Raw genomic sequence first — 99452 nt, forward strand, 5'->3', positions numbered from 1 at the left:
GGATCATTTCTTAACGGTCGGTCCTCCTACGGGCTACTAAACCAGGCTTGAGCAACTTGCTCGGGTCTTTTTTATTTTCTACTGTCTGAAGCAACTGAAAGGTGGGGGAATCGAACGCCACCGCTCCCAGGACTCACCATGCAGGTTGGCCCCTCCCTAAAATGATCCACCGGATCATTTCTTAACGGTCGGTCCTCCTACGGGCTACTAAACCAGGCTTGAGCAACTTGCTCGGGCCTTTTTTATTTTCTACTGTCTGAAGCAACTGAAAGGTGGGGGAATCGAACGCCACCGCTCCCAGGACTCACCATGCAGGTTGGCCCCTCCCTTAAAATGATCCACCGGATCATTTCTTAACGGTTGGTCTTCCTACGGGCTACTAAAAAAGGTCAGAGCAGTTCGCTCAGGTCTTTTGTGCTTTTATCTCTATATGAAGCAATAAGACTGAAGGGAGGAGAGGGCGATTCGGCTGTTTCCGCCTGCTATAGGTGAGGTGTAAAGCAGGCCAAAAGTTTGACAAGCAGGTCCCCAGTTTTTCCGTCTGATCCACCATAACTCACACCGCTGTCGGGCCCTTCCCTAAACCGAAACGAACAATTTTTGACCTACCATGTTATTTGATTATGAAAGCTGTTTCCCTGCTTTTTTTTATGACATTTTCATTTGTGGCATATGCTTGTCCTTTTTGTGATTCTGCAACTGCAGAAGAAATAAGAGCTTCACTTTTCGGTGCAGACCTGACATTTAATTTGTTTGTTACCATTTTACCTTTTATTATTTTTTCGTTGATAGTATATCTTATTTATCACGGAGGAATTCCTGCTAAAAAGGACAAGGCGAACCCATCTTTAAAGCAAACCAAATCCATATGAACAAAAAGCCTTTAATAGCAGCAGGGACATTACTCGGGATTGGGTTAGGTGGATTTTTTGATGGGATTTTTTTTCATCAGATTTTACAGGTTCATAGTATGCTTTCCGCTAAACTTCCTCAAGACCAACTCATTAATGTGAAGATAAGCATGGTTTGGGATGGTTTGTTTCATGCACTGACATGGTTAACTACAGCGGTCGGTATTAGGCTGCTCTGGCAAGCTGGAAAAATGAAAGATTGTCCTTGGTCAGGTCGAACCTTATGGGGAGGCCTATTTTTAGGATGGGGTATTTTTAACGCAGTTGAGGGAATAATTGACCATCACATTTTAAGCATTCACCATGTAGTAGAACGCCTGGGGGTTTCAGTTTACGATTATCTGTTTCTTACATCAGGTGTTGTGTTTGTCCTTATTGGTTTATTCCTGATCAAGTCTGGTAAAAAGGACACACCTCATACTAACCCTGCACCGGCATCAATATAATACTGACCATTTTCGCAGCAATACTGCAGCCAATACCTACATATTCGCAAGGGCTATAAGACAGAACATGGTGGGGTAGGGGAAGTCAGAACCGGTGGCCGGTTTTATACACGCGAACGTTTCTCATACGGGTAGTAGATTGGTGGACATTGTTTGGGCCATATGCCTTTGAATAACTACCAGTGACTCTAAAGAGCGCTTCAAAAAACTAAATGGAAAAGATTACATTAAATGGAAAAATTTAACGAAATTATTCCAAAGTAGTAACTCTGCTTAACTGAAAAGCAAGGCATTGATGGAAAGTCCGATGAGACCATTGGAAATAAACTTGTGGGCATGAAACTGTACGAAAATATACATACCGAAACCATTGATGCGGTAATTGAAAAATTCAAAACATCGATAAAAACAGGGTTATCTTCCAAGGAATCAGAATCCAGAGCCAATGAATATGGTTTAAATGAATTGGAAGAAGGGAAGAGAAAAAACCCGTGGAAAATGTTGTTTGAGCAATTTACTGAAACCATGGTGGTGATATTGATCATTGCCGCCATAATTTCAGCGTTTTTAGGCAAGGAGATAGAAACAATTTCCATTTTATTGATAGTGATCTTATTTGCTGTACTGGGGTTTGTCCAGGAGTACAGGGCTGAAAAAGCAATGGCTGCCTTAAGAAAGCTAGCTGTACCTTTTGTGCGCGTTATACGGGATGGCACTGTTAAGGAAATAGCCGCTAAATACTTGGTGCCTGGTGATATCATTGTTATGGAGACAGGAAACATCGTGCCGGCCGATGTGAGAATAATTGAGACGGCAAATCTTAAAATACAGGAAGCTGCCCTTACAGGAGAGGCCGACCCTATAGATAAAAGGGCACAGGCGGTCATTAAGCCTGACGCTCCGTTGGGAGACAGGGTCAATATGGCCTACATGGGAACGGTCATTACATTGGGGCGTTGTAAAGCCGTTGTGGTGCGCACCGGTATGAATACCGAGCTAGGTAAAATTGCCAATATGATCCAGGAAGTGCAGAAGGTAAGAACTCCGCTTCAGAATCGTCTCGATCAATTAGGCAAATGGCTGGCTATTGCAGGTGGTCTTGCAGCATTGCTGGTGCTCTTGATCGGGGTGGTGATGGGTGAATCATTTGTTGACATGTTCCTTGTTGGTATTAGTGTGGCGGTAGCAGTGATACCGGAAGGACTACCTGCCGTACTTACCATTACCCTGGCACTCGGCTCACAGCGGATGCTAAAGCGAAACGCACTTATTCGGAAACTTCCAGCCGTTGAAACATTAGGGTCAGTTACAGTGATCTGTTCCGACAAAACAGGTACTCTGACGGAAAACAGAATGACGGTCATCTCAATTGAATCAGCCGGAATAGAAATACATGACTTTCCATCAAAAAGCCAAAGCTACCCGCATAGTATTCAGCTTAATTTAATGATAGGGACGTTGTGCAACGATGCAGAGCTCAAAATTTGTGAGCAGGATGGGGTCACAGTGATTGGAGAACCAACGGAAGCAGCGCTGGTGGACGCTGCAGTCAAGGCAGGTCTGGTGAAGCACGACCTCGAACTGCAACTGCCGCGTATTGGGGAGATTCCTATTGACTCTTCACGCAGGCGAATGAGCACCATTCATCAATTGAAAGAAAGCATACCCCTTTGCTCTGCCTATAACCTGAAGAGTGAATATATTATGTTTATGAAAGGAGCAGTGGACAGCTTGATAGGGCTTTCCTCACACATAAGAACGGAAAATGGAGTAGAGCAGATCACTCACGAATGGGTTGGCCGTATAAGGAGCGCCCATGATAAGATGGCGGAAAAAGGAATCAGGGTATTGGGTTTTGCTTATCGCGAAATTGATATTCTTGATCAAGTGCAAAGTATGCACCATTTAGAGGAGCAGGTAGTTTTTGTAGGTATGGCAGGTTTGATGGATCCTCCAAGAGAAGCTGTTAAATCGGCTGTAAGCAAGTGTACTGCCGCAGGGATACGACCCGTAATGATCACAGGTGATTATCCGCTAACAGCTATGGCTATTGCTAAAAAACTGGGGATTACCGATAGTGCGGAATTTTTAACAGGTGAGCACCTAACTAAAATGTCTGAAGATGAGCTACTTGAAAAAGTAAGAGGAGTAAATGTATTTGCCAGGGTCGCTCCACAAGATAAATTACGTATTGTCAATTCATTGCAAAGCCAGGGTGAGATTGTAGCCATGACCGGGGATGGGGTCAATGATTCGCCCGCACTAAAAAAAGCTAACATTGGTGTGGCTATGGGCATCACCGGGACCGATGTATCCAAAGAAGCTTCGGATATGGTATTATTAGATGATAACTTTGCTACCATAGTTACAGCAGTTGAAGAAGGAAGGGGCATTTTTGATAACCTGATCAGGTTCATTAAATTTTCATTAGGGGGTAACCTCGGCAAAGTGCTGGTGATGCTTTTGGCGCCTATCTTGGGGGTAACGATCGCTCTGAACCCTATGCAGCTTTTATGGCTTAATTTACTAACTGATGGCTTGATGGGGTTAGGCCTTGGCGTTGAACCGTCAGAAGAAGATAATATGAACAGACCACCCCGGTCAACCAAAGACCCCATACTAAACAGACCTGCAATAATTCATGTAGCATGGACTGGCACTTTAATAGGAGTTATTGCATTGGGGGTTATCTACTTTTATTTTGATCCGACTCAGGCTGAAGATACTTATTGGCAAACCATGCTCTTTGCTACCATAGGCTTTACGCAGATAGGGCATGCGTTTGGACTAAGGTCATCAAGCTATTTTCTGTTTTCTCCGGTTTCGAATAAATTATTTACCGTGGTAACGGTGCTTACGCTAATCCTTCAGCTATCGGTTATTTACGTACCTTTTTTAGACGATTTCTTTTCGCTTGTACCACTTAAGACAGGAGACATGCTAATTTCAATTTTATTAGGGATTGTGATGTTGATTGCCGTACGAATTGAGAAAATACTCAACCTGCATAAGTTTAAGGTGAGGTTGCTACACAGCAAGTTATCTGAAATGTAACTGGTAATAAGATACAGGCTGTCTGTAATAATAATAATAATAATAATGTAACGTGGATGATCAGGCAGGCTCCGAACCGATGCCGGAAATGAAATACTGATAGAAGAAATGATCACGAATGCCCTGTGATGCTGAGCATCACAAGGCGATATGTTGTTATGTTTTGTTATTATTTAGATTCAACGATTCGTGAACAAGGTCTATACCCTCTTCATTTTCCGATAAAACAATCAAGGTATCAAGGGGCTCGAGCACGGTTGCACCTTTTGGAGTAAGAAAATTCCCATTTCTTTTGATCATCGCTATTATCGCTGTTTTAGGAAAGTCCAGTTCAACAATTCTCTTGCCAATGGAGGAATTATCTGTTGGGAGGGTTATTTCCGTAAGTGAAGACTTTACACCATCTGATAGAAATAAATCAGTGGGGTTTTAGGCTTAACTTTTTCTGGAAGCGGAGGAGAAATTGTATAAGAGCGTTGCTGGCAGAAGAGGAGTTCATAATTGTAATGGCAATCTGCTCGTTCGCATGAAGGCAAACCATTATATTTATGCATTGTTGAATAAGTATTAATAATAGCAGCATGAGAAGAAAATTAATTGTCCTTATCGACTTTTCATCATATTCTGAGCCGTTGGTCAAATTTGCGCTAAACTGGGCCAATGAGCTTGACCTTGATCTGGTATTTGTACATCAGATAACGGCTATAGTGCCTGCTATGACAGATAATGAAAGCAGGCTGCAGATCGTGGCCAGTGAAAAAAATGATGCACTGACCCGATTAAGGCTATTGGTACAGAAGTACAATTCGGGGAAGCTAATGCCTCAATATCAGGTTACAGACAAACCTTTAAGGTTTTATCTCCCGCATCTGTTGGCAGATAGAGCGGATGACCTGATTATGGCCGGATTAAAGGGTACCGGTATTTTGAAACGGGTCTTTCTGGGCAGTACAGTAGCAAAGATCATTGAGGAGTTAGATTACATCACAGTTGCCATGCCCGGTAAAATTAGCGGCTTGATTCCTCGCCATATGACCATAGCGGTTAACTATAGGTACCCGGCTAATGAAAACGCCTTGACCAGCCTTATTGGGCTTATGCTTCCTTCCCTCGTGAAAATTGAACTGATATCAATTGTTACTTCAGCCGATGACGAAGCGGAAGTAGAGGCATACCTGAAAAAGCTACAGCAGCGTCTGCCTGAGAATATAACATCCGCATATCACCTGTACAATGGAAAGGATGCATTCTCCATGGTGAAATCACACTGCGTTACACAGGTCGATACCGTGCTAGTTGTTCAGAAAGGGTCACGCACTCTTAAGGATCATTTGTTCAGACGGTTCTTTGTTAATGAACTCGTATACGATGGTTCGATACCACTAATAGTTTTGCCGCTATGAAAGAGTGGATCACGCTTCTTCAGAACCCATTTTACGAATTCGCTGCTATATTAATGCTGGCTGCTTTACTGGGTATTGTAGGGAAAATATTACGTCAGCCATTAATAGTGATGTTTATTTTTTTGGGCATTTTAGTGGGCCCATCACTGCTGGACCTCGTATCATCTACAGAAAATATAGAGCTTCTTGCCGATATTGGTATTGCTATACTGCTTTTTATCGTAGGGCTGAAACTGGATCTTCAGATTATCCGGTCCATCGGAACAGTGGCCTTGATCACCGGTCTGGGTCAAGTGATCTTCACATCAGTCATTGGATATTTCATTGGTATTGGACTTGGATTCTCCTCCTTACACAGTTTTTATATTGCTATTGCGCTCACCTTCTCAAGCACCATCATAATCGTAAAGTTGCTTTCCGATAAAAAGGAAATAGATTCTCTTCATGGTCAAATTGCCATAGGTTTCCTAATAGTTCAGGATTTGGTGGTAATTCTGCTGATGATAGTCCTTACGGGAATGGAGCAACAGGAGGAACAAACACTGGTTCAAAGTACAGTAAAAACACTTATTTCAGGGGTATTGCTGGTGGGGTTCATTTATATGGCCATGAGATGGATTATCCCGGGGTTGACTTTTTATCTGGCAAAACTACCGGAACTGCTTATATTATTTGCTATTGCGTGGGCCGTGAGTCTCGATGCATTAAGCGAAGCTCTGGGTTTTAGTGGAGAAGTTGGAGCATTCCTGGCAGGTGTGAGCCTTACATCATCAGAATTCAGAGATGTGGTGAGCAGTCGCCTGGTCAGTATCAGAGACTTTTTGTTGCTGTTCTTTTTTGTTAATCTCGGGGTAAATATTAATCTTGGCATTATTGGAAGCCAGATTCCTGCGGCTGTGGTATTTTCAGGATTTGTTTTAGTGGGAAACCCGCTCATTGTACTGATAATAATGGGTGTCATGGGCTATCGCAAACGCACCTCGTTCCTGGCTGGCCTTACTGTTGCCCAAATTAGTGAGTTTTCACTGATTTTTGCCGGGCTGGGACTTCAGATGGGGCATATTAGTCAGGAGGTGCTCGGCCTGATTACCCTGGTAGGTTTGATCACTATAGGACTATCCACATATCTCATCCTGTATTCTCACCAGTTATTTGAATTCCTGTCTCCTGTTTTAGGCATCTTTCAAAGAAAAAGAACGTACCGGGAGTTAGATTCCAAGTCGGTGCCCGTGAAGAAGCCGGATGTGATCATAGTAGGTTACGGACGTTATGGAAGTGCATTGTCAGAGCTGCTTGAGCGGCATCCTGAGATTGATTATGTGGCGGTTGATTTTGATCCTCAGGTGGTAAAAGCAGGAAGAACGGCAGGAAGAAATATTATGTATGGCGATCTGGAAGACCCTGAAGTTCTGGACCGAATACCTTTGAAGCATGCCAAATATGTGATCGTTACAATTCCTGATATGGACATTTCCAATCATTTAGTTAAGGAATTGGAAAGACGCGGCTATTCAGGTAAAATATATATCATGGCCAGACATGACGCTGACAGGAAAGTATTGATCGAAAGTGAGTTAGCAGAGATACTTCTGCCTCATCAACTAATAGCCGATAGTTTGTATAATTTTTATCTAAAGGATATAATCCCAAAAGAAAATTAGTATGGGACAACTATTATTCGGCCAATTACTTCTTCGCCTGGTTGTACATAACCATGTTGTAAACTAATTAGTGTCTCTAAGAAAACGCCAATGTCTGCGTTATGCTCGTCCCAAAAATGCTCACGTACCCCAGTACGCTCCGCTTTTTGGTACTTCATCCCGCCCTTTGGCGGGAACGTTTTCTTAAAGCCACTTAGAGTTTTCTTACAAACACTAATTAACCTTTAGCCGTATAAAGTTTTTGCATTACAAGCCGAAACACAAAACCAAATGCTAACAAAGATAAACCGGCAAAAATGGTTCTGGCTTCAATAAAAGCCGCCATGGAAAGGCACATCAATAAACCTGCTACTGGAATCCAGTTAGGGTAAAGCTTATTTTCTTTGCGCATTTTTATGGCTGCAATATTGGTAATGCTATAATATAACAGGATAGTAAAAGATGCGGCAGATACAATGACCTGTAAAGTTCCGAAGATACTGAGCAGGATAATAATGCCGCCACTTAAAAATATTCCAATATGAGGTACTTTATGTTTAGGATGCACCTTTTCGAGGAAAGCGGGTAAATCCCTCTTCCTGGCCATAGCGAACATCATCCGGCTGATGCCAAACAATTGGCTCAATAATACCCCCAGCATAGCCGTAACCGCTCCAATACCAATTACTTGCAGGACTCCTCGAACCTCAAATGTAGCCGCTGCCTCTCCTAATGGTGAACTTGTACCATGCAGCACATCTGTTCCAACACCTCCTGCGGCTATTAAAGCTACCCCGGCATATAAAATAATAGAGGAGACAAGGGTAATAATAACGGCTTTGGGAATGGTTTTTTTAGGGTTATGTACTTCTTCTCCTAATGTGGCAATTCGGGCATAACCTGTAAACGCAAAGAATAAAAGCGCAGAAGATTGTGCTATGCCGGTCCAGCCTTCCGGTGCAAAAGGCTTTAGATTAGCGGTATCGAAAGAAGGAACTCCTGAAATAATGAAGTAAAGTAACGATAATAAGGTAATGCTTACGATGATCAGGTTTAATTTCCCAGCTTTCTTGATACCATAGTAGTTGGCAATGATAAGAAATACAGCGGCACAAACAGCCGCTATTTTAGGGTGTACACCCGGGATTAATTCCGCAAGATAGCTTCCAAAGCCAATAGCCACTACTCCACCTGCCGATAATTTACTGGCGAGAAACATCCATCCGGCACTAAACCCGAGCCAGGGATTTAATACCTGGTAACCGTACTCATAAGTTCCACCAGACTGCGGATAGATAGCGGCTAATTGCGCTGAACTTAACCCATTGAAAGTAGCGGCAAATCCAGCAATGACCAGTCCTACCAGGAAGGCAGGACCAGCAACACCGGCAGCTACTCCTGTTACCACAAAAATACCAGCCCCGATAACCGCTCCCAGCCCGACTCCTACAGCATCGAGTAAGCGTAAATCTCGTTTCAGATGATCTTTTGCAACGTTTTCTTCTTTCACTATAACCTGTTTTTAATTTGAATTGCCCTATCTACTGACCAATCACCGCCTCCTTTGATGAAGAGAAAAAGACTGCCCAGCCACATGGAAAAGTCCGTGCGCATCTCATGGGCCATACTCCAGAAACCATACGTTTTAAGGTCACGAAGCACAAACGGACCAAAACTTTCTCCAAAAGCGATCGGTATTTTCGTGACAACTATGGCCACAGTCATATTGATGAGCATGGCTATGGCAGCGCCACGCGTAATAAAACCGATAAGGATCAGCAGTCCTGACAGGATCTCAAAAGAACCCACAAACGCAGCAAAGAAATCAGCAGACGGAAAGCCCATCTTTTCAAAGCGACCTGCCCCGAGCATTGCCGGGTATAGAAACTTCTGAAGGCCTTCAGATAAGAATACTGCACCTACCATCAGGCGGATGAGTATGGTGGTTTGCGAGGAATCCGTATATAAAAACTTCTTCATCATATTACTTTCTAATGGGCGATTGCCTGTAAAGTGGTTCTTTTACTATAAAGTGCGGTGCCTTTTCCATGGCATGGCAACTATTACAGTTGATCGTGAGCATGTTAAAACTCTTATTGAAAACGGCAGTGTCCCGTTTCTGAATAGCCTGCTTCATTTCAGGTAAAGCGATATTTAGAAAATGTTCAGCCGACCCGGCTCGTTTGGGCCTTCTTTCCAGGCCATTTTCTATGGTCTTTCGCAGCTTATCCACCTGGTAATCAGCATACTTCCAGTTCTCGTCTTTGCCGGCCCAATATAGTTCCTGGTAGCGGTAGCCCGTTTCAACCATGGCCACATCAAACCCTCTGAACTGCCTTTCGACAGCTTCTATTTGTTCACCTTTGCTCCCCTTTATCCAGCTCCCCTGAGCCTGTTCACCGCCATTAGCACACGATGTTAGAAGAAAGATGAATATAACCGGTAGTAATTTGTTCATTTTTTAAGCGTTGATGGAATAGCTTCCATTGCAAAAATGGTACAATGAACATGAGATTGAATGGTATATTTGAAAAATTTATGGTACGAGACGCTCTTTTTCACGATAAGATTTTGGCGTTTGGCCGCTTAGCCGCTTAAAGTACTTCACAAAATGTGACGGGTCTTTGAAATTAAGCTCAAAGGCAACTTCCCCGATCGTTTTGTCTGTGTAGATTAGCAGTCGTTTTGCCTCATTAACAATCAGATCTGCAATAATATCAGACGCTGAATGGTTGACAGCTTTCCTGCAAATGCTGTTCAGGTTTTGTGGTGTAACGTGCAGAAGTCTGGCATAGTGCGCAACACTGTTCATCAAGTTCCTTTCCTGCAATAGTAGCTCAAGGAATGCGTTGAAAGCTGGTGAGGTTCCTTTCACATGCTGCAAATGCGGGCGAGTTACCATTAAGATCTTTGCCAGAAGCGCCTTCAGCAACCCCTCTACCACCCGAATGTTTTCTTCTAAGCTGATCTTCATCTCTTCTGTAAGCAGTTTAAATAAAGAATCAATACATGCAGGACTGGTGACCTTTAGAGCCGATTGTGTGCTCAGCCTCGCTATTAACGCCCCCAGTTCCTTATCGAGGCTATTTCGGACAAAGCTGTTTTTGATGATCAAAACATACCCCTCCGGTTCCGATTGCAACGCCCAATGATGTACCTGCTCCTTTCTGACAAAGAACAATACCGGAGGGTCAATGCGAAACTGAACACCATCTATGGAATGATGACCGCTACCTTTAGAAATGTAAATAATCTCAAAATAGCTGTTGTGCTTATGGGGTGTGGTCGTTCGGATATTCTTTCGAAAGGTAGCTACCTTAATGCCATTTTCATCTTCGATCTTATTCTTGGTTTGGATTTCCGGCTTCATTTTGCAATAAAGTAGAGGGTAAATGATGAATTTACACGTTTTTGTGAATTGTTTCATATGATTCAGTTTTATTCACAGACAGCTATATGGTTGTGAAGTCGATATCCCCTCAGGTGCGATACATCATTCCAACTCTAAGACCAAAAAACGCAAAGCATGGTCTGAACTTTTCGGATCTCATTCCGGGGGAAGAGTATTTTTGGGACAAGCCTAACGCAAACATTGACGTTTCTTAGAGACACGAATTAAATTGCCCTATTATTCGTGTTTATCTTCATTTGATTCCTGTTTGTTCCTGTTTGTTCGTGTTTGTAATTTTTTGAATTTTTTACTGCAACTATGTGTTGAAACACGTATGTTATAACATCATGTAATATTTTTCTGAAATTATCTGAAGATGTATAAATAAGTTTTGAATTCCTTGAAATGGGTACAGCATTATTTTCTGCCATTAAAGCAGAGAGACCCACTCTATGGTCAGAAAATCGTAAGTTCAATTATCCTTTTTCAATGAATTCCAGAATGTTGTAATATTGATAAGGCCATGATGCCACCAAATTTGTCTGATAACTTCATCTAAACCTCTACGTTTGTATCCTACAAATGAAAATAAAAGATAAAATACAGGGATAATGTTTTTCTATTGGTAACGTTTGCATAAATCTCAACAATTCAGCCTTACATAGCATGCCTATCGAGAGATTTGATGGCTGAATTGAAAAAGTGGGAGAGTCATAAGTTCCTGCTAAAAACAATTAGTAGTTTTTTTATCGCACCCATGTAAGTTTTAGGTGTAAAACAATGAGACTCAGGTTAATAATATTTTCATTTTTGTTGAAGTTATTTTGTTTAAACCAACTTTAGAGTATTGAATGTTGACCTTGAAACCTGCTGTAGTGTTACTCTTTCTGTTTTTAACACATACTTCCTACACAAATTCCGAGACTGCAAAGCCTCTAGCGTAGTACGTTAAGGGCAATTGCAGAGAATTTCTAAGGAATTTATAAAGTTTTGGATCAAGCCAAATACCGGCTTAGGTTATGTCTCTTCTAAAGATTTGGGAAAACAAATTTTGATGTAGAATTTGAAATTACTTAACAGTAAAGTTACAAACAGGGTGTATTATCATCCTGTAAAATTCTCTTTCTGAATTAAATATTTTTTAGTCAAATGCAGGTTTGCTAATTGACCAGGCGAAGCTGTATCGAATATTCAACCTAATAACTAAAACTATGCCTAAGCCAGCCAACCAGATTCTCAAACAGATATGTATTTGTCAGAAGCCCGACCCGAAACCCAAAGAGTAAGGTGGTGCTTTTAATTTCTATTTACCTATAGAAATGATGCATTTATTATCAATTTATTAATCATATATTATGTATTATACTTAATTGATAATATTTCAATAGGGGTTTGGAAAAGTATGAAATAACCCTAATATTGAAGCGCAAATTACTTATTAGTAATACTATAGCAGATGTAACCTCATCTGTTTAATTCTGCTTCCTTGGTTTCAGATCTTTAGTCAAATGCGAGCATGCTAATTGACCAGGCGAAGCTGTATCAATTATTCAACCCCTAAAACCAACAGACATGCCTAATACTAAAAGAACCACATCCCAACCGGATGTTGGCAATGATTTATCAGAGCCTGACCCAAAAACCAACTGGTATATCTTTTACACTGCACCAAGAGCTGAAAAGGTTGTTCAGAAGGACCTGTTAATGCAGGGTTATGATGTCTTTTTACCTATAACAAAAACACTAAGGGTCTGGAACAACCGTCAGAGAAAGGTGATAGATCAGGTACTCTTTCCGAGCTACATCTTTGTCAATACCGAAGAAAGTCAATTGCATAAAATATGTCAGACACGCAAAGTGGCAACGTTTATACACTGTGGAGGTAAGCCCTCAAAGGTTAATCGAAAGTGTATTGAGGGTATTAAAAGGATGCTGGATCTAAATCAAGAAGTATCAGTGGAGCCCAATTTTAGTAAAGGAGAAAAGGTGCAGATCATAAGCGGACCGCTGGCAGGTTATGAAGGCGTACTTTTGGAACAACAATCTAAAACTAAATTTGGTATCCGCCTCAAGGAAATTAATCAGACGGTCTTCATTGATATTTGTAAGAACCAGATCAGGAAGAAGCACAAATTTGGACATGCGGCATAATGCCCCGCAAATAAGCGACCGCAAAGGCTTGCCTGCAGTTGTCTATGCCCAATAGACAGCCTCCATCGCATGGAGGATAGCTCCTCTGCATATTGGCAAAATCAGCCTTACCATTCTGAGCAGGACGAAATCGCTCTATTGAAGTAGCGACCCACAGAAGTAGAGACAAAACGTGATATTATTGGCAATGAAGTATGTAGTACTGGTAAGAAAACTCTAAGTGGTGTTTTCTTATACCCACTTATGTAGCTCATCAGGTATGGAAATCTTTTATTTCATAGCGTCTGACAAGCTGCCATTGCAAACTATTGACCTGATAAAGGTCTCTGCATCAAAAAAATGATATAGTCACAATTTATGATCATCGAGTCAAACGAGGAACATGACGGATAAAGAAGTATTACTAGAATCAACAGATTGTTATCTAAAATCCCTTATAGCTGAGGTTGCAGAAATATCAATTACAGATAATGATATATCAACTCCATTTCAGGAACTGGGCATTGACTCGTTTCGGGTCCTGCAAATCATCAGGAAACTGGAAGAAGAATTTGGCACTTTGCCAAAGACCCTGCTTTTTGAAAACTTCAATATCGGAGACTTAAGCCATTATTTTGTTGATAAACATCAGCAAGCTCTGGCTAAGAAATTTGCCACAGGAAAGCTATCCGAAGGGACGGTAGTTGAAGCTTCCCGAAAACCTGAAAAACAGCATGATGCGGCACAGGAAACTGTTGTGAAGAAGCCCCAAAATACCCTTCTGAATATGCCTATTCGGATTTTGGAAAAAGAAGCCGATAAGCACCCTGAATTGCAGAAACTGGTGAAAAGGCTTTTCGATCAACATAAAAATGAGGGTTCTTCGTCACGAGGAACAAGAAATATTGCTCCCAATCTTTTTATCGGTAGCGAAAGACGCGGTTATTTTAATTATAGCCGCTGTAAAAACATTATATTGGTTTATACCTATACTGGCCCTAAAGATTACCTTCCTGTCCTCTCTGAGGAGATATACCAATATTGTAAAGCCAATAATTTCGAATTGAACCTCTTCTCTTCCGAAGAGATAGGATCAATAGGGAGCGCTCCTTTTTCGGCTACTCCGTTTGGTGTATTATCAAGGGTAGCTATTAGTGATTTCACCCTGCAGGGTAGTAAGATGCGCAGGTTGCGCTACCAAGTATCGAAGTTTGAAGGGGCTGGTAAATGCCGGACCGAAGAATATCAAGCCGGGTCGGATAAAAAAACCGACAAGGAGATTGCTGATATCATAGACCAGTGGTGTGCACCGAGGACGATGGTAAACCCTCTTATCTATATTGTAAAAGATGAGATACTGACAGGTACTTTAAGCGCAGAACACCGACTCTTCCTGACCTACATGGACGATGTTCTCCAAAATGTCATTCTTATTTCAAAACTATCATCAGAAGAGAATGGCTATTTAATGGACCTGGAGTTTTACCCTCAGGATATGCCATTGGGTGGCCTGGAGTTTGCAATTGTGAAAATAATCGAAGTTTTGGCAGCGGAAGGGTGTACCATGCTCAGTTTGGGGGGTACTTATGGTTGCAAGCTGGCTCCTTCATCTAATGCAGATCCCGAATTAGACAAAACATTAGACTACTTGCGGGAGCAAAACATCTTCAATGACGAAGGAAATCTGCAGTTCAAAAATAAATTCAGACCGGAACATAATACTGTTTTTCTATGCAGACCTGTTGGAAGCAGCCCCGACAATGTAACCGATATTATCATGATGATCGCTGACCCTGCTAAAATGCAGACGTCTGACGAAGAAAATCATACCTCTTTCATGTCACTGTCAGATCAACCGGAGATTGAGAGACAAAGCCTGTCGGATGCGGCTGGAGAGATAAACTTGGATGATCAATTGGCGCAAGAGGAAAAACAACAGGTCGTGATCGAAGGGAATGAACGATCCGTTATGCTGTCGGACTTCGGCTACAACCCCCTGAATATTCCAAATAGCAACATTGAATTCGATTTAAAAACCGATTCATGGGCTCAATTGGAATTACCAGCCATTCAAAGTCAGTTAAGCTATCTTTACACCCAACTTCAACAACCGGTAAACTTAGAAGAGAGTCTGAAAAGCGTTTTTCCCTTTTCATATTTTGCGCTGACCACCGCAGGCCGTACCGCGGAACACGCATTCTGTAAGTCGTGGTCCAATAAAGGCATTGTACTTCAGAACCTGCTTTTCCCAACCACCATTTTTCATCAGATCGAAAATGATTTTACACCCAGGGAACTGCCCCATCCTGAAGTGTTTAAACTGGACTCAGAGGAATTATACAAAGGAAATTTGAATTGGGAGGCGCTCAGGAAACAGGTAGAGAGCGATCCTAAATCAATTGCTTTTGTTTTGATAGAGGTAGATGACAATGCGGCCGGTGGAGCTCCGGTATCTATGCAGCATCTCAGGCAAGTAAAAGCATTGCTCTCCCAACATGCTATACCGCTCGTTTTTGACGCAACCAGAATAGTTGAAAATGCACAGTTCATTATTGAGCATGAAAAGGAATTTGACGGGAAAAATATATGGGAAGTAGTAAGAGAAATAAGCACTCATGCAGATGCAGTCATTGCAAGTCTGGCCAAAGATTTTTGTGTAAACAAAGGTGGGCTGATAGCTACCAATGATGAAGAACTCTTTAATAAGATCCAGAACCTCATTCAGGAGGAGGGAATAGGACTCGATGTAATCGATAAAAAGGTTATTGCTTTATCGCTCCAGGACCTTAATAAGATCGAGAGCCGGGTACTGCGCAGGATGGAGTCTGTGCGTATGATATCGAGTACTTTAAAGAACAGCAACATTCCGGTAGTGCAGCCTGCCCGGGGGCACTGCATACTAATAGACGTTAAACAAATACCTGAATTTCACCAGTTTGGGTACCCTGTAGCTTCTTTTCTGGCATGGATGTATCAAAGCACTGGTATCCGTGCAGGAGCACACAATGCCGGAATGCAGAAAGATACTTCTATCAATAACCTGGTGCGCCTGGCCATTCCTGTTGGTTTAAAGCATAACGAGGCAGAAGAAATAGCGAAAAGGTTGGTAAATGCCTTTGCGAAGAAGCATAATATTCCCGAACTCATACCGGAGAGTCATCCATCGGGATCATTAGGAGATATTCATGCTAAATTCACATTAAAAAAATATCATCATGTTACCGGAAAGGTTGTTACGAAACCCTCCAGCGCCACAGATAGCACCGGTACGGAAAATCCTTCAGTTTCTAATTCAGACATTTCGAAGCAAGCAGGGCAGCAGGAGAGTGTAACAGGTAGCAACAGTCCCCGCCAATCCGGTGACATCGCCATTGTTGGAATGGCAGGCCGTTATCCCAAGGCAAAAAACATGAATGAGTTCTGGGATAACCTTGTCCAGGGAAAAGATTGCATTGAAACCATACCGGAGGTCCGTTTTAAGCAGCGGCTCCACAACAAATTTTCTGAAAGGTACCGGGGAGGCTTCATTGATGACATTGACAAATTCGATTCACTTTTTTTTAATATCTCACCCAGAGAAGCTGAATATCTTGATCCTCAGGAAAGGCTTTTTCTTGAAGTAGCCTGGGAAGCCATTGAGGATGCAGGCTACTACCCTGAAACACTGGCGGAAGAAAATACACCACGCGATATCGGTGTTTTTGTAGGAGCTGTATGGACATTGTACCAGATGCTTGGGGTAGAGGAAAAATTTAAAGGAAATAATCTGAACCCCAGTTCTCACTTATGGGGTATTGCCAACCGGGTGTCCTATGCGTTTAACCTGTCCGGACCAAGCTTGTCGGTAGACACCGCCTGCTCTTCAAGCCTGACTGCATTATACTTGGCTTGCGAAGCCATTTATAAAGGAGAATGCTCCGGTGCCATTGTAGGAGGGGTGAACCTCGATATTCACCAAAGTAAAATCGACATTAATACTGGCGGGGGGGCACTTTCCGAAGATGGCGTGTGCCGTACTTTTGGAAAAGGCGCCAATGGATATGTGGCCGGTGAGGGCGTAGGTGCGCTGTTTCTCAAACCTCTAGATAAAGCAGTAGAAGACGGTGACAACATCTATGGTGTAATCAAAGGTATCGCCATTAACCATGGTGGAAAAACCAGTGGCTTCATGGTGCCCAGCCCGAAAGCACAGGCAAAGGTGGTAACCACTGCTCTTGAAAATGCGAAGGTGGATGCCCGGAGTATTGGTTATGTCGAGGCGCACGGAACAGGTACCGAGCTGGGCGACCCGATTGAGATTTCCGGCCTTACTACTGCCTTTGAGAAGTATGAAGTTGACAAACAGGGTTGTTCTATTGGCTCTGTAAAAACGAACATTGGGCATCTTGAGGCTGCAGCAGGAATTGTGGGTATCCACAAAGTGCTTCTACAGATGAAATACAGAAAGCTGGTTCCTTCACTGCATTCTTCCGAATTAAATCCTTTCATCGACTTTAAAAACTCTCCTTTCTATGTGGAACAGGTCACAGAAGAATGGAAACCAAAGGTCATAGATGGGGTTCAGCTTCCGCTTCGCGCTGGTGTTAGCTCTTTTGGAGCGGGTGGGGCCAATGCACATGTAATTATTGAGGCGTACAACTCTCCGGCCTTACAGCGAAAAAGTTCGCCCACTGAGCCTAAGAATCAGATCTATCCTCTTTCCGCCCGAAATGACGATCAGCTCAGAGAAACTGCGGTTCGCTTGCGTGACTTCCTGCTAAAAGACCTGGCCGCTGATGCGCCACTCCATACCGGCGATGTAGCACATACCCTCCGGGTTGGAAGAAAATCCTTTGAGCACCGCCTCGTAATTATTGCCAAAACAAAAGAAGAACTGATTGAAAAACTTACCCGGTTTATTGACGGTAAAAAAGACGATACGGTTCTTACTGGCCAGGTAAAAAATAGCGAAGGTATTACCCGGTTGCTCAATCGCAAAGAGAAAGAAGAATTTATAAAACTGCTCTCTCAGAGCGGTGACCTTCGTAAGCTGGCTACACTTTGGACCGATGGTATTCTGCCCGACTGGCAAGGTATTGAGGCATTGGAAACAGGAATGAAGGTTCACTTACCAACCTATCCATTTGCAGATAAACGTCACTGGATTGCCGATACATCGAAAACGCCAAACCTTACGATGCACTCCAATACAGGGATACATCCATTGATAGATTCCAATGAATCTACCTTCGAGCGCCAGATCTTTAAGAAAATTTTTCATGACAAGGATTTTGTCATTTATGATCACCTGGTATCGGAAATACCTACTTTACCGGGGGTTGCCTATCTGGATTTTGCCCGGAAAGCCGGTGAAATTGCTGCTGGCAGGAAAGTACAGAGAATAAAGAACATCCTTTGGCTAAGCCCGCTCACAGTTAATGATTCCAAACCAACTGAGGCTTTTATCGAACTTAAGCCAAATGGTAGTCTGGTGCAGTTTGAGATATTCAGTGAAAACGAAAACGGACAGAAACAGCTCCATTCTCAGGGCAAGCTCTCTTACGCCACCGCTCAGGAACTGGATGCCGAGCCTGAATTCATTGAACTGGAGAGCATCCGGGGCAGGTGTGAGAAGGCCATGGATGGAAAAGATGCATACCCTCACTTTAAAGCTTTGGGGCTGGATTTAGGCCCCAGCTTCCAGGTACTTCAGGAGGTATTTCAAAACGAGCAGGAAATTCTGGGAATACTCCAGATACCTGAAGTTCGTCAGGGTGATTTTAGTGATTTTGTGCTTCACCCTTCGTTGATCGATGGCACTGGTCAAACGGGCATGGCAGCGCAACTTTCGGAAAATGATAAAGGGGGCACAGGAGAAATGTATGTCCCTTATTCATTCGGGGAAGTAGAGATCCTTCATCCATTGCAGGAGAAATGCTACGCCTACGTGAAAAAAGCGAATGACCCGAATGCCAAAGTAACAAAAACAAATATTCTGGTTGTTGATGAAAATGGGAAGGTCCTTGTAAAGATCAAAGATTCCGTAGGAGTACCCCTTGTCAGTGTTCATGAGAAACCCGCTCAAGACGTACACTCAGATGAGTTTTCCAAGCTATACTATGCCCCCGTATGGGAAAAATCACCGTTGCAGGTCGAAGGCGATCAGAATTATGATCCTGTTGTGATTTTTGATACCAATGACAAGTTTTTCAAGCTGTATCAAACCGGTATCAAGGCAGCGGGAGAGGATGTAAATCGCGTTAAATTAGTAAAGCCGGGAGATAAATTCGAGGATCTGGGACAGCAAACATATACTGTTAATCCCCAAGAGCCGGGAGATTTTACAAGACTGTTCGAATCGCTGAATAAATCGGATTTTGCGGTAGAAAAGATCTGTTTTGCGTGGCCATTTGATCAGCGTATACAGGAATACAAGGAAGACACCCTTAAAGCGTCACTGGAAAAAGGTGTTTATGCTTTCTTATATCTGTGCCAGGCGCTTGTCGGACAAAAATATAAAAACGCTGTTGAGCTTCTTTATCTCTATTCCTCAGACATTGAAGGACAGCCCCATCACGCTGCCATTAATGGCTTTGCCAAAACCCTCCATATTGAGCATTCGAAGCTCTCTTGCAAGCTCCTGGAGATCGTGCAGAAAAAGCCTGCTTCGGATAAGGCTCTGGACTACATAATAGCAGAATTTACGCAAAGTGGTCAGCAGGAGATGACCGTTCGCTACCAGGAAAATGAGCGGCATATAAGAAAACTGAAGCAATACCAGTTTGAACAAACGGAAGATCCTGCCTCCGTTCAAAGTTTGGGACTGAAAGAAAAAGGTGTTTATATCATTGCCGGCGGAGCCGGAGGACTGGGACTCATATTTGCTCAGTACCTGGCAAAGGAATATCAGGCAAGACTTGTGCTTACAGGAAGGTCAGCCCTTTCCGATGAACGAAATGCTGAGCTCGAAAAACTCCGAGAAGCAGGAGCCGAAGTACTTTATTTACAGGCTGATATCTCTAGGTTCGATGAGGCTGAACGTTTGGTAAACGAGACCAAATCTGCTTTTGGCCCTGTCAATGGTATCATCCACAGCGCAGGCGTCTTGAGAGATTCCTACATACGCAATAAAACACGGGAAGAAATGGAAGCCGTGTTTGCTCCGAAGCTGTTGGGAACCGTCAACCTTGATACGGCCACCCAAAAAGAAGAACTGGATTTCTTCGTCCTGTTTTCCTCAATGGCAGCCGTTGGTGGAAACATGGGCCAAAGCGACTACTCGTTTGCCAACTCATTTATGGATGCTTTTGCTGCCCGCCGCGAACACTTTAAAACAAAGGGAAAAAGATCGGGTAAAACGCTGAGCATCAACTGGTCAATATGGGCTGACGGGGGCATGAAGCTCGATGAGCAAACAGAGATCTTCTTTAAAAAGAACCTGGGCATCATCCCTTTGCAGGTAGATACAGGGCTGGAAGCCTTTACAAAAGGGCTCGGCATTACAGAACCTCAACTGGCAGTAGTAGAAGGCGATCAGGAAAAAATAGAGCTGGCCTGGGGCTTGAGAGAAGAAGAACCGAAAGTAGCAGCACAACCAGAAGACTCCGGGCAAAGTTCTCCCTCAGAGTCGGTGGCACCAGCGGCAGACAAAGAGCTGGCCGAGATGGTTCAAGGTGAATTATCCCGGATCGTCATGGACTTTTTGAAGCTCGATGCCGAGGATGTTGCTGTGGATAAGATATTGATGGACCTGGGATTTGATTCCATAGGCCTGGCCACATTTGCTAATTCGGTAAATGACACATATGGGCTTGATGATGTTACCCCGGTGCTGTTTTTCGAATATCCGAGCATTGAGGAAGTGACGAAGTTTTTATGTGCTGAGCATAAAAATGAAGTACTTCGCTATCATCAGGGTAGTCAGGCTGCAGCATCTGATAATAGTGCTTCGGGGCAACAACACAAAACAGAGGATGCCCAGGAAGTTTCCTTTGCATTGAAGAAAGGGTGGGACCCGGTTGCATTGGACAACAGTCATCACCAGCCTGTCAATGGAAGCTTTTCAGCAGAAAGCCGTTTCAGAGACATGCCCATTGCCATTGTGGGTATGAGTGGCGTTATGCCACAGTCAGATGATCTGGATGAATTCTGGGAAAAGCTGAGGGATGCGGAAAACAATATGGTCACCCTTATTCCGAAGGATCGCTGGAGTTGGGAAGAGTACTATGGTGATCCGCTGGATGGCGGAAACAAGACCAGAGCCAAGTGGGGTGGTTTTATGAGAGAGGTGGATAAGTTCGATCCGCTGTTCTGGGGTATCTCTCCTGTGGAAGCTGCAGCTATGGATCCGCAGCAAAGGATCTTTTTGGAAACAGTCTGGCATGCCATTGAGGATTCAGGCCACAAGGTTTCCGAACTGTCAGGTACAAGAACAGGAGTCTTTGTTGGGGCTGCCACCAGAGATTATATAGATATTATGAGCCAAACGGATGCTGAGCTTTCAGGGTATTCAGGATCGGGCACATCGCATGCTGTTTTGGCCAACAGGGTTTCCTACCTGCTCAATTTACACGGGCCTAGCGCACCGCTTGATACGGCATGCTCCAGTTCCCTGGTAGCATTGCATCGGGCCATTGAATCTATTCATACCGGAAGCTGCGAAATGGCTATTGTTGGTGGCGTCCAGGTGATGTTGACACCGGCAGCATTCATTTCGTTTGGCGCGGCAGGCATGCTGGCTGATGATGGTAAGTGCAAAACTTTTGACGACAGGGCAGATGGCTATGTGAGAGGAGAAGGATCAGGTGCAATTGTCATTAAACCTTTGGCTAAAGCCGAAGCGGATGGCGACCATATTTACGCGGTCATCAAAGCTACTGCTGAGAATCACGGTGGTAAGGTTACTGTGCTAACGGCACCTAACCCCAACGCGCAGGCTGATCTGCTGATGGAGGCATATGAAAAAGCTGAAGTGGATCCAACCACGGTCGGCTTTATTGAATGCCATGGCACAGGTACGAAGCTGGGTGATCCCATTGAAATTCAGGCAATGAAAAAAGCATTTGCCGAATTATACAAGAAACACAACAAAGATGCTCCTGCTAAGCCTCACATAGGGTTGACATCTGTAAAAAGTAATATTGGCCACCTGGAAACAGGAGCCGGCATTGCAGGCATACTAAAAGTTTTATTGTCCATCAGGCATAAGAAAATACCGGCATTGCTCCATTTTGAAAAACTCAATTCTTTCATAAAAATTGAGGGCACTCCATTCTATATGGTTGACAAGCTGAGGGATTGGGAGCCGATCAGGGATGAAAATGGATCGCCATTTCCGAGAAGGGCTGGTGTAAGTTCATTTGGTTTTGGAGGCGCCAACGTCCATGTAGTGCTGGAAGAATATATCCCGCCTCAGCATCAGGCTTTGGTGCAGTTTGATAGTCCGTACATTATTGTGCTCTCCGCTAAAAAAGGCGATAGACTGAAAGAATATGTGCAAAGAATGCTCAGGTACCTGGAAAACAATGAGGTAGAGCTGGCTGATTTTGCCTATACACTGCAGGTGGGCCGGGATACAATGGCAGAAAGGCTCGCGATAGTGGTTTCCAATAAAGAGGAACTGAAACAAAAATTCAATGATTTTCTGGAGGACAATGAAAACATAGAAAATCTATTCCATTATAACATTCAAACCAAAAAAGGTGCTACCCAACCTGCGGTTGACGGCAATGAGGACCTGTCGGCACTGATCAGGGAAAAGCAGTTTGAAAAGCTGGCCGGACTATGGGTCTCCGGTATGGAGATCGACTGGAGCCTGCTTTACAAACAGGGGGTTCCGAAACGGCTAAGTCTGCCCGGTTATCCATTTGCCAGGGAACGCTACTGGTTCTCCGTCAAAGAAAAAGAGAATACTCCGGCAGTTTCAGGACATACAAATTATCTCCATCCGTTGGTTCAGACCAACGTGTCTACATTCAGGGAACAGAAGTTCGCATCGCTGTTTACGGGAGAGGAGTTCTTCTTCGCAGACCACATGGTGGGTACACAAAAGATCTTACCGGGTGTTGCTTATATGGAGATGGCCAGAGTGGCTGGAGAACTGTCCGGAGGAGCAAGAGTCCGATTTATTCGCAATCTGGTTTGGGTAAAGCCATTGATTGTTGACGATAACGCAAAACAGGCGGAGGTTTCGCTAATGCCCAACCGGGATGAATTTGATTTTACTGTAAAGACCCTCGGTAGTGAAGGACATATTACCCACTGCTATGGGAAACTGGCTTATAATGGTACAATTACAGAGCCCCCTGTCCTGGACGTAGCCGCGATCCGTTCGCGTTGTACAAAGGAGATATTCACGGGAGATGCACTATATGAGTTTTTGCGCCAAACAGGGTTGAATCTTGGAGCGGGATTCCAGATCGTGCAAAATATGTATGCCAATGAAAATGAATCTCTGGCCGTAGTGCAACTACCTGCGCACTTACGAGAGACGGCAGACCAGTTTTGGTTACACCCTGCTTTGATGGATGGCTCAATTCACTCTGGAGCCGGATTATTGCAGATGAGCCCCGTTGAGGTGCCTTTTTCTCTTCCTTTTTCTGTTGGAGAAGTACAGGTCATTGATACATTAAAAGATCTCCAATACGGATATGCTACCTGGGCTGAGGATAATGACCTCAATAACCCTACTAATCTTAAAACGAACTTTTGCCTACTGGATAAGAACGGTAAAGTTCTGGTGCGGATAAAAGATTTTATCTCGAAACCATTGTTCAAGGATGCAGCCAAACAAAATGGCACCCCTAAACCACAGCTTGCGCCGGCATCGGCCGGCAATGTGGGGCTACATGCTCTGGAGCCGGTCTGGAAGGAGTTGCCTCAAACCAGACACAATGGCGTAATAGTGGCTGAATCGGCAAGAATACTACTGTTAGGCGGCAATCAGGAGCAGTTGGATTGGTTGAAAAAGTCGTTTGATCATGCTAACTTGATAGAAATACCAGCAGGTTCAGGCACAGATGCTATTGAAGCTGCGTTACGCGATCAAGCATTTGATCAACTGGTATGGATGGCGCCCGATGTTGCCGAAAAGGCCAGCGTAGACAGCCATGAAATAATAGCCGGACAGGAAAAGGGTGTAATAACTGTTTTCCGCACTGTCAAAGTGCTGCAGAAGCTGGGCTATGCAGACAAAGCCTTGCAATGGACGTTGATCACCGGCAACACACAACATGTAAAAGAAGATGACCGGGTTCTGGCTGCTCATGCCGGAGTCTTCGGAATGGCCGGTAGTCTGGCGAAGGAATTCCCCGGGTGGAACCTGAGGCTGCTGGATGTAGATTCGCTGGGATCAGTGACAGCCACAGAATGCCTGTCTCAAGACTGGGATAGGCAGGGAGATGGCCTGGCTCACCGCCAGGGCAAGTGGTTCAGTCCGGGGCTCACGCGTATGGATGCCCTACAGCCATCATCCCCGATCTACAAACAAAAAGGCGTTTATGTGGTGATTGGCGGTGCCGGAGGCCTTGGTGAAGTGTGGAGCCGGTTCATGATAGAGCAATATCAGGCGAGAATAGTATGGATAGGCCGCAGAAAGGCTGATGATACGATCACAGAAAAAATTAAGCTGTTGAGCGGAATGGGCGAGGCGCCAGTATATATTTCAGCGGACGCCACAAAAGCCGCTGAGCTGGAGCGAGCCCGTAAAGAAATACTGAAGAGATATCCGGTCATTAACGGTGTAGTACATTCTGCGCTCGTTCTGAAAGATCAGAGCCTTCTAAACATGGATGAAGCTGCATTCAAAGCCGGATTATCAGCCAAGGTGGATATCAGTGTGAGTATGGATGCCGCATTTGGAGCGCTGGACCTGGATTTTATACTTTTCTTCTCCTCCATAGTCTCGTTTTTCAAAACTCCGGGCCAGTCGAATTATGCAGCGGGTTGTGCTTTCAAAGACAGCTTTGCGCACAGCCTTGGGCAGCAGCGTAAATACCCGGTAAAGGTCATGAACTGGGGCTATTGGGGCAGTGTAGGCGTAGCGACTGATGAGCTTACCAGGCAACGGATAGCGCAGATGGGCATTGGCTCCATAGAACCGGAAGAAGGCATGTCAGCGCTTCAGAATTTTGTTGACTCCGGTATTCGTCAGCAGGTGCTGATAAAGGTGCTCAACAATCAGATACTGCAGGCTATCACCCTACCGGAGGAAGGTGCTCAACCCATAGAGACTGCGCCTGTGGCCGTACCGAATGCACAGAAAATGATGACCAAATACGATGAGCCTGTAAGATCAGGGTCAAATGGTCACATTGCAACCAACGGAAAACAAACTGACAGCATATTGCAAAGATCCCACGATGTTTCTGAGCAGATGATCAGCGATTATGTGCAACAAACGATTACCGAGACGCTGGCTGATGGATTAAAAATAGAGGCCGGAGCCATAAATGCCGATACATCGTATGCTGACTATGGTGTGGATTCCATTGTAGGTGTCAATCTTATTCGCACGATAAATAAAGCGTTCGGCATAGAACTTGAAACCATCAGCCTCTTTGAACATGGATCAGTAAATAAACTCACTCAATTTGTTGTTTCCCACTGGTCAGAAAGGATCGCTGCGCAGCTACAGCCGACCAGCAATGTTGCTTATACTCCTGAGGTAGCCACAAATCAATCAACAGTTGATTATCGCACCGACTACCATAGTTCCGCTGAGGTGAGCGAGCAATTGGTCAGTGACTATGTGCAACAGATCATTACTGAAACATTGGCCGATGGCCTGAAAATTGATGCCGGAGCCATAAATACAGATACATCATATGCCGATTATGGCGTGGATTCCATTGTAGGCGTCAACCTTATCCGTACGATTAACAAAGCTTTTGGCATAGAGTTGGAAACGATAAGCCTCTTTGAGCATGGTTCTGTAGATAAGCTCACGCAATACATCGCTTCCAACTGGTTAGAAAAAGTGGCAGCGCTACTCCAACAAACCAACGGCACATCACAAGCGTCCGATACGGTGTATTCCGATCAAAAAGTAAATATTCCTGTTGCTTCAGAGCATCGTTTTGCCAATCTATCGACTGCTTTGCATGATGGTAACACAGGCAATATCCCGGGTTCTCATCACTATTCGGAAGGAAGCAGCAAGCCGTTCAAAATTGACCAGGACCAGATCGCTATAATCGGGATGAGCGGACGGATCAGTGAGTCGGAATCGGTGGAAGAGTTTTGGCAATATCTGAAGGCAGGCAAGGATATGGTCAGGGAGGTAACCCGCTGGAAGCCTTCAGAGTGTGTAATGCCAGGTACCCAGAAAGAGGGTTACTGTACCCGAGGAGGATTCCTGAAATCAGCCGAGCTTTTTGATCCGGGCTTTTTTAAGATATCACCGTTGGAAGCTCAATATATGGATCCTCAGCAGCGCCTGTTCATGGAGGAATCTTTTAAAGCGCTTGAGGATGCCGGTTACGCTGGTAAGAGTATTGATGGTAAGCAATGCGGTGTGTACGTTGGATGCGGTGAGACGGGCTATAGTGGTCTGTTTCAAGACAATCCTCCGGCACAGGCATTCTGGGGAAATGCCATGTCGATCATTCCGGCACGGATTGCCTACTACCTCAATCTTCAAGGGCCTGCCGTGGCAATAGATACCGCATGCTCCAGTTCCCTGGTAGCTATCCATATGGCTTGCCAGAGCTTGTGGTCGCAGGAAACGGATATGGCGCTGGCCGGAGGGGTTTTTGTGATGCCGGCACCCGGTTATTATCAAAACTCAAATCGGGCCGGAATGCTTTCCCCTGAAGGAAAAACCTATGCGTTCGATTCCAGAGCCAATGGTTTTGTGCCAGGCGAAGGAGTTGGTGTGGTGGTTTTAAAACGACTGCAAAAAGCGCTGGAAGACGGGGATAACATACACGGGGTAATTATTGGTAGCGGCATCAATCAGGATGGCAGCACCAACGGCATTACGGCACCAAGCGCATTATCGCAGGAAAGACTCGAACTGTCGATCTATGAACGGTTCAATATTAACCCTGAAAGCATTCAACTTGTTGAAGCTCATGGCACGGGCACTCCTTTGGGAGACCCTATCGAATACAGGGCGCTTTCCAATGCCTTCCGTAAATATTCGGACAAGAATCAATTCTGTGCGATTGGTTCAGTGAAGACAAACATAGGCCATGCTGCCACCGCGGCAGGAGTGGCAGGCGTTTTCAAGCAGTTGCTCTCCTTCAGGAATAAGCAATTGCCTCCTTCTATTAACTTTAAGGAGGGTAATCCTGCCATTAATTTTGAATCCAGCCCGTTTTATGTCAATACAGAACTCAGGGATTGGAATACCGAAGATGGCAGGAAGCGAAGATCAGCTATAAGCTCCTTTGGTTTTAGTGGTACCAATGCCCATATGGTACTCGAAGAAGCACCATCGCTACAACCGGTAGTTATTGAATCTCCTGCATACCTGGTGGTGCTTTCAGCGCAAACTCAGGAACAATTGAAGCAACAGGCGGAAAACCTGCTTTCGTATTGTAAAAATACACCTGATGTCTCATTGAATAACCTGAGCTACACATTGTTCGTGGGCCGGGTACACCTCAGGGACCGGCTGGCGTGCGTTGTGAGAAATTACCAGGAATTGGTGCAGTACCTGGAGAAATGGCTCGAAACCGGTACAGTATCGCAAGTGTACACCTCTGAGATCAATGAGGGTAAAGTGCGGGAGCAGGTGTCACTGAAAAATTTCGCAAATCAATGCATACATGAATGCAGAAATGGAATAAGCCCTGTCAGGTATGTGGAGCACTTGTCAACGATAGCCGACCTGTACATAAAAGGATATTCGCTGGATTTTGAATCCCTGTTTGTCAAAGGCTCCAAAAGAATTTCATTGCCAACATATCCGTTTGCAAGAGAACGGTACTGGGTAGAGCCGTTGTCTTCTGCTCAGTTAAAGCCTGGTAGGGGAGCATCCACTTACATCCATCCTCTGCTACATGCCAATACTTCGGATCTGGCCCAGCAAAGCTACACATCATGGTTTAGCGGAGAGGAATTCTTCCTTTCAGATCATGTTGTCAATGGCCAAAAGGTCCTGCCGGGTGTGGCGTATATAGAGATGGCCAGGGCTGCGGTGATGAATGCAACTCCGGGACTGGTAGAATCCAATAGTTTAGAACTAAATAATGTCATCTGGCTGCAGCCTGTCACAGTCACAGAAGAAAAAGAGGTGGTCATAGAGCTGGCTCCGAATGATGATGGCAAAATAAATTTTGAGATCTACAGTCAGCATAATGAGCGTGAGGTGATCCATTGCCGTGGCAATGCGGAATATAGTGATGAAATACTGCCGGCTAGGATTGATATCGACCAGTTGTATAGCGAGATGCAGAATAGCAGTGTTGATATGGATAGCGTTTATGCAGATTTTGTTCGCGTGGGCATCAATCACGGCCCCTCTTACAGGGGGGTAACATCGCTGTACAGAGGTGAAAAACAGTTGCTTGCACAGCTAGCGCTGCCCTCAATAGTTGAAAATACACAGGATGACTATGTGCTTCATCCTGCTGTGATGGATAGTGCGCTACAGGCCTCTATGGGCCTCATCATGGATGAAAATTCCAGGGAACCAAAGATCCCGTTTGCACTGGAGTATGTACGGATTATATCCCCCTGCACGAAGGAAATGTTCGCCTGGATCAGGTACGCACAGGGAAGTAACCCCGGAGATACTGTGGCTAAAATTGATATTGACTTGTGTGATCTTCACGGCAACATCTGCGTACAGATGTACGGGTTTTCAGCAAGGGTACTCAAAGGAGGCCCCGGTTTAGCTGCAGAAAGTGAAGAACTCGTAGGCGAAACATCCGGTGCAGCAGATCTACATTCTTTGGAGCCGGTCTGGAATGAGTTGCCTCAAGCCAGACGCAATGGCGTAATAGTGGCTGAATCGGCGAGAATACTTCTGTTAGGAGGCAATCAGGAGCAGTTGGATTGGTTGAAAAAGTCGTATGATCATGCTGAGCTGTTAGAAATACCAGCAGGTTCAGACACAGATGCTATCGAAGCTGCGTTGCGTGATCAAACATTTGATCAACTGGTATGGATGGCGCCCGATGTTGCTGAAAAGGCCCGCGTAGACAGCGATGAAATAATAGCCGGACAGGAAAAGGGGGTATTGACCGTTTTCCGCACCGTCAAAGCGCTGCAGAAGCTGGGCTATGCAGACAAAGCCTTGCAATGGACGTTGATCACCGGCAACACACAACATGTAAAAGAAGGTGACCGGGTTCTGGCTGCTCATGCCGGAGTCTTCGGAATGGCCGGTAGCCTGGCGAAGGAATTCCCCGGGTGGAACCTGAGGCTGCTGGATGTGGATTCACTGGGATCAGTGACAGCCAAGGAATGCCTGTCTCTGGACTGGGATAAGCAGGGAGACGGCCTGGCACACCGCCAGGGAAAATGGTTTGCTCCCGGATTATCACGTATGGATGTCCTACAGCCATCATCCCCGATCTACAAACAAAAAGGCGTTTATGTGGTGATTGGCGGTGCCGGAGGCCTTGGTGAAGTGTGGAGCCGGTTCATGATAGAGCAATATCAGGCGAGAATAGTGTGGATAGGCCGCAGAAAAGCCGATGATACCATCAAAGAAAAAATTGAGCAGTTGAGCGGGGTGAGTGAGGCGCCAGTATATATTTCAGCGGACGCCACAAAAGCCGCTGATCTGGGGAGAGCCCGTAAGGAAATATTGAAGAAGTATCCGGTCATTAACGGGGTGGTACATTCTGCGCTCGTTCTGAAAGACCAGAGCCTTCTAAACATGGAGGAATCCGCGTTCAAAGCTGGATTATCAGCCAAGGTGGACATCAGTGTGAGTATGGATGCCGTATTTGGAGAATTGGACCTGGATTTTATGCTTTTCTTCTCCTCCATAGTCTCGTTTTTCAAAACTCCGGGCCAGTCGAATTACGCAGCGGGTTGTGCTTTCAAAGACAGCTTTGCGCACAGCCTTGGGCAGCAGCGTAAATACCCTGTAAAGATCATGAACTGGGGCTACTGGGGCAGTGTAGGTGTAGCGACTGATGAGCTTACCAGGCAACGCGTAGCGCAGATGGGCATTGGCTCCATAGAACCGGAAGAAGGCATGTCAGCGCTTCAGGCCTTTGTTGATTCTGATATTCATCAGGTGGTGCTGATAAAGCTGCTCAACGAGCAGGTACTGAAGGCGATCACGCTGCCTGAGAGGGACACCCATTCTAGCGTTAATAATGCTGCTACGCTTCAGGAAGAAAAGGCTATTTCATCGCAGGACTCTAATTCCAATATTGTACCTGCACAGGAGCAAAGACGATCAGAGACAGCTTCAGAAGGCGCCGGGACTTCTCTTCACGACAAGGGTATTATCTTCTTCCAAAACATAATTGCCGAAATGTTGAGAATGAAGCCTCAGCAGGTAGACCCTCAGAAACTACTTTCTGACTATGGTCTGGATTCAATTATGGTAGGGCAGTTGACGGAACGCTTACGGAAGGTATTTCCCAACGTTTCCGGCACGCTGTTTTTCGAGGTACAGAACGTACATGAGTTGGTCGACTATTTTATGACGAACGAAAAAGAAAATCTTGTGGCGGTAACTTCAGGTCTGCCCTCCAACAATGGGGCAGCTACTAACGGGTCTGTTAGTAAAATCACTGAAGAACCAGCCTACTATGAAATGAAAAGCGCCTCACCGGCATTGGAAAAAATGACATCAAAATATCCTCAGAAAACTGCCGGATCAGGAAATGAAACGCCTTTGGACCACGGATCCTTGAAAGAGAGAAGCATTTCTTATTTCCGGAATCTGATTGCGGAAATGTTAAGGATGAAACCTCAGCAAGTGGAACCTCAGAAACCGCTTTCGGAGTATGGCCTGGATTCGATTATGGTGGGGCAGTTGACCGACCGGTTACGAAAAGCGTTTCCCGATATTTCAGGCACCCTGTTTTTTGAGGTGCAGAGTGTAGATGAGTTGGCGGACTATTTTATTGAAAACAGGAAAGACGATTTAGTCGCTGTCACCGGATTTGCAACCCCTGCCGCTCCACAGCAGCCTGACAACGCTTCCGAACGAAAAAGTGATGTTGCCATAATGCAACAAAGGCCGATGCTGAATTTTAGGGCAATGAACAGAGGGCGTCACCAATTTACCCCTCAGCAGACACCGTCTTCTGTTGCTGGTCCGTCCGTTTTTGATGTAGCGATAGTTGGCCTAAGCGGCAGATATCCTAAATCCGAAAGCCTGGCGGAATTGTGGAAGAATTTAAGTAACGGTGTCAATTGCATTGAAGAAATCCCGGACGACCGCTGGAACTGGGCGGAATACTACGATCCGGAAAAAGGCAAGCCCGGTAAAATGTATACGAAATGGGGCGGCTTTATCAGGGATATCGATAAATTCGATCCCGCATTCTTCAAAATATCTCCTCAGGAAGCTGAGACAATAGACCCTCAGGAGCGGGTGTTTGTGGAGGCTTGCTACCATGCCATTGAGGATGCCGGATACAAACCCGAAAACCTGGATAAAGACCACAAGGTGGGCGTGTTTGCGGGTGTACTCAATTCAAGATATACTGTACAACCCAATTTCTTTTCCTTTGCGAACCGGGTCTCATACCTTTTTAATTTCCAGGGACCATCTATGGCGGTCGATACAGCTTGTTCTTCATCGCTCACGGCTATCCACCTGGCACTGGAGAGTTTGTATGGAGGCCTGAGTACGGTCGCAATTGCCGGTGGGGTCAATCTGATCATCGACCCGGACCATTTTCTGCGGTTTGCAGACATGGGCATGCTTTCCAGTGATGGTGAAAACAAATCATTCGGAGACGGAGGAGACGGATTTGTTGATGCGGAAGGGGTAGGTGCAGTGGTGCTAAAACCTTTGACAAAGGCTGAGCAAGACGGAGATCACATTTATGGCATTATCAAAGGAAGTGCCTTGAATGCAGGGGGAAAAACCAACGGCTATAACACTCCGAATCCTAGGGCTCAGGCTAATGTCGTGTCGGTGGCTTTGGAAAGAAGCAACATTAAAGCCGAGCAATTAAGCTACATTGAGACACATGGCACGGGAACGGCCTTTGGCGACTCTATTGAAATTGCTGGTTTAAGCCGCGCATTTAAAGAAACAAACGGGAAGCAATTCTGCGCCATCGGATCGGTAAAATCGAATATCGGCCACTCAGAATCTGCGGCGGGTATTGCTGCACTGTCCAAAGTACTGTTGCAAATGAAGTACAAGCAACTTGTTCCTTCAATCAACGCTGATGTTGTCAATCCGGAAATTGACTTTAGCAAAACCCCGTTTAAGCTTCAGAGAAGCCTTGAAAAGTGGCATCCCACACGAAATATAAACGGTGTATCTCAGGAAATACCTCGTATAGCAGGTGTATCTGCATTCGGGGCGGGTGGTGCGAATGCGCATCTTATAATTCAGGAGTATAAGCCGTCACATGCCGGTGAGTCCACCCAACAAAATACCAGGGTCATAATACCGCTGTCTGCCAAATCAGTAGAGCAGCTAAAGCGAAAGGCACAGGATCTGCTCAGCTTTATTCGCGAGGCAGAGGCCAACGATCTACAGGGAATTAGCATGACTTCTATGGCATATACATTGCAAACAGGCAGGGAGGCCCTGGAGGAGCGTCTCGGGTTTGTGGTGGATTCTATTGATCAGTTGGCAGAAAAACTCGAAGCATATATCAACGATACACCGGACATAGAAGGGCTGTACCAGGGAAATATCAATCAAGGCACCGAAGGGTTAAGCTTCATTAGCCAGGACGATGACCTCAAAGAGACAATAATAGGCAAGTGGGTGGCTGAAAATAAATTGTCGAAACTTCTTGAATTGTGGATCAAAGGACTTGATCTCGACTGGAGCATGCTTTATGATCAGGTGAAACCGAAGCGCATGAGCCTGCCGGGGTATCCTTTTGCCAGAGAAAGATACTGGTTGGAAATAAATGGAAAAACCGGAATTGCAAAAGCAACGACATCGGCCACAATTCACCCGCTGTTGCACAGCAACACCTCTGATCTGAGTCAGCTATGTTACAGCTCAACGTTTACGGGCAAGGAATTCTTTTTTGACCACAAGGTCAACGGAAGGAATGTATTGCCAGCAGCAGTATATCTGGAAATGGCCAGAGCTGCAGTAGAAAAATCACTGCCGGCTGTTCAGGGCGAGAATGTTGTGGAATTACATCAGGTTGTCTGGGCACAGCCGGTTGTTGCGGCTCAACACAGACAGGTGTCCATCGCTCTGTTGGTTAATGACTATGGCCGTATCGACTTTGAGGTCTTCACCGGGGAAGGTGGACAGAAAGTTATCAACTGCCAGGGGCAGGCGGCCATCAGCCACCAATCTACAGTTGCTAAAGTTGATATTTCAGGGCTTCAGAAGCAAATGCAAAAGAACGATCTGGTATCCGGCAGGATCTATAATGATTTAAGCAAACGGGGCATTAACTATGGTCCTGCTTATCAGGGAATAGCTACCGTGTATCAAGGCGAAGGGCAACTTCTTGTCGGGATGAGTTTTCCGGACAATTCGGACCATAATCCAAAAGACTATCGGTTGCATCCGGCACTAACGGATAGTGCACTACAAGCCGTCATTGCATTATACACAGGTGAGAAAAATGTAAAAATACAGCCATCTTTACCCAATTCGCTGGAGTCACTGGCTGTTCTTTCTCCTCTTACTAACGAGATGTTCGCATGGCTGCGCTACTCTGATAGCCACACTGATGACAAGCCTAAGATCGATATTGATCTCGTTGATAATGAGGGGAATGTACGTGCACAGATACGTGGTGTATCGTACAATGTGGATAATGATATTGCGCTGGGGGAGCAAGCCGAATGGGTGTTTTCCACAAACGGTGTGGACGGCAAGCATACTGATTCCGGTAATCCTGAAAAGAAGATTGAATTATTTTTAAAGCAGGAAATAGCGCTGCAGTTACAGCTTCCGGTTCAAAAAGTTGCAAGTGATGATAGCTTCTTTGAGTTGGGGCTTGACTCTATCAGCATCACCAGGATCATCGATAGAGCAAATCAGCTTGTGGATGGAAACCTGGTACCTAGTATCGTTTTTGAGTACATTAACATACACCAGTTGGCCGGTTTCATCGCCAATTCTTTTCAAGAAAAAGTGGAACACATAGTAGTCACCAGGCAAAAACAACAGGCAGAAAATGGTCAACTGCCGAAGTTGGCACCTTTGCCAAGAAAGAAGCTGTTTGATGGTCCGTCAAATGGAAACGGAGCAGTAAGTAAGTCAGCCGGAACAAATGGTAATGGACAATCGCAGACATCAGTCGAAGCGAGGTCCGTTTGGAACAGCATTGCGAATCAGAAAACCCCGGCAATGTCAGACAATATACTGGTTCCGATGCAAACCCGGGGTGACAAGCCACCGATCTTTGCTATACCAGGGGCAGGAGGAAATGTGCTGTGTTTTCAGCCGTTGAGTCAATCCTTGGGTAAAGAACAGCCATTTTATGGCCTGCAGGCAGTTGGACTGGACGGACAATCCCAGCCACTTGACACTGTTAAAAAAATTGCGAAAGCTAATGTTACTGCCCTGAAGAAGGTGCAGTCATCGGGACCTTATGTGCTTTTAGGGTACTCCAATGGTGGTGTCATTGCATTTGAGATGGCTAAAATGCTGCATAGGCAGAAAGAAAAAGTAGCGTCACTGATATTGCTTGATAGCGTTTGCCCGACAATTCAAAATGAAGACGAAGCTGATCAGATAGCTTTCTTGTACAAAAACCTGGCACATGCCACAGGGGTTGATGTATCAGGCATTGATATTGAAAAGCTGCGGCAGATTGCAGGGGACGATCGTGTTGAGTACTTGTACAACCATACGAAAAAATTTGGCTTTGAAATGACAAAAGACCAGTTCGCCTTGATGTATTCGGTAGCCATGACAAATGCAAATGCATGCAGGGTGTATAAACCAACCAAGCTACCGGGAAAGGTTAAAGTGACATTGTTCAGAGCTACAGACGCCTATGATGATAAGCCAAAAGATTACGGCTGGAATCAATGGTTGAACGACCCTCTCAAAATTTATGATGTTAAGTCAGGCCATTTTTCAATAGTGGACAATGGACCAATACAGGAAGTGGCTAAAAAGATAGTAAATGAAAGCGATTCTTTCGACAGGATACGGGTCTCCTGATGTTCTTCAGCTCAGAGAGGTAGAGAAGCCTGTTCCGAAACATAACGAAATACTTATCAAGGTACATGCCACAACCGTATCTCAGGCAGACAGGCGTTTTCGAATTCCTGACCCGCTTGCAATAAGGCTATTCAATGGTCTCTTGCGTCCGAAACGGATACCAATATTGGGACTGGAGTTGGCAGGCGAAGTAGAAGCGACAGGCGAGGAGGTCAAAAATTTCAGGAGGGGTGATCAGGTGTTTGCTTTTACCGGCTTTTATTTTGGCGCTTATGCGGAATATAAATGTATGGCTGAAGATGGAGCCGCAAAGACAGACGGCCTGGTGACAAAGAAGCCCGAGAACCTGTCGTTCAGGGAAGCTGCGGCTGTTCCCAGCGGAGGACTTACCGCATTAGGTATCATCAGAAAAGCGGATATCAAAAAGGATCAGAAAGTACTTATTTATGGCGCTTCCGGGAGTATTGGCACCTACGCAGTGCAGCTTGCCAAAGTTTTCGGAGGAAGGGTTACCGGAGTATGTAGTACATCTAACTTGGAAATGGTAAGCTCGTTGGGAGCGGATGCTGTGATAGATTATACAAAAGAAGATTTTACGAAGAGTGGCGAAAAATATGATGTTATTATAGATGCAGTCCATAAAAAATCACGGGCATTCTGTAAGAGAGCATTGAAAAATGGCGGAGTTTTTCTTTCTGCTCACTCTTCCACTGTCCCTGGTCTTGAGGATCTGATCTTTCTCAGAGAGCTTCTGGAAGCAGACAAAATTCGACCGGTTATAGACCGGTGTTATCCGATAGAACAAGTGGCTGACGCTCATCGCTACGTTGATCAGGGACGCAAAAAAGGAAACGTAGTTTTAACGCTGGACTGAAGAGTCTTGAGTATGTAGTCGCAGCAGGGAGTAAAGATCTGACGAATAGAGTAATACACTCCAATCTCAATACTCAAACTCATATCTCAATACCAAAATACCTACATATGGAAAACCAAAAAGCAGCAAATGAATATGACGTGATCATAGTGGGCTCAGGGACCTGTGGCGCCACTATTGCACGTGAGTTGATCAGGCACAAAAAGAAGGTGCTGATCCTCGAAAGGGGAGGTAATCGTCCACTTAGTGACTCGTTTTTTAAGACGATGTCTATTACCGATATGGTGAAATTGGGTGACAAGTTAATGACTATGCGGGCGCTTACCACCGGTGGGTCAACCGCCCTTTACCTGGCTGTTGCAGACCTTCCGCCACTCGATGTTTTCAGCTCATTGGGAATAGACCTGACGCAGGAACTTGAGGAGGCGAAGAAAGAAGTGCCTATCGCACGCTTACCAAATGAACTGATCAGCCCGCAAACCTTGCGACTACATGAAGGCGCTTTGCAACTGGGGTATGAGGGAGAGATCAAAACAATGTTTATTGACCCGTCTAAGTGTACCACAGGATATTCCTATGATGCCAAATGGAAAGCGCGGACCTTTGTGCAGGAAGCAATTGGCAATGGAGCAACATTGATCAACAATGCAATGGTCACAAAAGTACTTGTGGAGAATAATAAGGCTGTAGGTGTCGAATACAAAGTGAAGAAGAAGCAGGTCAAAGTTTACGGTGAAAAAGTGATCCTTGCTGCAGGTGCGGCTGCGTCACCGATCATTCTTAGAGACAGCGGAATTAAAGAGGTGGAAAAGAATGGTTTTTATATAGACCCTAATTGTGGGTTGTTTGGCACCATTCCCGGACTTAAAGCAAAAAACAACTTCATGGGCTGCTGGGCAATGCAGTTGGATGATGATATCCAAATAGGCGACCTGAATGCAACAAAGAGTTTCTACAGGGTAATGATGCTGGCCAGTGGTAAACCTGAGCGCTTGTTTTCGTTTTCCAAGAGCATAGGAATAGGGGTAAAGGTGAAGGATGAACCCGGTGGAGAGCTTCTTGAGAACAACCGCTACCATAAGCAACTGACCGAGCAGGACTACAGCAAGTTAAGAAAAGGTGAAGATGTAGCCGAAGAGATACTGAAAAGCGCCGGGGCAAAGAATATCTTTCGCAGCAGCTATGGTGCCACCAACCTGGGCGGTACCATAAGCATAAAAAAACATTTGGATGACAAACTGCAAACCGAATTTGAAAACCTGTTTGTTTGTGATGGTTCCATCATTCCGGGAGATGTTAGAATATCTCCAAACCTGACACTGATCTGTCTGGCGAAATACCTAGCTAAGCATTTATTATCTCCTCAGTTGGTAGCAGTCACTGAAACTGAAAACTGACATTACTACGCTTATTAATTCAATTAAAACATATTCAAAAACAAATTCTTTAACGATATGAACACAGAAATGACCTCTGAACCAAAGCAGCCGGCTAAAGGCCGGAGAAGGCTTTTTAAATTCTTTAAAATATTCTTTGGAGTGATATTGCTCCTCGTTGTTGCAGGTGTTGTCGCTGACTGGATATGGGTAAGATCCGGTGATAATCAATGGAAAGAAGTAATTGACAGAGATGGGGTGGTGGTACACAGTCTGAAAGCTCCGGGCTCATTTGTAGTACAATTGAAAGCAAAGAAGCGCATGAAAACTAATTTGGGAGGGTTGATCAGCGCAATGCAGGATATGGAAGCCATGTGTAGCGAGGGTTGCTACGAGGCGGTAATTGTGGATAGGGTTGATTCACCTACTTCTCAGATAGTATATACCTATTCTTTGTTCGATATGCCATTCCCGCTTACCGATAGGGAGTGGGTACTTGAAAATAAGTTTCGTCAGGACCCTGACACCCGCGAAATAATCTATAAAATTGATGCAGTACCCTACCTGGTGCCTCCAAAGGAAGGCTTCGTTCGTATTACACATTTTAACAACAAATGGCGCTTTATTCCTGTGGGAAAAGGAGAGGTGGATGTGGAATGGTATATGGACATGAGCTATGGCGGCTATGTGGCTAACCTTTTTCACAACCTGGTAATCCCTAATATCATGCCCGAAAGTATGCATGAAATTGAAAGGATCGTGCAGGATGAAAAATATCAGAATGCGAAATTTGAATTTGTAACGGAAATAGATGAGGTTACGGCTGAGGGCGATGAGGTCGTAATGGAGTCAACTGCCTATTAAGCGTTTCCATGATATTAGAATAACCTGACAGACGGATCTTCCTGTGCCAATTCAGGTTCGGGAGAATAACCTTCATGAATTAATACGATGACCTTGGCCAAAGAACATCAAACCGGTGTGATACTGCTTTGCATAATGTTGTTCAACACATGTTTAACAGTAGCGCAGTCAAGAAAGTGGGAAAGCGCCACGTCTAAAGACGGTAAAATTGCAACAAAATATAGCATATCAACCAGGTCAGATGAAAATGGCAATGATGTAGCATTAATTGAAAGTGTTACCACAGCTACCGAAAAAATAAACATGGATAGGTGTATTGAATTGATGAAAGATGTATCGAAACATAAATTCTTCCATTCGGATGATTCGAGTACAGTAGTTAAAACCATTTCAGAAAACGAATGGATCATTTACTATTATACTGAAGGTACTTTTTTCACCCCCGATGCTGACGGAGTTTACACTTTGACTTTTACAGAAGATAAATCGAATAAAACAGCAGATTTCACCATACAAGCAGTACCAACATTGCTTGAAAGGACAGAGGCAAAGCGTTTTACATATCTGAATAAGGGTTACTCATTTGAAGATATGAAAGATGGTACAGTTCGGATCACGATGACCACCAGGCTGTCACCAGCCTTCAGGGTTCCTGGTTGGATAATGAATATGGCTTTTCCTCATACTTTTTTTGATGTAATGCAGAAGTTTATAAACCTCGCGCACAATGAATAAAACAAACGAAACCTTAGAACGACCTTTCACAGCTATGGAAAATACGTCTTCCCGATCCCGGGGAGATCAGGACTATGCCAACTACTGGTCAGTACAATCAGGTAGTGATTCGCAGGTTTTTAGGTGGCTGCCTGATTCCTGTGGGAAGGAATTGGATGGAGATAGTGATAGTGATAGTGAGAATATAGTCACTATCCGGTTGACCAAACAACTATCCGATTGGGTTCGTGGTTTTTCCGGGGGAAAGTCTGTACAACCTTTTGTGTTGTTCCTGGCTGTTTTAAAGCTCCTGTTGCACAAGTATTCCAACCGGGAAGACCTCATGGTAGGGATCACTTATAATGCTGATATACTTCCGGTTCGTACGCAATGTATAGAGGGTGTTCAATTCAATAGGTTTCTGGCGGAAGTACAAAATGCGCTAGTACAAACACGGAAAGGCACTGTTGATCCGCTTCCGCCAAATAGCCACTTCCAGGTTGTTTACACCTACGGGGATGGCAACAACAAAAGCAGCGAGGTGGGCGACAGTTTAACTGTGGAAGTCGCAGAAGAGAAAGCATCATTTAGCATAAGCTTCGCTGCGTCCGCCAACATCTGTGATAAGAGCATGCTGCAGCGACTTTCCGGTAATTTTACCATGTTACTGACAGAGATTAGCAAAGCTCAGGATAACGTGGTACAAACCTATCCTATGGTCACCGGGCAGGAACAGCAGCTTTTTGCATCGTTCAATGACACAAGCTTTGATTACCCTCGGGATAAATGTATTCATCAATTTTTCATTGAAAAAACTGCCGTAAACCCCAACCAAATAGCCGTAAGGTTTGAGAATGAAAGGCTGACCTATCAGCAGCTCTATGATAAATGCTGTGACCTGGCTTTGTTCTTACAATCGCTCAATATCCGGCCGGACAGCCTGGTTGGGTTATGCCTGGAAAGGTCTGTCGAAATGATGGTGGGGATCCATGGAACATTGATCGCTGGTGGCGCCTATGTGCCCATGGACCCTGATTATCCTAATGATCGGCTGGCTTATATGCTGGAAGACAGCCAGGCCTCAATCGTCTTATGCCAGGGCAGACTCATTGATAAGCTAAAACCTTTGATCAAAGAGGGTACTACATTGATCGCGTTAGACGAAAGCTGGAATGAGATTGCGGCCAGGGCAGAGGCACTAAGAGACCAGAAGAAGACCATCCGTGAGGATGTCCAACCAAATCACCTGGCATATATCATTTATACCTCAGGCTCCACCGGCAGACCCAAAGGTGTGATGGTAGAGCACAGGGCGTTGGTAAATCGCATTGATTGGATGCAGAGGACATACCTTTTGAGTGAGAAGGATGTGGTACTGCAAAAAACACCTTTTAGCTTCGATGTTTCGGTTTGGGAGTTTGTATGGCCTATGATGGCAGGGGCAACGCTTGCTTTCGCCAAACCCGGAGGGCACAGGGATGTCCTGTACCTGGAAGATCTTATTCAGGAAAGTGGTATTACCACATTACATTTTGTTCCCTCCATGCTACATGCATATCTCGACCATTCCCAAAGCCGGTGCGACAGTGTAAGGCAGATATTTTGTAGCGGAGAAGCTTTGGATAATAAGGCAGTAGCAGCCTATAAAAAACGGTTTCCAAGGGCTGTTTTGCATAATCTCTACGGCCCCACTGAGGCAGCAATAGACGTCACTTTCTTTGATTGTTCCAGGTTGAAGACACCATTTGTGCCTATTGGCGCCCCGATCTCCAATATTCAGATCTATATCCTCGACAAATATAATAACCTGCAACCACTGGGCGTTCCCGGGGAGTTGCACATAGCAGGAGACGGACTGGCCAGAGGGTATCATAACCGCCACGAGCTTACCAGCGAAAAATTTGTGAACAATCCCTTTAGCCCGGGCAAGCGTATGTACAAAAGCGGTGACCTGGCCCGCTGGATGGAAGATGGAAATATTGAATATCTCGGACGGATTGACACCCAGGTGAAGATACGTGGCTTTCGCATTGAGACAGGAGAGATAGAAACCATCCTTCATCAACATCCCGATATCAATAATTGTGCTGTGGTGGTGCAGGGTGAGGGTGTTGAGAAGAAACTGTTAGCCTTTTATCTGGCAAAGGATACGAAAGAAGGTAATGTAGTGAAATTGGCTGCTGAAAGCCTGAAGTCATTTTTGTTGCAGTCGCTGCCGGATTATATGGTGCCTGCGGCATTTGTCAGTCTGGAGGAATTTCCTCTTACCCCGAACGGCAAATTGAACAGGCGTGCTTTAGAGTCTATAGACGTGCAGATGGAATCCAGCAAGGCATATGTTGCTCCGCACAATGATACAGAACAACGACTTACCGAAATATGGGGTGAAACGTTAGGTATTGAGGCTAAAAAAATAGGAGTTGATGACAACTTTTTTGAGCTGGGAGGCCATTCGCTGTTGGTTGCTCCGCTGCTCTCAGAGATCAGAGATCAATTTGCTGTGGATTTACCACTTAACACTTTTTTTGATGTGTACACCGTTGCCGGCCTGGCAGAAGTGATCAAAGCTGCCGAGGATCAGGATGAAGAGGAATTAGGTGATATCGAATTTGAGGAATTTACACTATGACAATTTATTCGTTAATAAATACAGTCCGTGCCCTGGGAATCAAGCTGTGGCAGGAAGATGGTCAACTTAAAATAAAAGCGCCAAAAGGAGCTTTGACAGATGATATTCGTGAACAGATTAGCAGCCGAAAATCTGATATCATCGCTTTTTTAAGTCAGGTATCAGCTACTAAAAAGCTTCCGCCACCACTGCGTCCGGTTGATCGTGCTGAGCTTGACCGGCAGCCGCTAAGTTTTCTTCAGGAGCGACTGTGGATCATTGACAGGTTGAACCCTGAAAATACTGGTTATAACATCCCTGCAGCTTTTGTCATTAAGGGTAAACTCGATATTGCTTTATTGAACAAAGCGCTGAACGTTTTAATAGCCCGTCATGAAAGTTTACGTACGGTATTTCCTGATCATAAGGGGCAGGCCCGGCAAGTAGTACTCGATAGCCTGAAATTAGAGGTGGAATCGATTGACCTGAGCCGTACAAAGGCAAAGAAGATAAAATTGGCGGAAGCCAAAAAGATCTGCGAAGCGGATGCAACCGCACCATTTGATCTGGCCACAGGGCCGCTTATCAGGGCCAAAGTGATCAAGCTTGCGCCACAAGAGCATATCCTTATGCTTAATATACATCATATTGTGAGTGACGACTGGTCGGCAAACGTCATGTTCAAAGAGCTCTTTTTGACTATGGATGCGTTGCAGGATGGTAAAGAGTTTGACCTGCCCGCACTGCCCGTGCAGTACCTTGACTACAGTGTCTGGCAAAGGCAATGGTTTGAAGAGGGCGGAGAGCTTAAGCGGCAACTGGCATACTGGCAACAGAAACTGGCAGGCGCTCCTGAAAGTCTGGGGCTGGCGACAGATTACCCCAGACCGGCAGTTCAAAGCTTTGAGGGCGCTTCACAGTCATTTACAATTGATCCTCAGCTCACGACCCTTCTCAGGAGTCTGGCTGAGCAGCAGGGGTGTACGTTGTATATGATGCTACTTGCGATCTTCAAGGTGCTACTCTATCGTTATACAGGTCAGGATGATATTTGTATAGGTACGGCCATTTCAAATCGACAGGCACAGGAGACCCGCGGCCTGATAGGAATGTTCGTCAACACGCTGGCTTTGCGTACTCAGGTGAAAAGTGAGGATACTTTCCTGGAGGCGCTAAGCAAGGTAAAGACTACATGTGTTGAGGCATATGCACACCAGGATACACCATTTGAAAAAATAGTAGACGCTGTGCAGGTCAGGCGCGATCCGTCAGTCAACCCGCTGTTCCAGGTGATGGTTACACAAAATATACCCTTAAGTCTGCCAAAGGAAGATATACAACCATTTCATTTAGACCGTCACAGCAGTAAATTTGATATGGCTGTCGAGTTTACGGAAAATGACAATGAACTGACAGGGGTCATTGAATACTGTACCTCCCTGTTCAGACGAGGCACTATTGAGCGACTGATCAATAACTTCATAGCGCTGTGCGCATCAGCCTCGGCTAATCCTAATGCTAAAATTACGGAGCTGAACTATTTGTCAGGCGAAGAAAGACAGCAATTGCTTATTGACTTCAACAACACAGAAGCTCCTTACCCCAAAGACAAGTGCATTCATCATTTATTTGCTGAGCAGGCAAAACAAAATCCCGATGAGATTGCAGTCATCTTTGAAGATGAGCAATTGACCTATAAGCAGTTGTACGATAAAAGCCATGTGCTTGCCCTATATCTGCAGTCAGTGGGTGTAAAGCAGGAAAGCCTGGTGGGAGTATGTGTAGACAGGTCTGTCGATATGATAGTCGCGCTCATGGGTATACTACAGGCTGGTGGCGCTTATGTACCACTGGACCCAAATTATCCTGAAGACAGAATTGCGTTCATGCTGCGAGACAGTCAGGCTTCTGTGGTGCTTACGCAAGAGAAACTGAAGAAGAAACTCCGCAAGATCGTGCCTCACGAAGCAGAGCTTATTGCTTTAGATCAGCAGTGGAAGGAGATAACAGCTTCTGTTTCAAAATCTATAGATCAAAAAGTAAAACTCAGCCAAAAGGTTACTCCGGATAACCTGGCTTATGTCATTTACACCTCTGGTTCAACAGGAAAACCTAAAGGTGTAGCCATTGAGCACCACAGCACAGTGGCATTACTGAATTGGGCCAAGGGTGTGTTCGGCAGGGATCAACTGGCAGGAGTTTTGGCTTCTACCTCTATTTGCTTCGACCTGTCGGTGTATGAGATCTTCCTGCCCCTTTCTGTGGGAGGCAAAGTGATACTGGCCCCTGATGCATTGGCGCTGACAAATTTTGCCCATAGAGCATCCGTTACACTGATCAATACCGTTCCCTCGGTAATGGGCGAACTCGTGCGGATCAAGAACGCCATACCCGATACTGTCACAACCATTAATCTGGCAGGCGAACCACTTTCATCTGCTCTGGTGGATAAGATATATGACAACAGCAATGTAGAAAAAGTGTACGACCTGTATGGTCCTTCGGAAGATACCACCTATTCTACTTTTACCCTCAGGGAAAAAAATGGCCCGCAAACTATTGGTCGTCCTATTTCTAATACCCAGGCATACATTCTGGACAGGTTCAATAACCCATTGCCGGTAGGGATACCGGGCGAACTGCATCTTGCAGGAGCCGGTCTTGCCCGTTGTTATCTCAACCGTCCTGAGCTTACCAGGGAAAAATTTGTTCCCAGTCCTTTTAATCCGGGCACTCCTATGTATAAAACCGGTGATCTGGCCCGCTGGTTGGAAAACGGTACTATTGAATACCTCGGAAGGATCGACAGGCAAGTTAAAATAAGAGGATTCCGTATTGAGATCGGTGAAATTGAACATTATCTGGATCAGCACCCGAAGGTTATTGAAAGTGCCGTAGTGGCTCAGGGCGAGGGTGTCAACAAAAAACTTATTGCCTTCTATGTTGCTTCGGAAACAAGAGTAGGTGAAGTGGCCAAAGTTTCAAACGAAGATTTGAATAAACATCTGAGCCAGTTCTTGTCTGACTACATGTTGCCTGCTACATTCGTTAGTGTTGAGTCAATTCCGCTGACTCAAAACGGCAAGGTAGACAGGCGCGTACTCGAAGCCATAGAAGTGGATGCCGAAACTACCAGAGATCATCATGAGCACGTTGATGATATTGAAAATCAGCTTATCGAAATTTGGGCAGAAATACTGGATCGGAAGCCTGAAGCCATCGGCATACGCCAAAAATTCTTCGATATTGGCGGGAACTCTATCAATGCGATCACATTAGCAGCCCATATTGAGGAGAAGACACAGTGTAAATTTTCCCCTATAGATCTGTTCAAGTATGGTACTATCCGTGGTATCAGTCAATACATCAAAGAAAATACTATTATCAGGCCGGAAAGTTCAGTTTCGGAGGAGTTATCCACTACATTGAGCTCTCAGAAGCGGATAAAAACAAAACCTGATACAGAATATCCGGAATATTATGACGATAGCCTGGCGATTGTCGGAATTTCCTGTCATTTCCCCGATGCGGAAGATCACTGGCAATTCTGGAAAAATCTTGTGGAGCGCAAGGAGAGTATAAACCTGCTTTCCAAAGAAGAAGCGGCCAGGCTAAATGTAGCGCCCGAAATACTGAATGATCCAGGATACGTACCCTTGAAGCCCTGGATGGAAGGCAAAGAGTTTTTTGATCCAGAATTTTTCCAGATATCGTCAGGTAATGCTGCGCTGATGGATCCGCAATTCCGCCAGTTGTTGCAGCATTCGTGGAGGGCTGTTGAAGATGCCGGGTATCGCTGCGAAGAGATTGAAAACACGAGCGTTTTCATGTCTGCCAGTAATAACTTCTATCAGTCATTAGCCGAAAAGATACAGGCTGAAGGGCATGTCATGGAAGATTCCTCAGAGTTTGTTTCGTGGGTATTGGCGCAGGGAGGAACAATCCCAACCATGATATCCTATCAACTTGGGCTTCGCGGACCGAGTGCTTTTGTACACTCCAATTGCTCATCGTCCATGACCGGACTGTACTACGCTTTCCAGAGCTTACAGTCGAAAGATGTTGATTACGCACTGGTAGGTGCGGCCACACTTTCCGCCTCGTTAGGCCTCGGGTATCTTCAGATGCCGGGAATGAATTTCTCCAGTGACGGCCATTGCAGAGCCTTTGATGCTAAAGCAGATGGGATGGTTGATGGAGAAGGTGTGGGTGTTATTTTGGTTAAACGTGCCGCAGATGCTATCAAAGACGGTGATCATATCTACAGTTTGATTCGGGGTATCAGTGTCAATAATGATGGTTCTGACAAAGTAGGCTTTTATGCGCCAGGTGTATCCGGGCAAACTGCTGTTATCCGCAACACCCTGGAGAAAACCGGTATTAATCCCGAATCTATTAGCTATGTAGAAGCACATGGTACAGGAACAGCCCTGGGTGATCCTATTGAAGTACGATCCATCAGTGAAGCTTATGAGAAGTATACAAACAAGAAGCAATTCTGTGCTATAGGGTCGGTGAAGCCTAATATCGGGCACCTCGATACCGCTGCCGGCCTGGCGGGAACTATCAAGCTGGCGATGAGCCTTTACCATAAGAAGTTCCCTTCCATCATCAACTATACGAGCCCAAATCCCCAGATTGATTTTGAAAACTCACCTTTTTATGTTTCAGATCAGGAAGAATCGTGGGCGGAAGCACAGTATCCGAAAAGGGCTGCTATCAGTTCGTTTGGTATTGGCGGCACAAATGCCCATGCCATTCTGGAGGAGTATTCACGCTCTGAAGCCTCTTTTACTTCTCCGGATGCACTATTTGTAGTACCATTGTCTGCACAGAAAGAAGATATACTGAAGGAATATGCTCAAAAGCTGCTTCTGTTTTTGGAGAGCAGGGAGCAAAGCCAAATCAATCTTTCTGAGATCGCCTATACCCTCCAGACAGGGAGAAAGGAGATGGCCCACCGGGTTGTTTTTGTTGTTAAAGACCTTTCAGAACTGCTTAACGAGCTGCAGGCTTTTATCGAAAACAAAAAGTCAGACGGTTATTTCCGTGGAGACGTAAGCACCGGTAAAAAACCAGTTGAATCACTGGAAGACGATGAAGATTACCAGGAGCTGATCAGGCATTGGTTTGTTAAAAAGAAGGTTAGAAGGTTGGCTCAGCTATGGGCTTCCGGCACCAGCCTGGATTGGAAATTACTCTATGATCAGAAGTTTCCGTTGCGCATGAGCCTACCGGCATATCCGTTTGCCAAAGTCCGTTGCTGGATCGATACCACATCATCAAAATCACTGGCAACATCACGTGGCAGTTCGGGTGCCATGCTTCATCCATTGCTACACACCAATACCTCGGATTTTAGTAGCCAAAGCTATGGTTCCGTGTTTAGTGGTAAAGAATTTTTCCTGGCAGATCACCGGATAAACGGACAGAAAGTGCTACCGGCAGTTGCCTACCTGGAGATGGCTTGTGCTGCTGTGATGAAGGCTACCTCGGGGCAGTTCGAACCATCTATGCTTGAACTGGGCAATATCGTCTGGGTAAAGCCGATTATAGTAAACAATGAAACGCAAACGCATATCAATCTATCGGTCAGTGATCAGGGGCAAATAGCTTATGAGATAGGCAGCACCGATGGAATGCAGCAGGTGGTACACTGTGAAGGCAATGCTGAGTTTACGGACCGTCCCGTCCCTGAAATGTTGGATATCGCCCGGTTAAGGGAGCAAATGGATCATACCAGCATGGATGCAGCACAGGTGTATGCTATGTTTGATAAAACAGATGCTTCTTACGGCCCTGCCCATCAGAGCTTAGAAAATGTTTGGATAGGAGAGGAGCAGGTGCTGGCGCAATTGACGCTTCCCGCTGTTGTAAGGAATACGCTTGATGAATATGTTATGCACCCGAGCCTGATGGACGGTGCATTACAGGCTAGTAATATTTTGTTTGACTACCTGAACCAAAATGTAGCGCAGGATGTCCTACCTTTTGCCTTGAGGTCACTGCGCATCGGGTCGAGGTGTACCGAAGAAGTATTTGTCTGGGTGAGGTTGGCGAAGGACAGTAAACCGGAAGACAGGCTCATAAAACTGGATATCGACCTGTGCGATCCGGAAGGAAATAGCTGTGTGCAAATGCATGGCTTTTCTTTCAGAATGATATCGAAGGGCCAGCGTGGTTTGCAGGACACAGACAACCGGATGAGCATGCACCTGGCGGCTCCGGTCTGGCAACCGCAACCGGTCATTCCTTCTCGTGAAGGTAATAATACGCGATTAGAACAACACCATGTTATCCTCTGTGAGGTGCCAGGGATTGAGATTAAGCAGATCGGGAATTTACTGCCCGGCAGGCAGTGTCAGCAAATAGAACAGAAGGCCGGAAATATTGCAGAACGTTTTGAAGAAGCTGCGCTGCAGTGTTTTGAGAAGATCCAAACGATTCTCAAAAGCAAACTCAAACGCAAAGTACTCGTCCAACTGGTCTTCACCAATGAGCCGGAGCAAACGGTATTTGCAGGGTTGTCCGGCCTGTTGAGGACAGCCTCCATGGAAAACCCGAACTTCATCGGACAGGTTATTCTGATCGATAGGCAGACCACTGCTGAGCAGTTAGCTCAGTTGGCGTTGGACAATTGCGAGGCAACGGAAGAGTCGTTGGTAAAATATGCCGGGGGCAAGAGGCACGTCCTGCAGTGGGAAGCAGTTGAACCAACTCAGGCCCTGCCTAAAATTCCATTTAATGACAAAGGCGTCTACCTGATAACCGGAGGGTTAGGTGGGCTTGGCGTTCTGTTTACCCGGGAGATCCTTAAGCAGACTAAGAATGGGCGGATCATCCTGACAGGGAGATCGGAATTAACCGGTGAGAAGAAGAAAATACTGGATACACTGACTCGAAATACTACAGTAGAGTATCGTCAGGTCGATATCGGAGATCAGGAGCAGGTCAACGGGCTCATTGCTGATATCATCAACAAACACAAGCAACTGAATGGCATTTTCCACAGCGCGGGAATAATCTCCGATAGCTTTATCCTGAAGAAAACCACTACTGAGTTTGGAGAGGTACTGGCGCCAAAAGTAAGGGGTACCCTGAATCTGGATCATGCCTGCAGCGATGTAGACCTGGATTTCATGGTTTTGTTCTCGTCTGATTCTGCATTTGGCAGTGTTGGTCAGGCTGATTATGCAGCAGCCAACGGCTTCATGGATCATTTTGCCTCTTATCGCAACCTGCAGGTGTCTGAAGGGCATCGGCAAGGACGGACTTTATCCATCAACTGGCCGCTATGGCAGGATGGTGGAATGAAGCTTGATCAGACGATACTGGAAATGCAGCAGCAAACTACGGGTATGCGGCCTATGCCGACAGCAACCGGTATACTGGCATTTTATCAGTGCCTGGAATCAGGATATGATCAGCTTTCAGTTACTGTAAAGGACCTGTATCAACAACAGGATGAATCGGTATCTGACAGCATTTCAGATCGACCAGTGCAGACCCCGGTTGAACAGGCGGAAACCGTGTCAGAAGAGTCTTTTGTTGCTCACAATCAGAGTATTAAAGTAGATGGTGGCAACCTTTTTGAACTGACGCAGGAATTCTTGAAAAAGCAATTCTCCGAATTGTTTAAGCTACCGGCGCATCAGATAGATCCACAGGCATCGTTGGAAAACTATGGAATAGATTCTATCCTGACGATCAATATTACCAACCAGTTGGAAAAGACCTTTGGCGCTTTGTCAAAAACACTTTTGTTTGAATATCATACGATCCAAGAACTAACGGAATACTTCTTAGAGGAGTTTGAGGAGAAGTTGACCAGCTTGTTTGCCGGTTCTTCAGAAAAGAATCCAAAGAAAACTGTAGAGCAAAAACCGGAACAAAATCCGGAGCCGAAGGCAGTGGTCGAAGCAAAAGCCGCGCAACCCGATGCCAGAAGGTTTTACCATCGTGGTCTTGCCAATATTTCAACAAACTCTAACAATCGAACCCGAAAGGCAGATCAGAAAGAAGAGCTTATTGCTATTGTAGGACTGAGTGGTCGCTATCCGGAATCCCTTAATATTGAAGAATACTGGAATAACCTGCGCAATGGCAAGGACTGTATTGTAGAAATACCGGAAGATCGTTGGGACTGGAAAGAATATTTTTCCGATGACAAAACAAAAGACGGTGTTCATTACAGTAAGTATGGAGGCTTTATTGCCGGTGTAGATGAATTTGATCCGAGGTTCTTCAACATTTCACCAAAAGAAGCAGAGATCCTTGATCCTCAGGAGCGCCTGTTTTTGCAGCATGCATGGATGGCTATTGAAGATGCCGGTTACACGCGGGCTTCGTTGCAAATACCGCATGGGCGTAATCTTCCGGGACAGGTAGGTGTTTATGTGGGCGTAATGTACAGTGAATACCAGCTTTTCGGAGCTGAAATAAGTCAGCAAGGTAAGCGAATGGGATTTGCCAACAGCATGGCTGATGTCTCTAACCGTGTCTCTTTTGTTTTAAATGTACACGGGCCCAGCTTCACGGTTGATACCATGTGTTCTTCATCACTGACCACCATTCATCTGGCTTGCCAGGACCTGAAGAGTGGTCGCACTGATATGGCTATTGCAGGGGGTGTCAATGTGAGCGTTCATCCCAATAAATATCTACTGCTGAGCTCCGGGCAATACATTTCCACTACTGGTCACTGCCATAGCTTCGGAGTAGGCGGTGATGGCTACATCCCCGGAGAAGGCGTGGGGGCAGTAGTTCTTAAAAGGCTTTCGGATGCCGAGAAAAGCGGTGATCATATTTATGGCCTGATCAGAGGCAGCGGTCTTAATCATGGAGGGAAGCCCAGTGGTTACACAGTACCAAACCCTCAGGCGCAGTCTGCTTTGATCAGCCAGGTGCTGGAGGAATCAAACACTGATCCTCGCCATATCAGCTATGTAGAAGCTCATGGTACCGGCACGCCATTAGGAGACCCGATTGAGATCAATGCACTTACAAAGGCTTTCAATCAAAAACATCAGGGCTCGTCATCTGAAAGTGACGACCGGGGAATTTGCCTGATCGGTTCTGTCAAATCAAATATTGGCCACTGCGAATCTGCGGCTGGTGTAGCAGGACTGACCAAGATACTGCTGCAGATGAAGCATCAGCAGATTGTTCCATCATTGCACTCCCGGGAACTAAACCCGAATATAGATTTCGCCAAAACTCCTTTTGTTGTTAATCAGAAGCTTACTGACTGGGAGCAGCCGGTGCTGGATGGTAAGAAATTGCCCCGTATCGCAGGAATATCCTCTTTTGGTGCAGGTGGGTCAAACGCCCATATCATTCTGGAAGAATATGCTCCGGAAGTCGAACCTGTCGAAGAAAACAAAACGGTGGTTGTTCCACTCTCAGCGAGAACACCGGAACAACTCAAACAAAAAGTACATGACCTGATCCATTTTATTCGCCATGAGCAAAAGCCTGTGAATTTGGTTTCTCTGGCATATACATTACAGGTAGGTCGTGAAGCAATGGAAGAGCGGCTTGGCTTTATCGTCAATGCTGTCGACCAGTTGTTGGAGTTACTTGAAGCTTATGCCAAAGCCCAGCAATCAGGTGGAAAATCACACATCGATGGTGTTTACCAGGGACAGGTGAAGCGTAACAAAGAAACCATGCTCATCTTCAGCCATGACGATGACATGAAGGAAACCATTGACAAATGGATTACGCGTAACAAACTGGAAAAACTTCTTGACCTGTGGGTGAAAGGACTGGACCTCGACTGGCTGAAACTTTATGGCGATGCCAGGCCAAAACGTATGAGCCTGCCCACCTATCCATTTGCCAGAGAGCGATACTGGTGGAATGATGCCGTTGAAGACGGGAAGTTGACACTAAAACAGTGGATTAATAAGCAAAATGCCGCTAAGGTGATTCACCCGATGCTGCATGTGAATACCTCCAATCTGGGTCAGCAAAGCTATAGTACAACGTTCACGGGTGAAGAGGTTTACCTGAAAGAGTACGGTGGCAGCGAACAAAAAGTACTGCCGGCAACGGCCTACCTGGAAATGGCCAGGGCTGCAATAGAACATGCTCTGCCACAAAAAAGTGAGTCCGGTACCGTGGTGTTGCGTGATGTCGTTTTGGCGCAGCCGGTTATGGTAGGTAAAAACAGGCAAGTCAGTCTGTCGCTGTTTCCACAAGACAGTAAGCACATAGATTTTGAGGTTCACAGCGATGATGCAGGTGAAGACATCGTGCATTGCCAGGGACATGCGGTCATTACTGAGCAACCGGCAGTAACCAACCTGGATATCGCACAGATTGAAGTTCAGACAGGCCCCGGTCAATTGTTAACCGAGGTCAGTGTGCCCGGAGCTGGCAGCCATAATCTGAACGGTTATATGCTCCATCCGGGTATATTGAACAGTGCATTAGAAGCCGCACACCATCTGGTTCCCGGTTCTGCAGGAGCCATACCATTTCCTCATGGAGTGGAGTCTGTTCATATCCTTTCCCCTTACAAGGAGAAAATGCTCGCATGGGTGCGATACGCAGAAATAATGCAGCCCGCAGATGCTGATATCAAGCTTGATATTGACCTGTGTGACGAGCAGGGCCATATCAGCGTGCAGATACGCGGCCTGTCTTATCTTCAGGCTTCGATGGCTTCGCCCGAACCTGTTTCTCAACAGGTGCAGTCGTCCTCAGGTTTTATGCCACAGGAGATAGCAATTATTCCAATGGCACATGAGGAAGCCGAAGGCAACTCAACGGGTGACCGTCAGCACATATCTGTCCAAAGCCCCCTGAAGAAGCCAACAGGTATCATACTGCCTGCACTGGATACCGTATCAGTGGCAGAAAATACCGCACCTTCCGGGAAGATCCGCTTTAAACTTCCTGATGCCGGGGAAAGCATGTCATTACAGGGTAGCTCATTCATACAACCCGACCTTGTCAGCCTGTTTGAGTATGGTGAAGGAGTGTTTTTGATTCAGCTCGGCAGCGCTGAGCTATCAAAAGACCTGACCCTGCAGATACTGCAGGCATTGAAAACGGTGAAGCAGATAGAAACTGTCAAGGTACTTTTCATCCGCAGTGGGGAGTCTGATTTTCTGTTGGGTGGCAGACAGCATTACAACGATGCTGTTGAGCAGAAACTCTACGAGGCAATCAGCGGATTCCCTTATCCGGTGATCGCGGTAATGCAGGGAAATGCCGGAGGTGCAGGATTCCTGCTTGGCGCTTTGTGCGATTTTATGGTATGCAATGAAGATGCTACCTACTTCTATACCGATCCGAAGGGTGGATTATTTCCTGCAGTTGCAGAAGACCGCTTGTTAAAAGAGCGCTTCGGTGTTGCATATGCATATGATCTCATGTATTTGTCTACAAAAGCTACTGGGAGGGAGTTAAAGGAAAAGGGCTGGAATTTCCCGGTCATGCCTAAAGATCAAATCGAACAATATGTGCAAAGGCTGGCGCTCAACCTCGCCAGGAAGCCTCAGAAATCATTGCGTTTGATCAAGCAACATCTGGCCCGCCATATCGGCAATGTCGTTAACGAACTCGCGGTGGTGAATGCGGTCATTTCGACTGATAAAGCACCGGCTTCTGCTCATGTAAAAGACAGCATTCCTTCCTTTGAGAATATCACTGTTACAACACATAGCAGTCATATTTTAGGCGTTCGGATAAGTCCTGTTGCAAAAGGTTATTCAATAGCTGACTGCATAGCAGATCTGACGGATATCTTCAAATGGGTAAAACAATCTTCTCATCACAGATCTGTTGTGCTTGAGAGTGATAACGCTGAATTTTTCGAAGGAGCCGGGAAGCAGTTTACGGCAGAAGTAGTTGCGAATTTTTCAGACTTGATCCTGAAGTTGGAAATACCTGTAATTGCCATTTTAGATACAGATTCGAAAGGCCTTTGGTGGCTTTTAGGCCAGTTTTGTGATGGCTGTGTTTACAGCAAAGCTGCGCATTATTCGGCCATAGACATTATCCCTAATGCGAAACTGGCCAGTATAGCGGCCATGATCTTTGCATATCGTTTCGGAGATTCTGCCGGCAAAGAAATTTTACTGTCAGGTGCTGATTACACCGGCCTTGATTTGAAGCAACGCACCCGAACGTTGGCAGTGGCCGACAAAGATCAGGCATTGGCAACAGCTTTAAAAATAGCTTCATCATGGGCGGAGTGGTCTGCCTCCGTTTTAGCCGGTTGGAAACAATACAACGCCACCAGCATCCGGGAAAAAATGAGCAATCTGCTTGTATCAAATGATTCGGAACGAGAATTTAATCCTGTTGCTGAGATGTCTCCGGTTTCACTCCAGTCAGAGGTGATCAGTGCAACAGCAGACCCGGAAGGTATTCTGGTTGTCAGCATGGAGGACCGGGAGGCAAAAAATATGTTCACTGATGCGCTTACGCAGGGAATCATTGAAGTTTTTGAGCATGTAAAACAAACACCTGCATATAAAGCTGTAGTACTCACGGGATTTGATAATTATTTTGCATCAGGCGGAACCAAAGAAGACCTGGTGGCGATCCAGCAGGGAAAAGCCAGGTTTACCGATATCAAATTTTACCATCTGGCCATGGAGTGTCACGTCCCGGTTATTGCAGCAATGCAGGGGCATGCGATCGGTGCCGGATGGGCCTTCGGTATGTTTGCGGATTTTACTTTCTTCAGCGAGGAAAGTAAGTACCTGAGCCCCTATATGAACTTTGGTTTTACACCGGGTGCAGGGGCCACGTTTATACTACCTGGAAAAATCGGCAATGATCTCGCAAGAGAAACGCTACTGGTAGCGCAGGAGATCAGTGGTAGTGAATTGAAAGACAGGGGGTTACAGGCGCCCGTTATGTCGAGAAAACAAGTGGTTCCCGCTGCACTGGCCCTGGCCAGGCAGATCGCAAAAAACAGCATTGACCGCATAGTTGCCATTAAAAAGCAATTGACAGCGCATCAGCATGATGCCGTGGAGGAGACCTATCAGTTGGAGCTGGCGATGCACGATGAGACATTTGTCGGACAGTCGGAAACATTGGAGCAGATCAGAAAGTATTTCGGGCAGGACAATGATGAAGCATTGCAGACCGGTCATTCCGTAGCAGCGGCAGTTGCTAATAATGTACAACCTCCCGCTCCTAAGGCGGGTATGCAAAGCGCAGGCCGTGAAGGCACCATTTCAGAGCTTGCAGCCGATCTTAAGAATTACCTGGCGCAGGAACTGCACATGCAGGAAGATGAGATTGATGAAGAAGCAGAATTTATCGATCTGGGCCTCGACTCTATCACAGGAGTGACCTGGGTACGTAAAATCAACGAAAAGTATAACCTTTCGGTTGAGGCTACCAAAATATACAGCTACCCTACACTTATCAGTTTTGTCGAATTTATTAAAGATGAGTTATCAAAGCAGGGCGTCTCACTCGATGAAGCACCGGCAGATGATAGTGAGCCAACACCTGATCAACCAGGAAATACTAATGGTCAGGCAATGGCACTTAGTACAAGTGAACTGCGGGCAGTGCCGACTCCTTCAAATGGAACAGGTGCATTGCTTTCTGTAGGGGAGGAGCTGAGGAAACTCCTGGCGGAGGAACTGCATATGCAGGAGGATGAAATTGATGATGATGCAGAATTCATAGATCTTGGTCTCGATTCGATCACAGGCGTCACGTGGGTGCGCAAGATCAACGAAAAATATAAGATCACCATTGAAGCGACCAAAGTCTACAGCTATCCGACACTTACCGATTTCAGTAAGTTTGTAAAAGGTGAGGCAGAAAAGCATGGAGCCATAGTTAATGAACAGGTACCCGTAGCAAAAAAATCCGCTTCCGTTGATGCTCCGGTATATACTCCGAAAACGACTCCAAACCAGATGAAAAAAATGGCTTCAGCGCCACCTGTGTTGAAGAAGCTGACCTCATGGAGGAAGCAATCACATTTGAGGATTAACCCGGGGTCGTCAGCTACTGCACAGGTACAACCTATCGCGATCATCGGTATGGCCGGTCAGTTTCCGCAGGCTAAGAATGTGGAGGAGTTTTGGGACAATATTGTACAAGGCAGAAATTGTATCAGTAAAGTCCAAAGATGGGATCTTGCGACCCATTACCGGGAGGGAGAACCGGTGCCAGGAAAGACCAACTGCGAATGGATGGGATCCCTTGAAGACCACGACCTCTTTGATCCGCTATTCTTTAATATTGCTCCGACCGAGGCAGAGACTATGGACCCGCAGCAGCGGCTGTTTTTACAAAGTTGCTGGCACAGTATTGAAAATGCCGGATATGATGCCAGGACTTTGTCCGGAAGCAAATGTGGTGTGTTTGTGGGAGCAGGAGCCGGTGATTATCAATTTTTATCCAGAGAACTGCAAGTATCGGCAAAAGGATTTACCGGAACCGCAAATTCAATTCTGGCGGCCCGTATCTCCTACTTCTTAAATTTACAAGGTCCATGCCTGACTATTGATACTGCCTGCTCTTCATCTCTGGTGGCGATTGCTACAGCTTGCGACAGTTTGATTTCAGGAAACAGCGACCTTGCCCTTGCCGGAGGCGTTTGCGTAATGGCAACGCCTGACCTGCACATTAAATCATCGCAATCAGGCATGCTTTCAAAGGATGGCAGGTGCTATACCTTTGACGATAGGGCCAATGGCTTCGTGCCGGGTGAAGGTGTAGGAGTGGTGATGTTGAAAAGGTTGTCAGATGCGGAAAGAGACCAGGACAGGATTATTGGCGTTCTGGAAGGCTGGGGTGTCAATCAGGATGGAAAAACCAATGGTATCACGGCACCGAGCCCGGAGTCGCAAAAACGCCTGATGCAGGATGTATATGATAAATTTAACATAGATCCGGCCAGCATCCAGTTAATTGAAGCCCATGGTACAGGCACAAAACTTGGAGATCCCATTGAAGTAGCAGCGCTAGTGGAATCATTCAGTAAGTATACCCGGGAAAAAGAATACTGCGCAATAGGATCGGTTAAAAGCAATATTGGCCATTGCATGGCTGCTGCCGGTGTCGCAGGGGTAATTAAAGCTTCTCTGGCATTGAAAAATAAGCAATTGCCGCCAACAATCAATTTCACACGTCTCAACGAGCATATCAACTTAAAAGATACTCCGTTCTACGTAAATGACCGGCTGCAGACCTGGAATGGTTCGGCAAAACATCATGCCGCAGTCAGTTCATTTGGGTTCAGTGGCACTAATGCTCATCTGGTGATTTCCGGGTACGAGCCCAGGAAAGAGCCAAAACCTGTTGACATCAAAAATCCGGAAGTGATCATCCCGCTATCCGCCAGAAATACTGAACGGCTGATGCACAAGGCCGGTGATCTGCTGGATCACATTCGCAAATATCCGTCAGTAGATCTTCATGAGATGGCTTATACTTTGCAGACAGGGCGGGAGGCTATGGATGACCGCTTAGGCTTCGTGGTGAACAGTATCGGGCAACTGACAGAAAAGCTTCAGGCCTACGTGGATGGAGAAAAGTCTGTTTCAGGTGTATTTTACGGACAGGTAAACCGCAACAAAGATGGTATGCAATTCCTAAACCAGGATCAGGAGGTACAGGAGACGCTGATCGATAAATGGATTAGCAATAATCAGCTTGCCAAGCTACTCGGAGCCTGGGTTAAAGGATTGAGTTTTGATTGGAACAGGCTTTACGGAGCTGTCAAACCTCAACGCATAGACCTGCCACTTTACCCATTCGCCAGGGAACGATACTGGGTAGAGCCGGAAGTTCGTCATATGCAGGTCTCAAATGCGGAAGCCTCAGTAATAATTCATCCATTGGTGCATACAAATACTTCAAACTTTAGCCAGCAATGCTACAGTTCGGTTTTTAGCGGAGAGGAGTTTTTCCTGAGAGACCACCAGGTGCAGATAAATGATGACGGAGCTGCCCCACAAAGCGTTTTGCCGGGTGTGGCCTATTTGGAAATGGCGCGAGCAGCGATAGAAAACGCCATGTCATTTACAGCCCAGTCGGGTACGCTGGAGTTGCAAAATATTATCTGGGTGCGGCCGGTTATCGTTACCGGGCAAGTACAGTTAAGCATCGCACTGTCAGCCAATGATGATACGCATATTGATTTTGAAATATACCGCCAGGATAACGGTCATACAATTGTGTATTGTCAGGGACAGGCGGTATTGAAGGGCCTGGATACTCCCGCTCGGATGGATACGGGGCGTCTTACGCAAGAAATGCAAAACGGCCAACTTGATGCCTACCATACCTATAAAATACTAAGGAAACTCGGCCTTTACTACGGTCCGGCACACCAGGGTATCAAAATCCTTCATAGGGGAAAAGAACAGGTTCTGGCGCAATTACAATTACCGGAAGTTCTTGAAAGGGATCATGTAGCTGATAAGTTTGTGCTGCATCCCAGTTTAATGGACAGCGCGATACAGGCAGCAGTTGGTTTTACGGAAGATCTGGATCAACCTTCAGGTCAGCCATCGTTGCCATTTGCAATGGATAAATTACAGGTTTTTTCTCCATGTACAACTGCCATGTATTCCTGGGTACGGTATGCTCCCGGTAACAAGCGCGACAGCAAACTTTCCAAGTTGGATATTGACCTGATTGATCAAAATGGCAATGTCTGCGTGCAAATGAGGGGATTTACTTCAAGGGTTTTAGAGGGCGAAACCCCGCAGCCTTTCCATGATACACAGCATTTGATCAGTAGTCATACCAACGGTAACGGAAATGGAAACGGTTCATCCTTTAATGAAGGTTACTATGAAACACTTATGGAGAAAATTCTGAACAATGAGATTTCCATTGATGAGGCCGTGGATTCGGAATAGCGGCTAATGGTCAACTAGTCGTGAGTAGTTAGTAGTTAGTCAATCACATCGGTCAAACAGTCGGCAGTGAACTTGAAAACGGTTCATGTCAAGTATTAATACCTCAAATCCAAATTCTAGAAAAGGGAAAAAGATGAAAAGAAGGTTAAAACAAATATATCAGGATTTGTTTAAGGGAAAGCTTACACAAAAGGAAGCTTTACAAGAGATCAGGGCCTTGAAACAGCAGGGCCAGGAAAAAGGTATGGGTACCCTTCTGTCTGCTCCTGTTTGGGAAGAAGACAATATATCGAAACCAGCAGATGAAAGCGCTTCAGCCTTCGCGGAACGACACATTATACTGTGCGAAATGTCGTCAATTGATGAAAAACGTATTGAAACTATGATCCCCGGCAGCCATTGCCTGACGCTCCGATCATCACAACAAAATATTGCGGAACGCTTTAGTGAAATTGCCGGAACTTGTTTTGAATTAATAAAAAATATACTTCATAAAAAGCCCTCCGGTAAAGTGCTTTTGCAGATTGTAATACCTGATAATCAGGAAGAAAAACTTTTTGCCGGACTGTCCGGATTGCTGAAAACTGCAGCGCTCGAAAACCCTCACATAGCCGGCCAGATTATTCTTTTGCAGACGGATATTTTCGGTGACGAACTGGTGAAACGACTGGAGCTGGAAAAAACAAGGCATCAGGATGAGGTCATAAAATATGATAATGATGGCCGCAGGGTTTTGCGTTTGCAGGAAATATCAACAAGAGGGAAAGCGCCTAAAATTGCTTTTAAAGATCGTGGTGTCTACCTGATCACCGGAGGATTCGGTGGCTTGGGAGTTTTGTTTGCCAGAGAGATAATCAGGCAAACCAGCAAAGCCAGGATCATCTTAGCCGGCCGCTCGGAGCTAACGCCTGCAAGAAAGAAAGTGCTGGAAGAGTTGTCTGGTACGGGAACTTCAGTTGAATACCGGCAGGCAGATATCGCTGACCCGGATCAGGTCGGGCAACTGATTACTTACATTAAGGGCCATTATAAACAAATCAATGGCATTATCCATTGTGCAGGAATAAATTCAGATAACTTCATTTTAAAGAAGACCGCTGAGGAATTCGGGCGTGTACTTTTACCCAAGGTCACCGGAACATTTAACCTCGACCAGGCCACGCATGATATCGATCTTGATTTCATGGTGTTGTTTTCCTCGGTAGCCTCATGGCTGGGCAACTCCGGGCAGGCCGACTATGCAGCGGCCAACGCTTTTATGGATCAATATGCAGTCTACCGCAATGCCCTGGTTGAGACTAATAAGAGAAAAGGAAAAACCATCTCTGTCAACTGGCCATTGTGGCAGGAGGGCGGAATGAGGATGGACGAAGCAACCCAGGAGATGCTAGGGGAGATCACAGGCTTGCGGGCGCTGACCACCCCAGCCGGCATGCAAAACTTCTATCGCTGCCTGGAACTGCAGCATGAGCAGGTAATGGTAACGGACGGAGACTATACGCAAATACGCCACAGGCTATTTGAAAGAAACAAAGATCGTCCCCCAGTGGAAAGTACCCATGATTTTCATGATGTGCTACCCCTCGCAACTTCTGCTAACGGGTCTGATAAAAGGAGCCTTTTTGAAAAGGCACTGGATTTCATCTGCGGTGAACTGGCATCGCAGTTGAAAATAGCCCCTCATCAACTGGACCCACAGGCGCCAATGGAGAAATATGGTATAGATTCTATCCTGGCAATGAACCTTACCAACCAGTTGGAAAAATCTTTTGGTTCCTTGCCTAAAACTTTGTTCTTCGAATACCAGACAGCTCATGAACTCACGGAATATTTTACAAAGTCATTTCCGGACGTCCTCAAAGCGCTATTTAGCAAAAACAATGAAGGCAGCTCCTCGCAAAAGCCTGGTGATGTAGCAATGCCCAAACCTCAACTACAGGCCAGACAACGCTCAGGCGGTCGGTTTCTTCGTCAGCGCCAGGAACCTGTATCCGTAAAAAACAGCAAGACCGATCATGACAGTGACCCAATCGCTATTGTGGGGTTGAGTGGCCGCTACCCTGAGGCAAAAGATATCCGGGAGTACTGGCAAAATCTCCGTCAGGGAAAAGACTGTATCATTGAAGTTCCCAAAGATCGGTGGGACTGGCGTGACTACTACTCTGAAGATCGTACGAAAGGCGGACACCATTATAGCAAATGGGGTGGGTTTATAGAAGGTGTTGATGAATTTGACCCGAGGTTCTTCAACATCGCACCGCGGGAAGCCGCGAATATTGATCCTCAGGAGCGCCTCTTTTTACAACATGCCTGGATGGCGATCGAAGATGCAGGCTATACACGCGACAGTCTGCAAATAGCTGATGAGCAGGATCTTGCCGGTCAGGTAGGAGTGTACGTAGGTGTGATGTACGGAGAGTATCAACTCTTTGGAGCCCGGGGCAAGGGCATGGCGCTGATGAATAGTTATGCCAGTATTGCCAACAGGGTGTCTTATGTGCTTAACCTGCACGGCCCCAGCATGACACTGGATACTATGTGTTCTTCGTCATTGACGGCCATTCATTTGGCCTGTCAGGATCTACAGCTCGGAAGGACAAACCTCGCGATAGCCGGAGGTGTTAATGTCAGCATTCATCCCAATAAATACTTGTACCTCAGTACGGGCCAGTTCATCTCCAGCGATGGCCATTGCCAAAGCTTTGGTGAGGGTGGTGATGGTTATATTCCCGGAGAAGGTGTTGGTGTGGTTATATTGAAAAGATTGTCAGAAGCCGAGCGGGATGGCAATCATATCTATGGCATTATTAAGGGCAGTGCACTCAATCATGGGGGCAAAACCAATGGTTATAGCGTACCCAATCCTAAGGCACAGGCTGCCGCCATTACCCGCGCGCTGTCGGAAGCCAATATAGACCCACGCCACATCAGCTACATAGAAGCTCACGGTACAGGCACCAAACTCGGTGACCCGATTGAAATAGCAGCGCTGAACCAGGCCTTTAAAAAGCACACAGAGGATAACGGCTTCTGCCTGATCGGATCAGCCAAGTCAAATATTGGCCATTGTGAATCAGCAGCAGGTATTGCAGGATTAACGAAAGTGTTACTACAACTGAAGCACAAGGAAATTGTGTCCTCGCTGCATTCGCAGAAGTTGAATCCCTATATCGATTTTAACGATACACCATTTACCGTCAACCAAACCCTGACCCCCTGGCGCCAACCGGAGATTGAAGGAAAGCTATTGCCTCGCATTGCAGGTATATCTTCTTTTGGTGCAGGGGGATCAAATGCCCATATCATTATACAGGAGTATGTGCCATCAGCGGAGGTAAGCCAGACTGTCGCTCCTGTGGCACATGATACCACGGTGGTGATACCTCTTTCAGCCCGAACAGCGGAGCAATTAAAACAAAAAGCCACTGATCTGCTGGACTTTATCCGTGCATTTCAGCCCGACCTCATTGCCATGGCCTATACCCTTCAGGTGGGCAGGGAAGCTATGGACGAGCGATTAGGCTTTGTGGTTAGTTCGATCGATCAGTTGGCAGATAAGCTTACGGCTTATATCAACGGTGAACAGGGTGTCGCAGATACTTATCACGGTCAGGTAAAGCGTAACAAAGAGGTTTTTGGAAAAGATACAGACTTACAAAAAGACACCGAGCAATGGATAGCCCAAAAGCAACTCGGAAGGTTGCTGGATTTATGGGTCAAAGGCATTGATCTGGATTGGAGCAGGCTTTATGGCGACAACAGACCCAACCTGATCAGTTTACCGGCTTATCCATTTGCCCGTGAGCGATATTGGATAGATACGACAGATACTGAGGAGCTGATGTCAAATGCTTCTGCACCTGTTCTCCATCCTTTGTTGCACGTGAACACCTCAGACCTGGTGCAGCAGTGTTATAGTTCGACTTTTAGCGGTAATGAATTCTTCTTTGCGGATTACCCTTTGAACGGCAATGGTTCCGGGCAAAAAATGTTACCTGCCGTGGCATATCTGGAAATGGCCAGGGCTGCTGTAGAAAAATCTATGCCTGCCAAAGAAGGATCGGAACTCATCGAATTACATGATCTGGTCTGGGGTCAGCCCTTTATCGCTGCGGAAAATAAACAAATTGCTATAGCCCTGTTGACAAAAGATGGTGATGGAGTGGATTTTGAGATTTACAGCAAAGACGAAGCTGAGGAGGTTATCCATTGCCAGGGGTCCGCAAGCTTCGTGCCTTCAGCTAATCAAAAACTCGATACGGAACAGCTAAAAGGGCAAACGAAGGAGGGGAGACTGACAGCTAACGAGCTGTACACAATCTTCATCGAAGCGGGCATGAGCTATCCCGCAGCCCATCAGGGTGTCGTTTTTGTCGACCGGGGAGTGGATCAGGTACTTGCACAGTTGAGAATACCTGAGGCAGTAGGGGTTAGTCAAAAAGATTATCAATTACACCCTGCTATTGTGGACAGCGCCCTGCACGCTGCTATTGCTTTGAATGTAAGTCAGCCTGTTATCCCTTTCGCTGTAGCATCGATCCGCATTGCATCAGCCTGTACTACAGAGATGCTTGCCTGGGTCCGATACACGCTGGGCAGTAGGGCAACAGATGACATTATCCAACTGGATATTGACCTGTGTGATCCACAAGGGAATATTTGCGTTCAAATGCGTGGAGTTGCCTGTCAGCAGGAGTCGCTGAACACCGCGGCTCAAGTGGATATTCCGGTTCAAACAGTTTCGTCTCCGGCACTTAAGGAGCCCCGTCAGATACCTCTGCCGCTACACGTAGCCAAGGGTAACGGTAGCGGTGAACCATCGCAAAGTTTTGCAAATGTAGCATTGAAAAAACCAACAGCCATTTCGTTAGCTGCGCCTGATGACCTCGATCCGGGAAAAATCAAACGTACCTCAGCAAAAGCTGCCGTTGTGCTTACAGACACAACCATAGGTTTCTCTTCAAAGGACAGTCGGTCGTCCACGGTTCCTTTGGTGAGTTTATATGATCATGGAAACGGTATATTTTCCATCCTGATAGAGGCAGGTGGCACCAATAAGCTTTCGGATGACCTGACAAACCAACTCCTACTGGTGCTTAACACGGTGCAAAAAGCGCCTTCAGTCAAGGTGTTGATCCTCAAAGGTTCAAAAGGTGGTTTCCTGCATGGCGGCCGAAATGAGTACAATGTGGCAGTTGAACAAAAACTGTATCAGGCGATCGCATCCTTTCCATACCCGGTCATTGCTGCTATGCAAGGCAACGCTGCAGGCGCAGGTTTCCTGGTTGGGGCGCTCTGTGATTTTATGATTTGCAGCAGAGAAGCCAACTATTACTACACGATACCACAGGAAGGTATATTTCCTTCAGACCATGAATACCAGCTTTTTGAAGGACGGTTTGGTGCGGAGCTGGCCTCAGACTTTTTATATTGCTCTGAAACTTATACCGGTCAACAACTTCAAGCAAAAGGATGGACCTGCCCGATCCTTCCACAGGAGCAGGTTGAAGGTTACACTGAAGACCTTGCGTTGGCGCTGGCGAAAAAGTCTGAAACATCGCTCGCATTGCTTAAGCAGCATTTGGCCCGCCATATTGTGAAGCTAACTAACGGGCTTAGTGTGCTGAGCGCCATGACAACCGGGAGAATGTCTGATGAAGCGGTCCCTGGTATTACTTTGCCAGCTAAACATATTCGGTTAGAAACGCATGATAATGTGCTGGTCATCAGGATTGGCATGACCAGAAAGAAATATGGAATAAAGGCACTGGTCAAAGATGTAAAAAATATTTTCTCCCGGATTGACAGTACATCTTCGTACAAGTCTATGGTCCTCGTAAGTGAGTACCCGGATTTTCTACCGGAGAACAAGTTGGAAACGGCAGTCAGCGAAATAATGGATCTGCAACAGTTGTCCCTTGAATTACCAATCCCCGTCATAGCCGTATTGGATTCGGATACCAGTGGGCGGGCCTGGTTCTTCAGTCAGTTTTGTGAAGCATGCATCTACAATGTAGAGGGACGCTATTCCATCGGGGATATCAGGCAAAGTCCTGAGTTGGCGCAACAGGCTGTCATGATATTTCAACATCGGTTTGGAAATTATTTTGGTAAGGAAATACTGCTGGCCGGCACTGAATATTCAGGTCGTGAATTACAGCAACGTGCTGGAAATTTAAACATTGCTGAACAGGGAGAAGGCTTATCTGCGGCATTGCAGCTCGCAGCGTCATGGACTAAGTTGCCTTCTGATACCTTAATGTCATGGAAAAAGCAAAGGGCATTAAGCATAAAGCAAAAAGTCGAAGAACTACCAGCCTGGCTGGAGACAGAAGGAGAGACCTTTAAAGCTCTGCCCGCTTCGCCCGTTTCGATCAACCTCAAATCAGAGGTTATTACAGCTACCGCCCATCCGGAAGGGATATTGGTTGTTAAAATGGAGGACCGGGAAGCGAAGAATATGTTTTCTGATGCTTTCACACAAGGGATAACAGAAGTATTCGGGCATATTGAACAAGCGGAAGAATATAAGGTGGTAGTATTGACCGGCTATGATAATTATTTTGCTTCGGGAGGTACAAAAGAGGCATTGCTGGCTATTCAGGAAGGGAAAAGCAAATTTACTGATACCAAGATCTATCAACTGGCCATGAAATGTAAACTGCCGGTGATAGCAGCCATGCAGGGGCATGGTATCGGAGCCGGCTGGGCAATGGGTATGTTCGCAGACCTTGTTCTGTTCAGTGAAGAAAGCAAGTATGTGAGTCCGTATATGACCTATGGATTTACACCGGGAGCGGGAGCCACCTTTATCTTCCCGGAGAAAACCGGGTATGATCTGGCCAGAGAAACCTTACTGACAGCTCAGGAGTATGCAGGCGATCATTTCAGAGACAGGGGTCTCCGTGTTCCCGTGCTGCGAAGAGCGCAAGTGAATGAAGCGGCTCTTGAACTGGCAGGAAAAATAGCAAAATGCTCACGGAGCGTCCTGATAGCTTTAAAACATCAGTTCACTCACAACCTGCAAGAGCCACTCAAGGAAACTATAGAGCTTGAGTTGGCAATGCATGAAAAAACATTTGTGGGGCAGCAGGATACCTTGCAGCAGATCAAAGATAACTTTCATCAGGGGGAGCGTACCGTAGAACTGCGCATCTCGAAGCACAGTGAGCCTGTTTCTACGCAGAACTCTGATCCGACCAGAGAGGTGCCATCCGGTGATTCGGTTATGGCCAGCGTAAGACAGTTTCTGGCGGAGGAACTTCATCTCCAAGAGCATGAAATTGAAGAAGATACACAGTTTGTTGATCTGGGCCTTGACTCCGTTACAGGGGTTACATTGGTGCGCAGGATTAACGATAAATACAAAACCTCGATCGAGGCAACGAAGATCTACAGCTACCCGACCCTCTCCGAACTGAGTCGCTATGTTATGGAAGAGGCCGGCAAATCAGACCTTTTACCTGACAAGTCCGCAACTGTAATATCCGCTGTCCCTGCTACAGAGATCCAAAGAAATGGTGAGCCGACAGGATCGTCTCAGCATTCAAATGCCCGGTTTGCGGTGGCGGACAGCATAAAAAAGATGCTGGCTGAAGAGTTGCACCTGCAGGAACACGAGATCGATGAGGACACCCAATTTATCGACCTGGGTCTGGATTCCATTACAGGGGTCACCTGGATACGCAGGATCAACGAAAAATATAAAACTTCAATTGAAGCAACGAAGATCTACAGCTATCCCACGCTCTCTGAACTTAGTGGGCATGTAAAAGAAGAAGCTGAGAAGTTGGGCACTGTACCCAGCGAATTAGGCCAACCGGTGATTCCGGCCAGGCCATTTTCTGATCATGTTGCTTTGAAGGCAAAGGCTGAGCGGGTGTTGCCGCCAACCTTGAAAAAGCTTACTTCCTGGCGAAACAGGCCTGTGTTTAAGGGGTTGCGTGCCCAATATCCGGATCATGCGCAATCCATAGCCGTAGTTGGCATGGCAGGTCAGTTTCCAATGTCAGGAAACCTGGATGATTTCTGGAAAAACATCGCAGCAGGCAAAAACTGCATTAGCGAAGTGCCCCAGAAGCGCTGGGATATCAATACCTTTTACCATGAGGGTGAGCCGGTGCCAGGCAAAACCAACAGTAAATGGGCAGGCCTCATGGAAGGCTATGACTTGTTCGACCCATTGTTTTTCAATATTTCTCCCACCGATGCTGAGAGTATGGACCCTCAGCAACGGGTGCTGTTGCAGGCTTGTTGGGAAAGCATTGAAAATGCAGGCTATAGCCCCAAGAGCTTATCGGGCAGCAGGTGCGGTGTTTACATGGGCTGTGCCAGTGGTGATTATCATTTACTTTCAAGAGAACTGCAAATAAGCGCTCAGGGTTTCACGGGCGGAGCTACTTCCATTTTGGCGGCCCGCATTTGCTACCTGTTGAACCTGCAAGGCCCTTGTGTATCTATCGATACTGCCTGCTCTTCATCATTGGTTGCCATAGCTTCAGCCTGTGACAGTTTGGTTTCCGGAAGCTGTGATATGGCCATGGCAGGAGGTGTATATGTAATGGTTGGTCCGGATATGCACATAAAAAGCTCGCAGGCAGGCATGCTTTCACGCGATGGAAAATGCCATACGTTTGATCAAAAGGCAAATGGCTTTGTTCCGGGTGAAGGGGTTGGTGTTGTGATACTTAAGCGTTTGGCTGATGCACAGAAAGATAATGATATCATCCATGGCGTCATCGAAGGCTGGGGTGTAAACCAGGATGGAAAAACGAACGGTATCACTGCTCCGAATGAAGAATCACAGATACGTTTGGAACGGGAGGTATATGATAGGTTTAAGATTGATCCCGATAGTATTCAACTTGTGGAAGCCCACGGTACCGGTACCAAACTGGGTGATCCGATCGAAGTGAATGCGCTCAAGCAATCCTTTAAAAATTATACAAAGAAAAAAGAATACTGTGCGCTGGGGTCGGTCAAGAGCAATATTGGCCACTGCCTCACCGCAGCCGGGGTGGCCAGTTTCATCAAAACCCTGCTGGCGCTAAAACATCAACAACTGCCCCCAACCATAAACTATGATTCGCTGAACGAGCACATTGCCTTGAAAGACAGCCCGTTCTATGTAAATAATGAGCTGAAAGAGTGGAAGGCAGGTGAGGCCGGGAAACGGCAGGCTGCGATCAGCGCCTTTGGCTTTAGCGGTACCAATGCCCACATTGTATTGTCAGAATATGTGGCGCCTGTAGAAAATAAGCGATCTGTTTCTGTCATTACTCAGGATTCTAAGATCATCGTGCCACTGTCTGCAAAAACGGCTGATCAGTTGAAACAAAAAGCCATTGATCTTTTGGCCTTTATTCGAAGGGAACCATCGATCGACCTGGTTGAGATGACATATACCCTGCAAATTGGTAGGGATGCCATGGACGAGCGTCTGGCTCTAATGGCTGGCTCCGTGGAACAACTGGCGGAAAAGCTTCAGGCTTACGCGGACGGTACTCAGGGTATTAGCGATATTTTTCAGGGACAGGTGAAAAGTAACAAGGAAGGCCTGAGCATCATCAACCGTGACGATGACCTTAAAAGGTCCATTATCGATACCTGGATCAGCCAAAAGAAACTTACAAAACTGGCTGATTTGTGGGTGAAAGGCATAGAACTGGACTGGAATAGGCTGTATGGTGAAAACAAGCCAAAGCGTACCAGCCTTCCTACGTATCCATTTGCCAAGGAGCGGTACTGGTTTGAAGATAATAGCAAGACACTCAACACCAAAACAGCCGCCAACGTGTCAGTGCTTCACCCGCTGATTCATGAAAATATCTCAGACCTTGATCAGCAATGCTACAGGTCTGTTTTTAGCGGGGAAGAGTTCTTTGCTAAAGACTACCGGATCAATGGAGCCGTGGCGCTGTCCCCATTCGCAGCTATTGAAATGGCCCGGGCTGCAGTGGCGTTGGCAACTTCAAAAAAATCAGGGGCTCAGGGCATGGAATTGAGTAATATGATCTGGGAGCAGCCGATCTTACTGCCGGCAAAGAAAGAGATCATAACGGCATTGTTTGCAAATGATCCGAGCAGTGGTGGCCATGAATGGATAGATGTGGAGATCCACAGCGAGGAATCTGAAACGGAGAAGCCACATTTTTATGGTAGTGTGGTTTTTGGCACTCAACCTGAAACCGGCAAGATCGATATTGCGCAACTCAGAAAGCAGATGCAGCAAGGGGCGTCAACGCAAGTCGATATTTACGAGGTTTTAGCCAGACTGGGCATCACGTATGGAGCTACACGTCAGGGAATAACAACTGTTTATCACAGAGAGAAAGAGTTGTTGTTGGAAGTAAATCTGGCGCCTTCCGAAGACAACTATCTGCTTCGCCCGGCAATTATGGATGTAGCCCTGCTTGCTGGCAGTTATTTGGCCACTGAATTGGATCGTTCGTCACAGCCGGTTGTCCCTCATTCCCTGGATGCTGTTCGCATCATATCCGCTTGTTCTACAGATATGGTGGTCTGGGTGCGTAGCAGTGCGAAATCTGACAAAACGCTTGACGTTGACCTTATGGATCAGCACGGAAATGTCTGCGCACAAATGAGAGGGTTGTCCTTCAACCAATTCACTGCCGAAAGAGCGGATATTGAGAATAGACAAAGCACAACTGTTGTAAGAGAGGAAACACTTGCCACGGGAGAACAACAGCAGGAAGTATCGCAACAAATGTTCTTCAGGGAATACTGGAAGGAACAGCCACTCGCTTCCGGTGTATCACTGCCGGAAGGTAAGCAGATTGTGATCTTCGCAGATGAGGAATTCGGGAAGGTTGTAAACGGTAGCGAACAGTGGGCCGGGGCAGTCGTGGTGTCCCAAGGCGATAACTACCAGAAAGTATCCGACAGCGCCTACTATTGTCGTTTAAACAATGGAGGAGACATCCAAAAGGTGCTTAATGGCGTTCCAAAATCCGATATACCACTTACACTGATATATACCTGGGCGAAAGATCAGAAGGAAACAGGTATTCATACATTGTTTAACTTATTCAAAGCCATTAAAGAATTTAACCATCCTGTCGATGTAATACTGACAGGTCATTATGACCCCTCATCGCCAGACACTTGCTGGGATTACTCATGGATCGGCTTTGAAAGATCGTTAAAACTTCTCCTGCCTGATGTGCGGTTATCATTACTTTATACTGATTCATCCTCACATACTCCTCAGCAGCTTTTGGATGCAGCGCAACAGCCGGGCATCATCTGGTATAAAGGGCAGCAGAGATTTGCATTATCCTTTGAGCCATGCGAGTTGAATAAAACAACACAAGAACCGGTATTGAAGAAAAATGGAAGTTATTTAATTACCGGAGGCTGTGGTGAGCTGGGGTTCAGGTTTGCACACTATTTAGCCCGGGAATATCAGGCAAAGTTGATACTGCTTGGCAGAAGGTCGCTTACTCCTGGTATTCGGCAAAAAGTTGATGAGCTGAAAAAGGCAGGCGCTCAGGAAGTGCATTATGCCGCTGTTGATATCAGCAACAGAGAGGCGTTGGCTTTATGGGCAGGAAAACTACCTTTTGATCTGTCCGGTGTTATCCACGCAGCAGGTGTTGAGAGCGTTCAGCCTTTCTATGAAAAAACAGCAGATAGCATTAACTCGGTGCTGCACCCTAAGTCGGTCGGGACGGTTTTATTGGATGAGATGCTGGATCATCAGCGCCTGGATTTCGTTTGCTATTTCTCCTCATCAGCCGCTTTGCTTGGTGACTTCGGTTCCTGCGACTATGCTATTGCCAACCGTTTCCAAATGGCATACGCATACCATCGCCAGCAGAAAAAGCAGGGTAATGGAAGGTCTCTTGTTATCAACTGGCCATTCTGGAAAGAAGGAGGCATGGGCAAAGGTGACGCAGAAGAAGCCGCGTTTTACCTGAAGAGCAGTGGACAGGAGATGCTTGAAACAGCAGAAGGGATAGCAATATGGCATGATATCATTCGCTCAGACCAGGCACAGACGCTGGTTATGAAAGGCAAGCCAACTCGTGTAGAGCAGTTTTTAGGAAGGATATATGAAGCTAAAAAACCTGTTGAAACAGTGGAAAGACAGCAAAATATGCCTGCTCATATCAGCAAAGGATGGAAGGTTCAGTATCAGGACTTGTCGCCAAAGGAATGCGTTTTTGCCGATCTTGTCAAACTTGTATCATCAAGCCTGAAGATACCTGCGGAGAAACTGGATGGGATCACCAACCTGGCTGACTACGGGTTTGATTCCATAAGCCTGGCCACATTCGCCAAGCGACTACAGGAGCATTTTTCACTGGCTGTCACTCCAGCCTTGTTTTTCAATTATGCCACTATTGGAAAGTTGAGCGAATATTTTACCGGGGAGCATCAAACACATATCCAGGAATTCTATAGCAAGCCACAAAGTGCAGTGAATGAGATGAAAATTCCGGCAACAGCCAAACCGATCAATACAACTAATAATAGATCACAGGTGAGAAAGCGCTTCCTACATACCAGAGCGGAAGGCCGTTTAAATAATGCCGGCTTGAAGCAAGAGCCCATTGCGGTTATTGGTATGTCGGGGCGTTTCCCAAAAGCAGACACAGTAGATCAACTATGGACTATACTGGAAAAGGGTGAGAGTGCGATCACTGAGATCCCTTCATCGCGCTGGAACTGGCGTGATTACTTTACCGAGTCCGGTGATCCCGCTAATAAGATCAGCACCAACAAGGGAGGCTTTATTAGCAATGTGGACGAATTCGATCCGCTGTTTTTTGAAATTTCACCCAGAGAAGCAGAGGCGACCGACCCCGGGCAAAGACTGCTCCTGATGGAAGCCTATAAGGCCATAGAGGATGCGCAGATAGACCCGTCATCGCTAAGGGGGTCTTCAGTTGGTGTATTTGTGGGTATGGAAGAAAGTCAGTACGACTCGCTCGTTGTTGATGAGCAGGGGGTTGGAAATAGCGGTAACGCCATGATATCCTCCAGACTGTCGTATTATCTTGACTTGCATGGTCCTACTATTGCTACCAATACTGCCTGCTCTTCCGGCCTGGTAGCGCTGCATCAGGCGATCATGAGCCTGCGAAACGGAGAATGCGAGTCGACATTGGTTGCAGGTATCTCCTCGTTTATCTTATCACCGACATTCTATATGAAGATGAGCCAGGCAGGAATGCTGTCACAGGATGGTCAGTGCTATAGCTTTGCAAAAAGAGCGAATGGAATAGGAGTAGGTGAAGCAGTAGTGGTACTGATGCTGAAGCCGTTGTCGGCAGCTATTGCCGCTGGTAATCCGATTTATGGTACCATCAAAGGTAGCGGAATCAATTTCGATGGAAAGACCAATGGAGTAACAGCGCCTAATGGCAAAAGGCAGGAAGAGCTGATCAGGAATATTTATACCAACTATAGCATCAACCCTGCAGATATCTCTCATATTGTAGCTCATGGCACAGGTACAAAGCTGGGCGACCCCATTGAACTAAACGCGCTGAATGAGGCCTTCAAAAAGCTGAGCGCGGAACAGTCCACTTCAAGGCAGCAACCATGTGCCATCACGAGCTGCAAGAGTAACCTGGGACATACCATGGCAGCCTCCGGGCTGGTAAGTGTGGTGAGTTTGCTAAAAGGATTGCAGCACAATACGATACCCGCCACCATCAATTGCGATGACGAGAATGATTACATCACCTGGGAAGACAGCCCGTTCTACATCAACAAAGCTACCAGGGAATGGGAAAAGGAAAATGACAAACCTCGTATGGGGGGTGTGAGCTCATTTGGTCGTAGTGGCACCAATGCACATGTGGTTATAGAAGAATATATGCCACCGGTAAATGAGCATTCAGCAGTTGTTGTCGCTCCGAAAGATAGTTCCGTCATCATCGCCCTGTCTGCAAAAACAGGTGAACAGTTGAAGCAGAAAGCCAGTGACTTGTTAACTTTTATCAGTACCCCTGATCAAACAACAGAAGAACCTGTTGCAAAAAGCATTGATCTGGTTGCATTGGCCTACTCCCTGCAGGTAACCCGTGAGGCCATGGAGGTACGTCTGGGATTCATTGTGAATACCATTGAGGAATTGGCAGATAAGCTCCGGTCCTGGCTGAATGCGGAAGAGGATATCGAAGGCGCTTATTCGGGAGAGGTTAAACTTCATGATCCGTCAGTTTCATTGTTCAATGTCGATGCCGACCTGCAGGAAACCATCGACAAATGGATCACCAATAAAAGACTTTCCAAATTACTGGATCTATGGGTTAAAGGCCTCGTACTGGATTGGAACAAACTCTATGGAGAGGTTAAGCCCCGGCGCATCAATGTTCCTAAGTATCCATTTGCAAAAGAGCGCTATTGGGTCGATAAAAAGGCGGAAAAAGCAACCACCGATCAACATACCGGCAATGGGCAGAGGGTAAATGGTAATTATGAATTAATTGAGGATATCCTCAGCAAGGTTGAGGATGAATCGTTGGATGTAGATCAGGCTGTCAAATTATTAAATAATGGGTCATACATGCAATGAAGACGATTGGATGTGGATTTTCGTCAGTGAGTATTTCATACGTTCAGTTTTTAAGCAATAGTTAAGAAAAGGAAAATCAAATAGGAGGTATCTATAAATGATTGATTTTGTAACATATGTAGTCAGGGAGCTAAAGAGTAAGAGGCTATCAAAAACAGATGCTTTGGCCCTCATTAAACAATTTTCTATTAACTCCCAAACTACTTCCGGATCATCAGCCTTGCATCCCCTGTTGCATAGCAATACTTCGGATTTAAGTGAACAAAGCTATACTTCTACCTTTTATGGTGATGAGTTCTTCCTGAAAGACCATCAGGTCAAAGGGCAGAAGGTGTTGCCTGGGGTAGCTTACCTGGAAATGGCCAGGGCTGCCGTAGAGGGAGCTATGCAGGTACGACAGGAATCAACCATTATAGAGTTGCGTAATGTGGTATGGGCTCAGCCAATCATAGTTTCGGGACCAAAGGAAGTAACCATTGCTTTGTTTGGAAGTGATAATGAGATCCAGAATGGCTACATAAATTTTGAAATTTACACGCTTATAGACGGTGCTGAGGAGGAAGTTAAGGAAACGATCCACTGTCAGGGGCAGGCTATCGTTGTCAAGAAGTCAACGCCGGGCAAACTTGATCTTGCCAGGCTCCGCGAGCAGACACAGCAAGGCAGCTTTCAATCAAACAGCGTTTACGCAGCTTACGCAGACCTGGGATTTAATTATGGCGCAGGTCACCGGGGAATACAAACGATTTACAAAGGAGACAGGCAACTACTCGCACATCTGGATCTACCTGTTGTAGGTGAGGCAGGTTCGCAAAAGTATGTTTTACATCCCGGGTTGATGGACAGTGCTGTGCAGTCTGCTATCGGATTCTTTGATGACCTGAGTCAGTTACCTGCTCAGCCATCTCTACCCTTCGCTCTGGAGTCTGTGAAGATCTTCTCGCCTTGTAGCAAAAATATGTATGCCTGGGTGAGGTACACCGCAGGTGAAGATCCCAATAGCAAAATCACAAAATTGGATATTGACGTTTGCGATCAGGACGGGAATGTCTGTGTTCAAATGCAGGGCTTTACATCCCGCGAGCTACGTACTAAAGCAGTGGCTACTGAGCAACAGCAAACCATCGATACTTTGCTTGCCGCACCGGAGTGGCAAGTATCCCCGAAATCACCACAAAGCAATAAACCAAAATATGCACAGCAACACCTTGTCCTTTGTGGTCTGCCCGATGTTGATGAGGAAAAGGTTCAAAGGTTGATGCCAGAGGTTCAGCTTCTGGCGCTGAAGCCTGAAAAAGACAGGGACATAGCCGGGCGCTACCTTGAAGTTGCCCAAGCGTGTTTTGCGTCTCTCCGAAAGATACTCGGGAATAAACCTCAAGGTACAACTATCATCCAGATCGTAGCACCTTATGACCTGCAAGAGACATTTTTTGCAGGGCTGTCGGGAATGATCAACACTGCCATGTTAGAGAACCCACAACTCATAGGGCAGATCATTCTGGTAGAGTCGCAATTGAAGACACAGGAGTTGGTGGAGCGGTTAAAGTACGATCAAGACAGGCCCCGGGATACAACCATCAAGTACGAACAGGGCATCAGGAATATCTTACGCTGGAAAATCACTGCTAACACCGAGCAACAACCTGCCATTCCATTTAAAGAGCGAGGCGTTTATGTGATCACAGGCGGTTTAGGTGGACTGGGGCAGTTGTTTGCCAGGGAAATTATTCAACGCACGGCAAATTCTCGGATTATCCTCACCGGTCGTTCAGCTCAGAAGGACCTGAAGGAAAAACAGTCTGTTTTGAAGGCATTACGCGCTATCAGCGATGGCATTGAATATCGTCAATTGGAAGTTGAGGATTTGACCCAGGTTGAGCGGTTTGTCAATACAGTTATTGATGAATACGGCCAGATAAACGGGATCATACATAGTGCAGGTATGATTGCCGATAACTACATTCTGAAAAAGGATGATACCGAGTTTGACAGTGTGCTTCGCCCCAAGGTTGCAGGAACTTATAATTTAGATCTCGCATGCCGGAACACAGACCTGGATTTCTTCGTGTTGTTTTCATCAGTTGCGTCTGTATTCGGCAACATTGGTCAGGCAGACTATGCAGCGGCAAACGGTTTTATGAATCAGTTTGCTGACTATCGCAATCACCTGGTGTCAAAAAAGCAGCGACAGGGAAAGACCCTGGCGCTGCATTGGCCTTTGTGGCTGGAAGGGGGAATGAACCCCGACCAGGCTACACGGGAACTGCTGAGGGAGACCACAGGGATGAGCCCAATGAAAACGGCTTCAGGTATGCATGCATTCTACCAGGCACTGGCATTACAGTACGGTCAGGTATTGGTACTGGAAGGCAATCTACCACAACTAAAGGCTTTGCTGGAGGAGTCAGGAAACCGAACAGCATCCGGTTTCGGGCTACAATCGATAGACGCAGAGGTGTCTAATGCTGAAACAAATCATGGCGATCTTTCAGAGATGACCCGGGAATACCTGCGCAAAGAATTTGCAGAGGTGTTGAAACTTTCTCCTCACAGGATTGATGTGCAGCAACCGCTGGAAAAATATGGCATTGACTCAATACTCGCATTGACGCTAACTACTCAACTGGAGAAGACATTTGGTTCGCTACCTAAAACATTATTCTTTGAATACCAGACCCTACAGGAACTTACGGGCTACTTTGTTAAAGCTTTTTCGGAAGTATTATCGGCACGATTTGCTCAAAAGAAACATATGCCTGAGCAGTCACAGCCAATTGAAGTAGCGCCCAAACCTGCTGCTCAGCTAAGGAACAGGAAAGCCACCACCAGATCATTTCGCAGTCAAGTCCGCAATGAAATAGCCGATAAAGATACCTTTCTTGCAGAACCTATCGCCATTGTGGGTATGAGTGGCCGCTACCCCGAGGCAGTGGACATTGAACGCTACTGGCATAACCTCCGTGAAGGAAAAGACTGCATCATCGAAGTGCCGCGTGAGCGTTGGGACTGGCGTGAATATTATACTGCAGACCGCAATAAAAACGGGCATCACTACAGCAAATGGGGTGGCTTTATATCAGGAGTTGATGAATTTGACCCACGGTTCTTTAACATCTCCCCGAGGGAAGCGGAATTTATCGATCCCCAGGAGCGATTGTTTTTACAACATGCCTGGATGGCCGTTGAAGATGCGGGTTACAGCAGGACAAGTTTGCAAATGCCCCGTGAAAATGACCTCACAGGCCAGGTGGGGGTGTATGCAGGGGTAATGTACAGTGAATATCAGCTATTTGGTATTGAAGCCAGCATGAGAGGGAAGCCGATGTCAGTGCCCGGCAGCTACGCAAGCATTGCCAACCGCGTGTCTTATACGTTGAACCTGCATGGACCCAGCATGACGCTCGACACCATGTGTTCTTCTTCACTGTCTGCTATTCATCTGGCCTGCCAGGATCTGAAATTAGGGCGGACGGACATGGCCATTGCAGGGGGTGTCAATGTGAGCATACACCCCAATAAATACCTGTTTCTCAGTGCCGGAAGATTTATTTCTGCTGATGGTCACTGTCAGAGCTTTGGAGAAGGCGGTGATGGCTATATTCCCGGAGAAGGCGTGGGAGTGGTAGTACTGAAAAGACTATCAGAAGCCGTGCGGGATAGAGATCACATTTATGGTGTTATAAAGGGCAGCAGCCTTAACCATGGAGGCAAGACCAACGGCTATTCAGTCCCTAATCCGCGTGCTCAGGCCGCGTTGATCAGCCAGGTGCTGAAAGAATCGGAAACCGACCCTCGGCATGTTAGCTACATAGAAGCGCATGGCACAGGCACCAAGCTGGGAGATCCTATCGAAATTGCAGCACTGACGCAGGCATTTCAGCACCATACTCAGGATACCGGATATTGCCTGATAGGATCAGCCAAATCTAATATTGGTCACTGTGAATCCGCTGCAGGTATCGCCGGACTGACAAAGGTTTTGCTGCAGATGAAATACAGGCAGATAGTCCCCTCGTTGCACTCATCTGTTTTAAATCCGTACATAGACTTTCAAAACACACCATTTGTCGTCAACCAAACCTTGCGGGCATGGGACGCCCCGGTGATTGACGGACAGCAGGTATCCCGGGTAGCGGGTATATCGGCCTTCGGTGCGGGCGGCTCCAATGCGCATTTAATTGTGGAGGAATTCATCCCTCCGACAGAAATAAACAAATCGCCTGTTAATATCGAAATAACGGACAGGGTCATTATCCCTTTATCTGCCAGAACACCGGAGCAGTTAAAACAGAAGGCCATTGATCTTTTGAATCATATTAATGGATCCCAACCCGACCTCGTATCCATGGCCTATACACTTCAGGTGGGCAGAGAGGCTATGGAAGAGCGTATTGGTTTTATAGTGGACAACATCGATGATCTGGCTGAAAAGCTACAGGCCTGGATCAACGGTGAGCAGGAAGCTGAAAATGTGTTTTATGGACACATGAAGCAAAATAACAGCCTGCTATCGCTGATGAGTGCGGATGACGATTTTGAACATACCCTGAGCAAGTGGATAATAGGCAAGAAACTAGCTAAAGTGCTGGAATTGTGGGTTAACGGACTGGAACTGGACTGGAATAAGCTATACGGTAGTGTAAAGCCTCAACGTATCAGCCTGCCCACCTATCCTTTTGCGAAAGAGCGGTATTGGATCGATTCAACAGGAAAAGAACTGCCTGCCCCAACAGAAGCCACCACGATGGCGCTTCATCCGTTGGTCCATACCAACACTTCAAAATTTAACCAACAGAGCTATAGTTCAACCTTCACCGGTAATGAATTTTTCTTTAAGGATTATCAGGTCAATACCGGTAACGGATATGCACAAAAAATGCTGCCGGCTGTGGCACTGCTGGAAATGGCCCGGGCTGCCGTAGAGCAGGCATCTGAGCCTCAGCAAACGCCTGTAGTAACGGAGCTGCATCATATCGAATGGGGGCAGCCAGTAGTTGGCGGAGAGGGAAAGCAGGTGAATATTGCACTGTTTGCCGATGAAAACAATGTGATTGATTTTGAGGTCTTTAGCCAGCAAAGCGGGGAGGAAACCGTTCACTGCCTGGGGCAAGTCGTCCACTCAACCGGCAGGGGAGCTACCCGGGTCGATATAGACAGCCTCCGGAGACAAATGATAAAGGGAAGTTATGGGCCGGGTAAGCTATATCCGTTTTTCTCAGCTATGGGCCTTCACTACGGTCCTGCACATCAGGGTTTGGTTTCGGTAAACAAGGGCGAGCATCAACTATTGGCACAATTACAATTGCCAGCAAGCGTTGCGGCTGGTCAAAACGACTATATACTGCATCCGGCATTACTGGACGCAGCCCTGCAAGCCTCCGTTTGCCTGCTGACTGACCTTAACCGGCAGCCTCATCATGCGTTTTTGCCCCTTACTTTGGAGCAGCTAGCCATAGTGGCCCCGTGTACAAAAGAGATGTATACATGGGTGCGTTTTGCAAAAAGCAACAACGGGCAGGGAGGAAAAACACGACTGGATATAGACCTGTCTGATGAGCATGGGAATATTTGCGTTCAGCTAAGAGGCTTGTCGTTTTATGAAATGAGTATAAACGTTAATGCCATTGGTACACAAGAAATCGATGTCGGAACCTCTCAGCCTCATACCGATGTGGCAGCGCCTGCACCGTCAAAGGAAAAGCCTCGGGCAATACCTATGGTTAACTTCCATGATATCAACGGAGTTGCGAATACAATCACAGCCAAGCCACGGGCCATACAACTGCTGGCTACCCAAGACATGCCTGCATCTTTTGAAAAAACACAGGTATCCAAACCACAGGCCATCCGGCTGGATAACTCACAGCAGACCGTGGTTTTTGAAGGAACCGAAAAGCAGTTGGCACCGGCATTAAGCGCCCCTAATGGGAGCGGGGATAGCCAAAACGTGCAGGTGGTTTCATCACAGGAACCCGAGCCGGACTATACCAAAGCGCAGTTGCATGAATACCTTAGAAAAAGTTTAGCGGAGGCACTTTACCTGGATTCTTCGGAGATTGACATTAGTAAACCTTTTGTTGACCTGGGTTTGGATTCCATCGTTGGAGTGGAGTGGATGAAGGTGGTGAATAAAAGACTTGGCTTGGATGTCTCTGCAACCAGGGTTTATGATTACTCAACCATACAGGCACTGGGAGCATTTCTTCACAAGGAACTGGAAGGTTCTCCCGGAGAGAGGTTCTCCGGTAAACTATCCCCAACTTTTTCTGAATGAGCTATTGTAGCCATCAAAGAAGTAAGCCAATACGATTATAAGCAGCTATAAAAAAGAATATGTCGTCTAAAGAAAACGAATCTAAATACATTAGTGAGCAGGTAAAGGAACTCCTGAGAATAAGTCTGGCCGAAGCGCTCTACCTTGATCCCTCTGAAATTGAGATCAACAAATCGTTTGTTGACCTGGGTTTGGATTCCATTGTAGGAGTGGAATGGATGAAGGTGATCAATAAAAGGCTTGGTTTGGAGATATCTGCCACCAGGGTTTATGACTATACTACGATAAGTGCGTTAGCATCATACCTGACCAAAGAGATTGAAAATTCAACCTCTTCAGAGAATATACGCACTGTATTTCCGGCATCTTCAGGGCCAGACACTGCTGTCACTCACCAGGAAATTAAAGCTAACAGCGAACTTACCCATAATTTCCACACCCCCGAATCACAACCGGAACTTACCGAAAAGGAGATACAGGAAGAGTTGAAAACAAGTTTGGCGGAAGCGCTCTACCTTAGCCCCACTGAAGTTGATATAGAAAAGTCATTTGTTGACTTGGGTTTGGATTCCATCGTAGGAGTAGAGTGGATGAAAATCGTAAATAAGAATCTTGGCCTGGATATATCTGCAACAAAGGTGTATGACTATGCAACAGTAAGGTCATTGGCATCATTTATTTATAAGGAATTGGAGAAGACGCCGGTTGCTTTGATCAAGCCAAAGCCTGCCGCAGACCTGCAGCCGGTCGTGAGCCCCGTATCTTCCCCCATGCAGGAACTTCATACACCCGCAAAGGATAATTCTTTTCTGCGTCTGAATGCCTTTCCTGATCTGAAAAGGAAGGCGCGCGCCAGGCAGTCAGCAGTAGGAAATAAGAGCCTTTCTGATGAAAAAATTGCGATTATTGGTATGTCGGGGAGATATCCTCAGGCAAGCAATTTGGAACAGTATTGGAATAATCTGGCGCAAGGTAAAAATTCGGTTACTGAAATTACTTCTTCCCGTTGGGATATCAACCGGTATTATGACCCGGACCCGACTAAGGAAGGTAAGATGTATTGCAAGTGGCTGGGCACTTTGGAAGATATCGACTGCTTTGATCCGTTGTTCTTTCAGATCCCACCTGCGGAGGCCGAATCGATGGACCCCCAACACCGGATATTCTTACAGGAGAGTTATCGGGCCTTTGAAGATGCCGGTTATTCAAGTGCCAGGTTGAGCAACACCAAATGTGGTGTTTACCTTGGCATAATGAGTACCGATTATAATTACCACCTTTCAAAAAGCAGTTCTAAATCAGTAAACATTACAGGCAACAGTTTTGCCATCGGAGCCGCCCGTATTGCATACTTTTTAAACCTGAAAGGGCCCGCTATACCGGTAGATACCGCCTGCTCATCTTCACTGGTAGCTATTCATATGGCACGGCAGGCATTGCTGAACCACGAAATTGACATGGCGCTGGCAGGTGGGGTGAGTTTATATCTAAACCCAGAGGGTTATATAGGAATGTGCCAGGCAGGAATGCTTTCTCCGGAAGGGCAATGTAAGGCGTTTGATGACGCTGCCAATGGTTTTGTGCCCGGTGAAGGAGTAGGTGCAGTTGTGCTGAAGCGTTTAGCAGATGCGGAAAGGGACAATGACTTTATTTATGGCGTTATTTTAGGCTCTGGCGTTAACCAGGATGGCAAAACCAATGGCATTACTGCACCGAGTGTTAATAGCCAGATTGAGTTGGAAAGAGATCTGTATAGCCGGTATAACATCGATCCCGAAACGATCAGCTACATAGAGGCACATGGTACAGGCACCAAATTGGGTGACCCTATTGAGCTGGAGGCGCTATCTACTGTGTTTAAAGAAAAAACATCAAAGAAGAATTTCTGCGCTTTGGGGTCGGTGAAAAGCAATATCGGGCATACCTCAGGAGCTGCTGGTGTGGCAAGCGTTCAGAAAGTGTTATTGTCAATGCAGCACCGAACGCTGGTCCCCACTTTACACGTGGCAAAGGAGAACGGCATCTTTGACTTTAGAAATTCTCCATTCTATATCTCAAAAGAACAGCAGCCCTGGAACGTTAGTCCTGGTGATTCGCTGCGCAGAGCAAGTATCAGCTCGTTTGGGTTTAGTGGTACCAATGCACATCTGGTAATTGAAGAATATCCGCAGCAAGCAAAAAACCGTGCTGTTCCGGTCAACCATTTACAAACAGGAACCATTATCCTGTTATCGGCAAGAACTACCGAACAACTGAAACAAAAAGCCCATGATCTTCTGGATTTTATTCTCAAAAATGAGCGATCCGTGGATTTGGTGGATATGGCCTACACCCTGCAGGTGGGAAGGGATGAATTGCGGGAAAGACTGGCTTTTGTTGTCAGTTCGGTGGATCAGTTGAAGAAGAATCTTCAGGCGTATGTTACCGGCAGTCAGGATATCAAAGGCGTTCATCAGGGGCGGGTGGCACGCGACAACGGGAATGAGGGTACCGGTGCTGAATTGCAAACCACAGTGGATGACTTGATAAGTAATAACAGATGGCCCCAACTCCTTGATCTATGGGTGAAAGGCTTGGAAGTGGATTGGAACAAACTCTATGGTGAATACAAACCAAGATGTATCAGCCTGCCCACCTATCCATTTGCCAGGGAGCGGTACTGGGTAGAAATGGCTAATGATACGCCTGCTAATCTGCCCGGTGTTAGTGAAATTGAAGTCAAAACTGAGGCGGAGATCAAAGAAAATGTTCAGGAGGTGCCTTACCAACCTGTATGGAAAAAGACCGGATTATCGCCTCAGTCCGGGGCAAATGATCAATTTCCTGTAAGTGAGCCTGTCCTGGTCATTGATACCACTGAGGAGCTGTACAGGGCTATGGAAGGCAAAGTATTCTGTCAGTCAGGTACACTGGTCTTATTACAACCCAATCATGCTTATAAGGAAACGGAGCAAGGGATATTTACCATTGATCCTGGGAATGAAGAGCATTTTTACAGCCTAATTGAAAGTCTGAAAGCCAAAGACAGGCTGCCACACACGATCATTCACCAGGGATTGGATTCTGAAAAGCCGGATGCTGAAGCGATGGAGCAGCAGCTCAACTACAGCTTTTACACACTGTTTTATATGTGCAAAGCCTTGATCAGCCAGAAATATCAAACACCACTTCAAATTCTGTCACTGATCTCAGGCAATGCCGGTATACCTGCTTCATCATATTCAGCACTTGGCGCTTTCTTTAAAACGCTGACATTGGAAAATCCGAAGTATCGGGGTAAAGTGGTTGAGATCATGCAAGCTGAGGCAAATCAGCGCCCCGACACCTCCCGGAAGGTGGAAATTGTTTTGGCTGAGCTGAGCGACCAAAACCGGAGTGCCAATGAAATCCGCTATCAGGCGGGGGCAGGTAGTCAGGAGTATACCCGATATGTCAGAACACTAACAGCATTTGATAATAGCAAAGCCGAAATAGAGGAATTGCCGCTAAAGCAAAAGGGAGTTTACATTATTTCCGGGGGCTTAGGAGGTTTGGGCCTTATTTTTAGTGAATATCTGGCAAAGAACCTCCAGTGCAACCTGGTGCTTTTCGGGCGATCTGAACTTCAGGCAGCACAAGAGGAAAAACTAAATCGCCTCAAAGCTCATAATACTGAAATTCTTTATCTGCAAGCGGATGCTTCAAAGCTTGAAGATATGGAGCGGGTTGTTAAAACAGCCAGGACCCGGTTCTCCCAGATCAATGGCATTATTCATAGTGCCGGGATCAATAAGGATTCCTTTATTCTGAAAAAATCAAAAGAAGAGGCTGACACTGTATTAAAGCCTAAGATCTGTGGTGCGATCAATCTAGATCTTGCTGCGAAAGACGAGCAATTGGATCTGTTTGTCCTTTTTTCTTCCATAGCTGGTGTAATGGGCAATCCGGGTCAATGCGACTATGCCTATGCCAACCGTTTTTTAGATGCTTTTGCAGAGAACCGGGAACACCTGGTCCAGAGCCGGCGGCGGTCGGGTAAGACTTTATCTGTTAACTGGCCCTATTGGGAAGAAGGAGGAATGCTTCTTTCTCACGATGACGTGACCCTGGCTAAGGAGCAAACCGGATTTCATCCTTTACCAACAAAAAGTGGCGTTACTTATCTGGAAAACTTCCTGAAATCAGGCATATCGCAGGGAATTGCGCTTTATGGCCTGCCTTCAAAGGTTAGGACGTATATGGAGCCGGGCATGATGAGTACTGATGAAAACAAAACAATCGCGCCAGCAAACATTGAGTCTGCCGCACTTCAGGAAAAAACGGAAGCTTACCTCAAAGAGCTTGTTGGCAGGGAGATCAAACTCGATCCGGAGAGGATAGATCCCAGTGAGCCATTTGATTCGTTTGGGATCGATTCTATCATTATCGGTCGGATGAATGTTGCCCTGGAGAAGGACTTGGGCGCTTTGTCAAAAACTTTGTTTTACGAATACCCTACAATAGAAGAGTTGGCGGCACATCTGAGTGTGGAGGCACGCCCGGTGCTGACCCGCTTTTTTAATATGGAAGAATCAGCCGAACCGGTTGCGCGGGCTACTGAACAAAGTATCCAGGCAGTTAACGGGCATCCCAAACAGGAAGAGCAGGACCTTTCGGAACCCATAGCGATCATCGGTGTACATGGGTATTATCCACAATCGGAAGACCTGGATAAATACTGGGAAAACCTGAAAAAGGGAAAAGACATGATTGACCTGGTTCCCGGCAGCCGGTGGAATTATGAAGAATTTTTCCATGAAGATCCTGAGAAGGCCGCAGAGGGGAAGATCTACTGCAAATGGGGAGGCTTCGTAAAGGATGTTGATAAATTTGATCCTCATTTCTTCAATATCTCTCCCGAGGAAGCCAAAATAATGGACCCACAGGAGCGACTTTTCCTCGAATCTGTCTGGACCGCCATTGAAGATGCCGGATACACCAGGGAAACCTTGAAAAAGCATCATCCAAAAGCTAAAAGTGCCGATGTAGGCGTATTCGTGGGTGTTACCACCAATACTTATAATTTGTTGGCTGCCGAAGGATGGAGCCAGGGCAATGCCGTTCCCAGCGCTCATCCATGGTCTATTGCCAACCGTGTGTCGTACTTCTTTGATTTCCAAGGACCTAGTATGCCCGTTGATACAGCTTGCTCGTCTTCTTCAGTGGCTATCCATCTGGCATGTGAAAGCCTGAAGAAGCGAGAATGCCAGGTGGCGGTTGCCGGGGGAGTGAATCTGTACCTGCACCCGTCAAAATATCATTCTTTGTGTAAGAATCGCATGGTTTCACAGGGCGGTCAATGCCGTAGCTATGGCGCTGGCGATGATGGCTTTGTTCCCGGTGAAGGTGTTGGGTCGGTTTTACTCAAGCCGCTCAGCAAAGCTATTGAAGATAACGATCATATATATGCAGTAATAAAAGGAAGTGTGTTTGACCACAGTGGCAGGTCGAATGGGTATGCCGCACCTAATCCTAACTCGCAGGCCAACCTTATTAGCCAAACGCTGAACAAAATCAATTTGGATCCTGCTTCCATTGGTTATGTAGAAGGGCACGGCACGGGTACGCAGTTAGGTGATAGCCTCGAAATTGTTGCTTTGACCAATGCATTTCGCAAACAGACCGAAAAGGTACAATTTTGCCCTATCGGTTCGGTAAAAGCGAACATCGGGCATCCGGAGGCAGCAGCCGGAATAGCGGGACTGACTAAGATCCTGCTACAAATGAAACACAGGCAGTTGGTTCCTACCATTCATTCTGAGGAAGTAAACCCTAATATCGAATTCGAAACATCGCCTTTTTACCTTCAGCATAAGCTGGCCTCTTGGGAATCATCTCCAGGAGTGCCTTTAAGGGCGCTCATGAATTCTTTCGGAGCCGGAGGCGTGAATGCCTGTATGGTCATAGAAGAATATAAGCAACCAACAGTTGCCGAAGAAGTGAAAGAAGAAGGGCCATACCTGGTGATCCTGTCAGCAAAAAATGAAGACAGTCTTCGAGAATCTGTGAACCGGTTGCTGACCTATATAGGAAAAGAGACGCAAGTAAACCTTGAAGCGCTGGCGTATACATTGCAAGTCGGGCGGGAAGCAATGCCGGAGCGATTGGCACTGGTTGTTTCAGACCGCTCAGCGCTTATGGCGGCCCTCAAGGATTGGAGGCAGCAGAAATCGTCTGATTCGGTATTTCAAGGTAAGGCTAAGCCACGAAGGAGAGGAAAAGATGCTGCTACAGATGGTGAAGACATCAGGGATATCTTTGAAAAGCGCGACATCACACAGCTCGCGAAATTGTGGATTACAGGCGTTGATGTGGATTGGGAAAAACTATACCCTCAGAACAAACCCAGGAGGATATCATTGCCAACGTCTCCTTTTACGAGGGAAAGATATTGGGCTTTGGACGACCTTACCCCAAAGAAGAGATCAAAAACCGCTTCGTACCATCAACACGGACGTTTGCACCCTTTGGTCTCCTATAATTCCTCCACCTTGAGAGAAATAAGGTTTAGCTCTTTATTATCAAACAACGAATTTTATGCACAGGATCACCGGGTGAATGAAGAACAGATCTTCCCGGGCTCAGGGTTTATCGAGATTGCAGGTATTTCAGGGAATATAGCCGGAGAACAAAAGGTACATAAGATCAAAGACATTGTTTGGGCACATCCTCTAGCTTTTAAAAATGGTACTCAACTGGTCCAGACATTTTTAAAGCCAAATGGCACGGGCACAGCATATCAAATTGTCTCATTTGACGATGAGAATGAAAGAGTGATCCATTCGGAAGGAAAGCTGTTTTTTCAAAATGGAAGTAACCACGCTGCTGTTGCCGAACAACAGATTCCGGTCGCAGCGCTGAAAGAGCAATGTCCGGGGCCACAGGATGGCGCTTATTTTTACGAGCTCTTCAGAAAAGCCGGGTTTAACTATGGGCCTGCATTTCAGACCGTTCAGGAGTTTTACCACAATGGTTCATACGCTTTATCCAAATTGAAAATTACAGATAGCCTGAAGGATGATTTTGATCAATACATTCTTCACCCGAGCCTGCTGGATGGCGCGTTACAGACTGTGGCCGCTTTGATCAGTGGAGTAGACCCTCAAACGCCATACCTGCCTTTTGCCATTGATGAAGTAGAGCTGATTCGTCCGCTACCTCAGGCATGCTATGCTCATGTGGAGTATTCGGAGCCGGGCAAACAAGATAGAAAAGACATTATGCAATTCAATATTCAGCTACTGAATGAAGAGGGCGCGGTTTTGGTCCGGATGAAGAACTTTTATGCCAGGGCTTTGAGAGTAAATGGAACGGCTCAGGCAGAGCTTAATCTTCAGCATTGACCGAAGTTGCAGGTTTACAAACAGCACATTTTTAAACACAATTTACATAAATCAGGTAATGGGATCATACTCACCGGTAGGATGAACCATCAATATTAACATTAACATAAAACCATAAAAACAAATGATTTCAGTTGGAATTGAAGCAATGAATGTTTTCGCGGGCACAGCCTTTCTGGATGTAACCAAGCTTGCCGAGCACCGAAAATTGGACATGGAAAGATTTGGGAATTTACTCATGAAAGAGAAAACGGTAGCCCTGCCTTACGAAGATCCGATTACTTATGGCGTAAATGCGGCAAAGCCCCTGGTTGATGCGCTAAGTCCGGAAGAGAAAGATCGCATTGAAATGGTTATATCATGCACAGAATCGGCTTTCGACTTTGGAAAATCTATGAGCACCTACTTTCATGATCTATTGGGTTTGAATCGTAATTGTCGCCTGTTTGAGTTGAAAAATGCCTGTTTTTCAGGTGTTGCAGGATTTCAAATGGCAGTCAATTTCATATTGTCTCAGACCTCACCAGGTGCCAAGGCGTTAGTAATAGCAACGGACGTTTCAAGATTTATGGTTGAAAAGGGTGGAGATGCACTTACAGAAGACTGGTCATTTGCCGAACCCAGTGGGGGAGCCGGAAGTGTGGCCATGCTGATCAGTGAAAAACCGTACGTATTTCAGGTCGATGTCGGTGCCAGTGGCTACTATGGCTATGAAGTGATGGACACCTGTCGCCCTACGGCTGACGGAGATGCCGGAGATTCGGACCTGTCTCTGCTCTCTTATCTGGATTGTTGTGAAAATGCTTACCTGGAATACCAAAAGCGTGTAGCCGGTGCTGATTACTCAAGTACTTTTGGCTTTTTGGCATTCCATACACCTTTTGGAGGTATGGTTAAAGGCGCTCATCGCAATATCATGCGTAAAGTGGCAAAGGCCAACCCGAAAGTAATAGAAGAGGATTTTCAGCGCAGGGTTATGCCCGGCATGCTCTATTGCCAGCGCGTTGCAAATATCATGGGGGCAACAGCCATGTTGTCACTGGCCAGCACCATTGATAATGGAAATTTCGATACCCCTCAAAGGGTGGGGTGCTTTTCATACGGATCTGGTTGTTGTTCTGAATTCTTCAGCGGAGTGGTGCGGAAGGAAGGGCAGGATCGCCTGCGAGCCCTAAAAATAAAAGAGCAGCTTGATAACAGGTATGAAATGACAATAGATGAATACGAGCAACTGCTTAGAAATAGCACCGCGGTGAAATTTGGTACCCGTAACCTTGTTCTGAACACCGATTTCATCCCTCAGGCAAGGAAAGCTCAGGGTAAAGAAGTATTATTTTTAAAGGAGATCAAAGAATTTCACAGAAAGTACGAATGGGTAGCTTAACAACAACAAATTACGAAACGATCCGGGTGAGATTTGATGACGACATTTGCTTCATTCAAATCTACCGGCCCGAGAATAACAACACGATCAATGATATTTTGATCCGGGAGTTTTCCGATGTGTTGGATCAATGCGAAGAGACTGCGAAGATCGTGGTGCTTGAAGGTTTACCAGAGGTTTTTTGTTTTGGAGCAGACTTTAATGAGCTTCAGGGCAACGATGATGGCAGTGAGCAGGACCCTGAGCCGTTGTATAACGTATGGCTCCGGTTAGCTTCCGGTCCGTATGTTACGGTGGCCCACGTCCGCGGCAAGGCCAATGCCGGGGGAATAGGCTTTGTTGCAGCCTGCGACATAGTGTTATGCGAAGAGAAAACAATATTTAGCCTGTCAGAGTTATTATTCGGCTTAATGCCTGCATGCGTATTGCCATTTTTGATCCGCAGAATGGGATTCAGCAAGGCACACTACCTGACCCTGATGACACAGCCAATAGGCGCCAGGCAAGCCCAGGAATGGGGACTGGTGGACGCCTGCGAAGAAAATTCCGAGAATCTGCTGAGAAAGCACCTGCTGAGACTCAGAAGGCTTAACAAAACGGGGGTAGCACGCTACAAACGTTATATGAACAAGCTGAATGACTTCCCGTCTGCTGCTAAACCAGATGCGCTTGCGGCTAATATAGAAGTGTTTTCCGATCAGGAAAATTTGGATAAAATAACAAGGTTTGTAGAAACGGGACAATTTCCCTGGGAGTAAATATGGAACAGGTAGTTGAATTAAAGGAAATGGGTGAGGGTATCATCCGAATAAAAATGCAGGATAGGGTAAGCAAAAATACCTTTTCCATGGAGCTGATAGCGGGTTTGGCTGATGCTTTTAAAACGATCAGGAACGAGCCTCGCTATAAAGTGGTCATACTCACCGGCTACGACAATTATTTCGCCAGTGGGGGCACCCAGGATCAACTGCTTGCCCTCGCTGACGGTAAAGCCAAGTTTACAGAGTCGGACCTCTACAGCATGGCCCTGAACTGCCCGATTCCTGTAATTTCAGCGATGCAGGGCCATGGGATTGGAGGTGGCTTCGCCATGGGGCTGTTTGCCGATTTTGTGGTCTTAAGCCGTGAGAGTTTCTACACGACTAATTTCATGAAGTATGGCTTTACACCCGGTATGGGGGCCACTTTTATTCTGCCCAAAAAACTGGGGATCAGTCTGGCGCAGGAGATGCTGCTTACCGCTAAGAACTACCGGGGAGAAGAGCTGCAGATGCGTGGTATTCCTTTTCCCGTAGTGCCCCGCGAGCAGGTATTGGAGCATGCCCTGGAGTTGGCTGAAACGCTTGTTGAAAAGCCCAGAGCGTCACTGATTGCACTGAAGGACCATCTTGTTGCCCCTCTCAGGGAAGGGCTCCCTGCGGTGATAGAGCAGGAAGTAATGATGCACGATAAGACCTTCGGTCAGCCCGGGGTCAAAGACAGGATCAGTACCTTGTTCGGAAGGTGATCCTCTCAGTATAAAACAAATTCGGACACATGAACAAACGCAACTGTTAAACCAAAAGCTATTAAAAACTGTGAAAGCAAACCGGAGAACAGGTATAATTATCGGTATATTGTTTATAGTAGGTACGTTTTCAGGTATACTGAGCTTTTTCTTTACAGGTACCGTAAGTGATTCTCCTGAATACCTTGCTCAAATTGCAGAAAGTGACAAGCAGTTCATATTCGGATCATTGCTCATATTGCTGATGGGCTTTTCACTGGCATTTATACCCATAGTTCTTTACCCTGTTTTAAAGAACCACAACAAGGCATTAGCAATTGGTTATGTTGTCTTCCGCGGAGCTATTGAAACGGTCACCTATCTGGCGGTTTGGGTGAGTATGCTATTACTGCTGTTTGTGGGCGAAAGCTATGCCATCTCAGGTGATGATGCTCAATGGCTGACAAGTGCGGCGGATGTCATATTCAGGTTCCGTGAACTTGGCTCGATGTGTATCATATTTACTTTTGGAATAGGAGCAATACTGTTTTATTTGGCTTTGTATCAGTCGGAACTCCTTCCGCGCTGGTTATCCGTTTGGGGTTTAATAGCCATCATACTTCATTTAGTTACCGGCTTTCTTATCTTATTTGGGGTGCAGACAGAGACATCCACCTCCATAAGCATTATGAATTTCCCGATCTTTTTGCAGGAAATGGTAATGGCTATATGGCTGATCGCGAAAGGGCTTAAAGCGGAGCCCTTTTATAGATCATAACGGGCTTATTCAATAATAATAATAATATAGAGGAGTATACCCTTGCGCTGTATTCCGAAAGATCTTCCTGGAGATAATATCCAAATTGCAAGACCCTATTGAAAGCATTTATGCTGCTTTTTCTTAACACGAATCTTAATCAACTTAAAAAACATGAAGAAATTATCTGATGTATTGTCGAGGTATTTTGCCTCGGTTCCGGATTTTGTCCGGGAACGAAGAGTAATGGTCTGGCTGCTTTTAGTTGGGATTACAGTATTTGCCATTCTGGGGTTTCCCCGGGTCAAATTTGACTTGTCAACTGACGGATGGTTTAAAGATGACGATCCGGTGAAAGTAGCGCTGGACGACTTCAAAGCTGAATTTGGAAGCGATGATGGGATCTATATCGTTTATAAACCCAAAGATGGCAACTTATTTTCCCCCCAATCTTTGGAAGCAGTAAAAAGCCTTTGCGATGACATTATCAGCGCCAGGGCGGAGATAAAAGAAGAAGAAAAATCCCCGCTGGGCCATGTTGTAAGGGTTACCTCCCTGGCAACTGCAAATTTTTTGGAAGCAAAAGATGATTTGCTCATATCCAGGTCGCTGGTAGGGGCCAGCGTGCCAACGTCTCAGGAAGAGCTGGATGCGATGAGAAAAACCGCTCAAGCTCAGAAAAAGTTTGAGTTAGCCTACTACTCAAAGGATATGGCTTACGGTGGGATCCTGATCCAGACCGATTTTGGAGCTATTCCCGAAGATTTTGAAGAGCCTGGTGATGATGATTCAGAGCCTGCAGACGATGTATTGGTGATGAATGAAATGACTATGGAGACAGATATGGACGCTACTGGTGAGAAGGTCCGCTTCAAACCTACCGAAACGCAGGACTATCATGCACTGATGACAGAAATCAATACTTACCTGAACAATCCTAAGTATGCCGATCACCTGGAGTTTCATCCGGTTGGCAATGCTGTTCAGTCTATATATGACGGAGAGATCATGGCTCAATTGGGCTTGCTGTACCTGAGTATGGTGGCTATTATGATAGTACTTCTATGGATTATCTTCCGGTCACTTTCCGGGGTAGTATGGCCTGTAGTGGTCATTATTATAGCTACTATCTGGATTATGGGTTTCACCGGATGGCTTGGTGTTACCACCTCTTTTTATGTAATGCTGACTGTGATGATGCTGCTGGCAATGGGTATGGCTGATACGATCCACGTTATGTCAGAGTACATGTATTACCGCAACCAAAATGAAGATCATCGTACTGCGCTTCGCAATACATACCGAAAAGTGGCTTTTGCCTGTCTTTTAACGACATTTACAACAATGATTGGCTTTCTGGCTTTGTCAGTTTCCCCAATCGTTCACATCAAAGTATTCGGGTTTATGACTGCGGCAGGGGTTTTCCTGGAGCTGTTATTTACCGTCTACATATTACCACTGATGCTGGATATATGGTCGCCTGTTAAAAAGAAAAAAGCATCGGGAGCGAAAGCCTCATTTATACCCAATTTTTCCAATTTCTTACAGAATCGATTAGACGGCATTATTCCAATTGTTGAAAGACGGCCGATGACCATTACAGGTATTTTTATTGTGATTCTGGCGCTTTGCTTTATTGGTGCATCCAAAGTTAAAGTGTCATTTGATATGATGGAGAATTACGATAAGGAATCCGTCCTGAGGCACTCTTACGAGCATGTAGATAAACACATGATGGGTACCCAAAACATGGAGATCTTCCTTGACCTTGGTGAGGAATATGCCTTTCAGGACCCATTTGTGCTTACAACAATTGACAAGCTGCAGGACCTGATCGAAAGGAAATACAGCAACTACACCCTCCGGACAGAATCGCTGGCTGATGTTGTTAAAGATGCCAACCAGAAGCTAAATGAAAGCAGAGAGGAGATGTATGTGATTCCTGAAAGCCAGTCGGTAGTATCTCAAACCCTTTTTATGTTCAACAACGCCAATCCCAGTGACAGAAGAAAGCTGGTATCTGACAATTATAGTAAGTCGCATATCACTGTAAACCTGCGCAACACCGATGCTGCTTCTTATCAGGGTATGTTCGACCTGATGCAAAGGGATATTGATGAGATGGTGGCCGGCCTTAAAGAAAAATACCCGGATACAAAAGTTACACTCACCGGTACCCTGGCTATGATGATGAAGGCCAGTGTTTATATTTCCGAATCCACGGGAGGCAGTCTGGCATTTGCTATTGTTGCAATAACGATCACTTTATTGATAGTTTTCGGATCTTTCAAGGCCGGTGCGATCGCTATTATTCCTAACCTGATACCCTCCATATTGACATATAGCCTGTTAGGGTGGCTTGGCATACCATTGGATATGAACACCCTGCTTATAGGCCCGATCATCATTGGGGTGGCTGTAGATGATACCATTCATTTTATCACCCACTACAGAAGCGAGGTTGTCATTGATGGAAATGTAAAAAGAGCATTGAAAGCTGCTGTCAGTGAGGCGGGACAGGCCGTTACGTTCACAACCCTCGTTTTAGGCATTGGCTTTGGCATTTTATCCCTTGCTACCGGTCCTATATCAAATGCCGGAAAACTGGGGGCGCTGGCAATATTTACAGGCTTACTGTGCGATCTGTTTTTACTGCCTGCCATGATCCTGCTTTTCAAACCAACATTCCAAAGCAAGGAGGTAGTGCAAACCGAAGATATTCTAAATGAAAATATGTTAAACGAAAACCTATTATTAAAGGAAGAGGAGGTAGTAAAATGAAAACCAAACCAACTATAACGATCCTTGGCTTAATCGTGTTTCTGGCAGCGTCATTCAACCTGTCAGCCCAGTCAGCAAGAGACATTATGATCAAGTATGATAAAGTGTCAAAGGAGGCGTCATTCTCATTATTTCAGCAGACCAAGCTGATGACATGCAAATACACTATTCAGCAAGGAAAAATGCGTGCCGCTGAAAAGCCGAGAGTAAGTGTACTTGAAATGGTGTCGGAAGATGATGGCGTTGATAACAAGGATTCCCGATCTGTATCCATGGTTATCGAGCCAGCGAGAGACAAAGGGATCAGCATGCTTACCTATACCTATGCCGCCCCTGAAAAAGATGATGATAACTGGGTATACCTGCCGGCACTGGGCAAGGTGAAACGCCTGGTATCCAGTAGCGAGGGTAGCGATGAGAGCGCCAGCTTTTTTGGTTCGGAATTTTCTGTTGAGGATATGACATCGCGAAAGATTGATGACTATACTTACAAACTTGTGGAGCAGGCAGACTATGCCAACCGTCCGGTTTGGGTGCTGGAGTTGCTACCCACACCGGAAAGAGCGAAAAAGTCAATGTACGGTAAGGCTGTGCTCTGGATAGATAAGGAAAGGTTTATCATCTTACGGCAAGACCTGTATGATAGAAATGGGTTGCTTTTTAAGCGGCTGACAGCAAGCAACATCGAGCAGATAGACAAAGTATGGGTTGCCAGAAAAGCTGAGATGAACAACCTCCTGACCCGCAGGGTAACCATTATGGAGCTCATATCGATAGCCTACAACATAGAGGTGCCTGAAGGCTTCTTAACCCAAAGAACGTTAACTGATTTTGCGTACAGGGAAAAGATCCTGGGGCAACTTCGTTCTAATTTGCAGTAAATCAGGTTCAATTGTTCTGAGGATGAGCATAAACCTGGTTTTCAAAATCGACTGCTTACCGGTTTTGACCTACCAACCAAACCAACTAAAGTTTACAACAACGTGGATAGAAAGGACAAGGTGAAAGTACGATGCTTATTATGGCATCGCTGCTATAGTTATATTGGCATATTAAGCGGGTTTCTTTTTATGAGCATTTCGGGCGGCTTTGGTCAGGCTCCTAATGAAGGCGACAGTTTGAGTATTGACACCACATTCTTTGAAATGGATACGGCAGATACACCATCTTTTGAATCGATTGATTTGAGTTTCGATGAGATGGGAGAGGGATTCGATATGCCTTCCGGGGGAGTAGTGTACGGACAGAAAGCCAGTACTTCTTTTTGGGATTCATATATAGCTGATCCTATGAGATTGGAGGTTAAGTATGAAATTGCTTATAAGGTGGCGAAGCCGGATAGAATAATGAACAACAGAACTTCATTTCGTGTAGAGTATTCCAAATTTCTTTTTAACAAAGTTACGTTGCAGGTAGATGCCAGGGTATTTGCCTTTTTGAAGAATGATCATCGAACCCGAAATACAACGGTATGGCTCAATGACTCTCCCAGCGAAGCTGAAATATCATTTGCAGGAAGGGCAAGAGACGCTTACCTGCAAACGAGTTTTAATAAAACCAGTATCAAAGTGGGATATCAGACGCTGTCCTGGGGGGAGTCGGAGTTTGCCACAGTTACAGATGAAATAAGTCCGTTGGATTACAGGGAACCCCTTACTTTGAACATTGACGAGCTGAGACTTTGTCAGTTCATGTTTACTGTTGACCAGTATTCATCATTTGGCAAGTGGAGCACCTTTTTTACACCGGATCCAAGATTCAACCAGCACCCGAAAAAAGGAACGGGATATTATTATGCCCCTTTTGGAGAGGGTATAAACTATCACATAGAAGGTAGTGACAGAAATTTATTTGAATACGGGGTAAGGTGGAAAAAGACTTTTGGAAAAAGCGACATTGGTGTGATGGCGGCCAGGTTAGTCAATAATGAATACACCATGCGAATGGATACTGTGGAGACTATTACACAAAGAGCACTGCCATATTTCGTGTCAGGAATTACCTTCAACCGTGCGATAAATAATTTCCTGATCAAGGGAGAAGTTGCGATAAAATCTCCAAAGGCCTATAATAATGCATCTTTTCAAGTTGTGAAGAAGAATGCACTGGATGCGTCACTTGGAGTTGATTATTCGCTGACCAATACCTTCAAGTTAAGCATGGAAGCAGTAAACTATCATGTTATTGATTGGGATGAAGATATCTTGGGAGTGCCGGAAAATAATTATATGTTGCTGTTTGTAATGGGTAAGCAGTTAATGAAAAATGATCTATCCATTAGCTGGGTAACAATGTACAATGGACCTTATACAAGTTTTTTTAACCTGCTGACAACTTCCTACAATCTGAATGACCAGGCCACCGTATATTTTGATGTGCTGGTACCTATTAGTGATGAAGTTAAAAGCGGTTTTTATCGTTATCGTGACCAAAAGCAGGTAGGTCTGAGGTTTCAGTACCAGTTTTGATCCTGCTTGAAACCGAGAATGGTCGTGAGTATTGCTCTCAGTACTCATATCTCAATACTCAATACTCAATACTAACATACATGAAGAAACAGGTCATATTTATGTTTTCAGGTCAGGGTTCTCAGTACTATCAGATGGGAAAAGAACTCTATGAAGGTCATGCGCAATTCAGGTACTGGATGGATCATTGCAATGAAATGGTCTCTCCAATGATCCAAGCCTCCCTTCTTGATATTCTCTACAAGGGAAAGGGTAAAAGTGAACCGTTTGATAATATTCTTTACACCAACCCTGCCTTGCTGAGTATTGAATATAGCCTGAGCAAGGTACTGAATGAAGTAGGTATCCAGCCGGATTTGTTGATGGGGTACAGTCTTGGAGAAATAGTAGCTTCAGTGGTTGGAGGCTCCATATCGTTAGAAGATGGGCTTCAATTGGTAGTTGATATTGCCCGCCTTGCTGAAGATGGTACACCACCGGCCAGTATGCTGGCCATTATGGCATCAAAGACGATCATGACCGAATTTTCAGAGCTATTTCACAACTGCTGGCTCGCAGGAGCAAACTTTCCGGCGCATTTTGTTGTCAGTGGTCCGCCAAATGCCATACAACATCTTCAGCAAGGTTTGAATAAAGAAAATATTACGTCCCAAATATTACCCGTTAGGCATGGGTTTCACACAGCATTAATAGATCCGATTGAGGAAATGTGCAAGCAAAAAGTCAGGAAAATTAACCCGTCAACCTCCGAAATACCCATCATATCTTCTTTGGGGGCCGGGGTAATAGATGAATTAAATGCTGATTATTTATGGAACGCAATCAGAAATCCGGTCAATTTTGAACATACCATTGAAGGATTACTGCAAACGGGTGACTACATTTTTATAGATGTAGGGCCGAGCGGAACACTGGCCACATTTGTCAAGTATATCCTCTCTTCAGATTCCGGTTCCATTTCATTTCCGGTGCTAAGTCCATTTGGAAGAGATTTGACTGCTATTGAAAGATTGAAAGACAGCTTATTTAGCAATGCCTGTTGAAGTAACAGCTTTTTAAAATATTTAAGACTACAGAAGATTAGAATAAAAATTTAGGAAAAATGAAAAAAACATACCTGTTTCCAGGGCAAGGCTCCCAAAGAAAAGGAATGGGAGGGGACCTTTTTGATGAATTTCAGGAGCTTACCAAAAAGGCCGATAAGATACTCGGGTATTCCATAAAGGAGCTTTGTTTAAGTGATCCTGACAAGAAGCTGAATCAAACGCAATACACGCAACCGGCCTTGTATGTAGTGAATGCGCTATCGTATCAGAAAAAGATCAAAGACGGAGAAAAACAGCCTGATTTTTTAGCAGGCCATAGCTTAGGGGAGTATAATGCTTTACAGGCGGCAGGAGTTTTTAGTTTTGAAAACGGACTAAAGCTGGTAAAAAAGCGTGGGGAGCTTATGAGTCAGGCCAAGAACGGAGGCATGGCTGCTATTTTAAATTCTTCGGAAGACCAGGTTCATGAAATATTAAAAGAAGCAAAACTGACTTCAATTGATATCGCAAACCTCAACGCCCCCTCTCAGATTGTAATCTCCGGTTTAAAAGAAGATATTAACAAAGCCCAATCACACTTTGAAAAGGCGAACACCATGTTTGTTCCCTTAAATACAAGCGGAGCTTTTCACTCGCGCTATATAAAAGAAGCTGCCACCGAATTTGGTAAGCTGGTGAAGAAGACAAAATTCTCCAAACCAAAAATAGAAGTAATAGCTAACGTAACCGGCAAACCCTACGAATTTAAACATGTATCTAAAAACCTGACCGACCAACTATCCAGTAGCGTAAGATGGTCTGAAAGTATTATGTATCTGTTGGACCAGGGCGAGATGGAATTTGAAGAACTAGGCGTGGGTGACGTGCTGACCAAATTAACCGGATATATAAAAAGAGGCGACAAGCGTGATGCGAAGCCTGCCGGTGAACAATCTAAGGTGAAAAATAGTACCAACGGTAAAAAAGGTACCGAAGCATCAACGGGAGACTCAAATACACCAGATGAAAAGGACGAACAAACAGCAGCGAAAGTAAAGCAAAAGCCAGAGCCCGGTGTACTTGTTGAACAATGGAACGAAATCTACCCCGTGGGTACGAAAGTAACCTCCGGCTTTTATGATGAGGAATTGAAAACCAGGACCGAGGCCATGGTATTGTTCGGGCACCGGGCAGCAGTTTATATGGAGGGATATAATGGGTATTTCGATTTGACAGAATTGAAGCCAGTTCAAGATTAAAAACGGTTAAAAACAGGCCTTCATCCCTGAAGAGAGGAAGGATCTTCCTAAGTTGAATACCCTTGAACATAGTAAGATTCTTCATTCAGAATACCTTAAAAAGAATTTTTTATCTATGAGCAGATAAAACCTAAATATTTATAGCCATAAAAACCTATGGCGCTGTACCCAAGTGGCTTAAGGGGAGGGCCTGCAAAGCCTTCATTCGGTGGTTCGAATCCATCCAGCGCCTCTAAAACATTCTGAAAATAGCCATGATCCATGAGCCGGTAAAACTTAAAGATCAATGGCTATGAAAACCTATGGCGCTGTACCCAAGTGGCTTAAGGGGAAGGTCTGCAAAACCTTTATTCGGTGGTTCGAATCCACTCAGCGCCTCTAAAACATTCTGAAAATAGCCATGATCCATGAGCCGGTAAAGCTTAAAGATCAATAGCCATAAAAACCTATGGCGCTGTACCCAAGTGGCTTAAGGGGAGGGCCTGCAAAGCCTTTATTCGGTGGTTCGAATCCATCCAGCGCCTCTAAAACATTCTGAAAATAGCCATGATCCATGAGCCGGTAAAACTTAAAGATCAATAGCTATGAAAACCTATGGCGCTGTACCCAAGTGGCTTAAGGGGAAGGTCTGCAAAACCTTTATTCGGTGGTTCGAATCCACTCAGCGCCTCTAAAACACACAGTTAAACAACATAATCTATATGTCAAATGAAGTTTGAAGATTCAGTAATGGGTATTAATTATATAGATGCGGGATACAGTGGGGTAATACAAGTTGCTGTACTGAGGATGACATACGTGTCTATGGTAAACTATAGCTATTTAGTGGTTGATCATATCAATAATCAGGCAGTCATTGTAGATCCGGCCTGGGATATGGAGAAAGTAGAAAGAGCTCTGGAGGATACCGGAACGATCCTTAGTGGGATATTACTTACCCATGCGCATCCGGACCATACCGATCTGGCCAAACCATTGGCAGCAAAATACAATTGTCCTATCTGGATGTCTAATGAAGAAATAGCCGGTTCCGGGTTTTACGCTCCGCAATTGGTAGGCATAGATACAACGCCCTGGCCAATGGGACAGATACAGATCCAACCGATATTCACTCCGGGGCATACACCTGGTGGTATGTGTTATCTGATAGGAAACAGCCTGTTTACCGGTGATACTTTATTTGCCGAAGGTTGTGGTCTTTGTCCTGATGTGAAGGCTGCCCATGATATGTATGCAAGCCTTGAATACTTAAAAAGTAAGCTTAAACCCGAAACCCGTGTTTTCCCGGGGCATAGCTATGGCAAGCAGCCCGGTCAGGAATTTTCGCAGATACTAAAAGACAACATTTATCTGCAGTTTAAAAATAAGAATGACTTTACAGCATATCGTTTAAGAAAAGGACAAAATCGGTTGAGCTTTTTCGACTTCAGATAATTATTTGAAAATGGAATGGTCATTAGCTAAGCCGTATCCTGGAAGGGGGATAGAGACAAACCTCGGTATTGATCGGGGTCAGGTCCCCGGTAGGGGATCGCAATGCTATTAAGTTAAGGATGTCATCCCGAGGTAACCAACAACTTTCAGTTGATTTTGAGGATAATGACATAG

Annotated in this window: 31 protein-coding genes and 4 tRNA genes; 29 read left to right on the forward strand and 6 right to left on the reverse strand. The window is 45.8% G+C overall.

Going from position 1 to position 99452, the window contains the following annotated elements:
- Positions 1–613: 613 nt before the first annotated feature.
- The gene (locus tag C900_RS29800) at positions 614–763 is read right to left on the reverse strand and encodes a hypothetical protein (RefSeq protein ID WP_157493952.1); all 150 of its coding nucleotides are present in this window, start codon (positions 761–763) and stop codon (positions 614–616) included.
- Positions 764–868: 105 nt separating this feature from the next.
- Between C900_RS29800 and C900_RS08555 the strand changes: the two genes are divergently transcribed.
- Positions 869–1357, forward strand: coding sequence for a DUF2243 domain-containing protein (locus C900_RS08555; RefSeq protein WP_040496204.1), 489 nt, complete (start codon positions 869–871; stop codon positions 1355–1357).
- Positions 1358–1693: 336 nt separating this feature from the next.
- Positions 1694–4411, forward strand: a complete 2718-nt coding sequence (locus C900_RS08560; RefSeq protein ID WP_009579352.1) for a cation-translocating P-type ATPase — start codon at positions 1694–1696, stop codon at positions 4409–4411.
- Positions 4412–4567: 156 nt separating this feature from the next.
- Here C900_RS08560 and C900_RS29185 read toward each other — a convergent pair whose 3' ends face one another.
- Complete coding sequence (locus tag C900_RS29185) at positions 4568–4789, reverse strand: TrkA C-terminal domain-containing protein (protein WP_083867459.1); 222 nt, start codon at positions 4787–4789, stop codon at positions 4568–4570.
- A 203-nt stretch (positions 4790–4992) separates the two neighbouring features.
- Between C900_RS29185 and C900_RS08565 the strand changes: the two genes are divergently transcribed.
- Both C900_RS08565 and C900_RS08570 read left to right on the forward strand, forming a co-directional pair.
- A complete protein-coding gene (locus C900_RS08565) occupies positions 4993–5814 on the forward strand; it encodes a universal stress protein (RefSeq protein ID WP_009579354.1) in 822 nt (273 codons plus the stop codon).
- The gene (locus C900_RS08570) at positions 5811–7475 is read left to right on the forward strand and encodes a cation:proton antiporter (protein WP_009579355.1); all 1665 of its coding nucleotides are present in this window, start codon (positions 5811–5813) and stop codon (positions 7473–7475) included. Before C900_RS08565 ends, C900_RS08570 begins: the two co-directional genes overlap by 4 nt.
- A gap of 217 nt (positions 7476–7692) precedes the next feature.
- Here C900_RS08570 and C900_RS08575 read toward each other — a convergent pair whose 3' ends face one another.
- The 4 genes from C900_RS08575 to C900_RS08590 form a co-directional block, all read right to left on the reverse strand.
- Positions 7693–8964, reverse strand: a complete 1272-nt coding sequence (locus tag C900_RS08575; protein ID WP_009579356.1) for an APC family permease — start codon at positions 8962–8964, stop codon at positions 7693–7695.
- A complete protein-coding gene (locus C900_RS08580) occupies positions 8964–9437 on the reverse strand; it encodes a DoxX family protein (RefSeq protein WP_009579357.1) in 474 nt (157 codons plus the stop codon). The genes C900_RS08575 and C900_RS08580 overlap by 1 nt, the downstream gene beginning before the upstream one ends.
- 1 nt (position 9438) lies before the next feature.
- Positions 9439–9912: a hypothetical protein gene (locus tag C900_RS08585; protein ID WP_009579358.1), complete on the reverse strand. Its 474-nt coding sequence runs from the start codon at positions 9910–9912 to the stop codon at positions 9439–9441.
- Positions 9913–9990: 78 nt separating this feature from the next.
- Positions 9991–10824, reverse strand: a complete 834-nt coding sequence (locus tag C900_RS08590) for an AraC family transcriptional regulator (protein WP_009579359.1) — start codon at positions 10822–10824, stop codon at positions 9991–9993.
- Positions 10825–12417: 1593 nt separating this feature from the next.
- Here C900_RS08590 and C900_RS08595 point away from each other — a divergent pair.
- From C900_RS08595 to C900_RS08715, 25 genes are all read left to right on the forward strand, one after another.
- Positions 12418–12996 (forward strand): UpxY family transcription antiterminator, encoded by a 579-nt coding sequence (locus C900_RS08595; protein ID WP_009579361.1) that lies wholly within the window; start codon positions 12418–12420, stop codon positions 12994–12996.
- A 382-nt stretch (positions 12997–13378) separates the two neighbouring features.
- The gene (locus C900_RS29805) at positions 13379–35203 is read left to right on the forward strand and encodes an SDR family NAD(P)-dependent oxidoreductase (RefSeq protein ID WP_009579363.1); all 21825 of its coding nucleotides are present in this window, start codon (positions 13379–13381) and stop codon (positions 35201–35203) included.
- Positions 35166–36077 (forward strand): NAD(P)-dependent alcohol dehydrogenase, encoded by a 912-nt coding sequence (locus C900_RS08605; RefSeq protein ID WP_040496206.1) that lies wholly within the window; start codon positions 35166–35168, stop codon positions 36075–36077. Before C900_RS29805 ends, C900_RS08605 begins: the two co-directional genes overlap by 38 nt.
- A 107-nt stretch (positions 36078–36184) precedes the next feature.
- Positions 36185–37474: an FAD-dependent oxidoreductase gene (locus C900_RS08610; protein ID WP_009579365.1), complete on the forward strand. Its 1290-nt coding sequence runs from the start codon at positions 36185–36187 to the stop codon at positions 37472–37474.
- Between the two features lie 57 nt (positions 37475–37531).
- Positions 37532–38317, forward strand: coding sequence for an SRPBCC family protein (locus C900_RS08615; RefSeq protein ID WP_009579366.1), 786 nt, complete (start codon positions 37532–37534; stop codon positions 38315–38317).
- Positions 38318–38410: 93 nt separating this feature from the next.
- Positions 38411–39052: an SRPBCC family protein gene (locus tag C900_RS08620; RefSeq protein WP_157493953.1), complete on the forward strand. Its 642-nt coding sequence runs from the start codon at positions 38411–38413 to the stop codon at positions 39050–39052.
- Positions 39045–41660, forward strand: a complete 2616-nt coding sequence (locus C900_RS08625; RefSeq protein ID WP_009579368.1) for a non-ribosomal peptide synthetase — start codon at positions 39045–39047, stop codon at positions 41658–41660. The genes C900_RS08620 and C900_RS08625 overlap by 8 nt, the downstream gene beginning before the upstream one ends.
- Entirely contained in the window at positions 41657–58498 is a 16842-nt protein-coding gene (locus tag C900_RS29810; protein WP_009579369.1) for a non-ribosomal peptide synthetase, read from the forward strand. The genes C900_RS08625 and C900_RS29810 overlap by 4 nt, the downstream gene beginning before the upstream one ends.
- Positions 58499–58631: 133 nt before the next feature.
- On the forward strand, positions 58632–73046 hold the full coding sequence (locus C900_RS08635) for an SDR family NAD(P)-dependent oxidoreductase (protein ID WP_185113962.1): 14415 nt from the start codon (positions 58632–58634) through the stop codon (positions 73044–73046).
- 97 nt (positions 73047–73143) lie between these two features.
- A complete protein-coding gene (locus C900_RS08640) occupies positions 73144–79323 on the forward strand; it encodes an SDR family NAD(P)-dependent oxidoreductase (RefSeq protein ID WP_009579371.1) in 6180 nt (2059 codons plus the stop codon).
- 59 nt (positions 79324–79382) lie between these two features.
- Positions 79383–86684 carry an SDR family NAD(P)-dependent oxidoreductase gene (locus tag C900_RS08645; protein ID WP_009579372.1) on the forward strand — a complete coding sequence of 2434 codons (7302 nt, stop codon included), beginning with the start codon at positions 79383–79385 and terminating at the stop codon, positions 86682–86684.
- A gap of 124 nt (positions 86685–86808) precedes the next feature.
- Positions 86809–88068: a hydroxymethylglutaryl-CoA synthase family protein gene (locus C900_RS08650; protein WP_009579373.1), complete on the forward strand. Its 1260-nt coding sequence runs from the start codon at positions 86809–86811 to the stop codon at positions 88066–88068.
- Positions 88056–88826 (forward strand): enoyl-CoA hydratase/isomerase, encoded by a 771-nt coding sequence (locus C900_RS08655; RefSeq protein WP_009579374.1) that lies wholly within the window; start codon positions 88056–88058, stop codon positions 88824–88826. Before C900_RS08650 ends, C900_RS08655 begins: the two co-directional genes overlap by 13 nt.
- Positions 88827–88828: 2 nt before the next feature.
- Positions 88829–89575, forward strand: a complete 747-nt coding sequence (locus C900_RS08660; protein WP_009579375.1) for a polyketide synthase — start codon at positions 88829–88831, stop codon at positions 89573–89575.
- A 70-nt stretch (positions 89576–89645) separates the two neighbouring features.
- Complete coding sequence (locus C900_RS08665) at positions 89646–90332, forward strand: DUF4386 domain-containing protein (protein WP_009579376.1); 687 nt, start codon at positions 89646–89648, stop codon at positions 90330–90332.
- A 153-nt stretch (positions 90333–90485) separates the two neighbouring features.
- Positions 90486–93092: an efflux RND transporter permease subunit gene (locus C900_RS08670; protein ID WP_009579377.1), complete on the forward strand. Its 2607-nt coding sequence runs from the start codon at positions 90486–90488 to the stop codon at positions 93090–93092.
- Positions 93089–93973: an outer membrane lipoprotein-sorting protein gene (locus C900_RS08675; protein WP_040496209.1), complete on the forward strand. Its 885-nt coding sequence runs from the start codon at positions 93089–93091 to the stop codon at positions 93971–93973. Before C900_RS08670 ends, C900_RS08675 begins: the two co-directional genes overlap by 4 nt.
- A gap of 189 nt (positions 93974–94162) precedes the next feature.
- Entirely contained in the window at positions 94163–95560 is a 1398-nt protein-coding gene (locus tag C900_RS08680) for a DUF1302 family protein (protein ID WP_009579379.1), read from the forward strand.
- An 80-nt stretch (positions 95561–95640) separates the two neighbouring features.
- On the forward strand, positions 95641–96603 hold the full coding sequence (locus tag C900_RS08685) for an acyltransferase domain-containing protein (RefSeq protein ID WP_009579380.1): 963 nt from the start codon (positions 95641–95643) through the stop codon (positions 96601–96603).
- Positions 96604–96662: 59 nt separating this feature from the next.
- Positions 96663–97844, forward strand: a complete 1182-nt coding sequence (fabD, locus tag C900_RS08690) for an ACP S-malonyltransferase (RefSeq protein ID WP_009579381.1) — start codon at positions 96663–96665, stop codon at positions 97842–97844.
- Positions 97845–98002: 158 nt separating this feature from the next.
- Positions 98003–98076: transfer RNA gene (locus tag C900_RS08695), tRNA-Cys, on the forward strand.
- A gap of 72 nt (positions 98077–98148) precedes the next feature.
- Positions 98149–98222, forward strand: a tRNA-Cys gene (locus tag C900_RS08700).
- 72 nt (positions 98223–98294) lie between these two features.
- A tRNA-Cys gene (locus C900_RS08705) sits at positions 98295–98368 on the forward strand.
- Positions 98369–98440: 72 nt separating this feature from the next.
- Positions 98441–98514: transfer RNA gene (locus C900_RS08710), tRNA-Cys, on the forward strand.
- A gap of 38 nt (positions 98515–98552) precedes the next feature.
- On the forward strand, positions 98553–99278 hold the full coding sequence (locus C900_RS08715; protein ID WP_009579382.1) for an MBL fold metallo-hydrolase: 726 nt from the start codon (positions 98553–98555) through the stop codon (positions 99276–99278).
- Positions 99279–99452: the final 174 nt, after the last annotated feature.

Source organism: Fulvivirga imtechensis AK7 (assembly GCF_000331535.1).
Taxonomy (GTDB): domain Bacteria; phylum Bacteroidota; class Bacteroidia; order Cytophagales; family Cyclobacteriaceae; genus Fulvivirga; species Fulvivirga imtechensis.

Coding starts and splice junctions, on each gene's coding strand:
- C900_RS29800 (WP_157493952.1), bottom strand. CDS start 763: ATGGTAACAAACAAATTAAATGTCAGGTCTGCACCGAAAAGTGAAGCT.
- C900_RS08555 (WP_040496204.1), top strand. CDS start 869: ATGAACAAAAAGCCTTTAATAGCAGCAGGGACATTACTCGGGATTGGG.
- C900_RS08560 (WP_009579352.1), top strand. CDS start 1,694: ATGAAACTGTACGAAAATATACATACCGAAACCATTGATGCGGTAATT.
- C900_RS08565 (WP_009579354.1), top strand. CDS start 4,993: ATGAGAAGAAAATTAATTGTCCTTATCGACTTTTCATCATATTCTGAG.
- C900_RS08570 (WP_009579355.1), top strand. CDS start 5,811: ATGAAAGAGTGGATCACGCTTCTTCAGAACCCATTTTACGAATTCGCT.
- C900_RS08580 (WP_009579357.1), bottom strand. CDS start 9,437: ATGATGAAGAAGTTTTTATATACGGATTCCTCGCAAACCACCATACTC.
- C900_RS08585 (WP_009579358.1), bottom strand. CDS start 9,912: ATGAACAAATTACTACCGGTTATATTCATCTTTCTTCTAACATCGTGT.
- C900_RS08590 (WP_009579359.1), bottom strand. CDS start 10,824: ATGAAGCCGGAAATCCAAACCAAGAATAAGATCGAAGATGAAAATGGC.
- C900_RS08595 (WP_009579361.1), top strand. CDS start 12,418: ATGCCTAATACTAAAAGAACCACATCCCAACCGGATGTTGGCAATGAT.
- C900_RS29805 (WP_009579363.1), top strand. CDS start 13,379: ATGACGGATAAAGAAGTATTACTAGAATCAACAGATTGTTATCTAAAA.
- C900_RS08605 (WP_040496206.1), top strand. CDS start 35,166: ATGAAAGCGATTCTTTCGACAGGATACGGGTCTCCTGATGTTCTTCAG.
- C900_RS08610 (WP_009579365.1), top strand. CDS start 36,185: ATGGAAAACCAAAAAGCAGCAAATGAATATGACGTGATCATAGTGGGC.
- C900_RS08615 (WP_009579366.1), top strand. CDS start 37,532: ATGAACACAGAAATGACCTCTGAACCAAAGCAGCCGGCTAAAGGCCGG.
- C900_RS08625 (WP_009579368.1), top strand. CDS start 39,045: ATGAATAAAACAAACGAAACCTTAGAACGACCTTTCACAGCTATGGAA.
- C900_RS29810 (WP_009579369.1), top strand. CDS start 41,657: ATGACAATTTATTCGTTAATAAATACAGTCCGTGCCCTGGGAATCAAG.
- C900_RS08635 (WP_185113962.1), top strand. CDS start 58,632: ATGAAAAGAAGGTTAAAACAAATATATCAGGATTTGTTTAAGGGAAAG.
- C900_RS08640 (WP_009579371.1), top strand. CDS start 73,144: ATGATTGATTTTGTAACATATGTAGTCAGGGAGCTAAAGAGTAAGAGG.
- C900_RS08645 (WP_009579372.1), top strand. CDS start 79,383: ATGTCGTCTAAAGAAAACGAATCTAAATACATTAGTGAGCAGGTAAAG.
- C900_RS08650 (WP_009579373.1), top strand. CDS start 86,809: ATGATTTCAGTTGGAATTGAAGCAATGAATGTTTTCGCGGGCACAGCC.
- C900_RS08655 (WP_009579374.1), top strand. CDS start 88,056: ATGGGTAGCTTAACAACAACAAATTACGAAACGATCCGGGTGAGATTT.
- C900_RS08660 (WP_009579375.1), top strand. CDS start 88,829: ATGGAACAGGTAGTTGAATTAAAGGAAATGGGTGAGGGTATCATCCGA.
- C900_RS08670 (WP_009579377.1), top strand. CDS start 90,486: ATGAAGAAATTATCTGATGTATTGTCGAGGTATTTTGCCTCGGTTCCG.
- C900_RS08675 (WP_040496209.1), top strand. CDS start 93,089: ATGAAAACCAAACCAACTATAACGATCCTTGGCTTAATCGTGTTTCTG.
- C900_RS08680 (WP_009579379.1), top strand. CDS start 94,163: ATGAGCATTTCGGGCGGCTTTGGTCAGGCTCCTAATGAAGGCGACAGT.
- C900_RS08685 (WP_009579380.1), top strand. CDS start 95,641: ATGAAGAAACAGGTCATATTTATGTTTTCAGGTCAGGGTTCTCAGTAC.
- fabD (WP_009579381.1), top strand. CDS start 96,663: ATGAAAAAAACATACCTGTTTCCAGGGCAAGGCTCCCAAAGAAAAGGA.
- C900_RS08715 (WP_009579382.1), top strand. CDS start 98,553: ATGAAGTTTGAAGATTCAGTAATGGGTATTAATTATATAGATGCGGGA.